Consider the following 112423-nt stretch of genomic DNA (forward strand, 5'->3'; position numbering starts at 1 on the left):
GCAGCACTTCGTGGCGGATGCCGCGCACGAGCTGCGTTCGCCGCTGGCCGCGCTCAAGCTGCAGGTGCTGAGCCTGGACCGTGCCGAGGACGCGTCCGCGCGCGCGGTGGCGGTGGGGCGCCTGACGGCCGGCATCGAACGCGCCACGCGCCTGGTGGAGCAGCTGCTGGTGCTGGCGCGCCAGGAATCCGGCGGCACCGAGCAGAAATTCGACAGCGTCAACCTGGCCGACCTGGCCAAGCGCACCCTGGGCGACATGGCCGGCGCCGCGCAGGCGCGCGAGATCGACCTGGGCTTGCCGCGCGTGGACGAGGCCAGCGTGGCGGGGCAGGGCGACGCGCTCTTGATCCTGCTGCGCAACCTGATCGACAACGCCATCAAGTACACGCCGCCCGGCGGCACGGTGGACGTGGAAGTGATCCAGCCGGCCGAAGCCGGGCGCGGCCCGGTGCTGTGCGTGGAGGACAGCGGCCCCGGCATTTCGCCGGAGGAGCGCGAGCGCGTGTTCAGCCGCTTCTACCGGGTGCCCGGCAGCGCGGCGGGCGGCAGCGGGCTGGGGCTGGCCATCATCAAGGCCATCGCCGAGCGCCACGGCGCCGCCCTGGTGCTGGGGCAGTCCGGGCGGCTGGGCGGTTTGCAGGTAAAAGTTGAGTTTCCCGCAACAGGAAGGGCCGCGCCCGGCTAGAATGGCGTTTTACCTCGGCAGTGGAGCGGCGCATGAAGAAAATCGGCTTTTCGGGCACCCTGGACCCGATCACCAACGGGCATATGTGGGTGATCGGGGAGGCGCGCTCCATCGCGGACGAGGTGGTGGTGTTCCTGTCCGAGAACTCCACCAAGCAGCCCAAGTTCTCCGCCGAGCAGCGCAAGGCCATCATTGCCGAGAGCTGTGCCGAGCGCGGCTGGGACAATGTGCAGGTGCAGATCGTGAAAAGCGACTACACCGCGCGCGTGGCCAAGAAGCACGGCATCGACTACCTGGTGCGCGGCATCCGCACCACCGCCGACTTCGACTATGAAAACCTGATCCAGCAAACCAATGTGGACGTGATCGGCGGCGCCAAGACGCTGTTCGTGATGCCGCCGCGCGACCTCGGTTCGGTCAGCTCCAGCTTCGTGAAGGCGCTGGAAGGGCCGGTGGGCTGGAACTGGACCATGAAGAACTTCGTGCCCGCGCCGGCCTACAAGGCCTGGATCACCAGCTGGCTGCGCAAGGAATGGGACGCACTATGGCAGGGCGCCATGGCCGATCCCGGCACGCGCGCGGCGGCGGCCGCCAATGCGGACGCCTGGTTCGAGCGCCTGACCGGCCCCGGCGCCTACGGCGGGGCGGACCGCCACTACCACAACCTGGACCACTTGGTGCACGGCCTGGCCGAGATCCGCACCTGGAGCGCCAACGTCGGCCCGTCCAAGCGCGACGCCGACATCGTGCGCGCCGCCTTCTGGTTCCACGACGCGGTGTACGACCACGGCGCCGCCGGCGGCCTCTCCAACGAGGAGGCCAGCGCCCGGCAATGGCTGGCCAGCGGCCTGGGCCCGGACATCGCGGACGACGTGGCCGCGCTGATACGCGCCACCGACCATTTCCAGAGCGCCGGCGTGGCGCACCCGCTGAAGGAAACCATGCTCAGCGTGGACCTGGCGATCCTGGGCCAGGCGGAGGAGGTCTACCGCCACTACACGCAAGGCATCCGCGCCGAATACCGCCACATCTCGGACGACCGCTACGCGCTGCAGCGCGGCCAGGTGCTGACCTATTTGCGCCACAAGGCCGAAGCCGGCACCCTGTTCGGCGACCCCTTCTTCGCCGACCAGTACAACGCCCAGGCCATCTTCAACATGAGCGACGAGATTTCAGCGCTGTAAGCCGGGCCGCGCAGCGCAATGTCGCGGTCCCGCGCTGCCTGGCGCAGTTCCGCATGCAAATCGTCCGGAATATTGAGCGTGAGGGTCGCCATATGGCCTCCTGCGTGGAGCTGCGATGGTAGCGCCGGCGTAGAGGCCGCGATGCGGCGCCGGATCAGGCGCAGGGCGCAAAAAAAACGCCCGGCGCATTGCTGCGGCGGGCGTTTCCGTTAAGCGGAGTCAGCTTAGAACTTGACCCACAGGCGGCCGAAGTAGGAAGTGCCGTTCAGGCCGAACTGCACGCTCTCGTACTTGAAGCCGTTATCGGTTTCGTTCGGGTCCTGCACGCTCGGATGCACGTTGAAGATGTTGCTGGCACCGAAGGTCAGCTTGGTGTTTTTGTTGAAGCTGTAGGTGAAGCCCAGGTCAGCCGAGGTCTTGGCGGCGTAGTGCTGGTTGGCCACGCCGGAGGCGGTGCCGCTCCAGGTGCCCAGCGTCTGCGGACCGAAGTGGATGATCTTGAAGTCCGTCTCCAGCGCGCCGGTGGTCAGGTCGAAGCCCAGCGTGGCCTTGCGGCGCGGGCCGCCCTGTTCCAGGAACAGGCGCTCGCGCTCGGACAACAGCACGTCCTCGTAGCCCTTCAGCGCAGCCGGAGCGTGGATGGCGTCCACTTCGGTCTTGCCGAAGTTCATGGCCAGGAAGGTGGTCAGCTTGTTGCCGGCGATGGCGCCGCGGTGCGAGGCGGTCAGGTCCAGGCCCTGGGTCTTGGTGTCGACCGAGTTGACGAAGAACTGCGCGCCGCCCACGCCCAGGGTGGCCAGCTTGGCGGCCAGGGCAGGGTAGTTGCTCTCGTCGAACAGGCCGGACAGCACGATGCGGTCCTTGATCTTGATGTGGTACAGGTCGGCCGTCACCGACAGCGCGCCGGTCGGGGTCCAGGTCGCGCCCAGGGTGAAGCTGCGCGACTTTTCTTCCTTCAGCGGCGGCAGGCCGGCCAGCTGGCCCACCGCGCCCACGGCCGGGGTGATCGAGATGTCGGTCGGCTTGCCGCCCACGAAGTCGGTGTAGGTGGACGAGAAGTGCGCCTGCTGCAGCGACGGCGCGCGGAAGCCGGTGCTGGCCGAGCCGCGCAGCAGCATGCCGTCGGCCAGGCTGTAGGAGCCGGCCAGCTTGCCGGTGACGGTGGAGCCGAAGTCGCTGAACTTCTCGTAGCGCAGCGCGCCCTGCAGCTTGGTCTTCTTGTTCAGGTCCGCTTCCAGGTCCAGGTACAGCGCGGTGCTGTGGCGGCTGGTGTTGGTGGCGTCGCCGGGCTGGAAGCCGGGGAAGCCCTGGCTGCCTGCGTTGCCGCCGCCGGGGCCGTCCGCGTCGATGTAGGAGCCAGGTTCGCCGGCGACGATCTTGTAGGTCTCGCGGCGGTATTCGGCGCCGAAGGCCACGTTCATGCCGTCGCCCATCACGCCTTCAAAGTAGCGGCTGGCGTCGGCGTTGGTGGTCAGCTGCTGGAAGGAGAAGCCGCCCGCGTCGAAACGGCTGGGGCTGATGCCCTTGTTGGCCGGCAGGTTGGCGATGGAGGCGTTCAGCGTGTTGCTGATGTTGTACTTGAGGCGGTTGTAGCCGTAGGTCTGCGAGATGTCGGTATTCCACTCGCCCACTTTGCTGCGGTAGCCGATGATGCCGTAGCGGTCGTCCAGGTCGCCGTTGATGAAGGGCACGAAGCCATTCGGGTACATGGCGGCCGAGTTACGGGTGGGCACGTCGTCCACGCCATCGCGCGCCCAGGCGCCGCTGGAGGCGTCGCGCTGCTGCAGGCCGGCCGTGAAGTAGACCTTGCCGCCTGCGCCGGCCGGGATCTCGCCGTTCAGGTAGACGGTCTGGTTCTCGGACTTGGAGTCGCCGATGGTGCGCGGATTGCCCGGCTCGGCGCGGTTGGAGCGGCCGCGGTCCAGGTACTCGCCGGTGATGCCCACCGCGCCGCCCGCCACGGCAAAGCCGCAGTAGGCCGAGGCCATGTAGTTCTTGCCGTCGCCGGCCGAGTACTGGCTGTAGCCTACCGACGATTCGCAGCCGACGTTCTTTTTCAGGCCGATGTCCATCACGCCGGCAATCGCGTCCGAGCCGTACTGGGCGGCGGCGCCGTCGCGCAGGATCTGCACGTCCTTGATGGCCATGGTGGGGATGGTGTTCATGTCGGTGCCGGTGCTGCCGCGGTTGCGCGCACCGAAGATGTTCACCAGCGCGGCCGTGTGGCGGCGCTTGCCGTTGATCAGCACCAGGGTCTGGTCCGAGCTCAGGCCGCGCAGCGCTGCCGAGTCCACCAGGTCGGCGCCGTCCGCGCCGGTCTGGCGGGTGGAGTTGAACGAGGGCGAGATATAGGTCAGCGTTTGCGACAGGTCGAACTGGGCGCCTTGCTCGGCCGCCTTGTTCATGGGGATCACGTCGACCGGCACCACGGTGTCGGTGGCCGAGCTGGTGGCGCGGCGCGAGCCGACCACGTTGACTGACTGCATGGGGGCGGCGCTGGCGGTGGTGTCGGCGCTCTGGGCATGGGCTGCCGGCGCCATGGTCGCCAGCGCGGCGGTGCCGTACAAGCTGACGAGGACGGAGCGGCGGAGTGCGGAAATTGTGGGCACGTGTTTCTCCAGATGAAAGATTTCGCTGATTTTAAAGGTCGGCGAACCCATCTGAAAGTTACGAACTGTAAGCTGTTTCAATTTCGCACACATACACTATTTTCTATTGTGCTCTGCAAAAAATGGTGTATGTGACAGTGTTTCCACTCACAAGGCCGGCAAAAACTCGGCGGCGCCGCCGATTAATATGTGTTCGCCGTCCAGCTCGGTGCGCAGCAGGCAGGGCTGGCCCAGCTTGGCGCCTTGGTGCAGGGTGATGGCGCGGCCCAGGTGCACCGTCAGCGCGCCGGCCGCCACGCCGGTGGCGCTGTCTTCCAGGGCCGGGTCCAGATGGTTGAAGTTGCGGCCTTCAACACTGCCGTCGGCCCGCTGCGTGTAGGCGTAGCAACCGCTCACTCCGTGCTCCTTGCCCCAGACCGCGATGCGCGCCAGGTCGGGGCGCAGCGCCTGCAGGGTTGCGCTGCTGTCCACTTCCAGCAGCAGCTTGGGACTGCCCACCGAGGCGATGGCGGGCGCGGAGGCCAGCTTCAGCGCCACGCCCGGCGCCGGCTGGCCGAGCAGGGCGCCCGGCAGGTCCGGCGAAATGGCCACGTCCGGCGCCGGCTGGTGCTGCAGGCGGACAAACACGCCGCCCGGGCCGCCGCCGGCGTCCCCGCTTCCGCTTTCGGACAGCTGCAGCAGCTGTCCGCGCATGGCGGTGCGCACCGCCAGCGGCGCGCCATGTTCACGCAACAGCACCCGCGCCGCCGCCAGCGTGGCGTGCAGGCACAGCGGGCTGCGCGTGTGCGGATAGTAGTAATCCAGCACGAAGCGGGCGCTGCCGTCCGGCGCGCCGTGGCCGCCGCCCGGGGCGTCCACGAACACGCAAGCGCTGCGATTCTGCTGGCGTGCGAACGCCTGCCGTTCGGCCTCGCTGGAGCCATCCCCCAGCACCACCAGCGCTACGTTGCCTTCACCGGGGCGGCTGCCGAAGCATTTCAGTTCGTAAACGGTACGCATGTTGAAAGACGGAAAGTTGCGGGGCCGAATAGCATAGCCCAGGCTGTCCAGGACTGCACGATGCGCGTACAATACTGTGTTTATATACAGTAATTTTTTGATCATGCCGCCCCCTAATCCGTCGCCAGCCAGCAGTTTGCCAGCCTATGCGGAACTGTTTTGCCTGACGAACTTTTCATTTTTGCAAGGCGCCTCGCATGCCGAGGAGCTGGTCGAGCGCGCCTTGCAGCTGGACTATGCCGCGCTGGCCATCACCGACGAGTGCTCGCTGGCGGGCGTGGTGCGGGCGCACGGGGCGGCCCGCCAGGCCACGCCTGAGGGCGAGCGGCCATTCCCGCTGCTGATCGGCAGCCATTTCCAATTGAGCAAGCCGGATGGGGCGCCGGGCTTGTCGTTGCTGGCGCTGGCCACCAACCGCAACGGCTACGGCAACCTGTCCGAGCTGATCACGCTGGCGCGCATGCGCGAAGGCGTGGTCAAGGGCAGCTACAAGCTCTACCTGGACGACATCGCCGCGCCGCAGCCGGCCCAGGCGCACCTGAAGGGCTTGCCGGACTGCCTGCTGATCCTGCTGCCGCATTACCCGTCCGACCAGCCGGAGGACGTGGACGCGCTGCACGTGCAGGCGGCCTGGATGGCGGCCCAGTTCCCCGGCCGGGCCTGGATCGGCCTGAGCCTGCTGCAGCACGCCTTCGACGAGGCGCACCGCATGAGCATAGACGAGGTGGCCTGGCAGCACGGCTTGCCGGTGACGGCAGTGGGCAATGTGCGCATGCACGTACGTTCGCGCAAGCCGCTGCTCGACACGCTCACCGCCGTGCGCGTGGGCCGCCCGGTGGGCGAGTGCGGCTACGAGCTGGCGCAGAACGCCGAGCAGCACTTGCGCTCGCGCTTGCGGCTGGCCAACCTGTATCCGCGCACCGCGCTGGACGAAACGGTGCGCATCGCCGCGCAGTGCACCTTTTCGCTGAACGAGCTGCGCTACGAATACCCGCACGAGCTGGTGCCGCAGGGCCACACGCCGGCCAGCTACCTGCGCCAGGAAACCTATATCAGCGCGCAGACCCGCTATCCGCAAGGCATGCCGGAAGCGGTGCAGAAGCAGGTGGAAGAGGAGCTGGACCTGATTGCCGAACTGGGCTACGAGTTCTATTTCCTCACCGTGTACGACATCGTGCGCTATGCCCGTTCATTGGGCATCCTGTGCCAAGGGCGCGGCTCGGCCGCCAACTCGGCCGTGTGCTACTGCCTGGGCGTGACCGAGGTCGATCCCGCGCACAGCAAGCTGCTGGTGGGACGCTTCATTTCCCGCGAGCGCGCCGAACCGCCGGATATCGACGTGGACTTCGAGCACCAGCGGCGCGAGGAAGTAATCCAGTACATCTACACCAAGTACGGCCGCCACCGTGCCGCGCTGGCCGCCACCGTCATTTGCTACCGGCCCAAAAGCGCGCTGCGCGACGCCGGCAAGGCCTTGGGCGTGGACCTGGCCATCGTGGAAAAGGTGGCCAAGTCGCACCGCTGGTTCGACAGCAAGCAGGACTTGCTGGCCCGCCTGGGCGAAAGCGGGCTGGACCCGGAATCAAAGCTGGCGCACCAGTGGGCCACGCTGGCCTACCAGTTCCTCGGCATGCCGCGCCATCTGTCGCAGCACGTGGGCGGCTTCGTCATCGCGCAGGACAAGCTGTCGCGCCTGGTGCCGATTGAAAACGCCAGCATGGAGGACCGCAGCGTGATCCAGTGGGACAAGGACGACCTGGAAGAGCTGGGCTTGCTGAAGGTGGACGTGCTGGCGCTGGGCATGCTGTCCGCCTTGCGCCGTTCGCTGGACTTGATCGGCGAGCGGCGCGGCATGCTGTTCCGCCTGCAGGACATCCCGCGCGAAGACCCGCAGACCTACGACATGATGTGCGAGGCCGACACCGTCGGCGTGTTCCAGATCGAGTCGCGCGCGCAGATGAGCATGCTGCCGCGCCTGCGGCCGCGCAAGTTCTACGACCTGGTGGTGGAGGTGGCGCTGGTGCGGCCAGGGCCGATCCAGGGCGGCATGGTCCACCCCTATCTGCAGCGCCGCATGGACCCCACGCTGGTCGAGTACCAGCCGCGCCTGAAGGAGGCGCTGGAGCGCACCCTGGGCGTGCCCATCTTCCAGGAGCAGGTGATGCAGATCGCCATGATCGCGGCCGACTTCACGCCGGGCGAAGCAGACCAGCTGCGGCGCGCCATGGCGGCCTGGAAGCGCAAGGGCGACATTGAAAAATACCAGAAAAAGATCGTCGAGGGCATGGTAAGGAATAACTACGACAAGGACTTCGCGGAAGCCATCTGCCAGCAAATCCAGGGCTTCGGCGAGTACGGCTTTCCCGAATCGCACGCGGCCAGCTTCGCGCTGCTGACCTATGCCAGCTCCTGGGTCAAATGCCACGAGCCGGCCGCCTTCCTGTGCGCCTTGCTCAACAGCCAGCCGCTGGGCTTTTATGGTCCCTCGCAGCTGGTGCAGGATGCCAGGCGCCATGGCGTGATCGTGCGGCCGGTGGACGTTGCCGTCAGCGGCTGGGATTCGGCGCTGGAGGAAGAGGCCGGCGCGCGCCGCCAGCCGGCGGTGCGGCTGGGCTTTTCGGTGCTGCGCGGCATGCGGCCCGGGAGCGCCGAGCGCATCGAACAGGCGCGCGCGGTGCGCCCCTTCGCCAGCGTGGCCGACCTGGCCCGGCGCGCCGACCTGGACCGGCACGACCTGCAGGTGCTGGCCGGCGCCAATGCGCTGGAAGGCCTGTCCGGCAACCGCCGCCAGGCGTTATGGGAAGCGGCCGGCGCCGTGCCCGACAAGGACTTGCTGCGGCCCACCGAGCCGGACGAGGAAACGCCGCAGCTGCGCCCGCCCAGCGAAGGCGACGACATCGTCGGCGACTACCGCGCGCAAGGGCTGACCTTGCGCCGCCACCCGCTGGCGCTGCTGCGTGCCACCTTGCTGGAGCACCGTTTCATGCCGGCGTCCACCCTGAACACCTACCGCAACGGCCAGCTTGCGCGCGGCTGCGGCATCGTCACGGTGCGGCAGCGGCCCGGCACGGCCAAGGGCGTGCTGTTCATCACGATAGAGGACGAAACGGGCAATGTGAACGTGATCATCTGGCCGTCGCTGGTGGAGCAGCAGCGCAAGGAAGTGCTGGGCGCGCAGCTGCTGGGCGTGTACGGCGTGTGGCAGCAGGAAGGCATCGTGCGCCACCTGGTGGCCAAGCGGCTGGTGGACATGAGCCATTTGCTGGGCAGCCTGCCCACCGCCAGCCGCGACTTCTGCTAGCGGCGATGGCTGGCCGAATGCGCCGCTCAGCGCTGCGCGCCCACGTCCGCATCTTCCGGTAGCGCGTACTCGCCGCGCTCATACGCCGCCAGCGCCGCGCGCGCCCTGGCCATGAATGCCTCGGGCACCAGGATGCGCGCGCCGCCGATGGCCGGCGCCCACAGCAGATTGGCCTGCACCAGCTGGTCGTCGCACACCACGGCTGGCACGCCGGCCGCCACCAGGCAGCCGCACACCAGGTGCGCCTCGGTGGGAATCAGGAACTGCGCAATGGCGCGGTAGTCGTTCTCCATGCTTGCTCCTCTGGCTGCTTGCTGGGTGCCTTCACTATACCGATTCTGGCACAATGCGGCATGGAAAAAATGCTAATGCGGAAAGCGATACGGGAAGACGCGGTGGCCATCAGCGCGCTGATTAACGAGCTGATGCCGTTTATGACCTTGCAGCCGGACGGCGCGGGCGCCGAGCAGTTCATGATGAGCATGTCGCAGGGCGCCATCGAGCGCTACGTGATCGGCGAGGAATACCAGTACTGGACGGGCTGGCTGGACGGCGACCTGGCCGGCGTGGTGGCGCTGCGCCATGGCACGCATCTGTTCCATTTATACGTGGCGAAACGCTATCACGGCATGGGCCTGGCGCGCCAGCTGTGGGAGCTGGCGCGTGCGGCGGCGGCCGGGCAGGCCATGACGGTCAATGCCTCGGTCTACGGCATGCCGATGTACGAATATTTCGGCTTCACCGCCACCGGCGCGCGCGTGGAACAGAACGGCATCGCCTACGTGCCGATGCGGCGCGCCCCATAGGACGGGGCGGCACAAGCGCAACGCGCCCGTCGAAGCGGGCGCGCGGTTCAGGGCTGCGGCAGCGGCAGCGGGGGCGGGCTTAGCGCGCGCTGGTGCCGTAGTAGTTGTGGATTTCGGTGGCCCAGGCCTGGTTGGCCATGTTGGGCCAGTGGTCGGTGTCGAAGCCGGGCGCATTGTCGATGCGTTCCTTGTCGATGTTCAGCGTGAAGCGCTTGTTCACGGTGTCCAGCGTCAGGGCTTCCCAAGGCACCGCGAACAGGCGCTCGCCCAGCGTGAAGACGCCGCCGCTCGCCATCACGGCATACGCGATCTTGCCGGTACGCATGTCCAGCATGATTTCCTTGATCTCGCCCAGGTGCTCGTTCTTCAGGTTGTGCACGTGGTCGCCGATCAGCGTGTCGGCACCCATCAGTTCAGGGCCCGGACCCTTGTGGCCCCGGTCCACATACATGCCGTAGGCGTCGCGTTCTTCGTAGCTCATGTCGTCCTCCTGGTTGGAAAATGCCAGTGTCCAGCATCCACGCGGGCGGCTCTGTACGTTGACCAACACTGGCGGCAATCTTGCCGTTTTGCTCATCCGTGCCGGGCCGCGAGGGGATATTTCCCGCCGGGATGATGAAGAAATGCGCAATTTAGGCTATAATTTCAATTTCCCGCACGTGCCGTTCGGCACCGACCCGCAATGACCAAATATGTCTTCGTCACCGGTGGCGTTGTGTCTTCCCTTGGTAAAGGGATAGCCGCCGCCTCCCTCGCCGCGATCCTCGAATCGCGCGGCCTCAAAGTCACCATGCTCAAGCTGGACCCTTACATCAACGTCGATCCCGGCACGATGAGCCCCATGCAGCACGGAGAAGTCTTTGTTACCGATGACGGCGCAGAGACCGACCTCGACCTCGGCCACTACGAGCGCTTCATCTCCACCCGCATGAAAAAGGTGAACAACTTCACCACCGGCCAGATCTACGAATCGGTGATCCGCAAGGAACGCCGCGGCGAGTACCTGGGCAAGACCGTGCAGGTGATCCCGCACATCACCAATGAAATCCAGGACTACATCCGCCGCGGCGCGGAAGGCTACGACGTGGCCCTGTGCGAAATCGGCGGCACCGTGGGCGACATCGAGTCGCTGCCCTTCCTGGAAGCGGCACGCCAGCTGAGCCTGCGCGCCGGCCGCAAGAACACCGCCTTCGTGCACCTGACCCTGGTGCCCTACATCGCCTCGGCAGGCGAACTGAAAACCAAGCCGACCCAGCACTCGGTACAGAAACTGCGCGAAATCGGCATCACGCCGAATGCGCTGCTGTGCCGCGCCGACCGCGCCATTCCGGAAGACGAGCGCGCCAAGATCTCGCTGTTCTCCAATATCGAAGAACGCGGCGTGATCTCGGTATGGGACGTGGACACCATCTACAAAGTGCCGCAGATGCTGCACGACCAGGGCCTGGACGCCATCATCTGCGAGGCGCTGGACCTGAACCCGGCCCCGGCCGACCTGTCCGTGTGGAGCAAGCTGATCTACACGCTGGAGCACCCGAAAGCGGAAGTGTCGATCGGCATGGTCGGCAAATACGTGGAGCTGACCGAGTCGTACAAGTCGCTCACCGAAGCGCTGCGCCACGCCGGCATCCACAACGAATCCAAGGTCAACATCGAGTACATCGACTCGGAAGAGATCGAGACCACCGGCTGCGCCGAGCTGGCCAAGTACGACGCCATCCTGGTGCCGGGCGGCTTCGGCAAGCGCGGCGTGGAAGGCAAGATCATGGCGGCCCAGTTCGCCCGTGAAAACAAGATCCCTTACCTGGGCATCTGCCTCGGCATGCAGGTCGCGCTGATCGAGTACGCGCGCCACAAGGCCGGCCTGAGCAACGCCAACTCCACCGAATTCGATCCAGGCACCGACCAGCCGGTGGTGGCCCTGATCGACGAGTGGCAAGGCCTGGACGGCAAGGTTGAAAAGCGCGACGAGAAGTCGGACCTGGGCGGCACCATGCGCCTGGGCGCGCAAGCCTGCGCCGTCAAGCCGGGCACGCTGGCCTCGGAAATCTACGGCAGCGTGGTGACCGAGCGCCACCGCCACCGCTACGAAGCGAACAACCACTACCTGGGCCGCGTGGAAGCGGCCGGCCTGGTGGTGGCGGCGCGTACGCCGACCGAAGACCTGTGCGAAATCATGGAACTGCCGCGCAGCGGCGAGAACGCGCACCCATGGTATATGGGCGTGCAGTACCACCCTGAATTCAAATCGACCCCGCGCGACGGCCATCCGCTGTTTACGTCCTACATCAAGGCGGCGCTGGCGCAAAAAGCATCCAAGGGTCTGCATGCAGTCCAACTTGAAGGAGACGCGGCATGAAACTGTGCGGATTTGACGTTGGCCTCGACCAGCCATTCTTCCTGATCGCCGGCACCTGCGTGATCGAGTCGCGCCAGATGGCGTTCGACGTGGCCGGCGCGCTGAAGGAAATGACCAGCGAGCTGGGCATCCCCTTCATCTACAAGTCGTCCTTCGACAAGGCGAACCGTTCGTCCGGCACCTCCTACCGCGGTCCGGGCATGGATAAAGGCCTGGAAATCCTGGGCGACGTGAAACGCGAACTGGGCGTGCCGGTGCTGACCGACGTGCACACCATCGAGGAAATCGAGGTGGTGTCGTCGGTAGTGGACGTGCTGCAAACCCCGGCCTTCCTGTGCCGCCAGACCGACTTCATCAACGCTTGCGCCGAATCGGGCAAGCCGGTGAACATCAAGAAGGGCCAGTTCCTGGCCCCGGGCGACATGAAGCACGTGATCGCCAAGGCGCGCGCTGCGGCGGCCGCCAAGAATCTGCCGGAAGACAATTTCATGGCCTGCGAACGCGGTGCCTCCTTCGGCTACAACAACCTGGTGTCGGACATGCGCTCGCTGTCCATCATGCGCGAAACCGGCGCCCCGGTGGTGTTCGACGCCACCCACTCGGTGCAGTTGCCGGGCGGTAACGGTTCCTCCTCGGGCGGCATGCGCGAGATGGTGCCGGTGCTGTCGCGCGCGGCCGTGGCCGTGGGCGTGGCGGGCCTGTTCATGGAAACCCACCCGACCCCGGCCACCGCGCTGTCGGACGGCCCGAACGCGGTGCCGCTGGGCCGCATGAAGGAACTGCTGTCGGTGCTGATCGAACTGGACCGCGTGACCAAGAAAGCTGGCTTCCTGGAAACTAGTTTTAACTAAGTTCCACAGGCATGAGATACCGGGCGGGCCCGGCGTATAGAACACATACGCCGGGCCCGCTTCCACATCCGGCCGCCGTCTGTTACCCTTGCTGCAATTTTGCGCGGGGACCGCGAGTGCCGGCCGTGCAGGCAACAGTTTTTGCTTAAACTTTGGAGAATGACATGAGTGCTATCGTAGACATTATCGGCCGTGAAGTGATCGATTCGCGCGGCAATCCCACCGTCGAGTGCGACGTGCTGCTGGAGTCGGGCGTGATGGGCCGCGCGGCGGTGCCGTCGGGCGCGTCGACCGGTTCGCGCGAAGCCATCGAACTGCGCGACGGCGACCCGAAGCGCTACTTCGGCAAGGGCGTGCTGCAAGCCTGCGAGAACATCAACACCGAAATCTCGGAAGCCATCATGGGCCTGGACGCCAATGAGCAAGCCTTCCTGGACCGCACCCTGATCGACCTGGACGGCACCGAGAACAAGTCCCGCCTGGGCGCCAACGCCATGCTGGCCGTCTCCATGGCCGTGGCCAAGGCTGCCGCTGAAGAAGCCGGCCTGCCGCTGTACCGCTACTTCGGCGGTTCGGGCGCCATGCAGATGCCGGTGCCGATGATGAACGTCATCAACGGCGGCGCGCACGCCGACAACAACCTGGACATCCAGGAATTCATGATCATTCCAGTGGGCGCCCCGTCGTTCAAGGAAGCCATCCGCTACGGCGCGGAAGTGTTCCACACGCTGAAAAAGATCCTGCACAAGCAGGGCCTGAGCACCGCCGTGGGCGACGAAGGCGGCTTCGCCCCATCGCTGGCCAACCATGAAGAAGCGATCAAGCTGATCATCCAGGCCATCGAAGAAGCCGGCTACGAGCCGGGCACCCAGATCGCACTAGGCCTGGACTGCGCCGCGTCCGAATTCTACAAGGACGGCAAGTACCAGCTGGACGGCGAAGGCATGAGCCTGACTGCGGTCGAGTTCACCAACCTGCTGTCGACCTGGTGCGACAAGTACCCGATCATCTCGATCGAAGACGCGATGCACGAAGGCGACTGGGAAGGCTGGGCCACCCTGACCGCCGCGCTGGGCAAGAAGGTCCAGCTGGTGGGCGACGACCTGTTCGTCACCAACACCAAGATCCTGAAAGAAGGCATCCAGAAGGGCATCGCCAACTCCATCCTGATCAAGATCAACCAGATCGGCACCCTGACCGAGACCTTCGCCGCCATCGAAATGGCCAAGCGCGCCGGCTACACCGCCGTGATCTCGCACCGTTCGGGCGAAACCGAAGACTCGACCATCGCCGACATCGCCGTGGGCACCAACGCGCTGCAGATCAAGACCGGTTCCATGTCCCGTTCGGACCGCATGGCCAAGTACAACCAGCTGCTGCGCATCGAGGAAGACCTGGGCGNGGGCACCAACGCGCTGCAGATCAAGACCGGTTCCATGTCCCGTTCGGACCGCATGGCCAAGTACAACCAGCTGCTGCGCATCGAGGAAGACCTGGGCGACATCGCTTCCTACCCTGGCCGTGACGCGTTCTACAACCTGAAGTAATAGCACGACGCCAGCCAGGCTTGCCCTGGCTGGCTATCCCCATATGCGTTTGATTACCCTTGCACTGGCAGCGCTGCTGCTGCTGATACAGTACCCGCTGTGGCTGGGGAAAGGCGGCTGGCTGCGCGTGGCCGACCTGGAAGACCAGGTGGCCGTCGCCCACAAAAAAAATGACGAGCTGAAAAGCCGCAACGCCAAACTCGATTCCGAAGTGCGCGACCTGAAGGACGGCACCGGCGCCGTCGAAGAGCGGGCCCGTTTCGAGCTGAGCATGATCAAGCAGAACGAAATCTACATCCAGATCCTCGGCAAGGGCCAGACCCAGCCGCCGCCTGCCGGCCCGGCTGCCGCCACCGCCGCAGCCCCTGCGCATTGAACGGCATGGACTCGTAGCGGTAGGGGTTAGCGCGTGGCGCGTAACCCGCCAGCGCCGCCGCGATGCCCGGCGGGTCACGCGCATGCGCTAACCCGTCCTACTTGTAAATAAGAATCATTCTTGTTAAGATGCGCCGTTGCCAGCAAAACCGTAAGGGGAGCCAGCTTTAATCTCACCTTATCTGGAATGTTATGGCTGCCATCCCTCCGCGCCAGCGGCGCCTTGCCGCGCTGCTGCTGTCCGCTTTCGCCTTGCCCGCCGCGCCGGCGCTGGCGCAAACCACCGAGCTGAACGAAATCCTCGTCACCGCCAAGCGCGATGACGCACCCGCCAAGGCCGGCACCGCCACCGTCATCGGCAGCGCCGAACTGGCCAGGCGCAACGCCACCGATATGGGCAATATGGCGCGCTACGAGCCGCTCATCAGCGTGCCGGCGGCCGGCATCGGCACCGGCAATATCTGGGACGGCGCGGGCAACACCGGCTTCAACATCCGCGGCATCGAAGGCAACCGCGTCAGCCTGGAGCTGGACGGCATCGCGCTGCCGGACGCCGCGCCCAAGCCGGATGCGACCACCCTGAACAGCTTCGGCATCGGCCGCGACTACTTCGATCCCGAAACCTTCCGCGAAGTGCGCATCGGCTCCGGCACCACGGCGGCGGGGGCAGGGGCGCCCGGCCTGGGCGGCAGCGTGTCCTTCGTCACCAAGTCGCCGGAAGACTATCTGAGCGGGACCCGCAACAGCTACGCCGAATACAAGGTCGGCCACACCTCCGGCGACCGGGCGACCATGCACGCGCTGACCGGCGCCATGGGCTTCGGCGCGCTGAAGGCGCTGGCCGTGCTGGTGCACCGCGACGGCCAGCAGCTGCGCAGCAAGGGCAATACGGTGTTCAATCCGGACGACTGGTCTTCGGACGCCTTGCTCGGCAAATTCAGCTGGGCGCCGCTGGCCGGCCACAAGCTGGGCGTCACCGTGGACGCCTACAAGTCGGAGCACGACCGCGAGATCAGGAACAAGCAGCTGTCGCTGTATCCCGAGGGCTCGCAGCAGGCCTCCACCACGCGCCGCACGCGCGTCAGCCTGGACCACGGCTACGCCGGCGCCGGCAGCGCGCTATTCGATACCGTCGACACCCGCCTCTACGTGCAGGACGCGAAGGTGGAAGACAGCACCCATGCGCCCTACGTCACCGGCGGACGTCCCTACACGCGCGACATTGCCACCGGCTTGTTCAACAAGAGCATCGGCATCGCCAGCGACGCGGCCAAGCAGCTCAACGCCGCCACGCTGCTGCACTACGGCTTCTCCGTGGAAGACCTGGAGACGCGCCGGCCGTGGAAAGAGGACCGCACCGTGGTGGGCTCGAACGTGCACCAGCTGACGCAGAAGAACCGCATGGCGGATATGGACACCTTGAAGATCGCCGCCTATGTGCGCGGCGAGATCGTCTTCCCGCTGGCCGGCCGCAACGCCACCTTGACGCCGGGTCTGCGCGTGGAGCACCGCGAGCTGAGCCCGAAGAACCTGGAAAACTACTTCATCGCCGTGCCGTCCGCTGCCAGGGAGCTGAAGGACGACAGCGACAGCTACGTAGCGCCCAGCCTGGGCCTGTCGGTCGAGCTGGCGCCCAGCTTCAATACCTACGCCAGCTACAAGCGCGGCGCGCGCCTGCCCACCGGCGCCGACCGCACCAGCACTTACGACTCCTTCAGCTACACCGGCGCCGGGCAGGGCTACGGCGTGCTGGGCAACGCAAGGCTGGAAAAGGAGACCAGCAAGGCCTTCGAGCTGGGTGTGAAGGGCGAGCCGCGCCAGGGCGTGCAGTTCAGCGCGTCCATGTTCTATACGGCGTACAAGAACTTCATCGAATACGTGGCGCAGCCGGCCGACCCGGTCAACTATCCCACCCTCAGCCAGGGCCTGTTCCGGCCCGAGAACGTGGCCCAGGCCGAAATCTGGGGCATGGAGATGAACACGCGCATCGAGCTGGGCCAGTGGTCCGCGCCGTTGAACGGCGCCAGCGTGGCGCTGGCGGCGGGCGGCTCGCGCGGCACGTCCATCAACAGCAAGACCGGCAAGAAGGCCGACCTGGCCACCGTGCTGCCTTACAAGGGCAGCGCCACCCTGGCCTGGGACGACCCGTCCCAGCGCGGCGGCGTCGCCTTCACCACCGTGCATGTGCGCGCCAAGCAGGCCGCGCCGGACGTGGTCAGCGGCGCCACCGCAGCGCTGTTCGCCGTGCCCGCATCGGCCGTGATGGACCTGACCGCCTACTTCAACGTCGGCAAGCACGCCACCATCACGGCCGGGGCCTACAACCTGGGCGACAAGAAGTACTGGGACTACGCCAGCGCCCGCACGCTGGCCGCCGGCACCAGCGCCGCCGCGCTGGCCGATATCGAACGCCAGGTAAAAACCGGGCGCACTTACGCCGTTGCCTTTAAACTGATGTACTGATTCTGGAGACCTTTATGAAAACTCATCACCGCTACGCATTGGCCCTGGCCAGCGCGCTGATGTTCAGCGCCATGCCAGCCCTGGCTGCCGATGCCGGCCTGGCCCAGCGTTGGGAAAAGCTGCGCGCCGAGCAGCCCAAGCTGCAAATCCGCGACGCAGCGCGCGCGTTGAATGTGTCCGAAGCCGAGCTGCTGGCCACCGGCATCGGCAGCACCGTCACGCTGCTGAAGAGCGACGGCAACGCGGCGCGCGACATCATGCGCCGCGCGCTGGACCTGGGCAAGGTATTGGCACTGACCCGCAACGAGAACGGCGTGCTGGAACGCACCGGCGTTGCCAGCCGCCTGGAACAGGATATGGCAGCCGCAGCGGCGCAGGCCGCGGCGGGCGCGCAGAATGACCCGGAGCGCGAGGCGCGCATGCGCAATATCGCCGGCGGCTACCTGGGCGGCGAGATCGACCTGCGCTTCAACTTCGCCAACTGGAAGCACGCGTTTGCGGTGGTGCAGCCGGGCCGCGATGGCCAGCTCTCGCGCAGCCTGCAATTCTTCGACGAAACCGGCACCGCCGCGCACAAGCTGTACCTGAAGAACGAAGCGGCTGTTGGCGTGTTCGACAAGCTGGTGGCGGACTTCCGTGCACCGGACCAGCACGCGGCGCTGAAAGTGGTGCCGGCGGCGCCGAAGCAGGCCGAGAAGCCGGATGCGGCCATCGATGTGAAGGAGTTCCAGCTGGCCTGGAAAGAGATGACGGACGTGCACCAGTTCAACCGCCTGCTGGGCGAGTTCGGCATCTCGCGCGAGCAGGCCATGCGCCTGGCGCCCGAGGGCGCGGTGCAGCGCGTGCCGCCGAAGGCGGTGCGCAATCTGCTGGACGAGGCGGCCAGGCAGAAACTGCCCATCATGGCCTTCCTGGGCAACGGTTCGGTGACGCAGATTTTCAGCGGTGTGATCGAGAAGACCGCCGCCAGCGGCGACTGGTACAACGTGCTGGACCCGGACTTCAACCTGCACCTGCGCGAGAGCGCGTTCGGCAGCGGCTACGTGGTGCAGCGCGCGGGGGTGACGTCGGTGGAGTTCTTTGACAAGAACGGCGAACTGGTGGTGACCTTCTTCGGCGTGCGCGAGCGCGCCAAGCCGCAGCCGCAGGCTTGGGTGGAGTTGACGCGCAATCTGCCCAGGGCTTGAGCCTGCGGCGGCTCCGGCGGGTTACGCTTCGCTAACCCGCCCTACGTCGGCGCCACGGTTGCACGTAGGGCGGGTTAGGCGCAGCCGTAACCCGCCAAAGCTCAGCCATCCACCGCAACGCGGCCCAGCGCCGGATCGTCGGTAAAGAACCCATCCAGCCCCAGTTTCAGATAGCGCCTGATCTCTGCCACCGACCCGGCCGGATTGCGCGCGTGCTCGCCTGCGCTGTCGCGGAAATCGGCGGCCAGGAAGCGGTTCTCCGGACGGAAGGTCCAGGTCTCCACGCGCAGGCCGGCCGCGTGGCCATCGGCTGCCAGCGACGTCGGCTCGGCCAAAAAACCGTCCTGCTTCAGCGGTATCAGCATGCGCGTCGGCGGCGCCACCACGTCGGCGTAGGCGGCAATCGCCTTTAACCCAGCCGGCGAGCACATCTGCCCATAGGTCAGGCTGCCGCCGGCCGCCGCCACGTCCGCCGGGCGCTGCGCGGGGGCGCCCACCAGTTGCATCAGGCGCACGTTGGCGCGCCTGCCCAGCCGGTCGCGCACGTATTTGAGATTGGCCACTTCGAAGGACTGGATTTCCACCGGATGCCGGCGCGTGTAGTCGTGCGCGGCCAGGGTGGAGATGAAGCGGTCCTCCAGCGCCAGGCCAACTCCGGCAAAGTAGGCCGAGCTTTTCAGCTCGGGCACCAGGCCGATCACGCGCCCGGCGGCGGCCGACTGCGCCGCCACGAAGTCGATGATTTCCTCGAACGTCACCACCTGGAACATGCCGTTGAACTGCGCGCTGCCGGGGCGCGATTCGGGAATGCGTTCGACCGCGCGCAGCGTCTTGATTTCGGCCAGTGTGAAGTCGTCCACGAACCAGCCTTCGTGGGTCTGGCCGTCGATGGTCTTGCGCGTGCGCCGGCTGGCGAATTCCGGCCGTTTGGCCACGTCCGTGGTTTCGTTCAGGAAGGCCTCGTGGCGTGCCACCAGCACGCCGTCCCTGGTGCAGACCAGATCCGGCTCCACGTAGTCCGCGCCGTCGGCGATGGCTTTGGCGTAGGCCGCCAGCGTATGCTCAGGCCTCAGCGCACTGGCGCCGCGATGGGCAAACACCAGCGGCCTGGCGCCGCCAGCCGGTGCCGGGCCGGCTGCCGGCGAGCCGGTGCTGCCGGCCAGCGTGGCCGCCGCGCCTATGCCGCCGGCGGGTGAGGCAGCGAAGGCAGGCGGCACCAGCAGCGCGCTGCCGCCGGCGGCGGCCACGCTGCCGATAAAGCCGCGCCGAGAGAGCAGGCGGCGTGCGTTGAGGATGCTGTTCATCAGAAGTCCGCCATCACGGTGAGGAAGGCCTGGCGCGGTGCGATCGGGAAGGTATTGTACGTCTTGTCGGCCGCGCCCACGACCACGTTCAGGCTGCCCATGCGGTCGGCCAGGTTGCTCACGTTGACGCGGTAGCGCGCGTTCTTCACCACGCCGCCGTTCAGGAAGGGCAGCTGGCCGGACACGCCCAGGCCCAGCAGGAAGTAGCTCGGCACCGCCAGGTCGTTGGTGTAGGTGGCGTAGCGTTTGCCCACGTAGTCGCCGCTCAGCTGGAACTCCGTGTCGGCCACGGTCATGGTGGCGACGAACTTGTTCATCCATTGCGGATTGCCCGGCACCGTCTTGCCGGCGGTTGGCACCACGGTGGCGCCGTTGCTGTAATTGTCCTCGTACTTGGCGCGGTTATAGGACAGCGCGTTGTACAGCGAGAAGCCGCGCCCGAAGTGGAAGGTGCCCGACAAATCGATGCCGTCGATCTTCACGCTGCCGACGTTGGCCAGCACCGGGTTGCCGCCGATGATGGCGGAGATCACCGGGGTAGGGCTGATCTGCAGCAGGCGGTCCTTGAAGTCCACGTGGTAGATGTTGACCTGGCCGTCGAAGGCTTTCAGCATGCCCCAGTCCAGCTGGTGGTTGCTGCGCAGGCCCGCTTCATACGTGACCGAGGTTTCCGGCTTGGCGGTGGACTTGAACAGGTCGAACGCCTGCTGGCTGGCCAGCGACCATGGCGAGGCGCCGCCGCCGCCGTAGGTGACGAACTGGCGCATGTTCTTCTGCACGTTGAAGAACAGCTGGTCCTGTGCCGTCACGTCCCAGCGGCCGCCGATCTGCGGCAGGAACCATTTTTTGGTTTCGATCCGGCCCACCGGCAGCGCGGTGGAGCCGCCGGCAATGGCGCCTTTGCGCGGCTGCACGGGGAACTGGCCGTCCGCGTCCTGCAGGCTGGACTTGAAGCCGGCCTGCAGCACCAGGTCGGGCTGCACGCGCCATTCGTCCTGCAGGTGCAGCTGGATCACCTTGTTGTCGATGGTGCTGCCGTACTGCGTGATCAGCGGATTGGATGGGCGGTCGTACGGCGAGCTGGGATTGTTCACGTCCAGCGCGTACCAGCGGCGATAGGCCGAGGACTGGTTATGTTCGAACCATACGCCGCCTTGCACGGTGTGGCCGCCGAATTCGCTGCGCAGGGTGGACAGCGCGCCGCTGCGCTTGATGTCGTACTCGGTGGTGCGGGTGGCGTAGCCGGATCCGCCGAACACCTGCTTCAGGTTCTGGTTCGGGTAGTACACCGCGAACAGCGCCGGCAGGCCGGCCACGCCGATCGGACCGGCCACCACGCCCACGCCGTCGTCGTCGTGATGGTAGACCTGGTTGCTCCAGGTGGTGGACTCGCCCAGGCGCCAGTCGAACTTGGCGTAGCCCAGGTAGTCCTTGCGCTGTGCATCGCTGTAGTAGTTGCGGTAGTTGTTGCCGTCGGCCGCAGGCGTGGCGCCGGTGGGCGACAGGTAGCCCAGCGCATAGGCGAAGTCGGGATAGGTGAAGGGGCGGGTGTAGGGGGCGCTGGTCTCCCCGGCCACGTGCACGGTGCTGTCCTCGTTCGGCTCGGTCTTGTCCGAGTAGGCGAAGTACAGTGTCAGCTTGCCGGCCTCGCCCTGGTTGACAAACTTGGCGTTGACCTGGTCGCCGCCCTGTTTGCCGTTGAAGTCCCAGGCGCGCTGTTTCTGGTGCACCGCCGAGATATACGCGCTATTGCCGCCGCCGAAATTGCCGGTGTCGAAGCGCGCATAGGTGCGCGAAGTGCGGTAGCTGCCCACGGTCTGCTGCACGGTGGCGCCGCGCGCGGCCAGCGGGTCGCTGGAGAAGGTTTCGATGGTGCCGCCCAGGTTGCTGGTCGAGGCGGTGGCCAGGTCGCCCGCGCCGGACGACAGGATGACGCTGCGCACGTTCTCGCTGATGACTGCGCGCTGCGGCGACAGGCCGTTGTAGTTGCCGTACTGCTGGTCGCCCAGCGGCACGCCGTCCATGGTGTAGCCCAGCTGCTGGCCGCTGAAACCGTGCACGAACAGCGACAGGTTCTGTTCATTGTTGCCCCATGGGTCGGCGGTCTGGAAGCTCACGCCAGGCAGCGCCTGCAGCGCCTTGAGCGGATTGATGCCGGGCAGGATCTTCTGCATGTCGGCCTTCGTCATCGCTACCGAGGAGCGGGTTTTGCGCGAGGCCACTTCCACCGTGGCCACCGGGCCGGCCGCGGCTGCGGCCATTTCGCTGCCGCTGTCGGCCGCTGCCGGCGCTTCCGGTTCGGCGGCGAAAGCCTGGAGGGAGAATGCCATGCAGATGGCGGAAGCGAGGAGAGTCTTGTTCATCGTGAGCCTGTGGTCGGAAACATTGAGAGAAATGCAAACGACGCGCAGCGTAACCAGCCGGTGTGACGGCGGCATGACGGTACGATGACGAATTGATGAAACGGCGGGAGGGGAAGGGGAGGGAGGGCGTCCCGCGCAGAACGGGACGCCTGGTGATGCTTAGTGCTTGGCTTCGCTGGCGTGCATCAGCACTTCGGCGGGAGCGCTGGTGGCGAACAGCTGGGCGCAGTCCACCTTGTCGTACTCGTAGTGCTGGCCGCAGAAATCGCAGTTGATGGCGACGGTGCCCTGCTCATCGAGCACGCCTTCCACTTCTTCCTGGCCCAGCATCTTGAGCATATTGCCGACCTTCTCGCGGGTGCAGCTGCAGTGGAAGGACGGATGCACCGGATCGAACACGCGGATGGTCTCTTCCCAGAACAGGCGCTGCATCAGCACGTCGATGGTGGTGCTGAGGATTTCCTCCTGCTTCAGCGTGGAACCCAGGATCACCGCGCGGTTCCAGGTCTCCAGCGCCTCTTCCTGCGACAGCTGCGCCGTTTCAGCCTTGCCGCCGTGGTGCGGCAGCTTTTGCAGCAGCAGGCCGCGCGCCACGTTGTCGTCGGCCGCCAGCCACAGCTTGGTGTCCAGCTGTTCCGAGCGCTGCATGTAGTTTTCGATGACGGTGGCCACGTCGTCGCCGTCCAGCGGCACGATGCCCTGGTAAGGCTGCTGGCCCGGCACCTTGTCGGCCGGATCGAGCGTGATGATGAAGCGGCCCTTGCCGTGCGCGTTCAGCAGCTGCATCACGCCGGCGTCGTCGTCGATGGCCGCGTCCGGGGTCAGCTTGGCCGTGGCGCGCAGGCGCAGGTCGGCGTCGCACTCCACCACCAGCAGGCGCACCGGCCCGTCGCCGTGGATCTGCATGATGATCGAGCCGTTGAACTTCAGGTTGGCCGACAGCAGGGCGGCTGCCGCCACCATCTCGCCCAGCAGGCGCTTCACGGGCACCGGATAGTCGTGGCGCGCCTGCACTTCGCGCCAGGTGGCCGAGATGTCGACCAGCTCGCCGCGCACCGAGGCGTTGTCGAAGATGAATTTCTGCAGGGTGTCCTGGCCGGCGGCCAGTTCTGGGGTGATGCTCATTGTTTATCCTATTTTCTTGAGTTGCGTCTTGAACAGCCGGCCGCGCTGCACGTAGCCGTCGGCAGCGCCGCGCAGCTTGGCCACGTCCTGTTCCGTCAGCGTGCGCACCGCCTTGGCGGGCGAGCCGATGATGAGCTGGTTGTCCGGGAATTCCTTGCCTTCGGTGACCAGGGCGCCGGCCCCCACCAGGCAGCCCTTGCCGATCCTGGCGCCGTTCAGGATTACAGCCTGGATGCCCACCAGCGAGCCGTCGCCGATGGTGCAGCCGTGCAGCATGGCCTGGTGGCCCACGGTCACGTTCTTGCCCAGGGTCATGGGGAAGCCCATGTCTGTATGCAGCACGCTGTTTTCCTGGACATTGCTGTTCTCGCCGATGGTGATGCGCTCGTTGTCGCCGCGGATCGTGGTGCCGTACCACACCGTAGCGTTGGCGTGCAGGGTTACTTTACCGATCACGTTGGCCGTGTCGGCAACAAAGGCGGAAGCATCAATCTCGGGCGCGTCGTCGCCCAGCTGGTAGATGGTCATGGAAAGCCTAGATGATGTTTGTGGAAACTGCGGAATGGCGCTATTTTACGCCTGCCGGGCATCGGCTTGCTTCAGGTTTTGCGAACGGTCGTGCTAATATCGGGATTTGCGCCCGTCCAAGGCACCCATATTGCGCTCGCCGCGCCACTTTCAAGGCTGCAATCATCATGAAACCATCCCGATCCGAATTCATCAACGTGCGCGGCAACCGCACCCACGTCCGCCACTGGGGAAGGGAAGGGGCGCCCAAGATTTTCATGGTGCACGGCTGGATGGACGTGTCCGCATCCTTCCAGTTCGTGGTGGACGCGCTGCAGGGCGACTGGCATGTAATTGCGCCCGACTGGCGCGGCTTCGGCCTGACCGAGCGCCCGCGCGTGGATACGTACTGGTTTGTCGATTACCTGGGCGACCTGGACGCCATCCTGCGCCACTACCAGCCGGACAGCCCGGTCAACCTGCTGGGCCACAGCATGGGCGGCAATGTGGTGGGCCTGTACGCCGGCGCGCGGCCCGAACGCATCCGCCGCCTGGTCAACCTGGAGGGCTTCGGCATGAAGTCCACCACGCCGGACCAGGCGCCGGCGCGCTACGCCAAGTGGATGGACGAGCTGCTGGAGCCGCAGGAAATGCGGGGTTACGCGGACCTGGGCGAGGTGGCCAGGCGCCTGCAGAAGACCAATCCGCGCCTGTCGGACGAGCGGGCGGCCTTCCTCGCCAGCCACTGGGCCGGGCAGAACGACAAGGGCGAGTGGGAAATCCTGGGCGACCCGGCGCACAAGCGCATCAACCCGCTGCTGTACCACGTGGAGGAGGTGATGGCGTGCTGGCGCGCGATCACGGCGCCGGTACTGTGGGTGGAGGCCGAGCACACCAATATGTGGCTGTGGATGGGGCCGAAGGAAGAGGCGCGGGTGGAAATCGACCGCAGGTTGGGGCACCTGGCCAACGTCACCGCGAAGATGATGGACAACGCGGGCCACATGCTGCACCACGACCAGCCGGAGCAGCTGGCGGCGATGCTGGAGGAGTTCCTGGCGTGATTGGCGGGTTACGCGCTTTGCGCTAACCCGCCCTACGGACCGCCGTCCGGGATGGTGGTGCAGTATGGGGGGCCGCCATGCGGGATGTGGGGCACTGTGCAGGATGCGGGGCGCCGTCCGGGATGTGGGGCACCGTGCGGGATGTTTGGCACCGTGCGGGATGCGGGGCGCCGTCCGGATGTAGGGCGGGTTGGCGCGCAGCGCGTAACCCGCCATCGCAGCGTACAATGGAGCTTCTATTACCGAAAATATTCCAGCCCGTATGAATGTAGATTTACACTGCCATTCCAACGTTTCCGACGGCGTGCTGCCGCCGGCCAAGGTCGCCAAGGTGGCGCGCGAGGCCGGGGTGGACGTGTGGGCGCTGACCGACCATGACGAGGTGGGCGGCATCGCGGCCGCCCGCGCCGCCGCCGCCGAGCAGGGCATGCGCTTCGTCACCGGCGTGGAAATCTCCATCACCTGGGCCGGCGAGACGGTGCACATTGTCGGCCTGCAGATCGACGAGAACAACCCCGCCCTGGTGCAGGGGCTGGAGGCTACCCGTTCGGGCCGCGACAACCGCGGCCGCGAGATCGCCGTGCAGCTGGCCAAGGCCGGCATCCCGGACGCCTACGAGGGCGCGCTGAAGTACGTGTCCAATCCCAACCTGATGTCGCGCACCCACTTCGCGCGCTACATCGTCGAGATCGGCGCCTGCCGCAACACGTCCGAAGTGTTCAAGAAATACCTGTGCGAAGGCAAGCCGGGCTACGTCGAGCACCGCTGGGCCACCCTGGAGCAGTCGGTGCAGTGGATACGCGGCGCGGGCGGCATTGCCGTCATCGCCCACCCGGGCCGCTACAAGTTCAGCGACACCGCCGAGGGCGTCCTGTTCGACGAGTTCAAGCAGATGGGCGGCACCGCCATCGAGGTGGTTACCGGCAGCCACACGCCGGACCAGTACCCTGAATACGCGCGCCTGGCCAATGCCTACGGCTTCCTGGCCTCGCGCGGCACGGATTTCCACGCGCCCGGCGAGGCGCGGGTGGACTTCAAGCTGCTGCCGCCGCTGCCAAACAATGTGACGCCGGTCTGGCACGACTGGTTCTAAAGCACTTGTAATTCCGGCTACCCGGCCATATCTTATGCTCGGGTAACTCTGCGGAGAATCGCAATATGAAACGTATCGTCCTCTTTATCGCCACCAACCTGGCCGTGATGCTGGTGTTGTCGCTGGTCCTGTCGCTGCTGGGCATCGGCCGTCCCTCGGCCGGCGGCCAGCTGCAGCTCGGCACCTTGCTGGCGTTTTCGCTGGTGGTGGGCTTCACCGGCTCCATCATTTCCCTGCTGATCAGCAAGCCGATGGCCAAATGGAGCACCGGCGCCCGCGTCATCGACGCGCCTGCCAACTCCACCGAGCAGTGGCTGGTGGCCACCGTGCGCCAGCTGGCCGAGCGCGCCGGCATCGGCATGCCGGAAGTGGCCGTGTATGACGGCGAGCCGAACGCCTTCGCCACCGGCGCCTTCAAGAATTCGGCCCTGGTGGCGGTGTCCACCGGCCTGCTGCAGTCGATGAACCGCGACGAGGTGGAGGCCGTGCTGGGCCACGAGGTGGCGCACATCGCCAACGGCGACATGGTGACCATGACCCTGATCCAGGGCGTGGTGAATACCTTCGTGGTCTTCCTGGCCCGCATCGTCGGCTTCTTTGTTGACAATATGCTGCGCAGCAAGGACGAACGCAGCAGCGGCAACGGCATCGGCTACATGATCACGGTGTTCGTGTGCGAGATCGTGTTCGGCCTGCTCGCTTCCATCATCGTGGCCTGGTTCTCGCGCCAGCGCGAATTCCGCGCCGACGCCGGTTCGGCCAAGCTGCTGGGCAGCAGCGTGCCGATGCAGCACGCGCTGGCCCGCCTGGGCGGGCTGGAACCGGGCGCGCTGCCGCAGAACATGGCCGCTTCCGGCATCACGGGCGGCGGCGGCTGGTCGGCGCTGTTTTCGACCCACCCGCCGATGGAGCAGCGCATCGCGGCCCTGCAGCAGCTGCCGCGCTAACCGTCGCCCGACATGAGCCAATACTTCCAGATTCATCCGGTCAACCCGCAACTGCGCCTGATCAAGCAGGCCGCGCAGATCATCCACGGCGGCGGCATCGTGGCGCTGCCGACCGATTCCTGCTATGCGCTGGTGTGCCACCTGGACGACAAGGCCGCGGTCGAGCGGCTGCGCCGCATCCGCGGCATCGACGAGAAGCACCACCTGACCCTGCTGTGCCGGGACCTGAGCGAGATCGGCGTGTATGCGCGCGTGGACAACAAGCAGTTCCGCCTGCTGAAGGCGGCCACCCCGGGCCCGTTCACCTTCATCCTGGAGGCCACGCGCTGCGTGCCGCGCCGCCTGAGCCATCCGTCGCGCAAGACCATCGGCCTGCGGGTGCCGGAAAACTGCATCGTCGAGATGCTGCTGGCCGAGCTGCAGCAGCCGCTGCTGGGCACCACGCTGATCCTGCCTGGCGACGACCAGCCCCTGACCGATCCCGACATGGTGCGCGAGCGGCTGGAAAAGCAGGTCGACCTGATTGTCGACGGCGGCGCCTGCAGCTTCGAACCGACCACCGTCATCGACCTGAGCGGCGCGGAACCGGAACTGGTGCGCCAGGGCCGGGGCGATCCCGCCGTGCTGGGCCTGTAAGCATCTTCCACCTCCTCCATTTCCCCACGCTCCAGGCCGCTCATCCCGGTCTGGTAGAATTTTACCTATGACCGATTTCAATCAAACGATACAGACCATCGCCGTGTTTGCGATTCCTGTGCTTTTCGCCATCTCCCTGCATGAAGCCGCCCATGGCTACGTGGCCCGCTATTTCGGCGACACCACCGCCGAGCAGCAGGGCAGGCTGACCGTCAACCCGCTGGCGCACATCGACTGGTTCGGCACCGTGCTGCTGCCCATCCTGCTCGCGCTGAGCCCGCTGGGCATGGCCTTCGGCTACGCCAAGCCGGTGCCGGTGGACTACAGCCGCCTGCGCAACCCGAAAAAGCAGATGGGTTTCGTGGCCGCCGCCGGTCCGGCCGCCAACTTCGCCATGGGCCTGGGCTGGACCATCGTGCTGCTGTTCCTGTACCGCCTCGGCGTGCAAGAACCCTTCCTGCTGGGCATGGCCAAGGCCGGCATCCTGACCAACGCGGTGATGTGCGTGTTCAACCTGATTCCGGTGCCGCCGCTGGACGGCGGCCGCATCGTGACCGCGCTGCTGCCGGACGCGCTGGCCTACAAGTTCGCGCGCATCGAGCGCTACGGTCCCTATGTCTTCATCGGCCTGCTGGCGCTGATGTACACCGGCATCCTCAGCCCCATCCTGGCCACCATGGTGCAGCTGACGCAGGGCTTGTTCATCACGCTGGTGTACCCGCTGCGCCTGCTGCTGGGCTGACCGCCATGTATCCCGACCGCGTCGTTTCCGGCATGCGCCCCACGGGCGCCATGCACCTGGGCCACTACCACGGTGCGATGACCAATTGGGTCAAGATGCAGGCCGAGCTGCCCTGCCTGTTCTTCGTGGCCGACTGGCATGCGCTGACCACCCACTACGACGACCCCGAACTGATCGAGCGCAGCACCTGGGACATGCTGGTGGACTGGCTGGCTGCCGGCATCGACCCTTCGCAGGCCACGCTGTTCATCCAGTCACGCGTGCCCGAGCATGCCGAACTGCACCTGCTGCTGTCGATGGCCACGCCGCTGGGCTGGCTGGAGCGGGTGCCCACGTATAAAGACCAGATCGAGAACCTGGCTTCGAAAGACCTGGCAACCTACGGCTTCCTCGGCTATCCGCTGCTGCAGGCGGCAGACGTGCTGATCTATCGCGCGTCGGACGTGCCGGTGGGCGAGGACCAGCTGCCGCACATTGAAATGATGCGCGAAATTGCACGGCGTTTTAACCATTTGTACGGCAAAGAAAAGGGTTTCGAGCAGAAGGCCCAGGATGCGGTGAAGAAGCTGGGCAGCAAGCGCGCCAAGCTGTACAACGAACTGCGCACCCAGTACCAGCAGGATGGCGACGACGAGGCGCTGGAGCAGGCCAAGGCCATGCTGGACGACGCCCACAGCCTGTCGATGATAGACCGCGAGCGCCTGTTCGGCTACCTGGAGGGCAGCCGCAAGCTGATCCTGGTGGAGCCGCAGGCCAAGCTGACGGTCTCCGGCCGCCTGCCGGGACTGGACGGGCGCAAGATGTCCAAGAGTTACGGCAACGCCATCGCGCTGCGCGAGGACAAGGACGTGGTCACCAAGAAGGTGCGCACCATGCCCACCGACCCGGCCCGCGTGCGCCGCAGCGACCCGGGCGATCCGGCGCGCTGCCCCGTATGGCAGTTCCACCAGGTCTATTCGGACAACCCTACCCAGGAGTGGGTGGTCAAGGGCTGCCGCTCGGCCGGCATCGGCTGCATCGAATGCAAGCAGCCCGTGATCGACGCCATCATCAAGGAGCAGGAGCCGATGCACGAGCGCGCCCAGCCCTACCTGGACGACCCCACGCTGGTGCGCGCCATCGTTGCCGACGGCAACGACGTGGCCCGCAAGCTGGCTCAAGAAACCATGCGCGATGTGCGCGAAGCAATGGGACTTTCCTATACATGAGTGAACAAGTTTCTCCCTGGGTGCAGCGTTTTGCACCCCTGATCCCGGGCGGCGAAGTGCTGGACCTGGCTTGCGGCACCGGCCGCCACGCGCGCCACATGGTGTCCCTGGGCCATTCCGTGGTGGCGGTGGACCAGAACGCCGATTCGCTGGCGGCCGCCGCCGGCGATGGCATCGTCACCTCGCAAATCGACCTGGAGGCGGAGGGCGCGGTATGGCCCTTCGGCCCCGGCCGTTTCGCCGGCATCGTGGTCACCAATTACCTGCACCGGCCGCTGGTGGCGGATATGCTGGCCAGCCTGGCGCCGAATGGTGTGCTGCTGTATGAAACGTTTTCGGATGGCAATGCACAGTTCGGCAAGCCGTCCAATCCGGACTACCTGCTGGCGCCGGGCGAATTGCTGGACTGGGCCGCCAGGCACGGGCTGCGCGTGATCGCCTTCGAGGACGGGCTGGTGGAATCGCCGAAACCTGCTCTGGTGCAACGCATCTGCGCTGTCAAGGCGGAATTCCCGCGCGTTGCCGCGCTCTTGCCGTCATTTTGATGACGTTTTCATCACGTTTAAATCGCAATTTAATATACGATACTGTTCCGGGAAGCACCACAGACCCGGCCTATCGTCTACAATCGTTGTTTTAATTTCTTACTGTTTTGGTTAACTATGATTAAGGGCAGCATAGTAGCAATTGTCACCCCGATGCACGCAGACGGCAGTCTGGACTATCCGGGTTTGAACAAGCTGATCGACTGGCACATCGCCGAAGGTACGGACGGCATTGTCATTGTCGGCACCACCGGCGAATCGGCCACCGTGAGCGTTGAAGAGCATTGCGCCCTGGTCAAGGCCACCGTGGAGCACGCCAAGGGCCGCATCCCCATCATCGCCGGCGCCGGCGGCAATTCGACCGCCGAGGCGATCGAACTGACCCGCTACGCCAAGGATGCGGGCGCGGACGCGGTGCTGCAGGTCGTGCCGTACTACAACCGTCCTACCCAGGAAGGCATGTACCAGCACTTCAAGGCCATCGCCGAAGCAGTGGACATCCCCGTGATCCTGTACAACGTACCGGGCCGCACGGTGGCCGACATGTCGAACGACACCATCGTGCGCCTGGCCGCCATCAAGAACATCATCGGCGTCAAGGATGCGACCGGCAACATCGGCCGCGGCCTGGACCTGCTGCGCCTGGCGCCCAAGGAATTCGCCGTGTATTCCGGCGACGATCCCTCCGCCCTGGCCCTGATGCTGGCTGGCGGCAAAGGCAATATCTCGGTGACGGCCAACGTCGCACCGCGCGCCATGCACGAAATGTGCAAGGCCGCCATGGCAGGCGAGATCGCCAAGGCCATGGAGATCAACAACAAGGTTTTCCCGCTGCATCAAAAGCTGTTCGTCGAGCCGAATCCGGTGCCCGTGAAGTGGGCGCTGGCCGAAATGGGCATGATGCCTGCCGGCATACGCCTGCCGCTGGTGCCGCTGGCAGCCGAGTACCACGAGACCGTGCGCGGCGCGCTGCGCGAAGCCGGCCTGATCAACTAAGCCCCGTAAAACATGACCATTCGCAAGACAGCATCCATTACTCCGCAGCGCGGCCTGGGTTACGCCGCCATTGCCGCCATGGCCGTCAGCCTGACCGGTTGCGGCATGATCAGCTCGGTCGTCGGCAACGACAAGGTCGACTACAAGTCGGCCAAGAAAGCCAGCACGCTGGACGTGCCGCCGGATTTGACGCAATTGCAGGCTGATAACCGCTATTCGCTGCCCGATAGCACCCGTGGCGTGGCGACCGCGTCCGGCTACCAGGCCCAGCGCGCCGCCGGCGGCACCGTTGCAGCGCCGGCCGGCAGCAGCAACCAGGTGGCTACCACCGGCAGCGACAGCGTCAAGGTCATGCGCGCGGGTAATCAGCGCTGGCTGGTGGTCAAGCAGACCCCGGAGCAACTGTGGCCGCAGCTGAAGAACTTCTGGGAAGAATCGGGTTTCACCCTGTCCCTGAACGAGCCCAAGGCTGGCATCCTGGAAACCGAATGGAATGAAAACCGCGCCAAGATCCCGCAGGACTTCGTGCGCAACACCATCGGCAAGGTATTCGATTCGCTGTATTCCAGCGGCGAGCGGGATAAATTCCGTACCCGCCTGGAGCGCCTGCCGGACGGCAGCACCGAGGTCTACATCAGCCATCGCGGCGCCGAGGAAGTCATCACCGGCGCCCAGAAGGAAACCACCATGTGGACCGCGCGCCCGAACGACCCCAACCTGGAAGCGCTGTTCATCGCCAAGTTGATGACCAAGCTGGGCGGCGGCAAGGATGAAGCTTCGTCGCGCACCGCCGTCGACAACGCCATCGTCCAGCCGCAGCACGCCACCCTGAAAGGGGCGGGTGCCGAGCGCCTGGTGGAAGTGGACGAAGGCTTCGACCGCGCCTGGCGCCGCGTCGGCCTGGCGCTGGACCGCGCCGGCTTCACCGTGGAAGACCGCGACCGCGTGCAGGGCATCTACTTCGTCCGCTACGTGGACCAGGACGCCGGCGCCACCAAGGGCTTCTTCTCCAAGCTGTTCAGCTGGGGCTCGTCCGAGAAGGACAAGGAAGCGCAGCGCTACCGCGTGGCGGTCAAGGCCGGCGCGTCCGGCTCGACCAGCGACGTGACCGTGCTGAGCAACGACGGCAAGCCGGAAACCAGCGCCACCGGCGAGAAGATCCTGACCTTGCTGCACGAACAGCTGAAATAAGTTGTTACATTAAAAAAACCGGCTTTGGCCGGTTTTTTTATGTCCGCTTATCCCTCGCACGAAAGGATGGGCGAAAAAAAACCGGCCGAAGCCGGTTTTCTTTTCCAACTGACTGATTACTTCGCAGCAGCGGATGCAGCAGCCGAAGCAGCCGAAGCAGCAGCGGAAGCAGCCGAAGCGGCAGCCGAAGCGGCGGTAGCGGCAGCAGCAGCAGCGTCAGCGGCTGGAGCAGCAGCAGGAGCGGCAGCGTCAGCAGCTGGAGCAGCTGGAGCTGGTGCTGGAGCAGCAACTTCTGGGGTTGCTACTGGAGCAGCAGGAGCTTCTTCTTTTTTGGAGCAAGCAGCCAGAGCAACAGCCAGCAGGGAGGCGATCAGCAGGGATTTTTTCATGGGTTTTCCTTAATTAATTCAAAAAATAAACAACAATGTTGCGATGAATAATTACCGGTAATTATCGCTCATTAGGGCGTCTTCGTAGGCCTTTCGTACCAAATGGTGCCTGCCAGACAACGGAAACTTCCTAACCGAATATTATAGCGATTTTTGGTGCGTCGCAATAGCGGACAGGGCCGAAATCACAACTTTTTTGCGATAACGCAATTAATTGTTCTTCGGCCAATTGCCGGTATTGCCAGCCATTACCGGCTTACCGGTCGAACAGCAGCATTCTACATTGATAAGGGCTAGAGTCCAGTAGTGTCCGCACTCAAACCGGGCACGGACTCGGCCCACATCCCCGTGAAGCGCTCGCTGCAGACTTGTGTATCGGGTGCTGAATCATACACTGCTTCGCCGCGGAAGTGGTCCGAGTGATAACGGCGCACCAGGTGCAGCTGGTCGGCGATGCAGAACGAATCGGTCAGCTGGCGCAGCGCCGGGCTGCTGCGGCGGCATTCGATGGCATGGCTGTAATCGCGCAGCAGGCGCTGGAAGCGCGGCGCATGGCGCTCCAGTTCCGTATTGCTGTGCGCGATCAAGGCCAGTCTGCCGTGCCGGGACAGGAAATGGCGCAGCAGGGCGTCCATTTCGCTGCTGCCCAGCTCCCAGATGGCGAAATCCGGGTCGAATACCTGCAAGCTGAGCCTGGCCTTGGCGATGCAGACCCGCAATTGCTCCTGGAATCCCGCGCGGGTATCAAAGGGCTGGATCTGCTTTTCCATGGCGGCTCCTTATTTGCCGGCGGCCAGTTCCAGCCAGCCGTCGGTGTACCAGGCGTACAGCGCGTCGATTACGTCGTCCGATGCGGCGGCCAGCGCGGCCGGGTCCAGGGCGCGCTCGTTGGCCAGCGCCACCAGCGCGGCGCGGTCGGCGCGGCCGATGGCGAACGATTCGCCGTTGATGAAGACATGGCTGCCCCGGTACAGCATCTGCGACTTGGCCGACAGCACCACGCCGCCTTTCTTTTCGGCCGCCTGCAGGAAGCGCTCCAGCGTGAGCGGCTTGGCCGGGCCGGTGAAGAACACATTGTGTTTAGGCTCGGACAGGTATTCGCCCAGGAAGATCGTGATGTCGTCCTCGGTGAAGCGCACCTTGTTGAGTTCTTCAATCACGGTGTCCAGCATGTGGCGCGGAATTTCGGCCGGCTTGGAACTCGCCTCCAGTTCCGGGTCGGCGTAGCGGCCCGGCAGGTCGATGGAGTCCGCCATCCATTGCAGGAAGTTCTCGCCCAGTTCCTGGAAGGACGGCGAGCGGAAGCCGATCGAGTAGGTCTGGCAGTCGCCGATGGCGGTGCCGTCGTGCGCGTAGTGCGGCGGCAGGTAGAGCATGTCGCCGGGTTCCAGCACGAATTCCTCGTCGGCCTCGAAATTGGCCAGGATTTTCAGCGGCAGGCCTTCGACCAGGTCCAGGTCTTTCTGTGCACTGATGCGCCAGCGGCGCTGGCCCTGCGCTTGCAGCAGGAACACGTCGTAAGAGTCGAAGTGCGGGCCCACGCCGCCGCCGTCGGTGGCAAAGCTCACCATCAGGTCGTCCAGGCGGGCGTCGGGAATGAAGCGGAACTGGCGCAGCAGCGCGTCGGCGCGGGCGTCGAACAGGTTCACTCCCTGCACCAGCATGGTCCAGGCCTTTTCATCGCGCGCGGGCAGCGATTCCAGCGGGCCGTGCTGCATGTCCCAGTTGCCGCCGCTCATGGTGACCAGGCGCGATTCAACATAGTTCTTGCTGGCCAGGCCGGCCAGCGCGTCCAGCGTCAGCAGTGGCTTGAAGCCGGGCACGGCTTGACGGATGAGTAAAGGCTTCTTGTGCCAATAGTCGCGCAGGAATTGCGCGGGCGTGATGTCGCCCAAGAGAGGTAATTTTTTCATACGTTATTATAACAAGCACGCGGATGGGGGAATTCGTGGCGGCGCGGACTCCATGCCCTATAGGGCTTACAGGGTATAATCTCGCAGCTTAAATATGAAAGGAAGCCATATGAAGATCGCCAAGAATACCGTCGTGACCGTGAACTACAAACTGTCCGACGCGCAAAACAACCTCATCGAAGACGGTCGCCAGCCTATGGTCTACCTGCACGGCGGATACGAGAACACTCTGCCGAAAATCGAAGAAGAACTGGATGGCAAAGAGACCGGTTACGCGACCACGCTGCAGATCGAACCGGAAGACGCGTTCGGCGACTACGACGCCAACCTGGTCAAGGTCGAGCCGCGCAACCGCCTGCCGGAACCGCTGGAAGTGGGCATGCAGTTCGAAGGCATGCCTGACGGCGACGACGGCGACGAAGAAGCCATGATCTTTACCGTGACCGAAATCGCGGACGATAAGGTTGTGCTGGACGGCAACCACCCGCTGGCCGGCATGGCCCTGCGCTTTGAACTGGAAGTAGTGGACGTGCGTGCCGCCACCGACGAAGAAATCGCCCACGAGCACGTGCACGGCGCCCATGGCCACCACCATGGCGATGAAGATGACGGCGACGAAGGCGACGAGTTCCGCTCGCACCCGATTCACTAAGCGGCTCACGGCGGCTCACGGCGGGTTACGGCGTTCCGCCTAACCCGCCCTACGCATCACGGATTTCCAGTCCCGTAGGGCGGGTTAGCGCGGCGAGCGCGTAACCCGCCAGCGTCACGGCGCCGCGTCCGCGCCATCCACCAGCGTAAACAGCGCGCCACTGCCCGGCTGCACCCGCACCGCTTCCCACTCGGCACCCAGTCCCAGATGTCCCAGGTTGCCGTGCCACGTGATGGCGGGCGCGGTCTTGCCGTCGCCCTGGTTATCGATCAGCAGCACCTTGCCTTTGAATTTCTCCGCCAGCGCGCGTACCTGCTTGCGCACCTGCGTGAAGCCGTCCTGCTTCTCGGAGAAGCCGCCCAGCAGCGAAAAGCCTTCCTCCACGTGCGCACCCAAATCGCCATCTGAAAACAGCACGATGCCTTCCACGCCGCGCCGCTGCGCCATGGCGAACAGGCGGTGCAGCCAGGCGCGGTTGGCCACCAGCCTGTCCTCGAATTCGCTGTTGCGGCCCGCTTCCTGCAGGTAGTGGTTATTCTTGGCCGGCAGGTTCAGCGTGGCGAACAGCACCGGCCCGTGTTCCCAGTAGGCGTTCTCCGCATAGCTGCGGAACTTCGCCGTGGCCGACAGCCGCGTCAGCGTGATGGGCTGCGCGCCCAGCGAGCGGTTATCCGGATAGAACACCTCGCGGATTCGGTTCAGCCGCTCGATGGCGTTGGAGCGCCCGGCCGAATTGCGGCACGCGGTCCAGTCGCTGCCGGCCGGCGAGACGATGATGGGGCGAGGCGATTCGTCCAGTACCTCCTTGCGCTGCGCGTACAGCTTGTCGCTGCAAGGCTCGCCGGCCCCCTTGATGCCGGTGGCCACGATGAACACCGGTTTTTCCTGGTTCACCTCCGCGATGGCGCGCTTGAGCAGCGCTTCGTCGGCGTCGGCCTTGAAGGCATGGCCGATGGCGCCGAACTGGAAGGCGCGCGGGTTCTTCGCCGCCGCAGCGGCAGCCTTGCCCGTGGCGGTCTTGCCTGCCGCCGCCAGGGCGAACGCGGGCGACGCGGCCAGGCAGGCCATCAGCAGCAGGGCGCCGCGCCGCGTCATGCCAGCGCCGGCTCCGCAAGGCGCTTCAGCTGGTACAGGCGTTCCAGCGCTTCGCGCGGCGTGAGCGCGTCCGGATCCAGGCCGTCCAGCGCGTCCAGCAGTTCGCGCATGGCGGGCGATTCGGCAGCTTGCGCTGCGGGCGCGTGCTGCGTGCCGTGCTGCGTTCCGTGCGGCTGCGGCGCCTCGTCGTCGTTGGCGTCCGTGGCCGGCGCGGCAAACAGGTCCAGCTGCGGCGTGGCGTCCAGCGCCTGCGCCTCCAGGCGCGCCAGGTGCTTGCGCGCGGCCTTGATCACCGGCTGCGGCACGCCTGCCAGCTGCGCCACCTGCAAGCCGTAGCTTTGCGAGGCCGGGCCGTTCTGCACCGCGTGCAGGAACACGATGGTGTCCTTGTGCTCCACGGCCGACAGGTGCACGTTGGCGGCGGTCGGATGGCTTTCCGGCAGCTGCGTTAGCTCGAAGTAGTGGGTGGCGAACAGCGTGAAGCTGCGGCTGGTGTCGATCAGGTGGCGCGCAATGGCCCAGGCCAGCGCCAGGCCGTCGAAGGTGGACGTGCCGCGGCCGATTTCATCCATCAGCACCAGCGAGTTGTCGGTGGCGCCGTTCAGGATGGCGGCGGCCTCCGTCATCTCCACCATGAAGGTGGAGCGGCCGCCGGCCAGGTCGTCGGTGGCGCCGATGCGGGTGAACACGCGGTCGATCGGGCCGATCACGGCGCTGGTGGCGGGCACATAGCTGCCCACGTAGGCCAGCAGTGTAATCAGCGCCACCTGGCGCATGAAGGTCGATTTACCGCCCATGTTCGGGCCGGTGATCAGCAGCAGGCGGCGGTCGTTGACGAAGCGGCAGTCGTTGGCGATGAAGCGCTCGATCTGGCCTTCCACCACGGGGTGTCGGCCTTCCACGATGTTGATGCACGGTTCGGCCACCAGCTCCGGCGCGCACCAGTTGTGGCGCAGCGCGTGGCTGGTGAGGGCGGTCAGCGTGTCGATCTGGGCCAGCGCCTGCGCAATGGTCTGCAGCGCGCCGATGAAGGGCGCCAGGTCGGCCAGCAGCTGGTCGTACAGGATTTTCTCGCGCGCCAGCGCGCGGTCCTGCGCCGACAGCGCCTTGTCCTCGAAGGCCTTCAGTTCCGGCGTGATGTAGCGCTCGCAGTTCTTCAGCGTCTGGCGGCGGCGGTAGTCTTCCGGCACCTTGTCGGCCTGGCCGTTGGTCACCTCGATGTAGAAGCCGTGCACGCGGTTGTACTCCACGCGCAGGTTGGCGATGCCGGTGCGGGCGCGCTCGCGCGTTTCCAGGTCCACCAGGTACTGGCCAGCGTTCTCGGACAGGCCGCGCAGCTCGTCCAGCTCGGCGTCGAAGCCGCGCGCGATCACGCCGCCGTCGCGCACCATGGTGGCCGGCTCTTCCATCACGGCGCGGGTCAGCAGGTCCAGGCAATTGTCGGGCGTGGCCAGCGCGTGGTGGATGGAAGCCAGCAAGGAAGGCTTGCCCTGGGCGGTGTCCTGCCCGACGCTGCGTTCCATCGCGTGGCGCAGCATGGGCAGCTGCTTCAGGCCGTCGCGCAGGCTGGCCAGGTCGCGCGGGCGCGCCGACAGCAGCGCAATGCGCGTGGTGATGCGCTCGATGTCCGGCACCTGCGCCAGCGTCTGCGACAGGATGCCGGTGGTGTCGCTCTGCGCCAGCGCGGCAATGGCCTGGTGGCGCGCGCGCGCCACGCCCTGGTCGCGTTTTGCGTGGTGCAGCCAGTAGCGCAGCAGGCGCGAACCCATCGCGGTGCGGCAGTGGTCCAGCAGCGAGAACAGCGTGGGCGATTCCTGGCCGCGGATGGTTTCGGTCAGCTCCAGGTTGCGGCGCGTGGCCGCATCCAGGCCGATGAATTCGGACTCGGTCTCGGTCGACAGGCTGCGCACGTGCTGCAGGCCGCGTCCCTGGGTCGATTGTGCGTAGCGCAGCAGCGCGCCGGCCGCGCCGAAGGCCGCGCCCAGGTTGTCCGCGCCGAAGCCGGTGAGGGTGGCCACGCTCAGCTGGTCCAGCAGCGCCTTGTGGCCGCTCACCACGTCGAAGTGCCACTCCGGCACGCGGTTCACGTGGCAGCTGAAGGCGTCCTCGAACAGCTCGGCGTCGTCGCCGCGCAGGATCTCGGCCGGCGAGATGCGCTCCAGTTCCTGCTGCATGCGGATGGCAACGGTGCGGCTGTCGCCGGAGAACTCCATCAGTTTCAGCGCGCCGCTGGCCAGCGACAGCCAGGCCAGGCCGGCCGTCACCACCTTGCGCTGGCTGATCATGCACAGCGCCAGCAGCGGGCGCTCGGCCTTCTCGGGCAGCAGGTCCGAATCGGTCAGCGTCCCCGGCGTGACCACGCGCATCACCTTGCGCTCGACCGGGCCCTTGCTGGTGGCCGGGTCGCCGATCTGCTCGCAGATCGCGCAGGACTCGCCAATCTTCACCAGCTTGGCCAGGTAGCCTTCCAGCGAGTGGAAGGGCACGCCGGCCATCTTGATGGGCTGGCCGTTCGAGCTGCCGCGCGCGGTCAGGGTGATGCCCAGGATGCGCGAGGCCTTTTCCGCGTCCTCGTGGAACAGCTCGTAGAAGTCGCCCATGCGGTAGAACACCAGCATGGACGGATGTTCCGCCTTGATGCGCAGATATTGCTGCATCATAGGTGTAACTTTGGATTTGGAGGACTCTGCAACCTCTTGATTTGACAGCATGTTCACGAATAAGTAATTGATCTATATGGTAAAAGTCATTCGGTGGCACAGCTTGGTCTTACTATCCCCGCATCATCGCACATGCACTCACTTGCACTTTTGGCGTAACTTTTTTCGGTTCGGAAATTGAAGTTACGCTAAAATTCTGACGCAGCCCCGCGCTCGGGGTAAAAGCTACGCCAAACCTACACCGCAAAGGGAATCATGCCATTCGACGCGCGCGCCGCCAAGCTCCTGCCAGCAGGCCAACACTTTACCATCTCCGAGTGCCCAGGACTCCGTTTCGAGGTGACGGCGACTAAGCGATCGTGGATTTACCGCTATAAGAGCCCGGTCGACGGCAAGATGAAGCAGACGAAAATCGGCGAGTGGCCTGTTGTCTCGTTCGCTGCAGCGACGGTGGCCTGGGAAAAGCTGCGCGATGCGCGCTCTGATGGCGCGGACCCGAGCGCCACAAAGAAGGCTGAGCGCAACGAGAAGCGCGCGGTGGCCACCGCCGCGCGCGAGAGGGCGGCGCTGCAGGTGATCACGGTTGCCGACATCTGCAACAACTACTTGGTGAAGTACATCGAGAAGAACCGGGGCGAAAAAGGGGCCGTCGAGGTCCGGCGTATGTTCGATACCATGCTGGGGGAGACCGGCTACCTGCGCGCGGCCGACGTCACCCGCTCGGTGGCGTTCGACCTGATCGAATCGTTCGGGCACATCCCCGTCCAGGCCGCGAAGCTGCGCGCGGAAATCGGCGCAGCGTGGGACTACGCGCTCGATTCCGGCCGGCTGCCGGAATCCGTGCCGAACTGGTGGCGCCTGATCATGCGCGGCAAATTGCGCAGCAAGGGGCGGATGATCCAGGGCGCGCCGGCCGGCGTGGTGAAGCGGGTGCTGAGCGAGGCCGAGCTGGCCAAGCTGATACCGTGGCTACCGAACTTTTCCCGAATCGTTGACGACGTCCTGACGTTGTACCTGTGGACGTGCGCGCGCGGCTCGGAAATCATGGCCATGCACGCCGACGAGATTTCGGAAGAGAGCGATGGATTGTGGTGGACGGTGCCGAAGGATAAGACGAAGAACAGCTGGCGGGAGCATGCAACGGACTTCCGGGTGCCGTTGGTCGGCCGCGCGGAGCGGATCGTGCGGCGCCGGCTGGAAGTTGCGGAAGGGGGCTATCTCTTCCCGTCAAAACACTGCGCGTCGGGGCATGTCGAGCAGAAGAATGTGGCCTCGCAGGTCTGGCTGCACATGCCCTACTCGAAGACGCGGCCAGAGTATGAGAGGCCGAGATTGCCTGTGGAGCGCTGGGCGCCGCATGATCTCCGGCGCAGCTCACGGACGCTGCTGGCGTCCCTGGGCTGCCCGGACGAGGTGGGGGAAGCAATTCTCGGCCACATGAAGCAGGGTATTACAGGAGTGTACAACCGCCACTCGTATGACAAGGAACGGCGCGAGTGGCTCACGCGCCTGGATCCCCATCTTGAGCAGTTGGCGCGCGCTTGATCCCCTTGCGGCTGCCAGTGTTCGGCGGCGGCGGCAAATCAGATACCGGGCGCTCCTCAGCCCATGCCTCGACCTCGCGCAGCAGCCAGCCGACGCGCTGGGCGGACAACTTGCGCGGCGGTGGGAACTCGTTTTGCCGAACCAGCTTCTGAATGGTGGCGGTTGCCAGCGACAGCACGCTGGCGACCTCCGGCAGGTCGACATAGATCCTCTTTACCGGCGAATTCACGCTGCACCGCCTTTCACAGGAAGTGGGCGCATGGTGCCGGTGCGGAGGTTGACGAAGGCGCCGTGCCAAGTGATGCGGCCGTAGCGGAATAATTCCCACAGGATGCTCAGCGCCGGCGTCACGATGGACTGGTTGACGAACAGCTCCTGGCGCTCGAGCGCCTCGGCCAGGCCGCAGCTCGGCGTGTCGTCCTCAGGCACCGAGGTGTCCACCAGCTCGGGCAGGATGGAGTAGGGGCTGGCGAGCTCCACGTGGTCCTGCTGCAGCTTGCTCTTGTCGTGCGTGGGCCGGATCTCGCCTAGGATCACTTGCCCGTCCGCCGCCCGGTTGCCCAGGTCCATCAGGTAGTGCGCGCGAAAGTTGCGTACGTGCTGCTGAATGTCGCGGCGGGCGCGTGCGCTGTCGACGCAGACGATCATCATGTCGAAGGCGCTGGCCTCGTCCTCGTATCGGCCGAAGTGCGAGCGCCAGGCAAGCCCGAAGAAGGCGTTGATGCGGTTTACCAGCACGTGCGCCTTCGGCGAGCCGACGTCGAAGGCGCCGAACATCTGGCGGCCCATATTGGCCTCGCTGACGACGTCCGGATCGAAAGCGTAGACGGCCAGGCCCGGGTGGCCAAGTGCGACCAGAGCGTGGTTCAGCCGCGCAAGGCCTGTCAGCATTTGCGAGCCGTTGCCGCCGCAGCCGACCAGTGCGATCTGCACCTGCTGCTGCAGCATGATAGCGGGAAGGTAGTGTGGCATGAGCGCTCCTACGCGTAAATCCTGGCCGCTGGCACGCTCAGCGGTATGGTAAGCCCGAGCACGCACAGGCGGAAGGTGACGGTAGGCTCATCCTGATCCAGCATGCCGTAGACGCCGGCGATCTTCACGCTGCCGGCGTCGTCTGCGTCGTCCGTAGCGCTGAAGAAGGCCGGCCCGTGTCCGTGGCTGTGCAGGTCGATCACGAGGTGCTCGTCCTCGGCAAGCTCTACTTGCTTGAACTGGATATGGGCGGTGCTGGCCTGGCCGATGGTTTCCGGGTAGGCGATACGCCACGCGTTGCTGGCACTGTTCCAAATCACGCTTGCGGCGGCCTCGACCGGGGCCACGCCGCGAGCGCGGTGCGCGAACTCCTGAAGCTGCGGCATGGCGCCGCCGAGCGGCCCGAAGGCCAGCTCCACTTTCGGTTGCACGGCGCCGTACGGAACGTGCACGTTCGGAATGGCCGTGAGCCGATGTAGTAGATGCAGCCACGGGCGGCGCGCCTCGAGGTATACGCCATCGGCGGCCAGCACCAGGCGGTGCCCATTCTCCTGCAGTGGGAGGAATTCACAGTGCGCCGGCGCCACTACCATCGGCACGGCGCGCAGCAGTGCAGTGTCCAGCTGCAAAGCTGCAGCGTCAGCCGCATCTTCGTCCACTGCCAGGACCTGCGGGCGCGCGGCATTGATTGCCGCTTCGGTCGTGGCTGCAAACTCGGCAAATGCTGCCTTCGTCATGTCCAGCAGTTGGTCCATTTTGATCAGGTACTCTTGTCCGGTCATACTTCCTCCAGTTATTGGGATTTGTTGTGGCGAGCGGTGATGCGTTCAATCGCTTGCCGTAGGGTTTCTTTGGCCGGCCGCAGCGCGCGTACCATGGCCGGCATGTCGGGCTTGTTCAACTGGTCGATCCACAACGCGGTGGCGCCGCCGCGATACTTCACGGCGTCGGCGCGGTTCGGGTGGGTGAACCGGCTGCGGAAGAACGCGGCTTCGTAGTCCCGGATCGCGTCAGCTTCGATCGCCGGCGGCAATGTCACGCTGCCAGTGCAGATGCGGCCGCCGTCCCAGACGTTGAAATGCGGCGCGTGCTGCAGCTGGGTGGCCGGTCCAGGGCGCGCAGAGTCGCGTAGCGCGAACACGTACCAGTCGCCGGGAACCACTACGAACACCAGGGCAGGATGCGCCACGTCGCCGCTTCGCTCGCCCATCTCAGCGGCCCGCGCGTTGGCCTTGAACCAGCTGCGGCGGATCGACGCGGGCACCCACCAGGCGATCATGTTTGCCGACGTGTACAGCAGATTCTCCGGCACGAATCCGCCAAATGCGGTAGCTGCGCCGACGGCACGGGCGAAGGTGGCCAAGTTGGCTTTCGACAGCGGCGCGCCGGCGCCGATCATTTTGCGCTGCGGGTTCTCCGGGTCCAAATGCACAGGGTGGGCCGTGGCGTAAACCTGGCCCGAGCCGGTGCGGTACATGAGCAGTGCGTCCGTCAAGCGCAGGCGTGTTTCGCCCTGCGAGATCACGTTCACGCGGGTCATATTGGTTCTCCAATTAGTTCGATAAGGCGCTCGGTCAGCGCGGCTAGCTCTATCATCTTCTCGGTCCTGGCCATGTATTCCTTGACGGCCTTGGCGTTGAGATGAACCGGCCGCTCATCGATGAAGTCGACGTATTCGCCGCACTGGCCGAGATCGTTCAGCCAGTCGTCAATGACGGCACCCACCACATCGCCGTCGCGCCACAGCAGCACCATGCAACCATCGATGGTGTAGTGGCCGGACTGGAAGGTGCCGCAGTGCCAGGGCTGAAGGTTGAAACCCGGGCGGGCCGCGAATTCAGCGATGGCGTCGCAAGCCGCGATCACGCTTTTTTCGTACTCCCCGCGCGCAGCGCGCACAATCGCTTCTCGCGACGCAACGCGTTGCGGTTTTGCCGCCCAGCGGGGCATGTCAGCGTAGAAGCGGGCGCGCGTCATCAGGTCTGCGGTATCGTCCTCCGCGTCAGCGCCAGCGGCGACGTTGGGAATCCTGCCATCCTCGCGTGCGTTCTGAATCAGTTCTTCGTCGTTTTCCGATTCTTGCCAGTACAACGCCTCCGCCCAATCAGCAGCCGCCATGGGGTTCAGCGACTCGGGCATGCGCAGCAGGCAGTCGTACAGCACCGCTAGCACCGTTTGCCCGAAGCCTTCGAGGCAACTTTCGAGTTGTCCTGCGCCGCGCGCCAGCGCGACGCGGGGTATATCGCTGTTTTGGTTCCGCGTGATGCAGAACCAGCCGAGGGGCGAGGTGGTGTCGGCGTGCACGCCGGTCTGGTCTTCCAGCTGCTGCACGTGCAGGTCCCAGCGGAATTGCTTGGTCGGGAACCTGACCTGCAGCGCCGTCCACCAGGTGGTGAGCGCGTGCATCGACATTTCGCGTTCGTCGGGTTCGTTGAACACTTCGATCAGGCGCGCATTGGGGCCCGGGACGAGCATGTCGTCGGTCACCACGCCCGCCTCGAGCAGAGCGAGGGCAAGCGGCGCTGCGAGCCCTGTCTCGCCAGGGATGTACAGCTCGAACGGGATGCCGTCGGCGATGCGCGGCAGCGCCGTCGGCGAGGTGGGGGAGAGCTGCATCATGGCAGCACCGACTGTTCGGCTGCGGGCGCGAGCCAGCGCGCGCCGGAGCCTGCGCGGGCTGCGGCGATGACGCGGGCCACCTGCTGGGCGGCCGGCTTGCCAACGGCGTTCCTGGTCAGCGCGGTCGCTGGACGTGGCGCCGGCGACAGCGAGCCGGTTTCGCGCAACTGCGCGATCAACTTCGCGCGGATGACGGCGGCCGGCTTCATGCGTGAACTTCCTGGGCGACGCTGCAGTGGGCCAGGTGCAGGGCGCGCAAAAACGACACGGTGCTGTCCGCCACACTGCTCGGCGGGCATTGGCGCAGCAGCGCTTGCGTATGGCGGATTGCGTAGTGCGCGCGCGGCTCGCTATGGAACCAGCCGATATTGTCCAGTTCGGCCAGGTCGCGTACAAGTTTTCCGATGTTTTCCACCGGCGCGACGACCACCAAGCGGCGTGCGCCGTCGATCGACGCCTTGATGTGCTTCTGGCCCTTCGTCCCCACCGCGCGGCGGAACGAGTAGGTATTTTTGTTCCCGACCACCTCAGGGCCTTCGATGTCGGCGCTCGTGATCTCCGGGTAGACGTTGGCGTAGAAGTCGCGTACCTGGCTGAGGCTGAACGCCGGGTTCGGGTCGGCAAGCTTGACGCTGTTGTATTTGAATTCGCGCTGCAGTTCCTGGGTGGTGATGCTCATGTCAATTCCTTAGAAGAGGTCGAGGGTGAAGACGTCTACAACGCCGTCGGGGCCTACCACGCCCAGCGGCGCCCCAGCCCCCGGCGCAGGAGCCTCGCCGCCGCCGGCGACCGCCGCGTTTGGCGCCGCAGCCGCGCCGGGTGCTGGTGCAGCACCGCCGTCGGCATCCGCCGCGTCCGGCGCCGCAGCCGCGCCGGGTGCTGGAGTAGCACTGCCGTCGGCGCCCGCCGCGTCCGGCACCGCAGCCGCGCCTGGTGCTGGAGCAGCATCGCCGTCGGCGCCCGCCGCGTCCGGCGCCGCAGCAGCGCCGGTTGCTGGAGCAGCACCGCCGTCGGCATCCGCCGCGTCCGGCGCCGCAGCCGTGCCTGGTGCTGGAGCAGCACCGCCGTCGGCGCCGGCCGCGCCCGGCGCCGCAGCAAGGCCGGTTGCTGGAGCAGCACCGCCGTCGGCATCCGCCGCGTCCGGCGCCGCAGCCGCGCCTGGTGCTGAAGCAGCACCGCCGTTGGCGCCCGCCGCGCCCGGCGCCGCAGCAGCGCCGGTTGCTGGAGCAGCACCGCTGTTGGCGGCCGCCGCAGCAGCGGCCAGCTTGTCCGCCTGCGGTTTCGGCCCGCGCTTTGCGCCCGCCGCCTTAGGCTTGCTGACGGCGGCGCCAGCGGCGCTGTCTTGCTCGTCGCCGGCAGCTTCCTGGGCCTGCTCGGCCAGGCTCTTCTTGGGTGCTTGCCAGATCAGCACTGCCTCCGCAAAGCCCTCGTCCAGCTCAGCGGCGGTGCCGATCAGCGACAGTGGGCGCAAGGTGGGCTTTGCCTTCGTGTCCGTCGGCGCCTGCGTGACGCCGATGCGCAGGTTTTCACCTTCCGCGCAGACGGTCACCAGCAGGGTGCCGCCTTGCGCAAGTTTCTCGATAGCTGAGAACATCACTTCTCCTTCGGGGTTAGAGCACATGGCTCGAATAGATTGGGCGGCGTGCGGTGCCCCGGCGCACGATTCTGTTTTCGCTGACCAGCAAGGCGAGCAGCGGTCGCATACTGGTGATCCGCAGATCGAAGCGGCTGCAGAGGTCTCTGGCGTCCATTTCGCGCAGGCGCAGCGCCTCTACGATGCGCGCGTGCAGCGCGGTGTCGAGCAGCGCGGCCAGATCCGGCGCCCGCCGGCTGCACGTGAGGTGCTGCGCAACATGCTTGGCGCAGTCGTCTTGGCTCGGGTAGCTCAATTGGCGGCCGGCAACGGCGCCGCCGTGCAGCGTGCTGTAGACGGTGTAGGGCGTGCCGCGCAGTGGCGTGCGGCGGACGGTGTGCTTGCCTACCTGCAGCGGGGAAAAATCGCGCTGGTGGTTCCGATCGAGGCGCTGATATGGTTCGGGGTTTCGCATGTGTTCAGTCGGTGTCGTTTGCTTGGGCTCGTTTCGCATCGAACCGCAGCTGCTTTTGCGCTTCTCGCGCCGCGCGGCGGCGGTTGCTATCAGCCTTGAGCCGGATGGCGATAGCTAGGGTCTTGTGGTTCATGGCCTGGTCGAACGTCATGTTCACCAATGCGCAGTCGCGATACGCGCGGCGCAGCTCGGCGATGGTGTGGTCCTTGCTGGCCATGTTGGTTAAAAGCCGTGCCTGTAGATGTGCAGGGCGCGGCGTGCAGCGGTCAGCACGCCGGCGCCGCAGCGGCGGAGGTGGCGGTAAGTGTGGTAGAGGGTGCGCATGTACTGATCTGTGGTCGTCGGTGGGAAGCTCGTGCAGGGGTATCAGTACTGGCGGGCGGGCGCACGACGATGCTCGACGGGCCGGGCTGGCACTTCTGGCAGGGCAAAGCCGGTCTTGACGAGTACGGCGCGGCGTTCGTGCGAGCGGGTTGTTCCGCCTCCATCGATTACGCCGCGGCGCACCAGCTGCGACCCCACTTTGAACTTTTGCGCGGTCGTCATAGCGTTGAGCATCGCCAGGATGATCTGCTCGGCCGCCAGCAGTTCTTCGGCCAATAGGTCCGCGCTGTTGGCTGGGGCGCGGTCACTGGCTGTGTTCGCGGTTTGCATCTGGCGGCCCCAAATTTCACGGCCTTCTGCGACGCCCGCATAGAACGCGTCGAAACTCGTGGTCCCTTCCTTGTACGGGCATTGGAGCGCCGCCTCGCGCAGCAGGAATTGCAGGACCGCCCGCGCGCCGGCGACGTAGGCCGCACTGCGCGCCGGCCTGGTCGGCGGGAACGCATCGTCCATGAGCTGGTTGAGCAGGCAGGTGGAGTTAGGCGCCGAGGCGCGGGCATTGGTGGTCATGCTTCTTCCTTGTGATGGGGGTGACGGTGACGCCGCAGGCGCCGAAATAGGTAAGGGCGGCCAAGTGCACCGCCGCGCTGTCCGAGCCGATCGCGCTATATGCAACCAGGCGGGACAACGTGCGGACGGTGACGTGGAAGGCGTTCATTTGCTACTCAGTAGGAACCTGCCGCAGCTGAGGCGCCAGCCTGCGATCCCGTCGGTCCATGAGTTGGCGGCTGGTGTGTCTGCGCGTCGAGCGCCACCAAGTCAAGCAGCTTTGCGCCGACTGGTTCGCCTGCGTTGCACATCATGTAGGCGAGCAGACTAGCGAAGTAGAACGTACGGTCGTCGGTTTCAGCCTTTGAGGTGCCGGGGAAGCGCGTTAATGCGCAGTCCGCGCATTGGGCTAGCGTGATGGCGATTTGAGCATGCGCCATGCCAGTCACCGTCCCAAGCCAGCAGCGCGCATGGCTGTGGCGAAAGGGACAGCGCCGGGGACGTCCTCATTGGTGAGGACCAGCGTCTCATCGGGCATCGAGCGCAGTCGGCGCGTCGATGGCTTTTCATCGTAGTCGTAAATTACCGACTTGCCATAGAACTTGGCCAAGGATGCCGCATTCCGAGACTTGCCGCAGCCCTGGGGGCCGTAAATCACGAGTGCTGTGGATGTCATTGCCTACTCCATCGGTGGTTGCGATGGAGCTATTATTAGGCATGCCTAAAATCTAAGTCAACATAAATCTTCGGTATGCCTAAATTATTTTGCCTTGGATTGCTTAGATATGCCTAAAGAGTCTTAGGGCGGGTCGCGTCATCCGCTCGGCGTTTTTCCATCTGCCGTTCGTACTCTGCGCGGTAGCTCGGGGATGAAATTTCGACCACGCAGAAGCTGTTGATGCTGCAGAGCAGTTTTACGTAGATCTCTGGCTTTGACCAGGTGGCTGAATAAGTCGAGGGCGATGAGATTGGCCCGGCTGTTGGAGGCCCAAACCTGCCCGTGATTGATTCTTGAATTTCCGAGAGCCGGCCAGTACCAGCAGCCTTAACGCTGAGTTTCTCGAAGGTTGCCTGTCGGCTGATTTGCGCCTCGAACGTGGCATAGGCGGCCCATTTTGGGCGGCTAGCTGGGTCAGGTAAATGGAGTTGGCCGAGCAAGGATCCATCTGTGTGGCGGTACGGGGCATCAATCCAACACGGAGTTTTACTCTTGTCGGTATTGATGGGGCAAACTTTTGGAGCGACCTTCAGCGTCCCACCAATAGGTATGCCCAGAACCACGATCGGCTCGGCAGCTGTGGCAGGAAAGGCCAGGAATGATGCCAATGCAACCGAAAGGGGTAGGGTTCTCATGGACGCAGACGGTTAGAAATGATCGCCTTCGCGGCGCACAATTCGCCCGATGATGATGCACTCGTTCCCTTGGCACTGGCGGCGATAGAATCTGCGCTGATCTGCGTTGTCCGACATCAGCCACCAGCTGCCAGCATCGCGAGACATGCGCTTTACAACGGCTTCCCCATCGTAATTCACAGCAAACACGCCGTTGTCGATAGGTGTCTTATCTGCAAGGTTGATGACGACCGTATCGCCTTCGTAAAAGGTGGGTTCCATGCTTTCCCCTTTTACCTGAATCGCCAGCAAATTTTTAGGGTCATAACCTTTGCGGTCTACCCATCCTTTCGGTATGTCTTGGACGCCGCCATCGCGACGATCAGGTTCCGTCTGAAAGCCAGTGATGCCAGCTTGCAGTCGAAGGCTGACCTTTGGGATTTGGTAGGAGGTCGACTGGTCGGCGGCGACAACACGCTGAGCCCCGGGGAAAAGGTCTACGATGTTTTCGACACCATGGAGCAGCCAGTCGGGGGAAATATCCAACGCGTTGCACACCTTTACTAGATTCGCTCCCTCGATCATTTTTGTCTCGCCATTTTCCCAGTCCGTGACGGTTGGCGGGGATACGCCAATCAGCCGTGCGAAGGCAGATTTCTTTAGATTTTTTGCCTCGCGGGCTTGTGATAGTCGTGTATGCCAATTCATTAGGTAATCCTAACAATTCATGCATTAGATATGCCTAAATGTTCTTGCTTTTATCTTTAGGGATGCCTAAAATTAGGTATGAACGATTCCTTGACACCTGATCAAATCATCGATGCGCTAGGCGGGACCACGAAGGTCGCGCGGCTTTGCGAAGTGCGGCCGCCCTCGGTTTCCGAGTGGCGTCGGAATGGCATCCCAAGAGCACAGCTGAGATTTCTCCGACTTGCGCGTCCGGAGGTGTTCGTTGGGGATTCAGTTGCTGTCGCGATCCAAGAAGATGCGCCGGTTTGTACGGCAGAGCTATCGCTGTCCCCTTTGGTGGGTGGATGAGTCGAACGCTCTTTTTTTGCTCTAAAAATTGCATTTGGGAAATATTTTGGTGTCCATGAATAAATGTTAACTGCCCCGCGATAAGCAAACAACGTAGGAAGGATAAGGAAATACCTGTGGACGATTTTACGAAGGCATACCAGGAAATGATCAAGGTGCACGGCTGGAACGGCACGGCCGCAACACTTGGCATGAAGCGCCCGTCGCTGGAGGCGCGCGTATACGAACTCAACGGGCAGGGGCTCCGTGTCTCCACCGCGATGATGGTGCAGCGCTACTCCGGAACCACGCATTTTGCGCAGGCAGTGGCGGCAGCGTCCGGCGGCGTTTTTATCGAGCTGCCGGCCGCAGGTGAGATGGACGGCGACGACTTGCTGGCCAAATGGCAGGCTCTGTACGGCGAGATCGGCGACCTGTCCCGCACCTACGCTGCGGCCACCGGCGATGGCGTAATCGACACGCGTGAGCGCGCGGACTTGGAGCGCATCGCGCAGCACATGCACAAGACAATGAAGGAGCTGATGACGCTCGCCTTCCAAGTCTACTGCCCCACGCCAGGCGACCAGACCTAACCCATGGCGCACAGCGCAGTCGAGCTCGACACCAGCTCCCCCGAGTGGATGCTGGTCTGCCTTGCGCGCCATGTGTGCCGGCAGCCGAGCAGGCCCGAGCGCCAGGCATTGATAGAGAGCTTGGGCGCAAAACATTCCAACGAATTCGTAGAGCAATTGAAGAACCTCATAGCCGAGCAGTGGGACTTGGTCCGGCTCGCCATGGAGATCTGCCAGCTGCCCAACAAGCCGGCGCGACACGCCCGGCTCGCTGCCCTGCGAGCAGCACACCCAGAGGAATTTGTAATGCAGATCGAGAAGCAGGTTTTGACCGAGTGGGCCTTGAAGCACAAGACCTACGCTAACGGAAAGGCCGCGCATGGCAACACTTGAGCAGGCGAAGATTCAGATCGAGGCCAACGGCGCTTTGCTGCCCGCCGGGCACCCTGTCGCGGACGGGAAGTTTCACCGCTACGGGCCTCAAAAAAAATACTGGTACAAGCTGAACGAGATCGCGACCGACGGAGGCAAGACTGTCATCGTCGGATCCTATGGCTATTGGCAGGGAGACAACGAGAACACGGAGACCATCGCCGTTGACTGGTCCGACGTCACGCCGGAAGACCGCGCCGCCGCCGAGGTGAAGCGGCGCGAGCTTGAGGCCCAAGAGAAGGCCAAGAAGGCGCAGGAGGCCGCCAACGCCGCAATCCGCGCCGGCCAGCAGTGGGCACAAGGGGAGCGGGAGGGGGCCTCCCCCTACGTCGAGCGCAAGCAGATCACCGCGCCCGGCATCCGCTACCTGAAGGACGGAACGGCGCTGATCCCCCTCGTTGTGCTGGGCGGCGAGCAGCCTCGCCTGGTGGGCCTGCAGAAGATTGCGCCGGATGGCTCGAAGCGCTTCAACGCTGGCACCGCGAAGCAGGGCGCGTGCTGCCCCATAGGCCGCGTGGAGCAAGGAAACCAGCTCGTCTTCATGGCAGAGGGGTACGCCACCGGGCGGTCAGCGCGGATGGCACTGGAGGATGGCGTGGCCGGCTTCGTCGCCTTCGACGCAGGGAACCTTGCGCCAGTGGCCACGCTGGTCCGCCAGTTGCATCCGGACGTGCACATCCTGTTCCTGGCCGACGACGATTTCCTCATGCAGCAGCGCTTGGTGGACTGGCTGCGCAAGGAATTCAAATTGGAATGCCCCATCGAAATCGACGGCGTGGACCGCGCGCTCACGGCGACCGACGGCTCGGTAGTTCAGCTGCTGGCTGCCTGGCGCAAAGATGCGCGCGGCGTGCCCTACATCGAGGCCGACGCGCGCGCCGGCCGCCGCGTGAAGGTGAGGACGTTCGAAAACACCGGCGTGGCGCGGGCCACGGCTGCGGCCCGCGCCGTTGGCAATGCCTCCATCGTCGTGCCGCGCTTTGCGCAGCGCGGCGAGAACAAGTGGACCGACTTCAACGACCTGCACGTCAACGAGGGCTTGGAGGCCGTGCAGGTGCAGCTGGCGGCGGCGATTCTCGCCGCCCTGGCGCCAGCTGCGGCGGAGCCTGAGCCCGAACCGCAACCGGCCGCAACTGCCGACAACGTGGTCCCGCTTCCCACGGCCAAGAGCGGCAAGCGGGTCGCGAGTGCCGCTGCCGCTGGGGGAGGAGAAAGCGAGCCGCCACCATGGCCCGGAGACGGCGAGGGCGAGCCCGCAAGCGAGGCCGACGTCGATTGGGAATGGACACTGGCGCGCAACGAGAAGGGCAACATCCTACCCACGCTGTCGAACGTCTACCTCATCCTGGAGAAGCACCACAGCTGGAAGGGCGTGATCGCCTACGACGAATTCAGCGGCCAGGTGCTGAAGCTGTCGGCGCCGCCGTTCGCCGGTGCCGAGCTCGGCGAGTGGTCCGACATGGACGACCTGCGCTGCACGCTGTGGATGCAGCAGAAATACGGCTTCGCGCCGCGCCAGGACGTGGTGATGGGCGCGGTGCTGCTGATCGCCGACCTGCACAAGTACCACGTGGTGCGCAACTACCTGAACGGACTGGTATGGGACCGCATGCCGCGCCTGGAGCGCTGGCTGATCGACCGCCTGGGCGCCGAGGATACGCCCTACAACCGCACTGTCGCACGCAAGTGGCTGATCGCGGCTGTGGCGCGCGTGTACCGGCCTGGCTGCAAGGCGGACAACGTGCTGATTCTGGAAGGCGAGCAGGGCATCTACAAGTCGACCGCGCTGAAGGTGCTGGGCGGCGACTGGTTCACCGACGCGCCGTTCCGCCTCGGCGACAAAGACGCCTACGTGGTGATCCGGGGAAAATGGATCGTCGAGCTGGCCGAGCTGGATTCGTTCAACAAGGCCGAGTCCACCGGCGCGAAGTTGTTCTTCGGCCAGTACATCGACCGCTATCGCAACTTCTACGGCAAGCGCGCAGCCGACGTGCCGCGCCAGCAGCTCTTCGCGGGCACCACGAACAGTGACGCCTACTTGAAGGACGACACGGGTAACCGCCGCTACTGGCCGGTGAAGGTGACGACCGTAGACCTGGCAGGTCTGACCGCAGACCGGGACCAAATATGGGCCGAGGCGACGCACTTGTTCCACGCCGGCGCCGAATGGTGGCCGACCTCGGCCGAAAAGGAAATGTTCGAGGACGAGCAAGACGAGCGCTATGTCGGCGACGCCTATATCACCGTCATCCGCCAGTGGCTGGTCGGCAAGAACCAGTGCGACATGCCGCAGATCCTGGGCGAGGCCTTGAAGCTGGACGTGGCCAAGTGGACCAGGCCGGAGCAGCAGCGCGTTGGCCGCTGCATGGCGGAGATGAAGTGGCACCGCAAGCGCGGCCCGAAGGGCGTGGGCGGCAAGCGCGAGTGGATTTATGTCCGGCCGACAGGCGAAGCCGGCGCCGACGAGGAGATCAACGATGGTCCGCTCTAATCACGTTGTCCCAGTGTCCTATGTCGCAATTCCATGGGACAAGGACATGGGACAGGCCGTCCCTGCGCCTATGACTGTCCCAATGTCCCATTGTCCCATTGTCCCGTTGTCCCGTTGTGCCCCCTCGTGTGTGTGCGTGCGTGATGCGTGTGCGCGTGATGCACGTGCGCATACGCGCACGCGGGTGCATGCGGGTGCTTTACCTTTTTCATTAGGACATTGGGACAATAGGACAAGGGTAGAGCTGAAGGTGAGCAAAGGAGCAAAAGCATGCCAGTGAATGTCCGGGGCGCGGTTGCCGCGCTCACCAGCCAGATGCAGGGCGGGCAGAAGCAGGTGGACTTTGCAACCCGCGTAGCACTGACCCGCACCGCCCAGGCCGCCGTGCCCGCCCTGCAGCGCGAGATGCGCGACGTCTTCCGCAATCCAACGCCCTACACGTTGTCCGGGCTGCGCGTGGTGCCAGCAACGAAGACCAGGCTTGCCGCCACCGTCATGCTGAAGGACGACGCGACGAAGGCGACGCCGGCCGCGAAATACCTGCTGCCACAGATCAAGGGCGGGCAGCGCGGGCAGAAGCGGTTCGAGCGTGCGCTGCAGGCTGTGGGCGCCATGCCCGCCGGCTACCGCGCCGTGCCCGGGTCGGGCGCGCGGCTCGATGCGTTCGGCAACATGAGCCGTGGCCAGATCGTGCAGCTGCTGGCCTACTTCCGCGCCTTCCCCGAGGCCGGGTACAAAGCGAACATGACGGCGGATAGCCGCGCACGCCTGGCGCGCGGTACGAAGCGCAAGCAGGGCTACGCCTACTTCGTTGGCCGGCCTGGCGACCGCCTGCCGCTGGGCATCTACCAGCGCGTCGGTTTCGGCTTCGGCAGCGCCATCAAGCCCGTGCTGCTGTTCGTGCGCTCGGCCGTCTACACCGAGCGCTTCGACTTTGAGTACGTGGTGCGGAAGACGGTGGAGACGGAGTTCGCCGGCGAGTTCGCCCGGGCCATGGTCGAGGCCGAGAGGACGGCGCGATGAGGCGGCCGGCCTGGGCCGCCGCCCCCCCCTCAAGGTACTTCCGGGCACATGGGCCAGCACGGGTAATTCGAACCACGTCGAAGAACTAGCCGCGGCGGAAAACAAATCCTGACAACTATCCTGACAACGCACCAGAACACATGCCAAACCTGACAACCATCGCCAAATGGGCCGAATCGCTGGGAATCTCCCGCCAGCAGGGCTACGCCGCCATCGAGCGCTGCGAAATCCCGGTCGAGGACGGCAAGGTCGACACCGAATACGCGACGATGCTGTATCGCCGCCACACGCGCCCGCGCGCCGGCATCAAAACCGGCAATATGAGCGCGTCTTCAGCTGCGCAGGGCGACGGCGATACCGCTGGCGCGGCGCATGGCTACGAGTCCAGCCGCGCGCGGCGCGAAGCGGCGGAGGCGGCGATCGCTGAGATGAAGCAGGCGGAGATGAGCGGCCTGTACCTGGTGAAGGACGCGGTCGACGCGGCCGTCTTCGAAATCGCGCGTGCGCTGCGCGACGGCATGACGAACTGCTCCCGTCGGATTGCCGCCGACGTGGCCGGCCTGTCCAGCGCCGACGAGTGCGAAGAGGTGATCGACCGAGAGCACCGGCTGCTGCTGGAAACGATGGCGCACGCGTTTGCCGCCCAGGTGAAAATTCACGTCGAGGTCGATGCCGAATGACCCCCGCTATCGTCATCGTGGCGGGCGCATTCGCGCGCGCCTTGCAGCCGGACCCGAACATGACGGTGGACGAGTGGAGCGACGCCTACATGATCATCCCCAAGTCCAGCGGCGCCAACGAGTACGGCAAATACCGCACCAGCCGCACACCGCACGCGCGCGAAGTGATGCGTGCACTGTCCGATAACCACCCTTGCAAGCGCGTAGCGCTGAAGGGCGCTTCGCAGATGCTGAAGACGCAGGTTGGCCTCAACTGGTTCGCGTGCAGCGTGCACCAGTCGCCGTCCAACTTCCTTTGGATTTTGCCCACGGGGAAACTGCAGAAGCGGACCAGCACCCGGGTCAGCAAGACCATCGAAGCCGTGCCCGAGCTGAAGGAGCGCGTCGCGGCACCGCGCTCGCGGGACTCGGTGAACACGCTGGACACTAAGGAGTATATCGGTGGCGCCCTCACCATCGTGACGTCGGGCGCGGCCGCGAATCTTTCCGAGTTGCCGGCCCGCCGCGTCCTGTACGACGAGATCGATCGCGCCGAGGCCAACGTCAACGGCGAGGGCGCCTCGTGGAAACTGGCCGAGGCGCGCCAGACGAGCTTCGAAAAGAACCGGAAGTCGTACTACCCCAGCTCGCCGACCATCGAAGACGAATCGACGATCGATGAACTGTTCCGCATGGGTACGCAACAGGAAGCGCTGGCCGACTGCGTTCATTGCGGCCATGCGCAGCCCCTGGTGTTTGAGCGCCTGCAGCTGTCCGAGGACGGCCAGGTGGCACTCTACCCGTGCGCCGAATGCGGCGCCTGCATGCTCGAAAGCGACAAGAACCGGATGTTCGCGCGCGGCGCTTGGTCGGAAGGCGTTCCCGGCGACGGGGAGACCGTGAGCTTCACCATCTCCGCAATGTTCCTCCCGTATGGCTGGTTCTCCTGGCTCGGCATGTTGAAGGAGTATCGAGCCGCGAAGGAGAAGCTGGACGCCGGCGACGACACGTTGATGATCACGTTCTACAACACGCGCTTGGCCAGGGTCTGGGCGCGCGCGAAGGAGCAGACAAAATACGAGGACCTGTGGAACCGCGCCAAGGCCAGCGGTTACAGCCTGGGTATGGTGCCGGCCCCCGCCTGCGTGCTTACGGCCGCCATCGACACGCAGGGTGATCGCCTCGAGTTCAAGGCGCTTGCATGGGCGGAAGGGCTCGAGGGTTTTGTCGTCGACTTCCAAGTTGTGGACGGCGACCCGGCACTGCAGTCCACGTGGGACCGCGCAGCCGAGCTTGTCCGTGGGCAGTACCGCCATGCTGGCGGCGAACTGCTCACCATCGACGCCGTCTTCGTTGACTCGGGCGGCAATCACACGCAGGAGGTGTACAACTTTTGCGACGCGATGCGGCGCGAGGGCGTGCACGCGATCAAAGGCGAGTCGCGCCCCGGCAAACCGATCATTGGCGCGAAGCCGACGATCGTGCACTTCGATAATCGCGGCAAAGGTGAGAAGCGATCCGGCAAGCTCTGGTGGATCGGTACCGACACGGCCAAGGACGCGCTCGTCAACCGCTGGAAGATCGAGGCAGGGCCGGGCGCCATCCACTTCCCGAACAACCTCGAGGAAGGGTATTTCAAGCAGCTGACGGCAGAGTACCGAGTGACGAAGTACCGTCGCGGCCATCGCTACACCAGCTGGGAAAAGAAGCCAGGCGACCGCAATGAGGCGCTCGACCTGATGGTCTACAACTTGGGGGCGGCTCACCACCTTGGGCTGCACAAAAAGAGCACGCTGTTTTGGGGAAATATGCGCAAGAAGCTCAATCCTCCAAATCTGGACCTGTTCAAACAGCCGCCGCCGCAGCTGGCCGAACTGGCGCCGGCGGCGACTGAGCTGCCTGCGCCGGTGGCGGCCGACGCGCGCCAAACCCCAGCGTACCCTGTGGCCTCGCTGGCGTCTCAGGCGGTCGGCGCTAAAGTTGTGCGTGGTCGCATCTCGTTGACCGGAACGCGGCGGGGTGGGGCATGAACTTAGATCCCGATCCTGATATCGTTGAAGTGATCATGCTGGCCTGCCAGGCGAGTGGGCTAGACGCGGATGCGGCGAGGCTAATCGAAGCGCAAATTCGCAACGACTACGGAGGCCTTCGCGTCCGAATTCCAAAAAGGAAAAGGCACCCAACAGAGCGGGAGCGGCAGGATGCTTTTGCTGACGGCTTGAGCGATATGTCGACGGCCGAAGTGACGGCCAAACACGGCATCAGCCGGGCGACCCTGTACCGTTTGATGAAAACTGGGAAGCCCAGGACCGACATTTGAAGCGCATACGGCACCGCGTGCTAGCATTGTTTTAATTCCAACTTTCTAAGGTGACCTATGACTACCGAGCGAGCAGGGCTAATCGAAACGGCGCTGGCTGCTGGACTGGGCGGCGTTATTACTGCTGCGATAATCGCTTTCGTTCCATCCGCGACGCGATGGATCGTTAGGCCGGCGACCTATCCTGGCGCTATTGTCGCTTTTGATAAACCGTGCCCGGCAGAAGGTTGGGAGCCATACACCGTGGCGGAAGGGCGGGTTATTCTCGGCGCTGGGACGGGGGCGAACAAAGATCAAAATGGCAAAAATTTGTCTCTCCGCCAGATCCATGAAACTGGGGGGGAAGAAGTGCATCAGCTCACCGAGAAAGAAATGCCCGCTCACCAGCACAAGTACACGTATCTTGACACGCAAGGTGGCTCTTGCGGATTGTCCGGTTGCCACAGTCAGCAGATTAGTAAGGATTCGTCGACCACCGCAGCTGGTGGCGATCAACCGCACAACAATATGCCACCATTTGTCGTGCTGTACTACTGCAAAGCAAAGTGAGCGCTGGCTAGCGGCTACGCGACGATTGCACCGTCTCAAATTGCCCTGCTCTGAGACGTTTGTAATCCATAGACTCTCTCCATTATCGGAGAGGAATCTATGGCTGGAATTACGCTGACACAGGCCCAATCGCAACTTGAGGCCTACCTGGCCGCCGAGACTGCGGTGCTGACCGGGCAATCCTACGAAATCGCGGGCCGCAAGCTGACCCGCGCCAACCTCGACATCATCCAGGCCGGCATCCTGGCCTGGGATGGCCGCGTGAAAGAGCTCGACCGCAATGCGCGCGGGCGCGGCCGTAGCCGCACCATCGTGGTGGGCGGCTGAGATGGCGGCCACCGTAGCGGCGCCGCCGCAGAACCTGCTGGACAAGGCTATCGCCTACCTGGCGCCGCGCGTAGCGGCGCAGCGCATGATGGCGCGCACGCAGCTGGCCCTGGCCGGCGGCTACACCGGTGCCAAGATGGACCGCACTGCGCTGAGCCGCTGGAACCCTGGCGCGGGCTCGCCAACGGCCGACATCATTCGCGATCTGCCCATGCTCAGGGCGCGCAGCCGCGATCAAATGCGGAATGCCCCGGTCGCTATCGGCGCGGTGAACACCACGGTCAGCCACGTGGTCGGCACCGGCCTGGCGTATACCCCAGCCATCGACGCCAAATTCCTCGGACTGACGGCGGAAGGCGCGACTGCATGGGGCGACGACACGAAGCGGCGATTTACCGCGTGGGCCGAATCGCTGGACTGCGACCTGGCGCGCCGGATGAATTTCTACGGCATTCAGGATCTGGCATTCCGCTCCATGCTGGAGAGCGGCGACGTGATGGTGCTGACTCCTCGCATCGCGCGCGCCGGTATGCAGGCCCGGCTGGCACTGCAGCTCATCGAGGCAGACCGGGTCTGCAATCCGAACACGATGCCCAACACGCCGACGCTGATCGACGGCATGGAGATCGATCCAAAAACCGGCGAGACGCTGGCATGCCATGTGGCGCGCCAGCACCCCGGCGATCTGATGGCTCAGCCGAACGTGTGGGACCGCGTGGTGCTGCGCGGAAGCAAAACCGGGCGCCGCAACCTCCTGCACCTGTTCAAGCCCCTGCGGCCTGGCCAGGTGCGCGGCGTGCCTTTCATCGCGCCCATCCTGGAACCGCTCAAGCAGCTCAACCGCTGGACCGACGCGGAGCTCAACGCGGCGGTGGTCAGTGGCATGTTCAGCGTGTTCATCAAGATGGATCCGGATGCATTCGACGAGATGTTCGACGACGACGCGAAGGGCGCCATCGTGGAGAAGTCCAGCAGCTGGAGCGGCGAGATGGAGTCAGGCAAGGCGGTGAACCTGCTGCCCGGCGAGAGCGTTGAGACCAGCAGTCCGGGCCGGCCGAACCCGGCGTTCGATCCGTTTTGGGCTGCGATTGTGCGCCAGATCGGCATGGCGCTCGAGCTGCCATACGAGGTGCTGACGATGCACTTCCAGAGCAGCTACAGCGCGGCGCGCGCCGCGCTGCTGATGGCATGGAAGGCCTTCAAGTCGCGCCGCGACATGCTCGCTACCTACCTGTGTCAGCCCACGTTCGAGCTTTGGCTCACCGACGAAGTAGCCGAAGGCCGCATCAGCGCGCCGGGCTTCTTCGCAGATCCGATCGTACGCGCAGCCTGGTGCAAGGCAGTCTGGACTGGAGACGGTCCCGGCAGTATTGACCCCGTCAAGGAAGTGGACGCGGCGCAGAAGCGGGTCGACATGGGCATCAGCACGAAGGAAGCGGAAAGCATCCTGTACGACGGCATAGCCTGGCAGCAGAAGCACGAGCAGCGCGTGCGCGAGGTGGAGGCCGAACGGGCGGCCGGCATCTACTTCGCGCCGAGCGGCCGCGTTGCTGGCTCGGGCGTGGAAGCCGGGCAGGCCCAGCCGGGCCCAGCGCCGGCGAGCGAAGAGGACGACGCGGAGGCCGCTGGCGATGCGCCTGCAGGCGAGTAGCTTAGGTCGTCTCAAATTGCCCTATTTTCCGAATGGCCCGGTCACTACAGTCACACCATCAAATCCAACCCGTTCGCCAGATGAACATCCTTGACGTCCTTTCCGCGCCGTGGGCCATCGAGCCCAATCGCTTGCTAGAGATCCATGCGATCTACGGCGCCCATGTGCGCGGCGAACACATCGACCTGGCGGCGGTCGAGCAGCGCCTTGGGCGGCCGCTCGCAAACGAACAGCGCGACTACGAAATCCGCGACGGCGTTGCAGTTCTGCCGGTGGAAGGCGTGATCGCGAAGAAGATGAATATGTTCAGCCGGATTTCGGGCGGCTCCAGCAGCCAGCTGATCAGCCGCGACCTCGCTGCTGCACTGGACGACAGCGCCGTGCACAGCATCATCTTGGCAGTCGACAGCCCCGGCGGCACGGTTGACGGCACCGAACTCCTGGCCAACTCGGTGTTGGCCGCGCGGGCCCGCAAGCCGATCGCAACTTTGGGCGGCGGGACGATGGCAAGCGCGGCCTACTGGGTCGGCAGCGCCGCTGGCAAGGTCTACGTAGCCGACAGCACCACTGCGGTCGGATCGATCGGCGTGGTCACCTCGCACGTCGACATCAGCGGCGCCGAGGCTGCGCGCGGTGTGAAAACCACGGAGCTCACTGCTGGCCGGTACAAGCGCATCGCGAGCCAGTTCGGGCCGCTTTCGGACGAAGGTCGCATGAGCATTCAGGACCAGCTGGACTATATGTACTCGCTGTTCGTTGGTGCGGTCGCAAAGCACCGCGGTGTTAGCACCGACGCCGTGCTGGCGAACATGGCCGATGGCCGCATCTTTACCGGACAGCAGGCCGTCGACGCGGGCTTGGTAGACGGGATCATCACCATGGACGGCCTGGTTGAGCAATTGAACCGCGAATACGCCAGCGCACGCTCAGCGCCGGCATACCCCAAGGCGCTGAACGCTTCCGCGCCCCCAATATCCCCAACGAAAAAAGGAAACAAGATGATTACTGCAGAACAGCTGAACGCCGAGAATCCTGCCCTGGCCGACTCCCTGCGCGCCGAGGGCGCCGCTGCCGAGCGCGCACGCATTCAGGCCGTGGAAGGTCAGTCCATGCCCGGCCACGAGGCGCTGATCGCCAGCCTGAAATTCGACGGCAAGTCGACAGCGGGCGACGCGGCCCTGGCAGTGCTGGCCGCAGAGAAGAAGACGCGCAGCGCGCAGGCGGCGGCGAATGCCGACGACGCGCCGCAGCCACTGCAGCAGGCGCCGGCTGCGACCGTGGCCGCGCCGGCCGCACCGGAGGCGGCGGACGATTCGCGCGCCGCCTTGGACAAGAAGGCCAAGGACTACATGGCAGCTCATCCCGGCACCGATTACGTCGCCGCGTACAAAGCCGTCGGCGGCAAATAACTTCAACCACTGAAAAGGAATCGACATGGCAGCAGCTGCTATCAAACTTTTGACCCTGAGCGCGGTAGCCACTGCCGTGCTGTCCGCGAACCGTGCTGTAACCGCCGCCGGCGCTGTTCCCGTCGCCGGCGGCCGCTGCGCCGGATTCACTGACTTCCCCGCCGCAATCGGCGAGCGTGTTTCGTACGGTGCCCTGGGCACCGTAGTGGCCGAGGCCGGCGCGGCCTTCGCCGTCGATGCGGCGCTGGAGCTGGATGCTACCGGCCGCGTAATCACCAAAGCCTCGGGCGTCGCCGTTGCGCGCGCGTTGGGCGCCGCGTCGGCGGCCGGCCAGCTGGTTGAGATCCTGGTGATTCCGAACTGATCGCCCCACCACAACATTTCATTACTGAGGAATCAATATGGGCCAAATGAGCAATTCGCAGGCACGCATCTCCGATCCAATCCTGACTTCTGTAGCGCAAGGTTACAAGAATTCGGTGTTCGTGGGCGGTGCGCTGTTCCCCACCGTGCCGGTGTCGGCGCGCGGCGGCAAGATCACGACGTTCGGCAAGGAAGATTTCATGCTGTACGCGACTGGCCGTTCCCCCGGCCAGAACACCAAACGCGTGACGTTCGGCTATGCCGGCGCGCCCTATGTGCTGGAAAGCCATAGCCTGGAAGGCCAGCTGCCGATCGAGACCATGCAGGAGGCGCAGGCGGTGCCGGGCATCGATATGAGCTCGATCACCATCCAGGGTACGCAGGACATCATTGCCCTGCGGCTTGAAAAGCAGCAGGCCGATACGGCCCGAAACCCGGGCGCCTACGCCGCGTCCAACAAGATCACGCTGTCGGGCACGTCGCAATGGAGCGATTTCTCCGGCACCAGCGATCCGGTAGCCGTGATCGAAGCCGGTAAGGAAGCGGTCCGCAAGAAGGTCGGCAAACGCGCCAATGTGGCCGTGATCGGCGCCCTGGTGTTCTCCGTGTTGAAGCAGCACCCCAAGGTCCTGGACCGCATGAAATACACCGGCCGCGACGTCGCGACGCCCGAACTCCTGGCGCAGCTGTTCGGTCTGGATAAGGTGCTGATCGGCGACGCGGTGTACGCCGACGACACGGGCACCTTCTACGACGTGTGGGGCAAGGACGTGGTGCTGGCATATGTCGAAGTCGGTTCGGTCAAGGAGAAGGGCAAGCCTTCCTTCGGCTATACCTACCAGCTGGAGGGCTATCCGATCGTGGAAGAACCGTACTTCGAGCGCAATCCGAAGAGCTGGCTGTTCCCCGTCACGGACGAGGTCGCCCCTGTCATCGCAGGCGCCGACGCCGGCTACCTGATTACCAACGCTGTTGCGTAAGGGGCCTCCATGAAAATCAAGATTCTGGGCCCGGTGGAGCACGACGGTAAGCGGCTGGAGGCTGGCGACACTGCGAACCTGCCTGACCGTGTAGCCCGTGAACTGGTGGCCGCCGGCGCGGCCGAGCCGGACGGCAAGCAAAAGGCTGCCGCGTCGTCCGCTGATGGCGTCGTGCAGAGCGACAGCGAAGGCGGCACACAGCAAGACCAGGCTTCCGCCGGCGCCGACGGCGCGCAGGAAGGCCAGCAGTGATCGGTGACGACTTGTCCCCGTTTTTCGTGAAAGGCGACTTTTGCGGAGAGGGCGACACCCTTGGTGGCGAGCCCGTGGTGGGCATCTTCGATGCTCAGTACGTGGTGGACGGCGTCGGGATGGGCATGTCGTCGACACGGCCTGCGTTCACCCTGGCCACGGGCAGCGTGCCCGCCGCTCCGGCGGGCCTCATCCTGTTACACGCGGGCGCGGCCTACCGCGTCGAAGACCACCAGCCCGACGGCACTGGCAAGAGCGTGCTGATTCTGGAGGACGCATGACCAGCGCCTTCCTCAAGATCACGGCAGCCATTGTCGCCAAGCTGGGCTCCTCTGCGGACATCGGCGTGCGCATTTACCAGGCGCGCGACCGCGCGATTCCGGAAGCAGAACCGGCCGCAATCAACGTGCAGTTTGACGGCGGCTTACCGACGCGCGGCGCGATCCTCGGCGCGCCGGTGGACTGGGACTCGCGCTTCGTGATCGAACTCTACGTTCGCACCAACACGGAAACGCCGGACGCCGCCGTGGATCCGCTCCTGATAGCGGTCTATCGCGAAATGGCGTCGGATCCTTCGCTCGGCGGCCTTACCACCGATATAGGCGAGCCGGTGATCGACGCTGAATACAGCAGTGAAGGCAAGAAAACAGGTTGGGTCCGGATGACCTATCCGGTCCAGCACCGAACCACCAACATGACCTTGGAGTGAGCATGAAATCCAAATTGAACCAAGCCGGAGACGTTGACAGCGCGAGCGCGCTGAACAACACGGCGGCGGACAACGTTGTGCACATGGAGCCGCAGGTTGGCGGCTCGTTCGTGCGCGATCTGAGCACCGGCGAGCTGAAGCAGATGGCCGGCCCCGTCGTTACCGAACAACCTGTTCAGGAGTGAGCCATGGGCCGCCTTATTCGCAAAACTGCAATTCTCGCCAGTATCGAAACCACCTACGGCCAAGACGCCGTGCCCACTGGCGCCGCCAACGCCCTGGTGGTGAGCAACCTGAGCATCAACCCGCTGAACGCGCAGAACGTGAGCCGGGACATCATCCGCGCCTATCTCGGCGGTTCGGAGGAGTTGGTTGGTACTGCGTATGTTGAAGCGGGCTTCGACGTCGAGCTGGTGGGCTCCGGCACCGCCGGCACGGCGCCAGCATGGGGCCCGCTGATGCGCGCTATCGGCTTCGCCGAGGTGATCACGCTTGCCACCCGCGTGGATTACGTTCCAGTCTCGGACCTGTTCGAATCGGTATCGATCTACTGGTATGACGACGGCGTGTTGCACAAGCTGCTGGGCGCGCGCGGCACGGCATCGCTGAAGATGGCCGTCGGCGAGAAGCCCGTCATCTCGTTCAAGTTCTTGGGGATCGACGGCGGCGCAAGCGCAGTTGCCGCGCCAGCCACCACGCTCACCGCGTGGCGCGTTCCGCAAATCGTCACGGATGCGAACTCGGGCGACGTCACCTTGGGCGCTACGCACACCACCACGACCGCGCCGGTGTTGACCACCGGTACCAAGTACCCGAGCCAGGGCCTGACGATCGACCTGGGCATTTCCACCCCTTTCCAGGCTCTGCTGGGTGGCGAGTCGGTCGAAGTGACGGACCGGAAGGTTACGGGCGCCGTGAAGCTGGACCTGACCGCTGCGCAGGAAGTGGCGTTCCTGGCCGATGTCAAGGCGGCCGCGCTCACCTCCATCGGCATGGTCCACGGCACGGTAGTCGGCGACAAGGTCATGGTCTGGATGCCAAGCGTCCAGCGCGTCGAGCCGACCAAGGAAGACCTGAACGGCAAGCGTCTGTGCGGCTACAAGCTGAAGATCAACCCCCTCGCAGGCAATGACGAAATTCGCATCGTTACCAGTTTTTAACCCAAGGGCAGAGCCCAGAAACTACGCTAGATCATGACCCAAAAATACAAAGTAAAAGTGAGCAATACCGTCTTGGTGCCAGTGCAGGGCACGCTGGCCGATTCCGACGGCCAAGCCCAGCCCTTCAAGATCGTGTTGGTCTGCGAACGCCTGGCGGCCAAGCAGCTGCGCACAGCGTTCAATACCCTGAACGTGGTGGATATCCCGCAGTTCCTCACGCCCTTGATCAAGGGCTGGCGCGAACAGGATCTGGTGCTCGAACAAGATGGCACTCCGGCCGAGTTCTGTTCCGAAGCGCTCGAAGCGCTGTTCAACATCGCCGGCATCCCGCAGCTGGTGTTCAACACCTACAACGCCGAGAGCGCGGCCAAAGCAAAAAACTAGCGGACTTCGCGCGCTGTGCGGCGCTCGGTCAGATCGTGACAGAGGCCGAGCAGCGGCGCGAAGTGGCCAAGGTCGATGCTGCACTAGCAGCGTTCGGCCTGGTTGCAGAGTGGCCAGCGGTGGAGGTCGAAGAGATCTACCTCTGGCCGTGCAACGTGGAGAGCTGGACATTGTTCCAGCGCTTGCAATCGCAATGGATAGCGGGCGGCATGGGAGGGGCGACCGGTCTCAACTACGCCGGCGTCGAAAGCGCTTTGCGGATGATGGATATCAAGGCCGGCAAGCGAGCCAAGCTGTTCGCCGACATTCAGCTGATGGAGCACGCGACGCTGGAAGCGTGGGACGAGAAACGAAGCAAGGAAACAAGTGACTGATACGCGCGTACTGATTACTGCCGAAGCCGACCAGGCGATTGCCGAGTTCAATCGCTTACGTGCGGAGGGCAGTGCTTCGTTGAACCAGCTGGCGAACCAGGGCAGCCGCACCCTCGGGACGCTCGGCATGTCGGCCGCACAGCATGCCCAAGCCCTGAGGATGATTCCCGCGCAGGTCACGGACATAGTGGTGAGCCTGCAGTCGGGGCAAGCGCCACTCACCGTGCTGCTGCAACAGGGCGGTCAGCTGCGCGATATGTTCGGCAGCACCGGCGCCGCCGCGCGCGCGTTGGGCGGCTACGTAGTCGGCCTGGTGAATCCCTACACCGTGGCGGCGGCGGCCGGCTTGGCGCTGGCGGTCGCCTATAACCAAGGGAGCAAGGAGGCGGATAGCTATCGTCGGGCCATCGAGCTGACTGGCGGCGCTGCTGGCGCTACAGCTGATCAAATGGCCGATATGGCACGGCAGATCGGTGAAACTGTCGGCACGCAGGCGGCTGCGTCCGAAGCCGTGGCTGCTTTGGCGGGCACCGGGCAAGTCGGCGTAGAAAATTTGAAGGCGTTCAGCCAGGTTGCGGTCGAATCGGAGCGCGCCATTGGCAAGAGTGTCGCCGACACTGCAGCCGACTTTGCCGAGCTGGGCAAGTCGCCGCTGCGCGCCAGCGAGAAGCTGACCGAGCAGTACCACTATTTGACGGCGGCAGTATACGTCCAGATCAAGGCGCTTGAAGACCAGGGCAAAATGGACGAGGCCGGCGCGGTCGCGCAGAAGGCCTACGCCGACGCCATGGGCGATCGGTCCGCACGTATCGTTGCCAACCTCGGCTTGATCGAAAAGGCGTGGACCGGCGTCACGGACTTCGCGAAACGTGGCTGGGACGCGATGCTGGACGTGGGCCGTAGCGATACCATCGATGAGAAGCTTGCCAAGGCTGAGGCCGCGCTCGTGAAGGCGCAGCGCAACCGGCTCAACTTTGCCGGCGGCGGCGCCGATGGAATGGCTGATGTCGATAATGCGCAGAAGGCTGTGGCAGCGCTGAAGGAACAGCGCGACGCCCAGCTTTGGAATGCCAAGGTCAAGGCGGATGGCGTCAAGCTGGACGAAGCGTCGATTGCCTGGCTGAAGGATGGTGCGCAATACCTGTCAAAACAGGCGCGCCTAGAGCAGGAGATTCTGGCTGTTCGTGAAAAGGGCCTGGCAGCCGGAGTGGCCGACGCCGAGATCAATGAGCGCATCGGTCAAGTGCGCAAAAAATATTCAGAACTGAACAATTCCGGCATTGCGGCACTCGAGGCCAAGCGAGGCCTCGAGCAGGAGATGATCAGCGGCGAACTGGCCGCGCTGGACAGCCAACGCAACCGCCGGCTGGTGAATGAGCAGTCCTACATCAACGCTAAGCGGGATTTGCAACTGCGCGACTTGGACGCCGAGCGTGCGTTGGTCCAGAAGCAGGCGGACCTCGCCGGCGGCAAGTCCGACCTCGCCGAGCGTGAGAAGTACCTGGGCGCCCTGGCCATCCTGCAGCAGCGCCGGAAGAACATCATTCAGCAAGCAGACAACGCGCAGGCAGAACTATCGTCATCCGCGACGCGGGCGATCAGTGCGCAAGCTGCAGCGTGGGACCGTGCGTCGGCCACCGAGCAGGCGGCGCTGCAGGGAGAGGTGGCACTGTTCGGCAAGACCGCCGAAGCGCGCAAAATCGTTGCTGCTCAAGTGCAGGTGGACGCCGATGCGCGCAAGCTGTTGGACGCCTGGCAGGAACGCGGCCATGTTGCATCCGGCGCTGAACGCGCTGAGCTGGACAAGCTGGCGGCTGCGCGCAAGGCCAGCATTGGCGCCATCATGGGCGAGCAGCAGGCGCGCGCCGGCGCAGAGCAGCTGCGGCTTGAAAACCTGAAGTCGGCCGCGATGGCAAATCCCGACCAGAAGGGGCGCGCCTTGGCGGCGCTTGAGCAGGATGCGGATGTTTGGCGCGAGCGCGTGCGGCTGGCCGGTGAAGGCACGGCGGCGCAGAAGCTGCTGCAGACTGAGTTTGATACTTGGTATGCGAATCAAAAGCGCAAGGTGCTGATCGATGTCGACCTTGCGAGCGCAACGGAGTTGCTCAAGATAGTCGAGGCGGTGGACGAAGCCACGAAATCGGCTGCCGCTGGGATGGCGGCTTCGTTTGGTCGTGTCGGCACCGCTATCGGTAGCCTGACCACCGCGCTGTCTGGCTATTCTCGCGCACAGGCAGCCATCGCCGCGCAGCTGGCGTCGGCCACCAAGGACGCCGGCGGCGATACCACGAAGATCGCCAAGGCCAATGCCGCGGCTGCCCAGCAGGGCGCACAGGCGCAAATCAAATCGTACGGCGACATGGCCGGGGCCGCGAAGGGCTTCTTCAAAGAGAACACGACGGGATACCGAGCACTGGAAGGAGCAGAGAAGGCCTACCGTGCGGTCGAAACGGCGATGGCCGTCCAGGCTATGGTCACCAAACTGTTCACGGTCAATTCGGTTACGGCCGCAACCGTCGCTGGCGAGGCGACCAAAGCGACAGCTGTGGTGGCTGGTACCGCGACGCAGCTAGCCAGTGATGCGGTGAAGGGCACGTCCGCAGCTGCACTCGCCGTGGCGACCCAGGCGCAGGGCGACCCCTACACGGCGTGGGGGCGTATGGCGGCAATGGCGGCTGTCATGGCCGGTTTGGGATTTGCTGTTGCGGGCGGGGGTGGGCGCGCTGACACCACTGCCGCCGATCGGCAGAAGGCTGCAGGCACCGGCTCCATTCTCGGGGATAGCTCTGCGAAATCTGACTCGATCGCTCGGTCGTTGGAGCTGGCGGCCGCAAACTCGAGCATTGAGCTCTCGCACACCGCCGGCATGCTTGCCTCGCTGCGCAATATTGAAAGCTCGATTTCCGGCCTGGGCAATCTCCTGGTGCGAAATTCCGGCCTGACCGGGGAGCTCGCGCCCAATAGCAAAGGCGCCGCCTACGACCTGGCATCGTCCATGCCGGTGACGGCGCTGCTCGGTGGCGTCATCGGCCTGACGCTGGACAAGCTGACGGGCGGCCTGATCGGCAAGGTCACGGGCAGCATCGCGAACGCGATCTTCGGCGGTAAGGTGACCACCCTGGATACGGGGCTCACGGCAACGCGCACGTCATTGGGCGGTGTGCTGAGCAATGGCTTGGCCGCAAGTCAGTACACCGACACGAAAAAGGACGGCGGCCTGTTCCACAGCGACAAATACAACACGTCGCTGGCCAGCCTGGGCGCCGAAGCCAACGATCAAATCACCAAGGTGATCACCGGGCTGGCTACGGGGGTGACCGAGGCCGGAAAATTGCTCGGTGTGGGCGGGGATCAATTTGCTGCGCACCTAAATACCTTTGTCGTCGACATCGGGAAAGTCAGCCTGAAGGGGCTTACCGGCGAAGCGATCCAGAAGCAGCTCGAAACCGTGTTCGCCAAGGTCGGCGACGACCTGGCCAAGTTTGGCGTGGCGGGCCTGGACCAGTTCCAGAAAGTCGGCGAGGGCTACTTCGAGACGCTGGCGCGGGTCGCAACGAACTACGCGAACCTTGACTCCGTTCTGGCGGCCAGCGGTTCGACGTTCGGCCAGACGGGTATTGCGAGCATCGCGGCGCGCGAGCGCCTGATCGAACTGACCGGAGGCATCAGTGAGCTGGCCAGCAAGTCGACGTCTTTCAACGACAACTTCCTGACCGAGTCGCAGCGGCTGGCCCCAGTCCAAAAGTACGTCACGGACCAGTTGGCCGCGATGGGCTTGGCCAGCATTGACACGCGGGACAAATTCCGGGATACGGTGCTGGGCCTTGCCAGTTCGGGCGCCTTGGCGACGGAGGCAGGCGCGAAGCAATACGCCGGCCTACTGGACTTGGCGGATGCCTTTGCGAAGACACATGCGGCCACGGTCGACCTGACGATGTCGCAGCAGGCGATCGCTGACCAGCGGAAGGACTTGCAGGACCAGTACGACGAACTGACGATGACGGCCGCGCAGCTGCAGAAGAAAGCGGGCAGCAAGATCGATGTGTCCAACAAGCCGCTTTGGGACAGCGTTCAAGTTGAGCTGGCGCGCAACGCGGCGGCCGAAGAGGCGAACACCATCCTGGCTTTGCAGGCGCAGATGTACGAGGCCAGCGGAGACAAGGCCGGAGCAGCAGCCGTGTTGCTGCAACAGCATAAGGCTGCGTTGGTGGACCTGAGCCCTGCGCTGGCTGCGGCTACCCAGGCGACCTGGGACGCCCAGGCTGCAGCAAAAGCCAAGGCCGATGCCGCTGCCGAGGAATCGGCGCTGCTTCAGGCGGCCGGTGCCATGTACGAGGCAAACGGCGACAAAGCTGGCGCAGCTGCCGTGCTGCTGGCGCAGCACAAAGCGGCACTGGTCAATATGACGCCCGCGCTGGCCGCCGCAACGCAAGCGATGTGGGACGCACAGGCTGCAGCGAAAGCCAAGGCCGACGCCGCTGCCGAGGAATCGGCCTTGCTGCAGGCGGCTGGCGCCATGTACGAGGCGAATGGCGACAAAGCCGGCGCAGCTGCCGTGCTGCTGGCGCAACACAAAGCGGCACTGGTCAATATGACGCCGGCGCTGGCCGCCGCAACGCAAGCAATGTGGGATGCCCAAGCTGCTGCGAAGGTACAGTCCCAACGCGCGAGCATTGAGCTTAGTATCGCGCAGTTGCTTGGCAATACGACGCTGTCGCGTGAACGCGAATTGGCGGCACTTGAGGCGAGCAACCGCGCGCTGCAGCAGCGCGCATATGCGCTGGCCGATGCGGACCAGGCGGTGAGCGCTGCGCTCGCTGGCGTGCAGCGCGCAATCGACGCGAAAAAGACGGCAATCCAAACTGCGGCTGATGCGCAGATCGAGGCGATCCGCGCCACGATGGACAGTGGAAAATTGGCGTTGGACGGCGCGCAGAAATCAGTCGACAAGCTCAAGGACATTTTTGACGACATCACAGGCGCGGTGAAGACGCTGCGAGGCAACGTCGCGGGACGGGCCAGCATGGCGTCTGCCCAGTCGTTTATCGACATGGCGCTCAGCCTTGCACGAGGCGGGGCAATGCCCGACGCGGAGAGGCTGAAAGACGCTATCAACGTAGTCACGCAAGACAAGCGCGAGGCATACGCCAGCATTAGTGATTTCCAGTATGCGCAGCTGGTGCAGGCCGGCAAGCTAGAGGAATTGGGGAAACTGGCTGGTACCCAGAAGACGTTAGCTGAGCGGCAATTCGATGCGCTCACGAACGCAAACAAGTTGGCAGAAGAGCAGATCAAGGCGATCGAGAAATCGTCGGACGCCCAAGTGAAGGCGCTCGATGCGCAGTGGAAGGCGGCGCAGGATGCCGTGTCCGTCATGCGGGGCGTTGACGTGAGCGTGAAGTCGGTGGGCACCGCGATACAGGCGCTGAATGGGACCCTGGCTACGCTTGCTGCTACGCGCGCGAACGCGAGCGCAGCAACAGGAATTTCCGGCAATCTCCCCACTAATAGCACGCCCGTCAGCAACGGATCGACAGCGCCCGCAGGCGGCCAAAGTGGCCAGGATCTTGCCGTGCCTGCTGGGGCGCAGAAAGCGCTTACTTCTGCGCAGCAGGCCTATTTCGATTACATCAAGGGCAGTGCTGGTGACGTGGCCGAGAAGTACGAATACGTGGCGGGGCTGCAGGACGTCCAGGCAATGGTTTCGCTCGACGCCCTCAAGGGCGTCAAGAACGACCCGAGGGAGAGCAGCGACGACTACATGCGCCGCCATGGCTACATAGTCAATGCAGCAGCCAGCGACCCCAAGACGCGATACGTACCGGCGTTCGCAGCCGGCGGCGACCATGCCGGCGGACTTCGGCTCGTTGGAGAGCGCGGCATGGAGCTTGAAGCTACCGGACCGTCGCGGATTTGGAATTTTGAACAGACCCGCCAGATGCTGCTTGGCGGCGGTGGCAATAAGGATGAGGTGGCTGCGTTAGTGCGAATGCTGATTAAACAAAATGAGCGCCTGGAAGCGCAAAACAAGCGGCTGGAAGGTCAGCTTTCCGCGATCCGCGACAACACGCTGCGTACTCGTGATTTGCTGGACCAGACGACCTCCGGCGGCAATGCCATGCGCTGCGAAGTGGTCAGAAGCGTGGCGGTGGCCGGATGAACATCGTCATGCCAATTCAGATCAGCGCCTCGCAGATAGGCGCAGGGTGCACGCTATCGGAGGACCCCACGGCCGCTTGGACCAGCGGAACCTACGCGATCGGCGATGAGCGCCACGTGGTGTCAACGCATCGCGTATACCGCTGTGCTGTGGCCGGGGCCAGCACAGCCAGCCCTGAGCTTGACCCTGACCGCTGGCAGGACAGGCGCCCTACAAACAAAATGGCACCGTTCGATATCTATACCAGCACCGCAGCCAAGTCCTCGTCGGTGGACATCGTCTACCCGATCACTGCCCGTTTCTGCAATGCTGTCGCGCTGTACGGTGCCGTCGGCGCAACCTACGACATCACAGTGAAGGATGTCGCCGGCGGCACGGTAATCTACAACAAGACCGGGCGCCTGCGCGAGCCATCGCGCAGTTGGTACCGCTATTTGTTCGGCGCCCGCAGGCCTCTGGCCAAGGTCATTGCGACTGGTATTCCCATCCGCCCGGCCGCCGAGATCACTATCTCCATCCGGGCGGCCGCCGGCGCGGCGCGTGCGCTCGGCATGATTGTGCTCGGCAAATACCGGCCCCTGATCGGCCTGGGGCCATGGGGCGGTACCGAATACGGCGCTTCGGCCGAGCCGGTTTCCTACGGCTATGTTCGGACCGAAGACGACGGTACGACGACTTGGCAGCCTGGGCACTCTGCCACGAATTTGCGCTGCAAGATCGTCCTCCCGCGCAGCCAAGCAGACCAGGCTGTCTCCATGCTGCAGGAAGTGCTCGGGATCCCGGTGGCGTGCATCGCCACGGACGTGGACGGATATAGCGGCTTGAGCACCTTCGGAATTATCTCAACGGCCCCCGTCAGCTACGACGGGAAAGGCCACGCATCAATTGACACCTCAGTAAAGGGAATCGTGTAATGCCAACTTCGCCAGTAGCAATTGACGTGCTGCCTCCGGCGCCCAATCCGGACAGTGATGAAGCGACATTCGATAACGTCGCCTGGACCTGGTCCAGCTCCATGCCGAATTTCCGAGCGCAGATGAATGCGCTCGCCGGCGTCAACTACACCAATGCGCAGGAAGCGGTAGCTGCGGCCAGCGCGGCTGCCACTTCGGCCAGTTCTGCGGTCAGCCAGGCGGGTATCGCCGCCGCCCAGGCGGGCATCGCAACGACCAAAGCGAGCGAAGCGGCGGCGAGCGCCGGAGCTGCTAATACCTCGGCGGGTGAGGCGTCCTCGAGCGCGTCAGCTGCAGCTGCGAGCGCTGCGTCGGCGGCGGCGCTGGCCGGTGCCTTCGTCGGTACTAGTGCCAGTTCGATCAGCATCGGTGCCGGCACCAAGAACTTCACCACGCAGGCCGGCGAGCTGTACACGCCTGGCGTCTTTATGACGGCCGTCAGCGCCGCGAATAATGCAAACTGGGTGTTCGGCCAAGTCCTCAGCTACGTGGGCACGGCGCTCTCGCTAAATGTGACGATGACTGGCGGGAGCGGCACCTTTGCTGACTGGAACCTCTCGCTGGCAGGGCCACAGGGCGCGACTGGACCGCAGGGGCCGCAAGGGCCGACTGGCGGCCTGGCTGGCGGCAACGCGACCGGCGCCATAAATGAGCTGAAGGCGGCCAACATCACGGCGGCAGCGACGACGGACGTGTGGAGCATCGCCGGCAACTCTGCCACGCTGGTGGGCACCACCGCGATCACCAGCGTCGGCACCGCGCCACAAGTCGGTGCGAAGCGCACTTTGATCGCCGCAGCCATAACGCAGCTCATCAACAGCGCTAACCTGATCCTTCCCGGCGGCACGAACTACACCACGGCCGTAGGCGACCGCCTGGAGATCTACGCCGAAACGACGACGCAGCACCGGGTGTCGATCTTCAAGGCCAACGGTAACCCCGTGAAGTCGACAAGTGCCGCAGCCTACACGTCGCGGACAGCGAACACGCAGCTGGTGAATGCTGATAGGGGACTGTTCATCGACATCACCAGCGGCACCTTTACGCAGACGTTCGACACGCTAGCAAACCTTGACGGTGACTGGAATGTGTGGATCCGCAACAGTGGTACCGGCGAAATTACCATCCCGTCCTCTGATGGCGTAACGAACTGGAAGATGTACGCCTGCGAGACCCGCTTGTTCATGAAAGACCAAGTGGGCACGGCGCTCCGTTCAGTGGTCATCGTTCCGTTTTATCTGGCGGTTATCTCTTCGATGACGTTCACCAAGCCGCCAGGCTATCGCTTGTTCGAAGGTATGGCCTGGGGCGCCGGCGCTTCCGGAGCATCATCCTTCTCCGGCTCCTTCGTGGCCTCGGGCGGCGGTGGTGGTGCATGGGAACAATTCTCTTTGCCTGCATCGATGTTCGGCGCCACTGAGAGCATTGTGATCGGCGCAGGTGGTAGCGCGGTGTCGTCAGGAGGATCGAGTTTTACGGACGGGAATAACGGCGGGAGCACTTCAATTGGCACAGTCCTTTCTGTTGCCGGCGGCGTGAAGGGCACGGGTGCGTCGAGCGGTGGCTCCGCGCCAGGCGGTGCGGGTGGTGTAGCAGGTTATGGCAATTCGGGCGGCCAAGGCGGGAATGCCAGCACCGGCTCGTCGGGTGCGGGAGCGCCAAGCTACTACGGCGGTGGTGGCGGCGGCGGCTCTCCATGGGGCGCTACTGCGGGCGCTGGGGGGGCATCCAAGTTTGGCGGCAGTGGCGGCGCTGCTGTGGTCGGCGGCAATGGCAATTCCGGAACAGCCCCGGGGGGCGCCGGCGCTGGCGCGCAAAACAACTTCGTATCGGGCGCGGGTGCTCGCGGCGAGCTTCGTATCTGGGGAGGCCTGTAATGCGTGCGCACGTTATTGAGAAATTGGACGACGGCCGCAAACTTGTGGCCAACACCATCGAGGTCGAATCGCTGACTGTGTTCGATGGTCTGCTTGATGCCCAGCTCGGCGGCCAGATCGGCGATTTCTACGATGAGGCGAGTGGCAATTTCACCAAGCCGCCAACGCCCTCTATTGCTGTGCCGGCGTCGGTAACGCGCCGGCAGGCCCGCCAGGCGTTGCTGCTGGCTGGCCAATTGCACAATGTGCAGCCGGCCATCGATGCGATCCCCGATCCGACTCAACGGGCTTTGGCCCAAATTGAGTGGGACGACTCCCTGGAGTTCGAACGCCAGCGGCCGCTAGTCATTGCCATCGGCTCGGCAATCGGCTGCGATGCTGCTGCGCTCGATGCGCTGTTCATTTCTGCGGCGGGGCTGTGATGAGCACCATCACCGTCCTGCTGACCCGGCGCCACTGGAACCCGGTTTCGTGGGGCATCCGCTGGGCGATGCCGCGAAGCCGCTTTGCATTCGCGCTGTCCTCGCACGCGATCGTCGTTGGGCCGGACAAGTGCTTCGAGGCGACGATGCTGCACGGTGTGCGCGGTGTTGATCGCGCCGTTGCGCTGGCCCGGCAAACCGTCGTCCGCGAACTCTGCTTCAGCGTCCCTGATGCGCAGGCCGGCCTGCGCTGGGCGCAGGAGCAGGCGGAAAAGAAGGTTCCGTACGACTGGCGCGGCGCGTTCGGCCTGAGCCTGGCGCCGGGCCGCGACTGGGCGGAGGACGACCGCTACTTCTGCTACGAGTTCGCGGCCGCCGTATTGAAGGCTGCCGGCCGCCCGATGTTCGCGAACCTGTCCCATGTCGGCGAAATCGCGCTGCTGGCAGTCGCACCCTAATTCCCCACCCTGAAAGAGCCTATGCAACTCGATCCAAATCCCGACGGCATCGCCGGAATCAAGTACGCAACCCTGATAGCGTCCTTTCTCGGCGCCGCTGTATCGCTCAGCTACGCCAAGGAAATGACGCGTGTGCAGGCCATCAGCGCTGTTGCCGCCGGCACCGCCGTGGCGGTCGCCGGCGCGCCGCTCGCGCTGCACTACCTGGGTCTGCCCGACACGTTCGAGCGCGGCGTGGCATTTTTCGCCGGCCTGGTGGCGATGCGCGCTGTTCCGGCGGCGCTGGCCATCGTTGACCGCGTGCGGCACGCCGAGATCCCGCACTTGCCCGATTCTAAGGAGGACTGATCATGGCCGTCGTTTTTTCAATTATCCAGGGCCTCGCGGCGCTGTATGTGCTGTGCGTCGGCTTGGGCGCGCTGAACCGCATGGGCGGCAACACGCAGCTCGTGGTGCGCTGGTCCTACATCGCGCTGACCGCCGGCGCGCTTGCGGCCCTGGTGTCGTGCTTCTACAGCCGCGATTTGTTCGAATGCCTCTTTGCGCTCGGGGTCGCCGCTCACTTCGCGTTCAACCGCCGCAAATTCAGGAGCCATGCATGAATGCGCAACAGCTGGCGGTCATCATGCCGCAGGCGCGCGCGCGCGTCGACCTGTTCTTGGCGCCGCTGGCGGCCGCCATGGCCGAGTTCGAAATCAGCACGCCAGCGCGCCAGGCTGCATTTCTGGCCACCGTGGCGCACGAGTCGCGCCAGCTAGCGGCGCTGGAGGAAAATCTCAATTACTCGGCGGAGGCGTTGATGCGCACTTGGCCGCAGCGCTTCCCGCCGGCCACGGCCGCTGCGTACGCGCGCCAGCCCGAGCGAATCGGAAACCGCGCCTATGCCGGTCGCGAGGGCAATCGCGATGAGGCGAGCGGGGACGGCTGGCGCAACCGGGGCGCCGGCGCCATCCAGCTCACGTTTGAGAACAACCATGCGGCCTGCGCGCGACATTTCGTCGTCCCGCGCGGTGAGATCGCAGCCTGGCTGCGCACGCCAGCAGGCGCATGCCGCTCCGCCGCCTGGTTCTGGTCCGTCAACCGCGTGAATGCTTGGGCCGACACGCTGGATTTCGACGGCGTGTGCGATGTGGTGAACAGGGGTAAAAAGACCGCAGTGGTCGGCGACGCCATCGGCTGGAAGGAGCGGTTGGCGCTCTACCAGGTTGCGCTGCAGGTGCTGTCGTGAGCGGCCTGGGTGCGCTGGCCAGCACGGCGGCCGGGCAGGGCTGGAAGATCGCTTCGGCGGTGCTGGCCAGCCTGCTGCTGGCGGTGGGCGCCGGGGGCGGCGCGGCCTGGTGGATGGCGGACCGCGCGCGCGAGCAGGCCGTGGTCGACCTGCGCGCCGAGCAGAAGCTGGTCGCCGAACTGCGCCAGGGCATCGGCACGCAGAACGCGGCCATCGCTGTGCTGGGCGAGCAGAAGCTCGCCGCTGAGGCGCGCGGCGCGGCCGCTCGTGCCCAGGCCGCCGCCGACGGCGAGCGCTACGGCGAAGCACTGCAGCAGCTGAACCGCGTGCGTGTCACGACCTGCGCGGACGCGATGCCCTACGTGAACAAGCTGCTAGAGGACATGCAATGAAGCGGAAAATCGTAAGCTTGACCAAATTGGCAAGTTCAACTTCACTCGTGCTGCTGGTCGGCTGCGCAAACGCGCCGCCGCGAGCGAACCAGACCGTGGAAGTGCCGGTCTACGTGCCGTGCATCGCGGAGCGGCCGCAGCGCCCTATCTACGAGTTCGACAAGCTTCCTGCCGACGCTAGCGACGGGCAAAAGGTCATTGCGCTGGCCAGGGACTGGCTGCGCTCTCGTACTTATGAGTTCAAGCTGGAGGTTGCGTTGCAGGGCTGTGTGTAGCGGTCTATGGGGCCACTTGCTCTGCGATGTAGTCTGCAGATGGGAGTGCATTGAAAAATTCGTGCGACGGCGTCGGGTAACAGGCAGCAAGAAAATGACCTCTGCCACTTTTATCGTATTGACCTGGCCCGGAGAGATTCCACCCTGAGCTTGTCCCCATATTAACTTTGATTCGCATTGCGTGCACACCTAGAAAAATATTCTCGTCTGGGATTTCTATAACCTGGCATTTGCGCAGGGCTCGTTTCCCCCAGCGGTTTTCTAACTGGATATAGTAGACCTTTACGCCATTCTCGATAGAAATTTCACTTCTGCGAGAACTTGAAATTGTATATATCAACAAAGTGAGGCCGTTCATGTCGGCGTGCTTTTGAGGCAGATCTTGAAGATCGAAAACCATGGCTCTGGTCATCGTCCCGGAATAGACGGCGTAATCAGAAAATCCCCATATGACGACTGCAGCGGAAGGACCGCTTGTTATGGGGGTAGTTGTAGGCGACGTTTGCAGGCCAACACCTCTGTGACTCCCATCAGGGTTATAGCCTGACCTAATGTTCTTTCCTGAGAAGTGTGCCTGTCCGCTCGCGTGGTAACTCAACTTCACAATGTTGGCCGCGCTAAAATGTTCAGGTATGGAGTCCCAAGGGAAAGTGTACTCGTCTTGTAGATAATTAACGGGCATTTTCATTATTACGCCAGCTTGCGACGAATGATACGGAACGCTCATGTGGAAGCCGCCGTCGTTGAATCCGCCGATGGAAACTATCTTGCGCAGTGGTTTGTCCGCTTGCAATTTTAAAAGTATTGTTGTGCTCTTCTTACTCATGAACTGCCCTCACGCTATTCAAGCTGTATATCAATTGGCGTCGCCAACTCAGCGCCCTGGTGCCTCACGTTCCCTACCGCGCGGTCCACCATGTACCAGGCGAAGCGGTCCGGGCCCAGCGCCATGCTGCGCGCGAGCTCGGCGGCCGTCTCGCCGGAAATCTCCGGGTCCAGCCAAGTGGTGGCGTCGGCCGCCGTGAATACCACCGGCCTGCGGTCGTGGATATCCACCATGCCCCCCTGGGCGTCCGCCGTCACCAGCGCAAAGCCTGTGCCTGCGGCATACTCGGCGGGGGCGAACCAGGCAAGGGCCGCCAGGTACAGCGGCTCGCGATCGGCACGGTGGATGTGCCAAGGCTGCTTTGCGCCTTTATCCCCCGTCCATTCATACCAGCCATCCGCCGGCACGATGCAGCGGCCGCGATCCAGCAGCGGCGCCCAGTACTTGCCGATGATCTTCTCCAGCCGGGCGTTTACCGCCACCGGCACTTTGCCGCGCGCCCAGCCCGCCTGGTACCCCCAATGCAGGTCGTCCAGCACCAGGGCCGCGCCCTCAACGTGCATCACCGGCCGGCGCATCGTAGGCGCCACATTCCAGCACGGCTCGGCCTGGCTACGGTTCAGGTACTCATCCACCCAGCTGAAATTGCTCAGCGCCCGCGCTATGTCGTTCTGGTCGAATCGTCCACACATGCTGCCTCCGTTGTCTTGTTGGCACTTTACAATAGATCGCAAAAGAATATACTGTATACATGTACAGTATTGGCGGTGTGAATTATGCAAGCATGGGTAGCGCGGCGGCGCGAGGGTGGTACGCTTTTGGATGCGGCCGCGCCTTTTGGTGCGACGCCGGCGCCATTCGAGTTGTTGGTGGTCGAGGTAACTGACCAGGGGAAGAGGCGGCCATCCAAGGTGGCGCGGCTGGTGCCCGCCGGTCAGCGCGTCGCCGTGGTCGAGTTGCTTGCGCCCAGGCTAGTGTGGTTCGGGGGATGGAAATTCGTGCTGAGCGGCACGGAAGAGATCGTGAGCGATCGCGGGACCCTGAATTTTGCGCAGTCTTGGGTGTGCCGTCTCGCCGCGCCAGCGAACGCCATCGGCTTCCTCGCTCGGCACACACATGACAAGGGAGTCGAGCTGCGGCACGGCGCGATATTCGATCGCTACTGCCAGAAATCGAAAGGGCAACTGGCTATTTCGTGCGTTCACGCCCAGGCGCTTGGCCGGCACGCCGTGTGCGCCGATCTATTCGCCCCCAGCGTGCCGGACGCATCTTCGAGATCGCTGCTCGACACGGACTTGCAGTGGATGTCGGAGGAGCGCTTCGCGCTGACCGGCCTCTGCGAGTGGCAGCCCGGCGTGGATCAGCCCCCGCAGCTGCTGCGCCAAGGCTGGTTGTGCGAGTATGACCTGGCTGAGCCCGTCGAGCCGGTGCGTAAGCCTAAGTCGGTTCGTTGACTCGGGGGGGGGGGGGGCAGTGTGCGGCACGGATTCGCCCAATTTGATCACCACCACGCAACGTCGCCGTCGTCCGTTCTCGGAAAGCTCGAGTCAACCGAGTCCAGTAACACTATTCCATCTTTTTCAACGCGACTGGCAACAAGCCACTGGCCTTCAATCCTCTGCACCCAAATTTTTTGATGAATGGTTCCGTTCATTGCAGACAAATATATGTCAAAACATTTTTCGTTAGAGCTGGCGTCGAATGTCAGAGATTGGGTTAGGACCTTCCTCCGCCGGGCAAACCCCCCAATCTCGATGTGTTTTCCTCGCTTCGCAATGTCGCCGACTCCCGCTCCTTCCGGAAGCTCTAGATCCCGGTCAACAATCCAGATGCTCAGTTCCGAAATGGGGTATTGCCCGAGCCGTTGAAGTAGCAATGTCGCTTTCCCAAGCTCGTCCGAGTGCTTTCTCAGGCGGTTCAATTCCAAGAACATGAGAAAGCAGTAACTATCGCCCCCCGTAATGTTTGAAAGAAGATGATTTGTCCGAGACTCAATCTGTTCGAGAAGACTAGCCAGATTGGTTTGAATGGTTGTGAAATGGTCATCAGTACGGTGCTGCTTGGCCACGCGAAAAACCTGCGAGAGGAGCCAGCTAGACAGGAAAAATGCGCTTGAAAATTTTGCTAACGCGTCGATCAAATCCCACCCGTTTCCATTGCGACTTTCTGAAACGATTGTATACGCAATTGCGACTGAGGCCGGCGCGGCGAACTCAATCGCGAGTTGTTTGGCAATTCGGGCGAAAGTGGCGAGTTTCACGAAGGCGGCTGTTCGAAGGTGGGAGTTTTAGCGGATTGCGGCCCACTCGGCCGCAGCAAATCAGGTCTTCCAATTTTCGCAAGGAGAGGCGTAGCTTTTGGCGTAGCTTCTAGATCCCTGATTCTTTTTTCATAGGGGGAATACGCTGCTGCATCATGGGCGTGACCTTTTCAGCAGGGCTGTTCTTGACGGCGGCGGCGTTGATTTCGCTAGGGATGGTGGTCATTGTTTCGTGGTTCGATGTGGCTGCGCGCACGGGCGCGCGATGGGGCAATAGGCCGACATTTTACCGCTTTCGCAACAATGTGCCGCGTTTCCTGTGGCGTCAGGGCAGAAAATCCTCGTCCAGCAGTTGTTCGACGCTGTACGGCGGGCCAGAAGGGAAGTGCGAGGCCGGCAGCCGGGTTTCGCGGGCCGCCTGGCGCAGGGCGTGCGGGTAGCGGGCGTCGAGTTTTTCCGGGAGCGTACTGCGCAAGCTGGGGCTGTCGTCAATGATCAGCCGGATCTGCTGGCGTTGCTCGTATACGGTGTTTTCCCAGCTGTGGGTCTTGTGATCGGGCTGGAACTGGCATTTGAGGAGGTGGGCGATGAGCACTTCCAGCCTGTGGTTCAGCTTGCGGCGGTCTCGATTGGCCATGGAGGCAAGCTCGTCGACAAGGTTTTCGCGGTCCAGCGACTCCAGGCGCCCGGCGCGCAGGAAGGCGGCTTGCGATTCCAGCCAGAGGATGAAGTCGTCTTCGTAGGCGGGAACGGCATCGTTTTTGAAGTCCAGCATGGTGCACCTCCTGTCACTTCACGGTAGCAAAGTCCCGCTGGAAGTCCAGCGTACGCCGCCGTGCGCGGGTGCGGTCTGCGTTGGCGCAAACTCTGCAGCGCAACTGTACCCGTCCGGCTCGCAAGCGACTGTACCGGTCTCGCCCGCGCGGCCGCGCTTACCATGGGTTTCCGCCATTGCCCCGAGGAGGCCCCATGCCAGAGCAAATCAGCGTCGCGCCGCACCGCGTGGCGGACAGCGGCTGCGAGACGCGCGCGGTGCTGCGGCGCAGGACCGGCGGCAGCGGCCACGGCACGGACAGCGTGGCGCAGGAGGCGCCGGTGGCGCTGGTGATCAACGGTATCTCGCACGCCGTGATGATGGCCACCCCCACCGACCTGGAGGAGTTCGCCGCCGGCTTCGTGCTGACCGAGGGCCTGGTGGCCGTGCGCTCGGATATTTACGGGATCGAGGTGGCGCAGCATGGCGCCGGCTACGAGGTGGCCTTGTCGGTGGCGCAGCAGCGCTTTGTGCAAATGAAGGAAAAGCGGCGCGCCATGGCCGGGCGCAGCGGCTGCGGCGTGTGCGGCATCGAGAGCCTGGCCATGCTGGACCTGGCGCCGGAGCTGGTGGCGGTGCCGTGGCAGGGGCGCGACGTTGCGCCGGCGGTGGCCGCGGCGGCGCGCGAACTGGGCCGGCACCAGGCCTTGATGCGCGCCACCGGCGGCGTGCACGCGGCGGCATGGTGCACGCCGGACGGCAGCATCGTGCGCGTGTTCGAGGACGTGGGCCGCCACAACGCGCTGGACAAGCTGATCGGTGCGCTGGCCCTGCAGGGACAGGACATGCGGGACGGGTTTGTCTTCATGTCCAGCCGTGCCAGTTACGAGCTGGCGCGCAAGGCCGCGCGCATGGGCATTCCCATGCTGGCGACCATCTCGGCGCCCAGCTCGCTGGCCATCGACATTGCCGAGCAGGCCGGCCTCAAACTGGTGAGCTTCTGCCGCCAGGATGGCTGCGTGGAATACACGCTGATGGAGGCAGCCTAGGGCACAACACCGTCATCCAGCAGCTGCTCTACACTGTAGGGAAAGTGCTGCGGGAAATGGGTGGCGGGCTGACCGGTTTCAATCGCGGTCATGCGCCGGCTCCGTCGGGGCGTCGAGCCAGGCGACGAAGTCCTCGTCGTAGGCATGATGCACCTCCTTCACTGCAGACTTGCACCTTACTCCCGCGCCGCATGCTGTGGTGTGACTTTGGTCGAACGGATGCTGCGCCGCAGCGCCCCCACCCCTGTATAATTTATGGATGGAAAAACTCAGAGATTACGCCCAGATCGTCGCCGAAGCACGGCGCGGCCAGCTGGTGTTTCCCACCAGCGTGAACGCGGCCCTGCAGTTGCAGCAGGCGCTGGCCGATCCCGACTGCCACGTGGAAGACGCGATCCGCAAGGTGCTGGCCGAGCCGGTGCTGGCGGCGCGTGCGGTGGCGCTGGCGAATTCCGCAGTGTTCAGCCGCCTGGGCGGTCCGGTGGTGACCAGCGCGCGCGGCGCGGTGGTGAGGGTGGGATACCGTAATCTCTATTCGCTGGCGGCCGCCATGGTGGTGCGCCAGTTCGGCGCGCGCATCCGTGATCCGCAGCTGCGCTACCAGGCGGACCAGTTGTGGAAGCATTGCGCGCACGTGGCCTCGCTGGCGCATCTGCTGGGCCGGCATTTGACGCGGGTCGACCCGGATACGGCGCTGTTTGCCGGCATCATGCATGAAGTTGGCGGCTTTTACCTGTTGTCGCGGGCGGATGACCTGCCGGGGCTGCTGGAAGATCCGGACGCCAGCATCGGTGCGCTGCACGAGATCGTTACGCGCGAACTGCTGTCCAAGCTGCTGGTGCCGGAGCCGGTGGCGGTGGCGATCGCTTCGCTGCGCGGCGGCGCCATCTCGATTCCGCCTAGCGGCCTGCGCGACACGCTGCTGCTGGCCAAGCGCCTGGCGCCCCTGCGTTCGCCGCTGCCGCTGGCCGACGACGCGGTGCTGGCGCGCGCCGCAGCGGTGGACGCCTACCTGGTCGGCAACACCCAGATTGACGAGATCCTGCTCGAATCGGCCGAAGAAGCCCGCTCCATGAGCGCCGCGCTGCTGGTTTAAGCCCAGGCCTCGCCCTGCAGAATCTGCTGGGTCGCATACGGGCAGGCTGCCGGGAAGGTCGATGCCGGCAAGCCGGTTTGCTTGACCGCTTCGTATACCGCATCAGGATAGACCCGCTCTATCATGCTTTGCAATTCACGCCGCAAGCAGGGGCTGTCCGCCAGAATGAGCGCGATTTTGCGGCGCTGTTCCCTGACGGTGGCACTCCAGCTGCGCGTACGGCGTACTGGCTGGAAATCAATCTTCAGCATGTGCATGATGATTTTCTCCAGCCGGCTGTGGAGACTGCGGCGCTCGCGTCTGGTCATGGCAGATAGCTCGTCGAGAAGATTTTCCTTGTCGAGAAGTTCATAGCTGCCTGCGCACAGGAACTCCACCTGGGCATCCAGCCACAGGACGAAATCATCGTCGTAGGCTGGCGCGGTGGGCGTTTGGTCTTGGCAAGCGTGTTGAGATTTAGGCATCGCGGCACCTCCACAAACCACGTTAGCAGCGCGGCAGGGGAAGTCCAGCGGAATCAGACGGGCGCATGTGCAATATCAAGCAGTGTGCGCCGGGGAAGCAAAATCAGCCGGGCAGGGCGGCTTCGAGCAGGCGGACCAGGGACTGGATGCCTTCGGAATCCACCTCGTCGAAGCGGTTCGGCAGCGGGCTGTCCAGGTCGAACACGCCGTAGGTGGCGCCGTGCGCGAAGACCGGCACCACCAGCTCGGAACGCGAATTGACGTCGCACGCGATATGGCCCGGGAAGGCATGCACGTCCGCCACCACGATGGGTTCGCCCTTTTCCACCGTGGTGCCGCATACCCCGCGGCCCTTCTTGATGCGGATGCAGGCTGGCTTGCCCTGGAACGGCCCCAGTACCAGCTCATCGCCTTTGAGGAAGTAGAAACCGGCCCAGTTCAGGCCCGGCATGGTGTTGAACACCAGCGAACTGAAGTTGGCGGTGTTGGCGATCACGTCGGTTTCGCCTGCCAGCAGGCCTTGCAGCTGGGAACGCAGATCGGCGTACATGGCGCGCTTGGCTTCCGGCGTGTCGGTGCTGTAGGCGGCGTCGCTGATGGTAAAAGTCATGATGAACGGAAATTAAATGGCTGAGGACCGTATCTTACGCCGCAGCCGCGATGTTTGCCCAACCATGCGCGGGGATGCGGGATTAATTGGTAATATGGAATACATTTGACCAACCGAAGACTGCCGTTGTGACTGCCGCTATCAATATCCTTGTCGTGGATGACATCCAGCAAAACCTGGCGGCAGTGGAAGCCTTGCTGGCGCGGCCCGGCATCCGCCTGCTCAAGGCGGCTTCGGGCGCCGAGGCGCTGGAGCTGCTGCTGGTGCACGAGGTGGCGCTGGCGCTGATCGACGTGCAGATGCCGAACATGGACGGCTTCGAGCTGGCCGAGCTGATACGGGGCAGCGAGCGCACCCGCGGCATCCCGCTGATCTTCCTCACCGCCGCCACGCGCGAGCCAAGCTACAGCTTCCGCGGCTACGAAGCGGGCGCGGTGGATTTCATGTACAAGCCCATCGACGGCCAGGCCCTGGTCAGCAAAGTCAAGGTGTTTGTCGAGCTGTACCAGCAGAAGCAGCAGCTCTCGGCGCAATTGCAGGAACTGCAGCGCGCGCTGCACCTGAACGAATTGTTTACCGCCGTGTTGGGGCACGACCTGCGCACCCCGCTGTCGGTGGTGATGAATGGCGCCATGCTGCTGCCGATGATGACGGACCACCCCAAGGTGGCAGTCACCGCGCAGCGCATCCAGAGCAGCGCGCGGCGCATGGCACACATGGTGGACCAGTTGCTGGACCTGGCGCGCATCCGCTCCGGCGACATGCCGCTGCGCCTGGCGCGCGCCGATTACGCCGAGCTGTGCCGCGCCATTGCCGAGGAGTTCCAGGCCGGCGAGCAGGCGCAGCGCATCGATATCGGTGTCCAGGGCGACCCGGCCGGCCAGTGCGACGCCGGCATGGTGTCGCAGATCCTGTCCAATCTGCTGGGCAATGCCTTGCTGCACGGCGAGGCGGGCCAGCGGGTGCAGGTCACCGTGCACGGCCATGCCGCCGAGCAAATCACAGTCATTGTGGCCAACCGCGGCGTGATCCCGGCGCCGCAGCTGGCCTGCCTGTTCGAGCCCTACCAGCAGGGCTGCGACAGCCGCAAGACCGGCCAGGGACTGGGCCTGGGCCTGTACACGGCGCGCATGTTTGCGCGCGCCCACGGCGGCGACATTGCTGTACAGTCCAACACTGAGCAGGGCACGGTGTTTGCCATGACCCTGCCGCGCCAGCCCCAGGCGCCGTCCAGCACGCAGGAGAAGCAGTCCGCATGAATTCGCCCAGCTACCAGTTCCCAGGCCAGCCGCCGCAGGGCTACCGGCCGCACGGCGGCGGCGCAACCGGCCAGCTGGTGCGCGATTTCGACTGGGGGGCCACTGCCATCGGCCCCATGGACAACTGGACGCCGGCCCTGCGCACCACGGTCGACATCCTGCTCAACACGCCGGTCGCCATGGTGCTGATGTGGGGCGCGGAACAGGTGATGATCTATAACGACGCCTACGCCGTCATTGCCGGCGCCCGCCACCCGGCCATCCTGGGCGGCACCGTGCCGGACTCCTGGCCGGAAATCCGCGACTGGAACCGCGAGATCCTGGCAGCCGGTTTCCGGGGCGAGGTGCGCAGCGTGCGCGAAGCGCCGATGACCTTGCTGCGCAACGGCGCGCCCGAGCAGGTCTGGTTCGATATGTATTACACCCCGGTGCGCGACAGCTGCGGTGACGTCGGCGGCGTGCTGTGCACCGTCAGCGACGTGACGCAGCAGGTGCAGCAGCGCCTGCAGCTCGAACGCGACAAGGCCGCCAGCGCCGCCACCGAGGAGCGCCTGCGCATTGCGCAGGAGGCCGGCGGCATCGGCAGCTTCGAGTGGTTCCCGGCCAGCGGCGAGATGATCGTTTCGGCCACCTTCCGCCGCCTGTGGGGCCTGGACGACGAGCAGCCGGTGACGGCCGAATACCTGGTCACCCTGGTCGACGAGCGCGACCGCACCGTGCTCGGCCCCGAGCGCATGGCCCAGCTCAACCCGCTGTCCTACACCGAGTACCGCGTGCGCCGTCCGGACACGGGCGAGCTGCGCTGGCTGGCGCGCCAGGGCGAAGCGATGGAAGGGCCCACGCCCGAGCAGCGCCGCTACGTCGGCGTGACCTTCGATATTACCCTGCGCAAGCAGATGGAGCAGGCGCTGCGCGCCAGCCAGGACCGGCTGGCCGCCATTTTCGGCCAGGCCTCGGTGGGCTTGTCCGAGCTGGACCTGAGCGGACGCTTCCGCCGTGTCAACGGCGCGCTGTGCCAGATGCTGGGGCGCAGCGAGGAGGCCTTGCTGGGCCTGCACATGGACGACATCATCCACCCGCACGACATGGCGGAAAACCGGGCCCGCGTGGCCCGCTTGCTGGCCAGCGGCGTGCCGTTCACCCTGGAAAAGCGCTACCAGAAACCGGACGGCGACTGGGTCTGGATTTCCAGCAGCATGAGCCGGCTCGACGATGAGGCCGGCCAGCCGCTGGCGCTGATCGCGGTCAAGACCGACATTACCGAGCGGCGCCGCATCGAAGTGGCGCTGCGCGACCTGAACGATACCCTGGAGCAGCGCGTGGGCCGCGAAATCGCCGAGCGCGACAAGGCCGAAGAAGCGTTGCGCCAGTCGCAGAAAATGGAGGCGGTGGGGCAGCTGACCGGCGGCGTGGCGCACGACTTCAACAACGTGCTGCAAATTATCTACGGCAATCTGCACCTGCTGCAGCAGGAGGTGCCGGAAGCGGGCCAGGCCCGCCAGCGCCTGGCCATGGCGATCGCGGCGGTTGAACGCGGCGCCAAGCTGTCGTCGCAGCTGCTGGCCTTCGCGCGCCGCCAGCCGCTGCAGCCGGTGGTGTCCAACCTGGGCCGCCTGCTTGAGAATATGGACGAGCTGCTGCGCCGCACCCTGGGCGAGACGGTGGAGGTGGCCACCGTGATCGGCAGCGGCCTGTGGAACACGCTGGTGGACCCGGGCCAGATCGAGAACGTGGTGCTGAACCTGGCCATCAACGCGCGCGACGCCATGCCCGGCGGCGGCAAGCTCACCATCGAAGTCGGCAATGCCGTGCTGGACGAGTACTACGTGAACAACCTGCTGGACGTGCCGTCCGGCCAGTACGTGATGCTGTCGGTCACCGACACCGGCACCGGCATGGCGCCGGAAGTGCTGCGGCGCGCCTTCGAGCCGTTCTTCACCACCAAGCCGGAAGGCGAGGGCACCGGGCTGGGCCTGTCGATGGCCTACGGCTTCGTCAAGCAGAGCCGGGGCCACATCAAGATCTACAGCGAGCCGGGCGAAGGCACCAGCGTGAAGATTTACCTGCCGCGCTCGCTCACCGACGAAACCCAGGAACTGCCAGGCCTGAGCGGCCCGGCGGTGGGCGGCGACGAAACCGTGCTGGTGGTGGAGGACGACCCCGGCGTGCGCGCCGTGGTGCTCGACATGCTGGGCGGCCTGGGCTACCGCGTGCTGCAGGCCGAGAACGGCGAGCAGGCGCTGACCGTGCTCGAACGCGAACCGGTCGACCTGCTGTTTACCGACGTGGTGATGCCGGGCGCCTTGCGCAGCCCGGACCTGGCGCGCGCCGCGCGCGGCATCCAGCCCGACATTGCCGTGCTGTTTACCTCAGGCTACCCGCAGAACGCCATCGTGCACGGCGGCCGCCTGGACGCCGGCCTGGAGCTGCTGAGCAAGCCTTACCGCCGCGACGAGCTGGCCCGCAAGCTGCGCCATGTGTTCAACAACCGCAGCCAGGAACTGCTGGCGCGCCAGCGCAAGCAGGAGCAGGCCAACGACCTGCTGCCGCCGCCGCCCGCCATCGCGCGCAACAGCTCGCTGCGCATCCTGGTGGTGGAAGACAATCTCGACTCGCAGCAGATGGTGTGCGAGCTGATCGGCATGCTGGGCCACACGGTCAGCGGCGTGTGCGACGGCGAGCGCGCCTGGGAGCTGCTGCAGGCGCAGCAGTTCGACATCCTGTTTACCGACATCAGCCTGCCCGGCATGTCCGGCATCGACCTGGCGCGGCGCGCGCTGGCGGCCGGCCAGCGCACCCGCATCATCTTCTCCACCGGCTACGGCAAGGAAGCGCTGGAGCAGCTGGAGTTCCAGGCCAGCGTGCTGCGCAAGCCCTACGACCTGATGGAACTGAAGGCCGCCCTCGACGATTCGTAGCGCACTCGTAGTTCTCCTACGGCCACGGTAGGCTTGCTCCTATGGCGCTGGCTTGCTCCGGCAGCTACAGTGCTGGTATCGACAGGAGACGGTGCCTATGGTTACCAGCAGTAAGACCGCCGCGCAGAGAAAGCGCGCAATCAAGGCCGCAGCCGCGCGCACGCGGCTGATCGGCCGCCTGCTGCGCCGGGTGTTCGGCGTGGAACAGCTGCGCCCCGGCCAGCGCGAGGTGATCGACAGCGTGCTGGAAGGCCGCGACACCCTGGCCGTCATGCCCACCGGCAGCGGCAAATCGCTGTGCTACCAGATTCCCGCCTCGATTTTGCCCGGCACCACCGTGGTGGTCTCGCCGCTGATCTCGCTGATGCAGGACCAGCTGGACAAACTGGAAGAGATCGGCATCCGCGCCGCGCAGGTCAATAGCAGCCTGCCGCGCGAGGAGGAACTGGAGGCGCTGGCCAGCATCCGCGCGCGCAGCAGCGACATCGTGTTCTGCACGCCAGAGCGCCTGGCCACGCCGGAATTCCTGGCGCTGCTGAAGGCCACCGACATCGACCTGCTGGTGATCGACGAAGCGCATTGCGTGTCCCAGTGGGGCCACGACTTCCGCCCGGCCTACCTGGAAATCGGCGCGGCGGTGAAGGCGCTGGGCCGCCCGCCCGTGCTGGCGCTGACCGCCACCGCCACCAGCGAAGTGGTGGAGGACCTGGCTGCGCAGCTGGGCGTGAAGAAGCTGAACGTCATCAACACCGGCATTTACCGACCCAATCTGCACTACAGCGTGGTGCAGATCACCAATCCGGACGAGAAGCTGGAGCAGGCCCTGGCGCTGGTGCAGCGCGCGCAGGGTTCGGGCATTGTCTACACCGCCACCGTGAAGGCGGCCGAGGAACTGCATGCGGTGCTGGAGGAGGCCGGCGTGAGCGTGGCGCTGTACCATGGGCGGCTGCCGGCGCAGCAGCGCCGGGAAAGCCAGGAGCAATTCATGAGCGGCGAGCGGCGCGTGATGGTGGCCACCAACGCCTTCGGCATGGGTATCGACAAGGCCGACGTGCGCTTCGTGCTGCACCTGCAGGTGCCGGCCAGCCTGGAGGCCTATTACCAGGAGTCCGGCCGCGCGGGGCGCGACGGCGAGGCGGCCGACTGCACGCTGCTGTACTTCCAGGACGATAAGCGCCTGCAGCAGTTCTTCCTCGTCAAGAGCCACCAGCAGAGCGAGAAGCAGCAGCGCGACCGCGAGGCGCTGGAGCTGATGGTGGGCTACGCGCAGAGCGGCTACTGCCGCTGGAAGCTGCTGCTTGACTATTTCGGCGACAGCGCACCCGGCTTCGAGCACTGCGGCTGCTGCGACAACTGCGTGGCGCCGCCGCAGGTGGCGCTGGAACCGGGCGAGGACTTCGCTGCCGCCGCGGAGCAGCAGGCGCAGGCGGCGCAAGCGGCGCCCGCCGAACCGCACCTGGCCGTGGGCAGCCGCGTCAAGGTGCCCAAGTTCGACGTGGGCACCGTGCTGTCGGTGGCAGGCGACCGCGTCACCATTGAGTTTCCCGAGAACACCACCAAGACTTTCATGGCCGAGTTCGTGGAGCCCGTATAGCCTTGCTATGTGCGGGAGCGGACAGAAAAGCCGCTAAATGCGTCGCTACAATGGCGTCATTCCGTTACAGGAGCGACGCATGTCCGTGATGACAGATATGGTGGTAGTCCGCAAGGAAGGCTTGTACTGCGTGCCGGGCGATTTTTACATCGACCCCTGGCGGCCGGTGGCCCGCGCCGTCATCACGCACGCGCACTCCGACCATGCCCGCTACGGGCACGGCCACTACCTGTCGGCCAGCGCCGGCGTCAACATCCTCAAGTCGCGCCTCGGCGCCATCAATATCCAGGGCCTGGAATACGGCACCCAGGTGGTGCACAACGGCGTGCACATTTCGCTGCATCCTGCCGGGCACGTGCTCGGTTCGGCGCAGGTGCGCATGGAGCACCGCGGCGAGGTGTGGGTGGCGTCCGGCGACTACAAGGTGGAGGCCGACGCCACCTGCGCGCCGTTCGAGCCGGTGCGCTGCGACACCTTCATCACCGAGTCCACCTTTGGCCTGCCGATCTACCGCTGGCAGCCGCAGGAGGAAGTCTATGCCGACATCAACGCCTGGTGGGCACGCAACGCGGAGCAGGGCCGCGCCAGCGTGCTGCTGGGCTACTCCTTCGGCAAGGCGCAGCGCATGCTGAGCGGGCTCGATCCTGCCATCGGCACCATCATCTGCCATGGCGCGGTGGAACCGCTGAACCGGGTCTACCGCGAGGCCGGCGTGGCGCTGCCGGCAACGCAGATGGTGACCGAGGTGGCCAAGGCCGATATCCGCCGCTCCATCGTGCTGGCGCCGCCGTCGGCGGCCGGCTCGCCGTGGATCAAGCGCTTCGGCGACTACAGCGACGCCTTCGCCAGCGGCTGGATGCTGCTGCGCGGCGCGCGCCGGCGGCGCGGCGTGGACCGCGGCTTCGTGCTGTCGGACCATGCCGACTGGCCGGGGCTGATGTCCGCCATCAAGGCCACCGGCGCGCAGCGCGTGATCGTCACGCACGGCTCGATCCCGGTGATGGTGCGCTGGCTGCGCCAGAACGGTCTCGACGCCAGCGCCTTCGACACCGAGTACGGCGACGACGAGGCCGAGGACCTGGGAGCGCCGGCGGCACCCGCGCCGGAACCGACGCCGGCGGCAGGCGCGGAGGCCCCGCATGCGTGAATTCGCCCGCCTGTTTGCCGAACTGGACGAGACCACCGCCACCAGCCGCAAGCTGGAGGCGCTGCAGTCCTATTTCAGCAGCGCGGCACCCGAGAACGCGGCGTGGGCGGTGTATTTCCTGGCAGGCGGCAAGCCGCGCCAGGCGGTGCCGGTCAAGCTGCTGCGGCAGTACGCCACCGAGTTCGCGGGGCTGGACGAGTGGCTGTTCGACGAGTGCTACCACGCGGTGGGCGACCTGGCCGAAACCATCGCCCACATCCTGCCCGCGCCGCGCCGGCGCAGCGACGTGGGCCTGGCGGTATGGGTGGAGCAGCGCATCGCGCCCTTGCGCGGCGCGGCGCCCGAGACCGTGCGCGCGGCGCTGTTCAGTTACTGGGATGAGCTGGAGACGCGCGAGCGCTTCCTGCTGGCCAAGCTGATCGGCGGCGGCTTCCGCGTCGGCGTCTCGCGCCTGCTGGTCACGCGCGCGCTGAGCGCCATCGCATCGGTGGACAGCAAGCTGATTGCGCAGCGGCTGATGGGCTGGACCGATGGCCGCGTCAGCCCCACGGCGCAGGGCTTTTTGCAGCTGGTGAGCGCACAGTCGGCGGACGAGCATGCGCAGCGCGGCGGCCAGCCCTATCCCTTCTTCCTGGCGCACCAGCTGCAGGCGGCGCCGGAGTCGCTGGGCGCGCTGCAGGACTGGCAGGTGGAATGGAAGTACGACGGCATGCGCGCGCAGCTGGTGAGCCGGGAAGGCAGGAACTGGCTGTGGTCGCGCGGCGAGGACCTGATCACGGACCGCTTCCCCGAGCTGGCTGCGCTGCGCCTGCCTGAGGGCACCGTGATCGACGGCGAAATCCTGATCTGGCGCGCCGGCGCCGGCACCGCCACGCCCGAGCCGGCGCCGGCAGCCTTCGCCGAGCTGCAAAAGCGCATCACGCGCAAGACCGTGTCCGCCAGGATGCAGGGCGAACTGCCGGCGGTGCTGGTGGCCTACGATCTGCTGGAGCTGGACGGCGCCGACCTGCGCGGCCGCCAGCAGCGCGAGCGGCGCGCGCTGCTGGAGCAGCTGGTGGACCGGCTGGCGCTGCCGCAGCTGCGCCTGTCGCCGCTGGTGCACGCGGCCAGCTGGGAAGAACTGGCGGCTATGCGCGCCGAGTCGCGCGCGCGCGGCGTGGAAGGGCTGATGCTCAAGGCCGCCTCGGCGCAGTATGGCGTGGGCCGCACCAAGGACATGGGCACGTGGTGGAAGTGGAAGATCGATCCTTATTCGGTGGACGCGGTGCTGATCTACGCGCAGGCCGGCCACGGGCGCCGCGCCTCGCTCTACACCGACTATACCTTCGCCGTGTGGGACGGCGAGGGCGGCGCGGAGGGCGAGCGCCAGCTGGTGCCGTTTGCGAAAGCGTATTCCGGACTGACGGACGCGGAGATTGCGCAGGTGGACAGCGCGATCCGACGCACCACCATAGAAAAATTCGGGCCGGTGCGCAGCGTCAAGCCCAGCATGGTGTTCGAGATCGGCTTCGAGGGCATTGCACTGTCGCCGCGCCACAAGTCCGGCATCGCCGTGCGCTTCCCGCGCATCCTGCGCCGCCGCGACGACAAGACCATCGACGACGCGGACACGCTGGAAACGCTCAAGGGCCTGCTCGGCGGCAGCGGCGCCGCATGAACGCGCCGCGCCCGCGCCGCCTGCCGCCGCGCCGCGTCCCGCCCAACACCTCCGCCGTGGCCTCGCCGGGAGCAAGCGCCGTCCCGGAGGCGAGTGCCGCCGTGCAGCCAGGCGCCGCCGTGCGGACAGGCGCCCCCGCCAAGGCCAGCGTGCCTGCGCCGATGGAGGTGGACGCCTGGTTTGCGCAGCGCGGCTGGAGCGTGTTCCCGTTCCAGCGCGAGGTCTGGCGCGCCGCGCTGGCGGGTGAATCGGGCCTGCTGCATGCGACCACCGGCGCCGGCAAGACCTACGCAGTCTGGTTCGCCGCCCTGCAGCGCGCCGCTGCCAGGCGCGCTGCCGCCAGCGCGCAGCAGCGCCGCAAGACCGGCCTGCGGGTGCTGTGGATCACCCCCATGCGCGCGCTGGCGGCCGATACGCTGCGCGCGCTGCAAGCGTCCGCCGCCGACCTGGCCCCCGGCTGGGAGATCGACGCGCGCACCGGCGACACCACCTCCAGCCAGCGCGCGCGCCAGGCCCGGCGCCTGCCGGATGCCCTGGTCACCACGCCCGAGAGTCTGACGCTCATGCTCAGCAAGCCCGACGCCGCCGAGCAGTTCGCCCTGCTGGACATGGTGGTGATCGACGAATGGCACGAACTGATGGGCAACAAGCGCGGCGTGCAGACCCAGCTCGCGCTGGCCCGCCTGCGGCTGTGGAACCCCGGCCTGCTGGTGTGGGGGCTGTCCGCCACGCTGGGCAATCTGCAGCGCGCCAGGGACGTGCTGCTGGGCGAAGGGCGGGGCGCCATTGTCGAAGGCCATCTGCGCAAAGACCTCGTCATCGATACCCTGCTGCCGGAGCACCCCTCGCGCTTCCCCTGGGCCGGCCACCTTGGCATCCAGATGCTGCAGCCGGTGATCGCCGAGATCGAGCGGCACGCCACCACGCTGGTGTTCACCAACACGCGCTCGCAGGCGGAGCTGTGGTACCAGAACCTGCTGGACGCCCGGCCCGACTGGGCCGGCCTGATTGCCCTGCACCACGGCTCGCTGGACCGCGACGTGCGCGAATGGGTGGAGCAGGGCCTGAAGAGCGGCGCACTGAAAGCCGTGGTGTGCACTTCCAGCCTGGACCTGGGCGTGGACTTCCTGCCGGTGGAGCGCGTGCTGCAGATCGGCAGCGCGAAAGGCGTGGCGCGGCTGCTGCAGCGGGCGGGCCGCTCGGGCCATGCGCCGGGGCGCGCTTCGCGCGTGACGCTGGTGCCCACGCACAGCCTGGAGCTGCTGGAGGCGGCCGGCGCCAAGCAGGCCGTGGCGGAGCGCCACATCGAACCGCGCGCCGCGCCGGACAAGCCGCTTGACGTGCTGGTGCAGCACCTGGTCACCGTGGCGGCGGGCGGCGGCTTCCGCTCGGCGGCCCTGCTGGCGGAAGTGCGCAGCGCCTGGTCCTACCGCGCGCTGACGGACCAGGAATGGCAGTGGGCGCTGGACTTCGTGGCGCACGGCGGCCAGAGCCTGACGGTCTACCCCGAGTACCGCCGCGTGCTGCCGGACGAGCAGGGCGTGTACCGCGTGCCCGACGCCGCCATCGCGCGCCGCCACCGCATGGGCATCGGCACCATCGTGTCCGAAGCGAGCATCCAGGTGAAGTTCCTGAGCGGCGGCCGCATCGGCACCGTGGAGGAAGCGTTCATCTCGCGGCTGCACAAGGGCGACCATTTCCTGTTCGGCGGCCGCATCCTCGAATTCGTGCGCGTCCACGAAATGACGGCCTACGTCAAGCGCGCCACCGGCGGCAAAGGGGCGGTGCCGCGCTGGCAGGGCGGCAAGATGCCGCTCTCGTCCGAGCTGGCGCACGCCGTGCTGGAGCAGATGCGGCGCGCCACGCTGGGGCAGTACGAAGGCCCGGAGATGCAGGCCGTGCGTCCGCTGCTGGAAGTGCAGCAGCGCTGGTCCGCGCTGCCCACGCCGGCGCGCACCGTGGTCGAGACCATGCACAGCCGCGAGGGCCGGCACCTGTTCATTTATCCCTTTGCCGGGCGCGCGGTGCACATCGGCCTGGCCTCGCTGCTGGCCTGGCGCATGGCGCGCCTGCAGCCGGCCACGTTTTCCATCGCCGTCAATGATTACGGCTTTGAACTGCTGGCGCCGGACGGCGCCGGCGCGCCCGACTGGCAGGCCGTGTTCAGCGCCGCCGAGGGCCGCGACACGCCGCTGTTCGGCGCCGACCATCTGCTGGAGGACGTGTTGGCCAGCCTGAACGCCACCGAGCTCTCGCAGCGCCGCTTCCGCGAGATAGCACGCATCGCCGGGCTGGTGTTCCAGGGCTATCCCGGCCAGCCGAAAAGCGCGCGCCAGTTGCAGGCGTCGTCCTCGCTGTTCTTCGAAGTGTTCCGCAAACACGATGCCGGCAACCTGCTGCTCACGCAAGCGCAGCGCGAGGTGCTGGAACAGGAGCTGGAGCTGCAGCGGCTGCGCGCCACCTTGCAGGAACTGCAGGCGCGCAGCGTGTCCTTCCACGCGATCGCGCGCGCCACGCCGCTCGGCTTCGCGCTGATGGTGGAGCGCTTCCGCGAAAAGCTCACCACCGAGAAGCTGTCGGACCGCGTGGCGCGCATGCTGCGCGAACTGGAAAAGGCGGCCGGGCCATGAGCGCGGCGATCGCCGGCGCATGCGTCACCGAGCTGGCCGGCGAGCAGGTGCTGCTGCTGGCGCAGAAGGCCTTGTACTGGCCGCGCCAGCGCCTGCTGGCAGTGGCCGACATCCACTTCGGCAAGGCTGCTTCGTTCCGCGCGCTGGGCGTGCCGGTGCCGCGCGGGACCACGGCGGAAAACCTGGCCTTGCTGGACCAGCTGCTGCACGCGCTCGACGTGCACCACGTGGTGTTCCTGGGCGACTTCCTGCATGCGCGCGCGGCGCACGCGCCCGCCACGCTGGCGCAGCTGACGCAATGGCGCGCGCGCTGGCGGGCCGAGCGGCCCGCGCTGCGCCTGACGCTGGTGCGCGGCAACCACGACCTGCACGCGGGCGATCCGCCGCCGGCGCTGGGCATCGCGGCGGTGGGCGAACCCTATCTGCTGGCGCCGTTCGCGTTCTGCCACCACCCCGACCTGGCAGGCGCGGCCGGCCCGCACTACGTGCTGGCGGGCCATGTGCATCCGGTGTTCCACCTGGTGGCCAGGCGCGACGCGCTGCGCCTGCCTTGTTTCCTGCTAGGTGCGCAGCGCGCCGTGCTGCCATCGTTCGGCGCCTTTACCGGCGGGTACGCCGTGCGGCCGGCAGCGGGCGAGCGGCTTTACCTGGTGGCCGGCGACGTGGTGCTGGCGCACGCAAACTTGACCGTTGGAAGGTAAGAAAAACTCAGTCACGAAATGCGGGACAGTTCCTACAGGGTGTCCTGCATGCGTCCTATGGGCGGTCCCAATCCCTTGCACTACCATGAGTTTCCCTATCCATTCACTTAAGGAGACCTATCATGGCTTCATCGAATCAAGGCAAGGATCAGGACAACAAAGGCTCGCAAGCCAGCAACCAGGGTGGCAGCAAGCAAGGCGGCTCGCAATCGAGCAAGCAGAGCGGCGACACCAGCAACCGCGGGTTCGCTTCGATGGATCCGGAGCGCCAGCGTGAGATCGCAGCCGAAGGCGGCCGTGCCGCGCACGAAAAAGGCACGGCCCACGAGTTCACTTCGGAAGAGGCCCGCCGCGCCGGCAGCATGAGCCACAAGAACGACCAGAACAGCCAAAGCAGCTCCGGCGGTTCCGGTTCGCGTGGCAGCAGCGGCGGCAACGAGGGCAGCAACCAGGGCGGCGGCTCGCGCGGCGGCTCCGGCGGCAATCGCTAAGCAGCCGGCTTTCGTTCAGCAATACGCCTGATCGTTAGTTTAGAACTGCCTGGCTCCGGGATACCGGGGCCAGGCAGTTCTTTTTTGTGTGTAACCGCCGTGCGAAGGAAGATATCGTAATGTAACAACATTGCTGTCGAGATTGACTCCGCAAATGATAATCATTATCATTCTCAATCTCCAGTGTCCCTACAAAGAAAGAACCCAGTGAGCGCACCTTCCAATGCCGGCCGAGCCTTGTGGCTGAAAAACCTGCACCAGTGGCATTGGATCAGTTCCGCGCTCTGCCTGCTGGGCATGTTCCTGTTCAGTATTACGGGGATCACCTTGAACCACGCCGCGCAGATCGAGGCCAGGCCCAGCGTGGTGCGCAAGCAGGCCGAGGCGCCGGCGGCGCTGACAGCCGAACTGAAGAAGCTGGCTGCGGCGCACGATGGCGGGAAAGCGCCCTTGCCGGAGACCGCCGAGCGCTGGCTGCGCGACACCTGGTCGCTCAAGGCCGGCGGACGCAGCGCCGAATGGTCGCTGGACGAAGTCTACCTGCCCCTGCCGAAAGCCGGCGGCGACGCCTGGGTGCGCATCGGCCTGGAGGACGGGGCCGCCGAATTCGAAAACACCGACCGCGGCTGGGTGTCCTGGCTGAACGACGTTCACAAGGGGCGCAACACGGGCGCGGCCTGGAACTGGTTCATCGACATCTTTGCCGGCGCCTGCCTGGTGTTCTGCATCACCGGCCTGCTGATCCTGAAATTCCACGCTGCCAACCGGCCGTTCACCTGGCCGATGGTGGGGCTGGGCATCCTGATTCCGTTTGTTATCGCACTACTGTTCATCCACTGATGTTCATCCAATGATGTTGGTCCACACTCCACAAACAAGCACGTTAAAAGGTACTAAGGGCAACCCATGAAATTACGCTACTCCATCGCTGCCGCCATCCCCCTGCTCAGCGCCCAGGCCATGGCGGCCGACCTGGCCCTCAAGCTGGAAATCCCGCAACTGAACGTGGCCGAATACCACCGGCCCTACATCGCGGCCTGGCTGGAGAACGCGGACCAGAAAGTGGTGGCCAACCTGGCCGTGCTGTACGACACCAAGAAGAAGGACAATGCCGGCACCAAGTGGCTCAAGGACATGCGCCAGTGGTGGCGCAAGAGCGGCCGCGACCTGGCCATGCCGATGGACGGCGTGAGCGGTGCGACCAAGGCGCCCGGCGAGCACACGCTGAGCTTCCCGCTGTCCAAGGACGGCCTGGACAAGCTGCCGGCCGGCCAGTACCACCTGCTGGTGGAAGTGGCGCGCGAAGCGGGCGGGCGCGAAGTGGTGAAAGTGCCACTGACCTGGCCGCTGAAAGCCGCCCAGGTGGCGAGCGCCAAGGGCAAGGAAGAAGTCGGCACTGTCGCCGTTCAACTCAAATAACCGGGACCGCGCCATGAAACCTACCAAACTGTTGCTGGCCGCCGCGCTGGCGGGCCTGGCCCTGAACGCCTACGCCCACAAGCCCTGGCTGCTGCCGTCGTCGTCGCTGGTGGACGCGAAAGAACCGTGGGTGACGGTGGACGCCGCCATCTCCGAAGGCTTGTTCGACATCGACCACCAGCCGCTGAAGCTGGACGCCGTGGTGGTGACCGGCCCCGACGGCGCCAAGGTCGACCTGCAAAACGCCAGCACCGGCCGCCTGCGCAGCACCTTCGACGTAAAGATGAGCAAACCGGGCACCTACAAGATCGCGCTGGTGCAGCAGAGCGTCATGGGCAGCTACAAGCTGAACGGCGAAATGAAGCGCTTCCGCGGCACCGAGGAAACCCTGGCCAAGGACCTGCCGGCCGACGCCCAGGAAGTCAAGCTGACCCGTACCGCCAGCCGCCTGGAAACCTTTGTATCGGCCAATACCACCGACACGGCCGTGTTCAAGCCGACCGGCGTGGGCCTGGAACTGGTGCCGGTGACGCACCCGAACGACTTGCGCGCGGGTGAACGGGCCACCTGGCGCTTCCTGCTGGACGGCAAGCCTGCCGCCAACCAGGCCTTCAGCCTGATCCCCGGCGGCGTGAAGTACCGCGGAACGCTGGGCGAAATCCGCCAGGCCACCGACGCCAAGGGCGAGATCACCTTCACGCTGCCGGAGGCGAATATGTACCTGGTGAGCGCCAGCTGGCCGGCCGCAGCCGCACCGGCGCCCGGCCAGCCGCCGCAGATGCCGCCGCGCCGCGCCACCTACGCCGCCACGGTGGAAGTGCTGCCGCAGTAATCCCTCAACCGAGCTGAGCCGCATTTCGCCCGATTCGGGGTCTGACCCCGAAGTGCGCAAAATGCGGCTTAGCCCGCTTTGCCCGATGAGGCGGCTACGGCCGCCGTTTTCCTATGCGCCGCATTCTTTTACCGCACCAGATTTCCGGGCTGGCCCCGCCCGAGGGCAGCACCGTCCACCGCTTCGGCGGCTTGAGCATGGGCACCAGCTGGGCGGTGCTGGTGGCGGACGCCGCGCCGCCGCAGTCCTTGCAGCACCTGCAGGGGGGCCTGCAGCAGCAGCTCGACACTGTGGTGGCCGAGATGAGCCACTGGGAAGCCGACTCCGACCTGGGCCGCTACAACCGCGCCGCGCCCGGCACCTGGCTGGCCTTGCCGCCGGCGTTTTTCGACGTGCTGTCCTTTGCCATGGACGTGGCGCGCCTGTCCGGCGGCGCTTACGATCCCTGCGCCGGCGCCATGGTCAACGCCTGGGGCTTCGGCCCGCGCGGCCGGCACGACCAGCCGGGCTTCGTGGCCCCCACGCCGGCGCGCATCGCCGCGCTGCGCGCTGAACGCGCGGGCCAGCAGCTGCGGCTGGAGGCGGCAGCGGGGCAGGCCGGCGGCAGGGCCTGGCAGCCGGGCGGGCTGCAGCTGGACCTGTCCGCGGTGGCCAAGGGCTACAGCGTGGACCGCCTGGCGCATTGCCTGCTGGCCCAGGGCCTGCAACACTTCCTGGTGGAAGTGGGCGGCGAACTGCGCGGCGCGGGCGTCAAGCCGGATGGCCAGCCGTGGTGGGTGGCCCTGGAGCAGCCGCCAGCCGCCGCAGCCGGCACCGCGCCCGCCGACGCGCCGCCCGGCGAGATCGCGCTGGCGCTGCACGGCCTGTCCGTCGCCACCTCGGGCGACTACCGGCGCTACTTCCTGCACGGCGGCGAACGCTATGCCCACACCATCGATCCGCGCAGCGCGGCGCCGGCCGGCAACCGGCTCGCGTCGGTCACCGTGGTGCATCCGCAGTGCATGGCGGCGGACGCCTGGTCCACCGCACTCACCGTGCTGGGCCCGCGGCAGGGCCTGGCGCTGGCCGAGCGCCTGGGCCTGGCAGCGCGCTTCGTGCTGCGCGATGCCGGCGGCTATACCGAGTACCTTAGCAGCCCGCTGCGCGGCATGCTGGACGATGAATAAAGTAGAAAAGCCATGATATTGACCAACGATCCCGTGCGCCTGGCCCTGAGCGCGGCCTGTTTCATCGGCTACGGCCTGGTTTGCCTGGCGCCCTGGCTGCGCCAGCGCCGCAAGCGCCAGGCGCACGCGGCCGGCGACGCGGCGGCCGCGCTGGCGCCCGGCTGGATCGTGGCGTACGCCAGCCAGACCGGCAACGCCGAGGAGCTGGCCGGCCAGACCCTGGAAACCCTGCGCCTGGCCGGCATCCCGGCGCGGCTGTGCGAACTGTCCGCGCTGAAGGAAAAAGACTTGCGCGGCGCCGAGCGCATCCTGTTCCTGGTGAGTACCTACGGCGAGGGCGATGCACCGGACGCCGCCGCCGCCTTTGCCAGCCGCATCATGACGCGCAGCCTCCCGCTGGGGCAGTTGCACTACGCGGTGCTGGCGCTTGGCGACCAGTCCTACATCAATTACTGCGGCTTTGGCCGCGCCCTGGACCGATGGCTGCAGGAGCAGGGCGCCAGCAGCCTGTTCGAGCGGGTGGAGGTCAATTGCAACGCCGCGCCGGCCATCGCGGCGTGGCGCCGGCAGTTGAGCCACCTGGCCGGCACCAGCGACGCGCCGGACTGGCGCGCGCCGGCCTTCGAGGGCTGGCGCCTGGCCGCGCGCCGCCGGCTCAACGAAGGCAGCGCCGGGGCGCCGATTTTCCACATCGAGCTGGAACCGATGGGCGGGGCAGGGCCGGACACGCTGCCAGCGTGGCAGTCCGGCGACCTGGTGCAGGTGGCGGCGCCGTCCGATCCGTCCCGCGCGCGCGAATACTCGGTCGCTTCGGTGCCCGCCGACGGCCGGGTCCACCTGCTGGTGCGCCTGCACCTGCATGCCGATGGCAGTCACGGCCACGCTTCCGGCTGGCTGTGCGTGCAGGCCCGTCCGGGCGACACGGTGCAGCTGCGGTTGCGCGCGCACCGCCGCTTCCGCCTGGAAGCGAACGCGGACCGTCCGCTGATCTTGATCGGCAACGGCAGCGGCATCGCCGGCTTGCGCGGCCATTTGCGCGCCCGTGCCGTGTCCGGCCAAGCGCGCAACTGGCTGCTGTTCGGCGAACGCCAGGCCGCCCATGATTTCCACTACCGCGAGGAGATTGTTGCGTGGCAAGCGGCCGGCCTGCTGCCGGCGCTGGACCTGGCCTGGTCGCGCGACGGCGGCCCGCAGCGCTACGTGCAGGACTTGCTGCCGGCCCGGGCAGAGCAGCTGCGCGCCTGGGTGGCGGCGGGCGCGGCCATCTACGTGTGCGGCAGCCTGGAGGGCATGGCGGCCGGCGTCGACCAGGCGCTGGCCACGCTGCTGGGCCGGTCCGAACTCGACCAATTGGCGGCGCAGGGCCGCTACCGGCGCGACGTCTATTGACTGCCGATGGGCTGTGTTCCGCCCTGATGCCGTGCGTTGCAACCGATAAGCTGTTGTATTTCACCGATGCCATAACTGAAAGTATGTTGCGTTCATACATCATTGCATCAGGTTTAAAGTGTGTATCCTTATGTAAATTTTGCGTTTTGCAGTGGGTTATGCGGTTCCGGGCGGCTTTTTTTAAATGGAATATCGTGGTCAGCGGATTTGGCGAGCCGAAATTCCGGCCGTGCCGGCGACCGCTGGGCGTTTGTGAAATCTTGCCCTTCCAAGTGTTATTTTCCATTCATTGACTTTCTTTAAGTCAAATGTTCAGATCGTCCTTTCGAAAAAACATCCTGTGTTTCGAAACAAGCCGTCGGCACAGATGGCATCTTGCGCGCAAGCGCCGGAATAGTTCCATGCCCCTCACAGCGGAGAAACTTTTGAACAACAAATTAGTCCTGAAGCAAGGCGTCATCGCCATTGCCCTGGCGCTGGGCAGCACCCAGTTCGCCATCGCGCAGCAAGCTGCCGAAGCCCCTGTCACCAAGGTTTTCGTGACCGGTTCCAACATCAAGCGTTCCGACAAGGAAGGTTCTTCGCCGGTCCAGACCGTGACTGCCAAGCAGATCGCGGCCACCGGCGCCAACACCGTGGCCGAGCTGCTGCACTCGATCCCGGCCTTCGGCTCGGGCTCGTCGGTCGACGTGACCGACGGCGGCTTCTCGCGCGGCGCGGCCACCGCATCGCTGCGCGGCCTGGGCTCGTCCTCGACCCTGGTGCTGCTGAACGGCCGCCGCATCGCCTCGTCCGCCTACGCCGACCCGAACCAGGGCAAATCGGCCGTGTACGACCTGAACTCGATCCCCCTGTCGGCCATCGAACGCGTTGAAATCTTCAAGGACGGCGCATCGGCCGTGTACGGTTCCGACGCGATCGCCGGCGTGATCAACTTCATCACCAAGACCGACTTCACCGGCGGCGAAGTGTCCGCCAGCGTGTTCGCCAACGGCGACGGCGAATTCGGCCGCAAGACCGTCAACGGCGTGATCGGCTTCGGCGACCTGGAAAAAGACCGCTTCAACGGTTTCATTTCCTTCGACCTGTCCAAGCGCGACGCGACCAAGATCGCCGACGCCACCGGCGGCATCGACCAGGCCGCTTACGCCTACATCCAGGGCCGCCTGAACCCGTATTCGAGCTCGCTGACCGACCAGCCGTTCTACTACCGCGAACGCACGCCGAACGGCCGCAACTTCGCCACCACCTACGCGCTGCGCGCCGACGTGATCAACCGCACCAACTGCGACCCGTCGCAGCAGCTGGTGGGCAGCATCGCCGACCACAACCTGACCGCCACCAGCGTGCTGGTAGGCCGCCGCTTCTGTAACTTCAACCTGAACGACTTCAATGAAGTGCAGAGCGCCGGCAAGGACGCCAACCTGCTGTCGCGCGGCACCTTCAAGGTGAGCGAGGCCGTCACCGCCTTCGCCGAAGCGTCGTACGCGCGTTCCGAGCGCACCTACGCCGGTCCGCCGCGCACCGTGTCGAGCACTGCCTCGGTCACCGTGTTCTCGGCCGACGGCAAAGCCGCGTCGCAGTTCCAGCCGATCCTGCCGATCGGCCATCCGGACAATCCATTCACCGCAGCCAACGGCTTCACGCCATCGCGCGCGGCAGTCGGCTTCCGCATGATGGGCCACCCCGGCGGCACCGACAACATCAATGAATCGTACCGCGCACTGGCCGGCCTGAAGGGCACCACCGGCATCTTCGACTGGGAAACCGGCCTGCTGTGGAACCGCAGCGAGCGGACCGAGCACTACTTCAATATGCTGTACCGCCCAGTGGTGGAACGCCTGGTGACGGAAAACCGCACCATTGCCCAGACCATTGCCGATCCTAACTCGACCCGCAACCTGGAAAACAATGGCTACTCGCAAGTAACCCAGCTGGACGCCAAGGCATCGACCACGCTCGGCAAGCTGCCGGGCGGCGACATCGGCCTGGCATTCGGCGGTGAAGTGCGCCAGGAGAAAATCGGCCTGACGCCGGACAAGGAAACCCAGGCCGGCAACATCGTCGGCCTGGCCAACTCGCTGGCCGACGGCCAGCGCAACGTGAAGTCCGCCTTCATCGAACTGCGTACGCCGTTCTTCAAGAACTTCGAGATGGACTTCGCCGGCCGCTACGACAAGTACCCTGCGGTATCGAGCTTCGTACCGAAGGTCGGCAGCAAGTGGACCGTGAGCGAGCAGATCGCCGTGCGCGGCAGCTACGCACGCGGCTTCCGCGCCCCGGCGCTGACCCAGGTCTCGCCAGGCGGCGTGCAGTCGTTCCAGACCGTGACCGACTCGGTCCGCTGCCCGGACGGCGTGCACCCGCTCGGCAACGCCACCACGGCGGACTGCGCGAAGAGCATTTCCAGCCTGTCGGCAGCCAATCCGCTGCTCAAGCCTGAAAAATCGAAGTCCGCTTCGCTGGGCCTGATCCTGCAGCCGACCAAGAACCTGGACGTGCTGATCGACTTCTACCACATCAAGCTGCGCGACGAAACCGCGCTGCTGAGCGCGCAAGGCGTGGTCGACCATCCGAGCCAGTACCCTGGCGCGGTCGTGATCCGCGACACCAACCCAGCCAATATGCTGGTGCTGGACAACGGCACCGTGGTGCCGAACTCCGGTCCTATCCTGCAGGTGAACCGTTCCTACATCAACCAGGGCAGCACCGAAGTGGGCGGCGTGGACCTGGAAGTTACCCTGCGCAACTCGCTGGGCGACTGGGGCCGTCTGAGCAGCACGCTGAACTGGAGCTACCTGGGCACCTACAAGCGCGCCATGCAGCCTGGCGACACCGCGCACAACACCGCCGGTTCGAACGGCGGCCTGTCCGACTGGGCCATTTCGGCTGGCGACAATCCGCGCAACCGCGTGGCGTTCTCGACCAACTGGACCAACGGCGTGCACAGCCTGACCGGTTCCATGGACTTCGTCGACCACGTGTCGCTGCTGCGCCGCTTTGACAACGCCGACGTGTACGCAGTGCCATACTGCCACTACGGCGTGGGCCAGCCATCGAGCGCCTACCAGCTGGGCGGCTTGCCGAAGTACACCAGCTCGAACTGCGAAGTGGCAAGCTGGACCACCTTCGGCGTGAACTACTCGTACTCGGGCATCAAGAACCTGACCCTGTCCCTGAATATCAAGAACATTCTGGACAAGCAGGCGCCTTACGATCCGCGCTACGGCACCTCGTCGCAGTTTGAAGGCTACAACACCCAGCTGCACAACGGCATGGGCCGCAACTTCCGCGTGACCGCGAAGTACGCCTTCAAGTAATTCGGTAAGCAGCAAAGCCAAAACCCCGCCGGGTCGCACCGGCGGGGTTTTTTTATGCCAGGTCGGCTTGCTCCAGCCCGCGCGCCAGGCTGGAGATGCTGGGGTTGTCGATGAACACGCAGCGCTTGCCGGTGCGCTTGCAGAAGTCTTTCACGCGCCAGTAAGCGCTGTGGCTGATGCAGCCGGTCTGGCAGATCACCAGGTCGGCTGCGGCCAGGCTGGCTTCGAGCTTGTTGGCGTTGTCCTCCAGGCCGCCGTCGTGGTGCGCAAATTGCGCGCCCACGCGCTCGATCAGCGCGCGGTAGGTGGCCACGTTGCCGGTGCGACCGCCCACGCACAGGATGCTGCGCTCGGCCAGGCGCTCAGGCATGCGCACCACGTGCTCGGTGACGCCCACGGCGCCCGCGCCGGCCGCGCCGCCCCCAGTACTGTGCTGTGGCGCCTGCTGTGCCGCTTGCTGGGCGGCGTGCAGCGCGGCGAGGCCGGCCGCTTGCCCGGCCTGTAATGCCGGCGCGGCTTGCGCCGCTTGTGCGGCCTGGGCCGCCAACGCTGCCTGCGCGCGCGCCAGTTCCTGTTTCAGTTCGGCCACCTGGTTGCGCAGTGCGCGTTCGCGCTCGTCCACCTGGCTCAGGCGCTGCGCCAGGCGGTCGCGCGTTTCCAGGCCGGGAATGGAGGCGCGCAGCTGCGCCAGTTCGTGGCGCAGGGAATCGGCCAGGCTGTCGCGGCCCACCAGCTGGGCGCGCAGCTGCATCAGCTGGCTGGCGTGCTGTTCCATTTCAGTATTGCGCTCCAGCTGCATGGCGGCGTTGCGCTGCTGCAGCCGCGCCAGGTCGCGCGCCATGCGCGAGTTTTCCTCCAGCACCGCGTGGAAGCGCGTGATGTCGGCGCGCGCGCAGGCGCCGGCCTGGTGCTGCACCATGTGCAGGTCGCGGCACATCTGTTCTTCCAGTTCCGGGCTGCAGCGCGCGTGCGTCAGGCCGGCCCAGAAGGCGCCGGCCACGTCGCCGTTGGCCACGGCGGCGCGCCACAGCGCGGCCACCGCCTCGGCGTCCTTGGCGCTCTTGAAGCGCAGCAGCACGCCGGCGTAGCGCCGCTCCAGTTCCTTCTGCAGCGCTTCGGACAGGCGGTTGCGGGCGCCGCACTCGGTCACCACGCCCACGTGCACTTCATAGTCGTCCGCTACCACGGTGCCGCCGGTGACCTTGCCCACCAGCTTGCGCAGCGCGGCCAGCGGCATGCCCACGCCCACCAGCGGGCAGTGGCAGGCGTGGCCCAGCTCCCATAGGCGGCGCCGGCGCGAGGTGCGCGCGGCCGCTTCCGGCCCGGCTTGATGTTTATCGCACATGGCCCCGCCTCACGCCGCCTGTTCGCCGGCGCGCGAGCGGGCCATCAGGCGTTCCAGGAAGTTGTGCTTTTCGCGCGCCGGCATGGCGCGCTCGACCACGCCTGCCCACTGCTCGGAGAGCTGCTGGCAGGTGGCGCTGAGCACCGGCGCCAGTTCGGGCAGGCTGGCCAGCGCCTTCAGGTGGCGTTCGATCACGGACGCCAGTTTCAAGCAGGCGCCGCTGTCGGCGTTGGCGGTGTAGTGCGACATCAGGTGCAGCACCGCTGACAGCATCAGCTCCGGGCGCTGGCCGTTCTGGTTGGTGGTCAGGAAGATAGGGTCGGTACGGTCGATGATGGCCATCAGGCACTCCTCGCAAGGTCAGGGTGGCTGGCTACCGCAGTGCGGATGGCTGGCAGGGAAGGGATGGGGCGCTGCGGCCTCAGGCAGTCAGGATGAGCTTGCCAAGTTGGGTGATGCGCAGGCGGTAGATCTTGTTGCCGTGCTCGATTTCCACTTCGCGCTGGTCTTGCATCAAGCCGGCGCTGGTCAGGCGGCGGACGGCGGGCGCGGGGCTGCGGGCTGGCGCGGGGATGGCGGTGCCGGCCGGAACCGGATGGGACTTCTCTGCATGCATAGTGGGACACTCCATTAAATGAGAACGATTCGCATTTGCATTATTGTTCAACGCTGCTTTATTTGCAAGAACAATTTGCGTGGAGTGCGCACATGAAAAAGGCCCGCCGGGTGGCGGGCCGATCTGGGTGATGCGAGGGAATATCGTCAGACGGCGGCGTACAGTGGCTGGCTGGCGGGCGCAGCCTGGGCTGGCGCGGCAGGGGCGGCGGTCGTGGTGGTTGCGGTGATTGCGGTGATTGCGGAGGTTGCCGCTGTGGTGGCCAGGGCGGCTGGCGCTGCCGCGGCGGCCTTGGCGCGTGCCGCGCCCGGCTGGCGTCCGCGCGCGCGCGAGGGAGGCAGGCGGCGCAGGTTTTTCAGCGCGTCCGGGTCCTTGATGCCGATGGTGCGCTGGTCCACGCTGATCAGCCCCACCTCGTTGAAGGCCGATAGCGTGCGGCTGACCGTTTCCAGCGTCAGGCCCAGGTAGCTGCCGATTTCGTGCCGCGTCATGCGCAGGTTGAACAGCTTGCTCGAGTAGCCCATTTGCGCGAAGCGGTCCGACAGCGACACCAGGAAGCGCGCCACGCGCGCCTCGGCGCTGAGCGCCCCCAGCATGCCTATCATGGCTTGCTCGCGCACCAGTTCCCGGCTCATCACGCCGTACATCATGTTTTCCAGCTCGATGTGGACCCGGCCCAGCGCGGCCAGCTTGCGGAAGGGCAGCAGGATGAGGTCGCAGTCCGACAGCGCCACCGCTTCCGACGAATAGTGGCGGGTGTGGATGCCGTCCACGCCCATCATGTCGCCCTTCATCGGGAAGCTCAGCACCTGCTCGTTGCCGAACTCGTCGATCAGCACGGTCTTCAGGAAGCCCGAGTTGACGATGTACAGCATGTCAAACGGCTGGCCGATGGTGTGGATGCGCTGGCCGGTCTTGAACTGCACGTGCTGGAACAGCAGTTCTTCCGAGTGGGCGATGTTGACCGGAGGGATATGCAGCAGTTCGCAGACTTCCTTCAGATTCGACCACAGCCGGCCCTGGCGCTGGCGGCCGGCTTCCTGGCCCGACGGCGGAACCGCCGGCGCGCCGGGGCGGAACTCGGTGATTTGCGTAGACTGCATGCTTTTCTCCTTGTAGCAGTTATGACCAACGGGCAACTTCTGACGTGTGATTTCAGTATGCCAACATGGTCTTGCCATAGATATCAGCCGAGGCTGATTGTGGGCGTAGGAGTAAGCGCCCGGGCGTAGGACTAATCCTACGTCTTGAAAGGAGACAACAGGCGATGGGCCACCGCGTACTGCACCATCTCAGAGAGGGAATGCATGCCCATCTTTTGCATGATGCGGGTTTTGTGGGTGCTGACGGTCTTTACACTCAGATGCAAGCCATTGGCGATTTCCGTAATGGATTTGCCCGCCACCAGCAGCGAAAACACCTCGAATTCGCGGTCCGACAGCTGTTTATGCAACAAGCTCTCGTTGGGCATCATGATGTTCAGGGCGAGTTGCTCGGCCACCTCGGTGCTGATATAGGGGCGGCCGGCGGCCACGCGCCGGATTGCCCCCACCAGCTGGGTGCCGGCGCTTTCCTTTGTGAGATAGCCTTGCGCGCCGGCGCGGATGGCGCGCACCGCGTACTGTTCCTCCTCGTGCATGGTGAGGATGAGGATGGCCAGCTTGGGCGCTTCGCTCTTGATCTGGCGGATCAGCTCGACGCCGCTGCGGCCGGGCATCGACAGGTCCAGCAGCAGCAGGTCGAAGCCGCCCTGGCGTATGTGGTTCAGCACGTCGAAGCCGTCGATGGCCTCGCCGACTATATCGATGTCGGGCGCCCCGTCGAGAATGCGCTTGAGTCCTTCGCGCATGATGGTGTGGTCGTCGGCAATGACAATTCTAATCATGGATTACGTGGGTAGGGTTGCGGTGGTTGCTGAGGTTGCTGAGGTTGCGATGGCAGGCGCTGCCGGCTTACTCGGGCAGCGGTTCCTTGAGCAGGCGGTGCACCAGCACCGGCAGCCGGGAGTGCGACAGGACCTTGTTGGTGACGCTGCCCAGCAGCAGCTGGCCCCAGCCGCTGCGGCCGTGCGAGCCCATGAAGATCAGGTCGCAGCCCTGCTGGGACGCCACCTCGACGATCTTGAGCGCCGTGCTTTCTGCAAATGCGGTCATGCCCAGGCATTCCAAGCCCTTCTTGCGGCAGGCTTCCAGGATGGGCTGCACGTGCTCGGCACCGGCGCGCTGCATGGCGGCGCGGTATTCCTCTTCGCTCGGATAGCTGGGGGGAATGATTTCGACATAGATCGGGTACTGGTATTCCGGGGCCACGAACAGGGCCAGCACTTCGGCGCCCATCTGCTGCGCGAACGACACCCCGGCGCACGCCGTCATCTTGGACACGGCCGAGCCATCGGTGGTGATCAGGATTTTGCGGTACATATGCAGCTCCTTGTCTCTGAAATCAGCATCGCTACACGGTGCCCATACTTCATTGTAGCCGTGATTCCGTCCATTATTAGGATGGAAAGACTTGATAATTATCAAGAGAGTGGCACGCGTGCCGGAAAAGCCGCAGCCTGTCCTGGACGGGGTTTTTTTCGCCATGGGGCGGTAATTGTTCCTCTGGAGCATATCCGGGCAGCCCCCTGCGATGTTAGTATCTCCAAATACAACAGTAAACTTCGTTTTCGCCATGCCGCAGGGCAGGGCACACGCCTTTGGCCAGCCGGTGATTGAACAACCGGGCGGCGCCCTGCTACACTCGCGTAAGCGGTTTGAATATTGCCGGGCGTCATCACAAGAGGCGCCGCGGTGCGCAGCAAGCAGCAATTTGACAAATTATGGAGAAGCAGGGATATGACCAACGCCGCTGATGATTTCGACGCACTATTTGATGAAGTGTCCGCGCAACGCGCCACAGAACCCGCACCGGCACCCGCTCCTGCACCGACTGCTCCAGCCGCGTCCGCCGAAGACGACCTGGAAAGCCTGTTTGACGAAGTCTCCGCCGCTCGCCCGGCCGCGTCCGCCCCTGCCGCCGCCGCTCCTGCCGCTGCGCCCGCAGCCGCCGAGCACGCCGCAGTCGACCACGGCGACAACCCGATGTTCGAACGCCTGGGCGGCATCGTGCGCCTGCTGCACGACTCGCTGCGCGAGCTGGGCTACGACAAGGCGCTGACCGAAGCGTCGGCCCAGATCGGCGACGCCCAGGACCGCCTGGAATACGTGGCCACCCTGACCGAGCAGGCCGCCAACAAGGTGCTCAACACGCTGGACGACGGCATGCCGGCGCAGGACGTGCTGTCCAAGCAGTCCAAGGAAATGGAAGACCGCTGGGCCGCGCTGTTCGCCGGCAAGCTCAGCCTGGATGAATTCAAGACCCTGGCCGGCGATTCGCGCGCCTTCGCGCAAGCCGTGTCGGCCGCCACCGAGGCGGAAAAAGCCCGCCTGCTGGAAATCATGATGGCGCAGGACTTTCAGGACATCACCGGCCAGCTGATCAAGAAAGTGGTCGGCATCACCAAGACGGTGGAATCGGAGCTGGCGCAGCTGTTGAAGGACAACGCGCCGACCGAAGTGCGCGAAAAAATTGCGCAAAAAGAGGTGTCGCTGATGTCCGGCCCATCCGCCCCCGCGGTGGCGCTGAACCAGGACAGTGTCGATGATCTTCTGGCCGATCTGGGATTCTAATGGACGATATGCTCAAGGAGTTCGTCGTCGAGGCGATGGATCTGGCTGTAAATGTTGAAGAAAACCTGCTGCGCCTCGAACGCGACCCGGAAAACAAGGAAACGCTGAACGCCGTCTTCCGTGCTTTCCACACCATCAAGGGCGGCGCCGGCTTCATGAGCCTGGGCGCGCTGGTATCGGCCTGCCACCTGACGGAGAACCTGTTCGACGCGCTGCGCACCGGCGCTGCGCCGGTCACGCCGATCGCGATCGAGGCGGCGCTGATGGCCTCCGGCTTCGTGGCCGACCAGCTGACCGAACTGAACAACGGCGGCGCGCCGGAAGACCTGCCGGCCATGCCGGCCGACCTGGAAGCGATCCTGAAGGACGCCATCGAAGGCAAGGCCGCCGCGCCCAAGGCCGCCGCCAAGCCTGCCGCTGCCCCGGCCGCTGCCGCCCCGGCCGCCGCCGCTGCGCCGGCTGCAGCCGCGCCTGCCGCAGCCGCCTCGGCGGACGGTCTGGACTGGGAAGGCATGTATATCGCCGTGGTGCCGGAAGGCACGTACACGCGCAGCGCGCCAGCGCCGGCCGCCGCGCCGGCCCCAGCCGTCTCGGAAGGCGTGGCAGCGGCCATCGTGGCTGCCGGCGGCACCCCGCCTGCGGCGCTGGCCGAGGTGCACGCCGAGGCCGCGCCCGCGGCCGCCCGCGCCCGTCCGGAGCGCGATGACAAGGCGCATGCCGCGCCGGCCAAGGAAGAGAGCATCCGTATCGACGCGGTCAAGCTGGATGCGCTGCTGGAAGTGGCCGGCGAATCGGTGCAGGCCGCCAACCAGGCCGCCGTGCTGCTGGAGCGCCTGCAGCAGTTCAAATTCGAAGGCCAGGCTGCCAGCCTGATGTCGGCGCTGACCGAAACGCTGGAGCGCGCCTCGCGCTACTCCAGCGAGCTGCAGCGCGCCACCTTGGCCACCCGCATGCAGCCGGTGGGCCGCCTGTTCCAGAAATTCCCGCGCCTGGTGCGCGAGCTGGCCAAGGACCTGGGCAAGGAAGTCGAGCTGACCATCGAAGGCGCGGAGACCGAAGTCGACCGCGTGGTGGTGGACAGCCTGTACGATCCGCTGGTGCACATGCTGCGCAACGCGCTCGATCACGGCGTGGAATCGCCGGACGTGCGCGTGGCCGCCGGCAAGCCGGCCAAGGCCTATATCTCGCTGAAAGCATGGCAGGAAGCCAACAGCGTCATGATCGTGCTGCAGGACGACGGCAAGGGCATGGACCCGATCGCGCTGCGCAAAAAAGCGGCGGAAAAGGGCCTGATCTCGCCATCTGCTAACATGACGGACGACGAATCGTACCAGCTGGTGTTCCTGCCGGGCTTTTCGACCAAGGAAGTGGCGTCCAGCGTGTCCGGCCGCGGCGTCGGCATGGACGTGGTGAAAACCGCCGTGGAAAAGAACCGCGGCGCCATCCACATCGAATCGGCGCTGGGCAAGGGCACCAAGTTCGCCATCCGCCTGCCGATCGAGCTGTCCATCGTGCCGACCATGCTGGTGTCCACCTCGGGCGCGCTGCTGGCGCTGCCGATGGCGGTGGTGCAGCGCGTGGTCGAGCTGCCGGAAGAGTTCATGGAAGTGGGCGGCGCGCCGGTGCTCAAGGACCAGGGCCGTCCGCTGCCGGTGCGCACGCTGGCCGGTGCGCTGGGCTACGCGCCCGCGTCCGAACGCGTGGGCATCGTGGTCAATGCGCCGCAGCCATACATCCTGGCCGTGGAAGCGGTCGATGGCACGGCCGACCTGGTGATCAAGCCGATGACGGCGATTTCGGTCGAGGGCATTACTGGTACTGCGCGTTCCGCCGAGGGCGAACTGGTGCTAGTGGTAGGCCTATCGTTCCTGATGGACGGATGCAGGGGTAGTGTACGCATGGCGGCTTAAAACACCGCCGGCAGCAAGAAAACACAAAAGCCTGCGAGATCCGCAGGCTTTTTTTTCAAAGGGCGTCATACAAGGTGGATCGGAACCTGAAGCCGCATCGGCTCACGAGGCGGACAGACGGGCTTGGTTTTGCATTGCACAAATATGGCATAATCAAAGTGAAATTCTCACACGGGCAGTAGCAGCAATCATGAAGACGCTTTACGACAAACTCTGGGAATCCCATGTGGTGCGCACCGAAGATGACGGTACGTCCATCCTTTATATCGACCGCCACCTGGTGCACGAAGTGACCAGCCCGCAGGCATTCGACGGCCTGCGCGCCGCCAACCGCCAGCCGTGGCGTATTTCGGCCAACCTGGCCGTGGCCGACCACAACGTGCCCACCACCGACCGCTCGCACGGCATCGAAGACCCGACCTCGCGCCTGCAAGTGGAAACGCTGGACGCCAACACCAAGTCGGTCGGCATGACCTACTTCAACATGAACGACAAGCGCCAGGGCATCGTGCACGTGATCGGGCCGGAGCAGGGCGCCACCCTGCCGGGCATGACGGTGGTCTGCGGCGACTCGCACACTTCCACCCACGGCGCCTTCGGTGCGCTGGCGCACGGCATCGGCACCTCGGAAGTGGAGCACGTGCTGGCCACGCAAACGCTGCTGCAGAAAAAGTCGA

General features: G+C 65.2%; 112 protein-coding genes and 1 pseudogene (2 of these 113 cut by a window edge). 73 read left to right on the forward strand and 40 right to left on the reverse strand.

The window, feature by feature from the left end:
- A protein-coding gene (locus ASC94_RS10720) for an ATP-binding protein (RefSeq protein WP_056394139.1) crosses the window boundary here: on the forward strand, window positions 1–685 show its 3' portion. The gene continues 710 nt to the left of window position 1, outside the view; the window shows 685 of its 1395 coding nt (coding positions 711–1395); its start codon lies beyond the left edge, outside the window; the stop codon is at window positions 683–685.
- Window positions 686–717: 32 nt separating this feature from the next.
- Entirely contained in the window at window positions 718–1869 is a 1152-nt protein-coding gene (gene coaD / locus ASC94_RS10725) for a pantetheine-phosphate adenylyltransferase (RefSeq protein WP_056394142.1), read from the forward strand.
- 224 nt (window positions 1870–2093) lie between these two features.
- On the opposite strand, the gene ASC94_RS10730 is transcribed toward coaD, so the two are convergent.
- Window positions 2094–4478 (reverse strand): TonB-dependent siderophore receptor, encoded by a 2385-nt coding sequence (locus ASC94_RS10730; RefSeq protein ID WP_056395016.1) that lies wholly within the window; start codon window positions 4476–4478, stop codon window positions 2094–2096.
- A gap of 147 nt (window positions 4479–4625) precedes the next feature.
- Window positions 4626–5477: a PhzF family phenazine biosynthesis protein gene (locus ASC94_RS10735; protein WP_056394145.1), complete on the reverse strand. Its 852-nt coding sequence runs from the start codon at window positions 5475–5477 to the stop codon at window positions 4626–4628.
- A gap of 103 nt (window positions 5478–5580) precedes the next feature.
- On the opposite strand from ASC94_RS10735, the gene ASC94_RS10740 reads away from it, so the two are divergent.
- Complete coding sequence (locus ASC94_RS10740) at window positions 5581–8778, forward strand: error-prone DNA polymerase (protein ID WP_056395018.1); 3198 nt, start codon at window positions 5581–5583, stop codon at window positions 8776–8778.
- Between the two features lie 26 nt (window positions 8779–8804).
- On the opposite strand, the gene ASC94_RS10745 is transcribed toward ASC94_RS10740, so the two are convergent.
- On the reverse strand, window positions 8805–9071 hold the full coding sequence (locus tag ASC94_RS10745) for a putative signal transducing protein (protein WP_056394147.1): 267 nt from the start codon (window positions 9069–9071) through the stop codon (window positions 8805–8807).
- Between the two features lie 75 nt (window positions 9072–9146).
- Between ASC94_RS10745 and ASC94_RS31675 the strand changes: the two genes are divergently transcribed.
- The gene (locus tag ASC94_RS31675; RefSeq protein WP_162251408.1) at window positions 9147–9584 is read left to right on the forward strand and encodes a GNAT family N-acetyltransferase; all 438 of its coding nucleotides are present in this window, start codon (window positions 9147–9149) and stop codon (window positions 9582–9584) included.
- A gap of 79 nt (window positions 9585–9663) precedes the next feature.
- On the opposite strand, the gene ASC94_RS10755 is transcribed toward ASC94_RS31675, so the two are convergent.
- Window positions 9664–10065, reverse strand: a complete 402-nt coding sequence (locus tag ASC94_RS10755) for a PRC-barrel domain-containing protein (RefSeq protein ID WP_056394150.1) — start codon at window positions 10063–10065, stop codon at window positions 9664–9666.
- Window positions 10066–10123: 58 nt separating this feature from the next.
- Here ASC94_RS10755 and ASC94_RS32455 point away from each other — a divergent pair, with 58 nt between their 5' ends.
- From ASC94_RS32455 to ASC94_RS10785, 8 genes and pseudogenes are all read left to right on the forward strand, one after another.
- Complete coding sequence (locus tag ASC94_RS32455; protein WP_157201377.1) at window positions 10124–10270, forward strand: hypothetical protein; 147 nt, start codon at window positions 10124–10126, stop codon at window positions 10268–10270.
- A complete protein-coding gene (locus ASC94_RS10760) occupies window positions 10267–11943 on the forward strand; it encodes a CTP synthase (RefSeq protein ID WP_056394157.1) in 1677 nt (558 codons plus the stop codon). Before ASC94_RS32455 ends, ASC94_RS10760 begins: the two co-directional genes overlap by 4 nt.
- Window positions 11940–12794, forward strand: coding sequence for a 3-deoxy-8-phosphooctulonate synthase (gene kdsA / locus ASC94_RS10765; protein WP_056394161.1), 855 nt, complete (start codon window positions 11940–11942; stop codon window positions 12792–12794). The genes ASC94_RS10760 and kdsA overlap by 4 nt, the downstream gene beginning before the upstream one ends.
- Window positions 12795–12958: 164 nt before the next feature.
- A partial coding sequence (gene eno, locus ASC94_RS10770; protein ID WP_229417237.1) for a phosphopyruvate hydratase occupies window positions 12959–14195 on the forward strand: 1237 nt, incomplete at its 3' end.
- 1 nt (window position 14196) lies between these two features.
- Window positions 14197–14341 (forward strand): annotated as a pseudogene (gene eno, locus ASC94_RS33630) (phosphopyruvate hydratase); the annotation flags it as partial.
- Window positions 14342–14384: 43 nt separating this feature from the next.
- The gene (ftsB, locus tag ASC94_RS10775) at window positions 14385–14717 is read left to right on the forward strand and encodes a cell division protein FtsB (RefSeq protein ID WP_056394168.1); all 333 of its coding nucleotides are present in this window, start codon (window positions 14385–14387) and stop codon (window positions 14715–14717) included.
- Between the two features lie 191 nt (window positions 14718–14908).
- The gene (locus tag ASC94_RS10780; RefSeq protein ID WP_056394171.1) at window positions 14909–17179 is read left to right on the forward strand and encodes a TonB-dependent receptor domain-containing protein; all 2271 of its coding nucleotides are present in this window, start codon (window positions 14909–14911) and stop codon (window positions 17177–17179) included.
- 14 nt (window positions 17180–17193) lie between these two features.
- Complete coding sequence (locus ASC94_RS10785; RefSeq protein ID WP_056394173.1) at window positions 17194–18366, forward strand: hemin-degrading factor; 1173 nt, start codon at window positions 17194–17196, stop codon at window positions 18364–18366.
- 101 nt (window positions 18367–18467) lie between these two features.
- Here the strand turns inward: ASC94_RS10785 and ASC94_RS10790 are convergent, their stop codons facing one another.
- The 4 genes from ASC94_RS10790 to ASC94_RS10805 all read right to left on the reverse strand — a co-directional run bounded on the left by ASC94_RS10790 (window position 18468) and on the right by ASC94_RS10805 (window position 23686).
- Window positions 18468–19670, reverse strand: coding sequence for a glycerophosphodiester phosphodiesterase (locus ASC94_RS10790; RefSeq protein ID WP_056394176.1), 1203 nt, complete (start codon window positions 19668–19670; stop codon window positions 18468–18470).
- On the reverse strand, window positions 19670–22033 hold the full coding sequence (locus ASC94_RS10795) for a TonB-dependent receptor (RefSeq protein ID WP_056394178.1): 2364 nt from the start codon (window positions 22031–22033) through the stop codon (window positions 19670–19672). The genes ASC94_RS10790 and ASC94_RS10795 overlap by 1 nt, the downstream gene beginning before the upstream one ends.
- A gap of 159 nt (window positions 22034–22192) precedes the next feature.
- A complete protein-coding gene (hslO, locus tag ASC94_RS10800; protein ID WP_056394181.1) occupies window positions 22193–23158 on the reverse strand; it encodes an Hsp33 family molecular chaperone HslO in 966 nt (321 codons plus the stop codon).
- A gap of 3 nt (window positions 23159–23161) precedes the next feature.
- Window positions 23162–23686, reverse strand: a complete 525-nt coding sequence (locus tag ASC94_RS10805) for a gamma carbonic anhydrase family protein (RefSeq protein WP_056394184.1) — start codon at window positions 23684–23686, stop codon at window positions 23162–23164.
- 167 nt (window positions 23687–23853) lie between these two features.
- Between ASC94_RS10805 and ASC94_RS10810 the strand changes: the two genes are divergently transcribed.
- From ASC94_RS10810 to bamC, 9 genes are all read left to right on the forward strand, one after another.
- A complete protein-coding gene (locus ASC94_RS10810) occupies window positions 23854–24729 on the forward strand; it encodes an alpha/beta fold hydrolase (RefSeq protein WP_056394187.1) in 876 nt (291 codons plus the stop codon).
- Window positions 24730–24991: 262 nt separating this feature from the next.
- Window positions 24992–25822 carry a 3',5'-nucleoside bisphosphate phosphatase gene (locus ASC94_RS10815; RefSeq protein WP_056394190.1) on the forward strand — a complete coding sequence of 277 codons (831 nt, stop codon included), beginning with the start codon at window positions 24992–24994 and terminating at the stop codon, window positions 25820–25822.
- A 65-nt stretch (window positions 25823–25887) separates the two neighbouring features.
- Window positions 25888–26769 (forward strand): protease HtpX, encoded by an 882-nt coding sequence (htpX, locus tag ASC94_RS10820; protein WP_056394193.1) that lies wholly within the window; start codon window positions 25888–25890, stop codon window positions 26767–26769.
- Between the two features lie 12 nt (window positions 26770–26781).
- Window positions 26782–27405, forward strand: a complete 624-nt coding sequence (locus ASC94_RS10825) for an L-threonylcarbamoyladenylate synthase (protein WP_056394195.1) — start codon at window positions 26782–26784, stop codon at window positions 27403–27405.
- A gap of 67 nt (window positions 27406–27472) precedes the next feature.
- Window positions 27473–28147: a site-2 protease family protein gene (locus tag ASC94_RS10830; protein WP_056394199.1), complete on the forward strand. Its 675-nt coding sequence runs from the start codon at window positions 27473–27475 to the stop codon at window positions 28145–28147.
- A gap of 5 nt (window positions 28148–28152) precedes the next feature.
- On the forward strand, window positions 28153–29355 hold the full coding sequence (locus ASC94_RS10835) for a tryptophan--tRNA ligase (protein WP_056394201.1): 1203 nt from the start codon (window positions 28153–28155) through the stop codon (window positions 29353–29355).
- Window positions 29352–29900, forward strand: a complete 549-nt coding sequence (locus tag ASC94_RS10840) for a bifunctional 2-polyprenyl-6-hydroxyphenol methylase/3-demethylubiquinol 3-O-methyltransferase UbiG (RefSeq protein WP_056394204.1) — start codon at window positions 29352–29354, stop codon at window positions 29898–29900. Before ASC94_RS10835 ends, ASC94_RS10840 begins: the two co-directional genes overlap by 4 nt.
- A gap of 117 nt (window positions 29901–30017) precedes the next feature.
- Window positions 30018–30896 carry a 4-hydroxy-tetrahydrodipicolinate synthase gene (gene dapA, locus ASC94_RS10845; RefSeq protein ID WP_056394207.1) on the forward strand — a complete coding sequence of 293 codons (879 nt, stop codon included), beginning with the start codon at window positions 30018–30020 and terminating at the stop codon, window positions 30894–30896.
- A 12-nt stretch (window positions 30897–30908) separates the two neighbouring features.
- Window positions 30909–32087, forward strand: a complete 1179-nt coding sequence (gene bamC / locus ASC94_RS10850) for an outer membrane protein assembly factor BamC (RefSeq protein WP_082616394.1) — start codon at window positions 30909–30911, stop codon at window positions 32085–32087.
- Between the two features lie 116 nt (window positions 32088–32203).
- On the opposite strand, the gene ASC94_RS31680 is transcribed toward bamC, so the two are convergent.
- The 3 genes from ASC94_RS31680 to ASC94_RS10865 form a co-directional block, all read right to left on the reverse strand.
- Window positions 32204–32476: a hypothetical protein gene (locus tag ASC94_RS31680; RefSeq protein ID WP_082616395.1), complete on the reverse strand. Its 273-nt coding sequence runs from the start codon at window positions 32474–32476 to the stop codon at window positions 32204–32206.
- Between the two features lie 293 nt (window positions 32477–32769).
- Window positions 32770–33246 (reverse strand): hypothetical protein, encoded by a 477-nt coding sequence (locus ASC94_RS10860; protein WP_056394213.1) that lies wholly within the window; start codon window positions 33244–33246, stop codon window positions 32770–32772.
- Between the two features lie 9 nt (window positions 33247–33255).
- A complete protein-coding gene (locus ASC94_RS10865; RefSeq protein ID WP_056394216.1) occupies window positions 33256–34389 on the reverse strand; it encodes a cupin domain-containing protein in 1134 nt (377 codons plus the stop codon).
- Window positions 34390–34498: 109 nt separating this feature from the next.
- Here ASC94_RS10865 and ASC94_RS10870 point away from each other — a divergent pair, with 109 nt between their 5' ends.
- Window positions 34499–35041: a peptidylprolyl isomerase gene (locus ASC94_RS10870; protein ID WP_056394219.1), complete on the forward strand. Its 543-nt coding sequence runs from the start codon at window positions 34499–34501 to the stop codon at window positions 35039–35041.
- 114 nt (window positions 35042–35155) lie between these two features.
- Here the strand turns inward: ASC94_RS10870 and ASC94_RS10875 are convergent, their stop codons facing one another.
- On the reverse strand, window positions 35156–36136 hold the full coding sequence (locus tag ASC94_RS10875; RefSeq protein WP_056394222.1) for a hypothetical protein: 981 nt from the start codon (window positions 36134–36136) through the stop codon (window positions 35156–35158).
- Window positions 36133–38796: a DNA mismatch repair protein MutS gene (mutS, locus tag ASC94_RS10880; RefSeq protein WP_082616396.1), complete on the reverse strand. Its 2664-nt coding sequence runs from the start codon at window positions 38794–38796 to the stop codon at window positions 36133–36135. Before mutS ends, ASC94_RS10875 begins: the two co-directional genes overlap by 4 nt.
- Window positions 38797–39051: 255 nt before the next feature.
- Between mutS and ASC94_RS10885 the strand changes: the two genes are divergently transcribed.
- Window positions 39052–40341, forward strand: coding sequence for an integrase family protein (locus ASC94_RS10885; RefSeq protein WP_056394227.1), 1290 nt, complete (start codon window positions 39052–39054; stop codon window positions 40339–40341).
- On the opposite strand, the gene ASC94_RS31685 is transcribed toward ASC94_RS10885, so the two are convergent.
- From ASC94_RS31685 to ASC94_RS31695, 14 genes are all read right to left on the reverse strand, one after another.
- Window positions 40298–40570, reverse strand: a complete 273-nt coding sequence (locus tag ASC94_RS31685) for an AlpA family transcriptional regulator (RefSeq protein ID WP_082616397.1) — start codon at window positions 40568–40570, stop codon at window positions 40298–40300. The genes ASC94_RS10885 and ASC94_RS31685 overlap by 44 nt on opposite strands.
- Window positions 40567–41313 (reverse strand): PRTRC system ThiF family protein, encoded by a 747-nt coding sequence (locus ASC94_RS10890; protein WP_056394230.1) that lies wholly within the window; start codon window positions 41311–41313, stop codon window positions 40567–40569. Before ASC94_RS10890 ends, ASC94_RS31685 begins: the two co-directional genes overlap by 4 nt.
- An 8-nt stretch (window positions 41314–41321) precedes the next feature.
- A complete protein-coding gene (locus tag ASC94_RS10895; protein ID WP_056394233.1) occupies window positions 41322–42095 on the reverse strand; it encodes a PRTRC system protein A in 774 nt (257 codons plus the stop codon).
- An 11-nt stretch (window positions 42096–42106) separates the two neighbouring features.
- Window positions 42107–42853 (reverse strand): PRTRC system protein B, encoded by a 747-nt coding sequence (locus ASC94_RS10900; RefSeq protein WP_056394236.1) that lies wholly within the window; start codon window positions 42851–42853, stop codon window positions 42107–42109.
- Entirely contained in the window at window positions 42850–43932 is a 1083-nt protein-coding gene (locus ASC94_RS10905) for a PRTRC system protein F (protein ID WP_056394239.1), read from the reverse strand. The genes ASC94_RS10900 and ASC94_RS10905 overlap by 4 nt, the downstream gene beginning before the upstream one ends.
- Complete coding sequence (locus ASC94_RS10910) at window positions 43929–44141, reverse strand: hypothetical protein (protein ID WP_056394242.1); 213 nt, start codon at window positions 44139–44141, stop codon at window positions 43929–43931. Before ASC94_RS10910 ends, ASC94_RS10905 begins: the two co-directional genes overlap by 4 nt.
- Window positions 44138–44611 carry a PRTRC system protein C gene (locus ASC94_RS31690; protein ID WP_082616398.1) on the reverse strand — a complete coding sequence of 158 codons (474 nt, stop codon included), beginning with the start codon at window positions 44609–44611 and terminating at the stop codon, window positions 44138–44140. Before ASC94_RS31690 ends, ASC94_RS10910 begins: the two co-directional genes overlap by 4 nt.
- Window positions 44612–44620: 9 nt before the next feature.
- Window positions 44621–45526 (reverse strand): PRTRC system protein E, encoded by a 906-nt coding sequence (locus ASC94_RS10920; protein ID WP_056394245.1) that lies wholly within the window; start codon window positions 45524–45526, stop codon window positions 44621–44623.
- Window positions 45527–45542: 16 nt separating this feature from the next.
- Complete coding sequence (locus ASC94_RS10925; protein ID WP_056394247.1) at window positions 45543–45980, reverse strand: hypothetical protein; 438 nt, start codon at window positions 45978–45980, stop codon at window positions 45543–45545.
- Between the two features lie 4 nt (window positions 45981–45984).
- Window positions 45985–46197 carry a hypothetical protein gene (locus tag ASC94_RS10930; RefSeq protein ID WP_056394250.1) on the reverse strand — a complete coding sequence of 71 codons (213 nt, stop codon included), beginning with the start codon at window positions 46195–46197 and terminating at the stop codon, window positions 45985–45987.
- A gap of 149 nt (window positions 46198–46346) precedes the next feature.
- Complete coding sequence (locus ASC94_RS10935; RefSeq protein ID WP_056394252.1) at window positions 46347–46874, reverse strand: hypothetical protein; 528 nt, start codon at window positions 46872–46874, stop codon at window positions 46347–46349.
- Window positions 46843–47022, reverse strand: a complete 180-nt coding sequence (locus tag ASC94_RS10940) for a hypothetical protein (protein ID WP_056394255.1) — start codon at window positions 47020–47022, stop codon at window positions 46843–46845. The genes ASC94_RS10935 and ASC94_RS10940 overlap by 32 nt, the downstream gene beginning before the upstream one ends.
- 276 nt (window positions 47023–47298) lie before the next feature.
- Entirely contained in the window at window positions 47299–47529 is a 231-nt protein-coding gene (locus ASC94_RS10945) for a hypothetical protein (RefSeq protein WP_056394257.1), read from the reverse strand.
- A 689-nt stretch (window positions 47530–48218) separates the two neighbouring features.
- The gene (locus ASC94_RS31695; RefSeq protein WP_082616400.1) at window positions 48219–48893 is read right to left on the reverse strand and encodes an XRE family transcriptional regulator; all 675 of its coding nucleotides are present in this window, start codon (window positions 48891–48893) and stop codon (window positions 48219–48221) included.
- 446 nt (window positions 48894–49339) lie between these two features.
- Between ASC94_RS31695 and ASC94_RS10955 the strand changes: the two genes are divergently transcribed.
- The 30 genes from ASC94_RS10955 to ASC94_RS11095 all read left to right on the forward strand — a co-directional run bounded on the left by ASC94_RS10955 (window position 49340) and on the right by ASC94_RS11095 (window position 76622).
- Complete coding sequence (locus ASC94_RS10955) at window positions 49340–49795, forward strand: YmfL family putative regulatory protein (protein ID WP_200955636.1); 456 nt, start codon at window positions 49340–49342, stop codon at window positions 49793–49795.
- Between the two features lie 3 nt (window positions 49796–49798).
- Complete coding sequence (locus ASC94_RS10960) at window positions 49799–50167, forward strand: hypothetical protein (RefSeq protein WP_056394264.1); 369 nt, start codon at window positions 49799–49801, stop codon at window positions 50165–50167.
- Complete coding sequence (locus ASC94_RS10965; RefSeq protein WP_056394267.1) at window positions 50154–52697, forward strand: VapE domain-containing protein; 2544 nt, start codon at window positions 50154–50156, stop codon at window positions 52695–52697. The genes ASC94_RS10960 and ASC94_RS10965 overlap by 14 nt, the downstream gene beginning before the upstream one ends.
- Before the next feature lie 270 nt (window positions 52698–52967).
- The gene (locus ASC94_RS10970; RefSeq protein WP_056394270.1) at window positions 52968–53720 is read left to right on the forward strand and encodes a hypothetical protein; all 753 of its coding nucleotides are present in this window, start codon (window positions 52968–52970) and stop codon (window positions 53718–53720) included.
- Between the two features lie 140 nt (window positions 53721–53860).
- Entirely contained in the window at window positions 53861–54400 is a 540-nt protein-coding gene (locus ASC94_RS10975; RefSeq protein WP_056394273.1) for a hypothetical protein, read from the forward strand.
- The gene (locus tag ASC94_RS10980; RefSeq protein ID WP_056394275.1) at window positions 54397–56409 is read left to right on the forward strand and encodes a phage terminase large subunit family protein; all 2013 of its coding nucleotides are present in this window, start codon (window positions 54397–54399) and stop codon (window positions 56407–56409) included. The genes ASC94_RS10975 and ASC94_RS10980 overlap by 4 nt, the downstream gene beginning before the upstream one ends.
- Window positions 56406–56699 (forward strand): hypothetical protein, encoded by a 294-nt coding sequence (locus ASC94_RS10985; protein ID WP_056394278.1) that lies wholly within the window; start codon window positions 56406–56408, stop codon window positions 56697–56699. Before ASC94_RS10980 ends, ASC94_RS10985 begins: the two co-directional genes overlap by 4 nt.
- A 57-nt stretch (window positions 56700–56756) precedes the next feature.
- Window positions 56757–57248 (forward strand): hypothetical protein, encoded by a 492-nt coding sequence (locus ASC94_RS32460; protein WP_157201378.1) that lies wholly within the window; start codon window positions 56757–56759, stop codon window positions 57246–57248.
- Window positions 57249–57347: 99 nt separating this feature from the next.
- The gene (locus tag ASC94_RS10990; RefSeq protein WP_056394280.1) at window positions 57348–57575 is read left to right on the forward strand and encodes a DUF6148 family protein; all 228 of its coding nucleotides are present in this window, start codon (window positions 57348–57350) and stop codon (window positions 57573–57575) included.
- A gap of 1 nt (window position 57576) precedes the next feature.
- Complete coding sequence (locus tag ASC94_RS10995; protein ID WP_056394283.1) at window positions 57577–59226, forward strand: phage portal protein; 1650 nt, start codon at window positions 57577–57579, stop codon at window positions 59224–59226.
- Between the two features lie 80 nt (window positions 59227–59306).
- The gene (locus tag ASC94_RS11000; RefSeq protein WP_056394286.1) at window positions 59307–60635 is read left to right on the forward strand and encodes a S49 family peptidase; all 1329 of its coding nucleotides are present in this window, start codon (window positions 59307–59309) and stop codon (window positions 60633–60635) included.
- A gap of 25 nt (window positions 60636–60660) precedes the next feature.
- A complete protein-coding gene (locus ASC94_RS11005; RefSeq protein ID WP_157201380.1) occupies window positions 60661–60999 on the forward strand; it encodes a capsid cement protein in 339 nt (112 codons plus the stop codon).
- Between the two features lie 37 nt (window positions 61000–61036).
- Complete coding sequence (locus ASC94_RS11010) at window positions 61037–61978, forward strand: major capsid protein (protein ID WP_056394293.1); 942 nt, start codon at window positions 61037–61039, stop codon at window positions 61976–61978.
- Window positions 61979–61987: 9 nt separating this feature from the next.
- Complete coding sequence (locus ASC94_RS11015; RefSeq protein ID WP_056394296.1) at window positions 61988–62230, forward strand: hypothetical protein; 243 nt, start codon at window positions 61988–61990, stop codon at window positions 62228–62230.
- A complete protein-coding gene (locus tag ASC94_RS11020; protein ID WP_056394299.1) occupies window positions 62227–62511 on the forward strand; it encodes a hypothetical protein in 285 nt (94 codons plus the stop codon). Before ASC94_RS11015 ends, ASC94_RS11020 begins: the two co-directional genes overlap by 4 nt.
- Window positions 62508–62939, forward strand: a complete 432-nt coding sequence (locus ASC94_RS11025) for a hypothetical protein (RefSeq protein ID WP_056394301.1) — start codon at window positions 62508–62510, stop codon at window positions 62937–62939. Before ASC94_RS11020 ends, ASC94_RS11025 begins: the two co-directional genes overlap by 4 nt.
- Window positions 62940–62941: 2 nt before the next feature.
- Complete coding sequence (locus ASC94_RS11030) at window positions 62942–63124, forward strand: hypothetical protein (protein ID WP_056394304.1); 183 nt, start codon at window positions 62942–62944, stop codon at window positions 63122–63124.
- A gap of 3 nt (window positions 63125–63127) precedes the next feature.
- The gene (locus ASC94_RS11035) at window positions 63128–64099 is read left to right on the forward strand and encodes a phage tail tube protein (protein WP_056394307.1); all 972 of its coding nucleotides are present in this window, start codon (window positions 63128–63130) and stop codon (window positions 64097–64099) included.
- 33 nt (window positions 64100–64132) lie between these two features.
- Window positions 64133–64483 (forward strand): hypothetical protein, encoded by a 351-nt coding sequence (locus tag ASC94_RS32975; RefSeq protein ID WP_162251409.1) that lies wholly within the window; start codon window positions 64133–64135, stop codon window positions 64481–64483.
- A 35-nt stretch (window positions 64484–64518) separates the two neighbouring features.
- Complete coding sequence (locus ASC94_RS32980) at window positions 64519–64857, forward strand: DUF1799 domain-containing protein (protein WP_056394313.1); 339 nt, start codon at window positions 64519–64521, stop codon at window positions 64855–64857.
- Window positions 64850–71017: a phage tail length tape measure family protein gene (locus ASC94_RS11050; RefSeq protein WP_056394316.1), complete on the forward strand. Its 6168-nt coding sequence runs from the start codon at window positions 64850–64852 to the stop codon at window positions 71015–71017. Before ASC94_RS32980 ends, ASC94_RS11050 begins: the two co-directional genes overlap by 8 nt.
- The gene (locus ASC94_RS11055) at window positions 71014–71931 is read left to right on the forward strand and encodes a hypothetical protein (RefSeq protein ID WP_056394319.1); all 918 of its coding nucleotides are present in this window, start codon (window positions 71014–71016) and stop codon (window positions 71929–71931) included. The genes ASC94_RS11050 and ASC94_RS11055 overlap by 4 nt, the downstream gene beginning before the upstream one ends.
- Window positions 71931–73847 (forward strand): hypothetical protein, encoded by a 1917-nt coding sequence (locus tag ASC94_RS32465; protein WP_157201381.1) that lies wholly within the window; start codon window positions 71931–71933, stop codon window positions 73845–73847. The genes ASC94_RS11055 and ASC94_RS32465 overlap by 1 nt, the downstream gene beginning before the upstream one ends.
- Window positions 73847–74269, forward strand: coding sequence for a hypothetical protein (locus ASC94_RS11065; RefSeq protein ID WP_056394326.1), 423 nt, complete (start codon window positions 73847–73849; stop codon window positions 74267–74269). Before ASC94_RS32465 ends, ASC94_RS11065 begins: the two co-directional genes overlap by 1 nt.
- Window positions 74269–74727, forward strand: a complete 459-nt coding sequence (locus ASC94_RS11070; protein WP_056394329.1) for a hypothetical protein — start codon at window positions 74269–74271, stop codon at window positions 74725–74727. The genes ASC94_RS11065 and ASC94_RS11070 overlap by 1 nt, the downstream gene beginning before the upstream one ends.
- 21 nt (window positions 74728–74748) lie before the next feature.
- On the forward strand, window positions 74749–75075 hold the full coding sequence (locus ASC94_RS11075) for a hypothetical protein (protein ID WP_056394332.1): 327 nt from the start codon (window positions 74749–74751) through the stop codon (window positions 75073–75075).
- Between the two features lie 2 nt (window positions 75076–75077).
- Window positions 75078–75329, forward strand: coding sequence for a hypothetical protein (locus ASC94_RS11080; protein WP_056394335.1), 252 nt, complete (start codon window positions 75078–75080; stop codon window positions 75327–75329).
- Window positions 75326–75955, forward strand: a complete 630-nt coding sequence (locus tag ASC94_RS11085; RefSeq protein WP_056394337.1) for a glycoside hydrolase family 19 protein — start codon at window positions 75326–75328, stop codon at window positions 75953–75955. The genes ASC94_RS11080 and ASC94_RS11085 overlap by 4 nt, the downstream gene beginning before the upstream one ends.
- Window positions 75952–76347, forward strand: a complete 396-nt coding sequence (locus ASC94_RS11090) for a hypothetical protein (RefSeq protein WP_056394340.1) — start codon at window positions 75952–75954, stop codon at window positions 76345–76347. The genes ASC94_RS11085 and ASC94_RS11090 overlap by 4 nt, the downstream gene beginning before the upstream one ends.
- Window positions 76344–76622: a hypothetical protein gene (locus tag ASC94_RS11095; protein ID WP_056394343.1), complete on the forward strand. Its 279-nt coding sequence runs from the start codon at window positions 76344–76346 to the stop codon at window positions 76620–76622. The genes ASC94_RS11090 and ASC94_RS11095 overlap by 4 nt, the downstream gene beginning before the upstream one ends.
- A gap of 4 nt (window positions 76623–76626) precedes the next feature.
- Here the strand turns inward: ASC94_RS11095 and ASC94_RS32470 are convergent, their stop codons facing one another.
- Together ASC94_RS32470 and ASC94_RS11100 are read right to left on the reverse strand one after the other, a co-directional pair.
- Window positions 76627–77448: a hypothetical protein gene (locus tag ASC94_RS32470; protein WP_157201382.1), complete on the reverse strand. Its 822-nt coding sequence runs from the start codon at window positions 77446–77448 to the stop codon at window positions 76627–76629.
- Between the two features lie 14 nt (window positions 77449–77462).
- The gene (locus ASC94_RS11100; RefSeq protein WP_056394348.1) at window positions 77463–78140 is read right to left on the reverse strand and encodes an SOS response-associated peptidase; all 678 of its coding nucleotides are present in this window, start codon (window positions 78138–78140) and stop codon (window positions 77463–77465) included.
- 84 nt (window positions 78141–78224) lie between these two features.
- On the opposite strand from ASC94_RS11100, the gene ASC94_RS11105 reads away from it, so the two are divergent.
- Entirely contained in the window at window positions 78225–78902 is a 678-nt protein-coding gene (locus ASC94_RS11105; protein ID WP_056394351.1) for a hypothetical protein, read from the forward strand.
- Between the two features lie 47 nt (window positions 78903–78949).
- On the opposite strand, the gene ASC94_RS11110 is transcribed toward ASC94_RS11105, so the two are convergent.
- Together ASC94_RS11110 and ASC94_RS11115 are read right to left on the reverse strand one after the other, a co-directional pair.
- Window positions 78950–79708, reverse strand: coding sequence for a hypothetical protein (locus ASC94_RS11110; RefSeq protein ID WP_157201383.1), 759 nt, complete (start codon window positions 79706–79708; stop codon window positions 78950–78952).
- A gap of 325 nt (window positions 79709–80033) precedes the next feature.
- Window positions 80034–80483: a DUF29 domain-containing protein gene (locus tag ASC94_RS11115; RefSeq protein WP_056394355.1), complete on the reverse strand. Its 450-nt coding sequence runs from the start codon at window positions 80481–80483 to the stop codon at window positions 80034–80036.
- A 194-nt stretch (window positions 80484–80677) separates the two neighbouring features.
- On the opposite strand from ASC94_RS11115, the gene fdhD reads away from it, so the two are divergent.
- Window positions 80678–81511, forward strand: coding sequence for a formate dehydrogenase accessory sulfurtransferase FdhD (gene fdhD, locus ASC94_RS11120; protein ID WP_157201384.1), 834 nt, complete (start codon window positions 80678–80680; stop codon window positions 81509–81511).
- Here fdhD and ASC94_RS33635 read toward each other — a convergent pair.
- On the reverse strand, window positions 81508–81603 hold the full coding sequence (locus ASC94_RS33635) for a DUF29 domain-containing protein (RefSeq protein WP_162251410.1): 96 nt from the start codon (window positions 81601–81603) through the stop codon (window positions 81508–81510). The two genes, fdhD and ASC94_RS33635, sit on opposite strands and share 4 nt — an antisense overlap.
- A gap of 167 nt (window positions 81604–81770) precedes the next feature.
- Here ASC94_RS33635 and ASC94_RS11125 point away from each other — a divergent pair, with 167 nt between their 5' ends.
- Window positions 81771–82607, forward strand: coding sequence for an HDOD domain-containing protein (locus ASC94_RS11125; protein ID WP_056394358.1), 837 nt, complete (start codon window positions 81771–81773; stop codon window positions 82605–82607).
- On the opposite strand, the gene ASC94_RS11130 is transcribed toward ASC94_RS11125, so the two are convergent.
- On the reverse strand, window positions 82604–83071 hold the full coding sequence (locus tag ASC94_RS11130) for a DUF29 domain-containing protein (protein ID WP_056394359.1): 468 nt from the start codon (window positions 83069–83071) through the stop codon (window positions 82604–82606). The two genes, ASC94_RS11125 and ASC94_RS11130, sit on opposite strands and share 4 nt — an antisense overlap.
- A 103-nt stretch (window positions 83072–83174) precedes the next feature.
- Window positions 83175–83681 (reverse strand): GAF domain-containing protein, encoded by a 507-nt coding sequence (locus tag ASC94_RS11135; protein ID WP_056394360.1) that lies wholly within the window; start codon window positions 83679–83681, stop codon window positions 83175–83177.
- A 128-nt stretch (window positions 83682–83809) separates the two neighbouring features.
- Here ASC94_RS11135 and ASC94_RS11140 point away from each other — a divergent pair, with 128 nt between their 5' ends.
- From ASC94_RS11140 to ASC94_RS11205, 14 genes are all read left to right on the forward strand, one after another.
- Window positions 83810–84940: a hybrid sensor histidine kinase/response regulator gene (locus ASC94_RS11140; RefSeq protein WP_056394362.1), complete on the forward strand. Its 1131-nt coding sequence runs from the start codon at window positions 83810–83812 to the stop codon at window positions 84938–84940.
- The gene (locus ASC94_RS11145; protein WP_056394364.1) at window positions 84937–87858 is read left to right on the forward strand and encodes a PAS domain S-box protein; all 2922 of its coding nucleotides are present in this window, start codon (window positions 84937–84939) and stop codon (window positions 87856–87858) included. The genes ASC94_RS11140 and ASC94_RS11145 overlap by 4 nt, the downstream gene beginning before the upstream one ends.
- Before the next feature lie 97 nt (window positions 87859–87955).
- Complete coding sequence (locus tag ASC94_RS11150; RefSeq protein ID WP_056394366.1) at window positions 87956–89452, forward strand: ATP-dependent DNA helicase RecQ; 1497 nt, start codon at window positions 87956–87958, stop codon at window positions 89450–89452.
- A gap of 88 nt (window positions 89453–89540) precedes the next feature.
- Window positions 89541–90599: a ligase-associated DNA damage response exonuclease gene (locus ASC94_RS11155; RefSeq protein ID WP_056395027.1), complete on the forward strand. Its 1059-nt coding sequence runs from the start codon at window positions 89541–89543 to the stop codon at window positions 90597–90599.
- Entirely contained in the window at window positions 90592–92256 is a 1665-nt protein-coding gene (locus ASC94_RS11160; RefSeq protein ID WP_056394370.1) for an ATP-dependent DNA ligase, read from the forward strand. Before ASC94_RS11155 ends, ASC94_RS11160 begins: the two co-directional genes overlap by 8 nt.
- A gap of 161 nt (window positions 92257–92417) precedes the next feature.
- Entirely contained in the window at window positions 92418–94886 is a 2469-nt protein-coding gene (locus ASC94_RS11165) for a ligase-associated DNA damage response DEXH box helicase (RefSeq protein ID WP_056395029.1), read from the forward strand.
- Entirely contained in the window at window positions 94883–95587 is a 705-nt protein-coding gene (gene pdeM / locus ASC94_RS11170; protein WP_056394372.1) for a ligase-associated DNA damage response endonuclease PdeM, read from the forward strand. Before ASC94_RS11165 ends, pdeM begins: the two co-directional genes overlap by 4 nt.
- A gap of 122 nt (window positions 95588–95709) precedes the next feature.
- Window positions 95710–96078 (forward strand): KGG domain-containing protein, encoded by a 369-nt coding sequence (locus ASC94_RS11175; RefSeq protein ID WP_056394377.1) that lies wholly within the window; start codon window positions 95710–95712, stop codon window positions 96076–96078.
- Between the two features lie 207 nt (window positions 96079–96285).
- Window positions 96286–96918, forward strand: a complete 633-nt coding sequence (locus ASC94_RS11180; RefSeq protein WP_056394380.1) for a PepSY-associated TM helix domain-containing protein — start codon at window positions 96286–96288, stop codon at window positions 96916–96918.
- Between the two features lie 66 nt (window positions 96919–96984).
- Complete coding sequence (locus ASC94_RS11185; RefSeq protein ID WP_056394381.1) at window positions 96985–97497, forward strand: DUF2271 domain-containing protein; 513 nt, start codon at window positions 96985–96987, stop codon at window positions 97495–97497.
- A gap of 13 nt (window positions 97498–97510) precedes the next feature.
- On the forward strand, window positions 97511–98329 hold the full coding sequence (locus ASC94_RS11190; protein WP_056394384.1) for a DUF4198 domain-containing protein: 819 nt from the start codon (window positions 97511–97513) through the stop codon (window positions 98327–98329).
- A 113-nt stretch (window positions 98330–98442) separates the two neighbouring features.
- Complete coding sequence (locus tag ASC94_RS11195) at window positions 98443–99495, forward strand: FAD:protein FMN transferase (RefSeq protein ID WP_056394387.1); 1053 nt, start codon at window positions 98443–98445, stop codon at window positions 99493–99495.
- Window positions 99496–99507: 12 nt separating this feature from the next.
- Window positions 99508–100884, forward strand: a complete 1377-nt coding sequence (locus ASC94_RS11200; RefSeq protein WP_056394395.1) for a sulfite reductase subunit alpha — start codon at window positions 99508–99510, stop codon at window positions 100882–100884.
- A gap of 425 nt (window positions 100885–101309) precedes the next feature.
- Window positions 101310–104204, forward strand: a complete 2895-nt coding sequence (locus tag ASC94_RS11205; RefSeq protein WP_056394397.1) for a TonB-dependent receptor domain-containing protein — start codon at window positions 101310–101312, stop codon at window positions 104202–104204.
- 52 nt (window positions 104205–104256) lie between these two features.
- Here the strand turns inward: ASC94_RS11205 and ASC94_RS11210 are convergent, their stop codons facing one another.
- From ASC94_RS11210 to ASC94_RS11235, 6 genes are all read right to left on the reverse strand, one after another.
- On the reverse strand, window positions 104257–105549 hold the full coding sequence (locus ASC94_RS11210) for a DUF2325 domain-containing protein (RefSeq protein WP_056394400.1): 1293 nt from the start codon (window positions 105547–105549) through the stop codon (window positions 104257–104259).
- Window positions 105550–105558: 9 nt separating this feature from the next.
- Complete coding sequence (locus ASC94_RS11215) at window positions 105559–105891, reverse strand: hypothetical protein (protein ID WP_056394402.1); 333 nt, start codon at window positions 105889–105891, stop codon at window positions 105559–105561.
- A gap of 79 nt (window positions 105892–105970) precedes the next feature.
- Window positions 105971–106165, reverse strand: coding sequence for a hemin uptake protein HemP (gene hemP, locus ASC94_RS11220; RefSeq protein ID WP_056394404.1), 195 nt, complete (start codon window positions 106163–106165; stop codon window positions 105971–105973).
- Between the two features lie 146 nt (window positions 106166–106311).
- On the reverse strand, window positions 106312–107268 hold the full coding sequence (locus ASC94_RS11225) for a Crp/Fnr family transcriptional regulator (RefSeq protein WP_082616409.1): 957 nt from the start codon (window positions 107266–107268) through the stop codon (window positions 106312–106314).
- Window positions 107269–107405: 137 nt separating this feature from the next.
- Window positions 107406–108050, reverse strand: coding sequence for a response regulator transcription factor (locus tag ASC94_RS11230; RefSeq protein WP_056394408.1), 645 nt, complete (start codon window positions 108048–108050; stop codon window positions 107406–107408).
- 67 nt (window positions 108051–108117) lie between these two features.
- The gene (locus ASC94_RS11235; protein ID WP_056394411.1) at window positions 108118–108585 is read right to left on the reverse strand and encodes a universal stress protein; all 468 of its coding nucleotides are present in this window, start codon (window positions 108583–108585) and stop codon (window positions 108118–108120) included.
- A gap of 417 nt (window positions 108586–109002) precedes the next feature.
- Here ASC94_RS11235 and ASC94_RS11240 point away from each other — a divergent pair, with 417 nt between their 5' ends.
- The 3 genes from ASC94_RS11240 to leuC form a co-directional block, all read left to right on the forward strand.
- On the forward strand, window positions 109003–109836 hold the full coding sequence (locus ASC94_RS11240) for a protein phosphatase CheZ (protein ID WP_056394415.1): 834 nt from the start codon (window positions 109003–109005) through the stop codon (window positions 109834–109836).
- Window positions 109836–111746, forward strand: coding sequence for a chemotaxis protein CheA (locus ASC94_RS11245; RefSeq protein WP_056394417.1), 1911 nt, complete (start codon window positions 109836–109838; stop codon window positions 111744–111746). Before ASC94_RS11240 ends, ASC94_RS11245 begins: the two co-directional genes overlap by 1 nt.
- A gap of 187 nt (window positions 111747–111933) precedes the next feature.
- A protein-coding gene (gene leuC, locus ASC94_RS11250; RefSeq protein ID WP_056395031.1) for a 3-isopropylmalate dehydratase large subunit crosses the window boundary here: on the forward strand, window positions 111934–112423 show its 5' end (the start). The gene runs 914 nt beyond the window's last position; 490 of the gene's 1404 nt are visible here — the first part of the coding sequence; its start codon is at window positions 111934–111936; its stop codon lies beyond the right edge, outside the window.

It is taken from the genome of Massilia sp. Root418 (genome assembly GCF_001425265.1).
Classification (GTDB): Bacteria; Pseudomonadota; Gammaproteobacteria; order Burkholderiales; family Burkholderiaceae_D; genus Rugamonas.

Excerpts from the sequence above, each read along its gene's own strand:
- coaD (WP_056394142.1), top strand. The coding sequence starts at position 718 with ATGAAGAAAATCGGCTTTTCGGGCACCCTGGACCCGATCACCAACGGG.
- ASC94_RS10735 (WP_056394145.1), bottom strand. The coding sequence starts at position 5,477 with ATGCGTACCGTTTACGAACTGAAATGCTTCGGCAGCCGCCCCGGTGAA.
- ASC94_RS10740 (WP_056395018.1), top strand. The coding sequence starts at position 5,581 with ATGCCGCCCCCTAATCCGTCGCCAGCCAGCAGTTTGCCAGCCTATGCG.
- ASC94_RS10745 (WP_056394147.1), bottom strand. The coding sequence starts at position 9,071 with ATGGAGAACGACTACCGCGCCATTGCGCAGTTCCTGATTCCCACCGAG.
- ASC94_RS31675 (WP_162251408.1), top strand. The coding sequence starts at position 9,147 with ATGCGGAAAGCGATACGGGAAGACGCGGTGGCCATCAGCGCGCTGATT.
- ASC94_RS10755 (WP_056394150.1), bottom strand. The coding sequence starts at position 10,065 with ATGAGCTACGAAGAACGCGACGCCTACGGCATGTATGTGGACCGGGGC.
- ASC94_RS10760 (WP_056394157.1), top strand. The coding sequence starts at position 10,267 with ATGACCAAATATGTCTTCGTCACCGGTGGCGTTGTGTCTTCCCTTGGT.
- kdsA (WP_056394161.1), top strand. The coding sequence starts at position 11,940 with ATGAAACTGTGCGGATTTGACGTTGGCCTCGACCAGCCATTCTTCCTG.
- ftsB (WP_056394168.1), top strand. The coding sequence starts at position 14,385 with ATGCGTTTGATTACCCTTGCACTGGCAGCGCTGCTGCTGCTGATACAG.
- ASC94_RS10780 (WP_056394171.1), top strand. The coding sequence starts at position 14,909 with ATGGCTGCCATCCCTCCGCGCCAGCGGCGCCTTGCCGCGCTGCTGCTG.
- ASC94_RS10785 (WP_056394173.1), top strand. The coding sequence starts at position 17,194 with ATGAAAACTCATCACCGCTACGCATTGGCCCTGGCCAGCGCGCTGATG.
- ASC94_RS10790 (WP_056394176.1), bottom strand. The coding sequence starts at position 19,670 with ATGAACAGCATCCTCAACGCACGCCGCCTGCTCTCTCGGCGCGGCTTT.
- ASC94_RS10795 (WP_056394178.1), bottom strand. The coding sequence starts at position 22,033 with ATGAACAAGACTCTCCTCGCTTCCGCCATCTGCATGGCATTCTCCCTC.
- hslO (WP_056394181.1), bottom strand. The coding sequence starts at position 23,158 with ATGAGCATCACCCCAGAACTGGCCGCCGGCCAGGACACCCTGCAGAAA.
- ASC94_RS10805 (WP_056394184.1), bottom strand. The coding sequence starts at position 23,686 with ATGACCATCTACCAGCTGGGCGACGACGCGCCCGAGATTGATGCTTCC.
- ASC94_RS10810 (WP_056394187.1), top strand. The coding sequence starts at position 23,854 with ATGAAACCATCCCGATCCGAATTCATCAACGTGCGCGGCAACCGCACC.
- ASC94_RS10815 (WP_056394190.1), top strand. The coding sequence starts at position 24,992 with ATGAATGTAGATTTACACTGCCATTCCAACGTTTCCGACGGCGTGCTG.
- htpX (WP_056394193.1), top strand. The coding sequence starts at position 25,888 with ATGAAACGTATCGTCCTCTTTATCGCCACCAACCTGGCCGTGATGCTG.
- ASC94_RS10825 (WP_056394195.1), top strand. The coding sequence starts at position 26,782 with ATGAGCCAATACTTCCAGATTCATCCGGTCAACCCGCAACTGCGCCTG.
- ASC94_RS10830 (WP_056394199.1), top strand. The coding sequence starts at position 27,473 with ATGACCGATTTCAATCAAACGATACAGACCATCGCCGTGTTTGCGATT.
- ASC94_RS10835 (WP_056394201.1), top strand. The coding sequence starts at position 28,153 with ATGTATCCCGACCGCGTCGTTTCCGGCATGCGCCCCACGGGCGCCATG.
- ASC94_RS10840 (WP_056394204.1), top strand. The coding sequence starts at position 29,352 with ATGAGTGAACAAGTTTCTCCCTGGGTGCAGCGTTTTGCACCCCTGATC.
- dapA (WP_056394207.1), top strand. The coding sequence starts at position 30,018 with ATGATTAAGGGCAGCATAGTAGCAATTGTCACCCCGATGCACGCAGAC.
- bamC (WP_082616394.1), top strand. The coding sequence starts at position 30,909 with ATGACCATTCGCAAGACAGCATCCATTACTCCGCAGCGCGGCCTGGGT.
- ASC94_RS31680 (WP_082616395.1), bottom strand. The coding sequence starts at position 32,476 with ATGAAAAAATCCCTGCTGATCGCCTCCCTGCTGGCTGTTGCTCTGGCT.
- ASC94_RS10860 (WP_056394213.1), bottom strand. The coding sequence starts at position 33,246 with ATGGAAAAGCAGATCCAGCCCTTTGATACCCGCGCGGGATTCCAGGAG.
- ASC94_RS10865 (WP_056394216.1), bottom strand. The coding sequence starts at position 34,389 with ATGAAAAAATTACCTCTCTTGGGCGACATCACGCCCGCGCAATTCCTG.
- ASC94_RS10870 (WP_056394219.1), top strand. The coding sequence starts at position 34,499 with ATGAAGATCGCCAAGAATACCGTCGTGACCGTGAACTACAAACTGTCC.
- ASC94_RS10875 (WP_056394222.1), bottom strand. The coding sequence starts at position 36,136 with ATGACGCGGCGCGGCGCCCTGCTGCTGATGGCCTGCCTGGCCGCGTCG.
- mutS (WP_082616396.1), bottom strand. The coding sequence starts at position 38,796 with ATGATGCAGCAATATCTGCGCATCAAGGCGGAACATCCGTCCATGCTG.
- ASC94_RS10885 (WP_056394227.1), top strand. The coding sequence starts at position 39,052 with ATGCCATTCGACGCGCGCGCCGCCAAGCTCCTGCCAGCAGGCCAACAC.
- ASC94_RS10890 (WP_056394230.1), bottom strand. The coding sequence starts at position 41,313 with ATGCCACACTACCTTCCCGCTATCATGCTGCAGCAGCAGGTGCAGATC.
- ASC94_RS10895 (WP_056394233.1), bottom strand. The coding sequence starts at position 42,095 with ATGACCGGACAAGAGTACCTGATCAAAATGGACCAACTGCTGGACATG.
- ASC94_RS10900 (WP_056394236.1), bottom strand. The coding sequence starts at position 42,853 with ATGACCCGCGTGAACGTGATCTCGCAGGGCGAAACACGCCTGCGCTTG.
- ASC94_RS10905 (WP_056394239.1), bottom strand. The coding sequence starts at position 43,932 with ATGATGCAGCTCTCCCCCACCTCGCCGACGGCGCTGCCGCGCATCGCC.
- ASC94_RS10910 (WP_056394242.1), bottom strand. The coding sequence starts at position 44,141 with ATGAAGCCGGCCGCCGTCATCCGCGCGAAGTTGATCGCGCAGTTGCGC.
- ASC94_RS31690 (WP_082616398.1), bottom strand. The coding sequence starts at position 44,611 with ATGAGCATCACCACCCAGGAACTGCAGCGCGAATTCAAATACAACAGC.
- ASC94_RS10920 (WP_056394245.1), bottom strand. The coding sequence starts at position 45,526 with ATGTTCTCAGCTATCGAGAAACTTGCGCAAGGCGGCACCCTGCTGGTG.
- ASC94_RS10925 (WP_056394247.1), bottom strand. The coding sequence starts at position 45,980 with ATGCGAAACCCCGAACCATATCAGCGCCTCGATCGGAACCACCAGCGC.
- ASC94_RS10930 (WP_056394250.1), bottom strand. The coding sequence starts at position 46,197 with ATGGCCAGCAAGGACCACACCATCGCCGAGCTGCGCCGCGCGTATCGC.
- ASC94_RS10935 (WP_056394252.1), bottom strand. The coding sequence starts at position 46,874 with ATGACCACCAATGCCCGCGCCTCGGCGCCTAACTCCACCTGCCTGCTC.
- ASC94_RS10940 (WP_056394255.1), bottom strand. The coding sequence starts at position 47,022 with ATGAACGCCTTCCACGTCACCGTCCGCACGTTGTCCCGCCTGGTTGCA.
- ASC94_RS10945 (WP_056394257.1), bottom strand. The coding sequence starts at position 47,529 with ATGACATCCACAGCACTCGTGATTTACGGCCCCCAGGGCTGCGGCAAG.
- ASC94_RS31695 (WP_082616400.1), bottom strand. The coding sequence starts at position 48,893 with ATGAATTGGCATACACGACTATCACAAGCCCGCGAGGCAAAAAATCTA.
- ASC94_RS10960 (WP_056394264.1), top strand. The coding sequence starts at position 49,799 with ATGGCGCACAGCGCAGTCGAGCTCGACACCAGCTCCCCCGAGTGGATG.
- ASC94_RS10965 (WP_056394267.1), top strand. The coding sequence starts at position 50,154 with ATGGCAACACTTGAGCAGGCGAAGATTCAGATCGAGGCCAACGGCGCT.
- ASC94_RS10970 (WP_056394270.1), top strand. The coding sequence starts at position 52,968 with ATGCCAGTGAATGTCCGGGGCGCGGTTGCCGCGCTCACCAGCCAGATG.
- ASC94_RS10975 (WP_056394273.1), top strand. The coding sequence starts at position 53,861 with ATGCCAAACCTGACAACCATCGCCAAATGGGCCGAATCGCTGGGAATC.
- ASC94_RS10980 (WP_056394275.1), top strand. The coding sequence starts at position 54,397 with ATGACCCCCGCTATCGTCATCGTGGCGGGCGCATTCGCGCGCGCCTTG.
- ASC94_RS10985 (WP_056394278.1), top strand. The coding sequence starts at position 56,406 with ATGAACTTAGATCCCGATCCTGATATCGTTGAAGTGATCATGCTGGCC.
- ASC94_RS32460 (WP_157201378.1), top strand. The coding sequence starts at position 56,757 with ATGACTACCGAGCGAGCAGGGCTAATCGAAACGGCGCTGGCTGCTGGA.
- ASC94_RS10990 (WP_056394280.1), top strand. The coding sequence starts at position 57,348 with ATGGCTGGAATTACGCTGACACAGGCCCAATCGCAACTTGAGGCCTAC.
- ASC94_RS10995 (WP_056394283.1), top strand. The coding sequence starts at position 57,577 with ATGGCGGCCACCGTAGCGGCGCCGCCGCAGAACCTGCTGGACAAGGCT.
- ASC94_RS11000 (WP_056394286.1), top strand. The coding sequence starts at position 59,307 with ATGAACATCCTTGACGTCCTTTCCGCGCCGTGGGCCATCGAGCCCAAT.
- ASC94_RS11005 (WP_157201380.1), top strand. The coding sequence starts at position 60,661 with ATGGCAGCAGCTGCTATCAAACTTTTGACCCTGAGCGCGGTAGCCACT.
- ASC94_RS11010 (WP_056394293.1), top strand. The coding sequence starts at position 61,037 with ATGGGCCAAATGAGCAATTCGCAGGCACGCATCTCCGATCCAATCCTG.
- ASC94_RS11015 (WP_056394296.1), top strand. The coding sequence starts at position 61,988 with ATGAAAATCAAGATTCTGGGCCCGGTGGAGCACGACGGTAAGCGGCTG.
- ASC94_RS11025 (WP_056394301.1), top strand. The coding sequence starts at position 62,508 with ATGACCAGCGCCTTCCTCAAGATCACGGCAGCCATTGTCGCCAAGCTG.
- ASC94_RS11030 (WP_056394304.1), top strand. The coding sequence starts at position 62,942 with ATGAAATCCAAATTGAACCAAGCCGGAGACGTTGACAGCGCGAGCGCG.
- ASC94_RS11035 (WP_056394307.1), top strand. The coding sequence starts at position 63,128 with ATGGGCCGCCTTATTCGCAAAACTGCAATTCTCGCCAGTATCGAAACC.
- ASC94_RS32975 (WP_162251409.1), top strand. The coding sequence starts at position 64,133 with ATGACCCAAAAATACAAAGTAAAAGTGAGCAATACCGTCTTGGTGCCA.
- ASC94_RS11055 (WP_056394319.1), top strand. The coding sequence starts at position 71,014 with ATGAACATCGTCATGCCAATTCAGATCAGCGCCTCGCAGATAGGCGCA.
- ASC94_RS32465 (WP_157201381.1), top strand. The coding sequence starts at position 71,931 with ATGCCAACTTCGCCAGTAGCAATTGACGTGCTGCCTCCGGCGCCCAAT.
- ASC94_RS11065 (WP_056394326.1), top strand. The coding sequence starts at position 73,847 with ATGCGTGCGCACGTTATTGAGAAATTGGACGACGGCCGCAAACTTGTG.
- ASC94_RS11070 (WP_056394329.1), top strand. The coding sequence starts at position 74,269 with ATGAGCACCATCACCGTCCTGCTGACCCGGCGCCACTGGAACCCGGTT.
- ASC94_RS11075 (WP_056394332.1), top strand. The coding sequence starts at position 74,749 with ATGCAACTCGATCCAAATCCCGACGGCATCGCCGGAATCAAGTACGCA.
- ASC94_RS11080 (WP_056394335.1), top strand. The coding sequence starts at position 75,078 with ATGGCCGTCGTTTTTTCAATTATCCAGGGCCTCGCGGCGCTGTATGTG.
- ASC94_RS11085 (WP_056394337.1), top strand. The coding sequence starts at position 75,326 with ATGAATGCGCAACAGCTGGCGGTCATCATGCCGCAGGCGCGCGCGCGC.
- ASC94_RS11095 (WP_056394343.1), top strand. The coding sequence starts at position 76,344 with ATGAAGCGGAAAATCGTAAGCTTGACCAAATTGGCAAGTTCAACTTCA.
- ASC94_RS32470 (WP_157201382.1), bottom strand. The coding sequence starts at position 77,448 with ATGAGTAAGAAGAGCACAACAATACTTTTAAAATTGCAAGCGGACAAA.
- ASC94_RS11100 (WP_056394348.1), bottom strand. The coding sequence starts at position 78,140 with ATGTGTGGACGATTCGACCAGAACGACATAGCGCGGGCGCTGAGCAAT.
- ASC94_RS11105 (WP_056394351.1), top strand. The coding sequence starts at position 78,225 with ATGCAAGCATGGGTAGCGCGGCGGCGCGAGGGTGGTACGCTTTTGGAT.
- ASC94_RS11115 (WP_056394355.1), bottom strand. The coding sequence starts at position 80,483 with ATGCTGGACTTCAAAAACGATGCCGTTCCCGCCTACGAAGACGACTTC.
- fdhD (WP_157201384.1), top strand. The coding sequence starts at position 80,678 with ATGCCAGAGCAAATCAGCGTCGCGCCGCACCGCGTGGCGGACAGCGGC.
- ASC94_RS33635 (WP_162251410.1), bottom strand. The coding sequence starts at position 81,603 with ATGACCGCGATTGAAACCGGTCAGCCCGCCACCCATTTCCCGCAGCAC.
- ASC94_RS11125 (WP_056394358.1), top strand. The coding sequence starts at position 81,771 with ATGGAAAAACTCAGAGATTACGCCCAGATCGTCGCCGAAGCACGGCGC.
- ASC94_RS11130 (WP_056394359.1), bottom strand. The coding sequence starts at position 83,071 with ATGCCTAAATCTCAACACGCTTGCCAAGACCAAACGCCCACCGCGCCA.
- ASC94_RS11135 (WP_056394360.1), bottom strand. The coding sequence starts at position 83,681 with ATGACTTTTACCATCAGCGACGCCGCCTACAGCACCGACACGCCGGAA.
- ASC94_RS11145 (WP_056394364.1), top strand. The coding sequence starts at position 84,937 with ATGAATTCGCCCAGCTACCAGTTCCCAGGCCAGCCGCCGCAGGGCTAC.
- ASC94_RS11150 (WP_056394366.1), top strand. The coding sequence starts at position 87,956 with ATGGTTACCAGCAGTAAGACCGCCGCGCAGAGAAAGCGCGCAATCAAG.
- ASC94_RS11155 (WP_056395027.1), top strand. The coding sequence starts at position 89,541 with ATGACAGATATGGTGGTAGTCCGCAAGGAAGGCTTGTACTGCGTGCCG.
- ASC94_RS11160 (WP_056394370.1), top strand. The coding sequence starts at position 90,592 with ATGCGTGAATTCGCCCGCCTGTTTGCCGAACTGGACGAGACCACCGCC.
- ASC94_RS11165 (WP_056395029.1), top strand. The coding sequence starts at position 92,418 with ATGGAGGTGGACGCCTGGTTTGCGCAGCGCGGCTGGAGCGTGTTCCCG.
- pdeM (WP_056394372.1), top strand. The coding sequence starts at position 94,883 with ATGAGCGCGGCGATCGCCGGCGCATGCGTCACCGAGCTGGCCGGCGAG.
- ASC94_RS11175 (WP_056394377.1), top strand. The coding sequence starts at position 95,710 with ATGGCTTCATCGAATCAAGGCAAGGATCAGGACAACAAAGGCTCGCAA.
- ASC94_RS11185 (WP_056394381.1), top strand. The coding sequence starts at position 96,985 with ATGAAATTACGCTACTCCATCGCTGCCGCCATCCCCCTGCTCAGCGCC.
- ASC94_RS11190 (WP_056394384.1), top strand. The coding sequence starts at position 97,511 with ATGAAACCTACCAAACTGTTGCTGGCCGCCGCGCTGGCGGGCCTGGCC.
- ASC94_RS11195 (WP_056394387.1), top strand. The coding sequence starts at position 98,443 with ATGCGCCGCATTCTTTTACCGCACCAGATTTCCGGGCTGGCCCCGCCC.
- ASC94_RS11200 (WP_056394395.1), top strand. The coding sequence starts at position 99,508 with ATGATATTGACCAACGATCCCGTGCGCCTGGCCCTGAGCGCGGCCTGT.
- ASC94_RS11210 (WP_056394400.1), bottom strand. The coding sequence starts at position 105,549 with ATGTGCGATAAACATCAAGCCGGGCCGGAAGCGGCCGCGCGCACCTCG.
- ASC94_RS11215 (WP_056394402.1), bottom strand. The coding sequence starts at position 105,891 with ATGGCCATCATCGACCGTACCGACCCTATCTTCCTGACCACCAACCAG.
- hemP (WP_056394404.1), bottom strand. The coding sequence starts at position 106,165 with ATGCATGCAGAGAAGTCCCATCCGGTTCCGGCCGGCACCGCCATCCCC.
- ASC94_RS11225 (WP_082616409.1), bottom strand. The coding sequence starts at position 107,268 with ATGCAGTCTACGCAAATCACCGAGTTCCGCCCCGGCGCGCCGGCGGTT.
- ASC94_RS11230 (WP_056394408.1), bottom strand. The coding sequence starts at position 108,050 with ATGATTAGAATTGTCATTGCCGACGACCACACCATCATGCGCGAAGGA.
- ASC94_RS11235 (WP_056394411.1), bottom strand. The coding sequence starts at position 108,585 with ATGTACCGCAAAATCCTGATCACCACCGATGGCTCGGCCGTGTCCAAG.
- ASC94_RS11240 (WP_056394415.1), top strand. The coding sequence starts at position 109,003 with ATGACCAACGCCGCTGATGATTTCGACGCACTATTTGATGAAGTGTCC.
- ASC94_RS11245 (WP_056394417.1), top strand. The coding sequence starts at position 109,836 with ATGGACGATATGCTCAAGGAGTTCGTCGTCGAGGCGATGGATCTGGCT.